The sequence below is a fragment of the Rhodoferax sp. GW821-FHT02C08 genome (genome assembly GCF_059421805.1).
Genome location: NZ_JBWKVR010000010.1, coordinates 113,884 through 206,119 on the forward strand (window position 1 = coordinate 113,884; position 92,236 = coordinate 206,119).

Consider the following 92,236-nt stretch of genomic DNA (forward strand, 5'->3'; position numbering starts at 1 on the left):
GCCTGCGTAGCCCGCCACTGTGCCCACCAGCAAGCCTATGGGCGCTGCCAGCACGGCCACCAACACCACCACCTCCAGGGTGATGCGTGCGCCAAAAATCAACCGCGACAGAATGTCACGCCCCTGGTCGTCCGTGCCCAGCCAGAACTGCGCGGACGGCGGCAGCAGGCGCATGGTACGCAGGTCGCCCACCGTGGGCGCATAGGGCGCCAATACGGGCGCAAGTACGGCCACCAGCACCAGGGCCAGAATCGTCAGCAGGCCCAGTACCGCGAGCCGGTTGCGCAGGAATACCCGCCAGGCGTGGTAGGCCCGGCCCCAGGCCGCCTGCTTGCGCGAGCTGGGTTGTTCACTCATCAGCCAGCCGTGCCAGCGTTGCAATAACTCCATCATCTACTCCGGGTGCGCGGGTCCAGCGTCTTGTAGAGCAGGTCCGACAGCAGGTTCAAGGCGATAAAGATCGAGCCCACCACCAGCGTGCCGCCCAGCACCGCGTTCATGTCGGCGTTCTGCAGCGAGTTGGTGATGTATAGGCCCAGGCCCGGCCAGGCAAAGACCGTTTCGGTCAGCACTGAGCCCTCCAGCAGCCCGGCGTACGAGAGTGTGATGACCGTTACCAGCGGCACGGCGGCATTGCGCAATGCATGGCGCCAGATGATGCGCGCCTCGGACAAGCCCTTGGCACGCGCCGCCACGATGTACTCTTGCGACAGCTCGTGCAACATGAAGGACCGCGTCATACGGCTGATATAGGCCAACGAGAAATAACCCAGCAGCGAAGCCGGTAGCACCAGATGCGACAGCACATTGGCAAATGCATCCCACTGCCCGGCCATGGCCGCGTCCAACAGCAACAGGCCCGAAACATTTTCCAGGGTGTACTCGAACGCCACGTCCACACGGCCCGGCCCACCGACCCAACCCAGCTTGGCGTAGAACAGCAGCAGGCCCATCAGCCCCAGCCAGAAGATAGGTACGGAATAGCCGACCAGGGCCATGACCCGCACCAGTTGGTCCACCGGACCGCCACGGCGTACCGCCGCCCACACGCCCAACGGCACGCCTATGCCGGCGCCCAACAGGATGCCCAGGGTGGCCAACTCCAGCGTAGCGGGGAATACATGGCGTATGTCCTGCATCACCGGGTTAGAGGTCAGCACCGAGATACCGAAGTCCCCATGCAGCACCTTGTCCATGTAGATGATGAACTGCTCCCACAGCGGCTTGTTCAGGCCCAGTTCTTCACGCACCCGGGCCACGGCGTCGCCCGAGGCATGGTCGCCCAGGATGACCAGCACCGGGTCTATGGGCATAACCCGGCCAATGAAGAAGGTGACCGCCAGCAGGCCCAGATAGGTCAGCACCATGGCCAACAAAAACCGACCTGCAGCACGTAGCCATAAGCTCAGCGATGCGCCCGCACCAGCGGACACTTGTTGAGGCGCGCGCAAACCGGCTAGCGCTTGCCAACGGTAAACATGTAGTTCGTGCCGAACGTCGGCCCCAGCTTGAAGCCCTGCACATTGCTGCGCACGTTCGCCACCTCGACCTGCTGGTACAACATGATGAAGGGGCTGGTCTTGCGGAACTCAGCCTGCATGTCTTCGTACATTTTCTTGCGCTTGCCAGTGTCACGCTCCAACACGGCGGCATCTGCCATCTTGTCGAGTGCGGGCACCTCCCAGGCGTTTCGCCAGGCCAGGGTCTTGGACTTGGCGTCGTCGCTGTTGTCGGGGTTTTGCACAAAGGTAGCGTTGCTGTGCGGGTCCCAGTAGTCGGCACCCCACTGGCCGATATACATATCGTGGCTGCGGGCACGGTATTTGGTCAGCACCTGCTTGCCGTCGCCGGGGATGATTTCGACGTCAATACCGGCACGCTTGGCCGTTTGCTGGAAGGCTTCGGTAATGCCTTGCACAGGCTGCACGGTGCGCATATCGATACTGACCTTGAAGCCATTGGGTAAGCCGGCTTTGGCCAGCAGAGCCTTGGCTTTGTCCACGTCCAGCTTGTAAGGCATGTCCTTGGCGGCGCCCAGCAGGCCGACGGGCATGAAGTTCTGGTCGACGACACCGATGTTCTTGATGACGGTATCGCCAATCGCTGCATAGTCCACCAGCCATTTCAGGGCCTCGCGCACCTCAGGCTTGGCCAGGTTGGGGTTCTTCTGGTTCAGGCTGATGTAGTACACCGTACCCTTGGGAGACGAGGTGCTCTTGATGTCCTTGTTGCTAGCCACGGCGGCAATGTCTTGCGGCGACAGATTGCGCGCCATGTCCACGTCTCCCTTTTCCAGCAGCAGGCGCTGGGTCGAAGACTCCTTGATATGGCGGTACAGCACACGGGCCATCGGCGACTTGGGGCCGTAGTAGTTGTCGTTGCGCTCCAGCGCCACCACTTCATTGGCACGCCATTCGCGCAGCTTGAGCGGACCGGAGCCGGCGTAGTGGGTCTTGAGCCAGGCGTAGCCCATGTCGCCAGACACCTCGTTGGCCAGCACCAGCTTTTTATCGACCACGGAAGCCACGTCGGCGGTCAGACAGTTCAACACGAACGAAGGTGCATAGGCCTTGTCAACCTCCAGCGTCAGCGTGAGCGGACCGGTGGCCTTGATCTTGTCCTTGACGTTGCCTTTGTTGAAGCCAAACTGCCCCAGGATAAAGGCCGGCCCCTTGTCCAGGATGACCGCACGCTGGAAGGAAAAGGCCACGTCCTCGGCCGTCAAGGGGTTGCCAGAGGCGAACTTCAGCCCCGGTTTAAGCTCAAAACTGAAGGTTTTGCCATCCGCAGAAATGGTCCACGACTTGGCGATATCAGACACCAGCTTGGACGGGTCGCTCAGGTCCAGGCGCACCAGACGGTCATAGATGTTGTTGGCAACTTCGCTGGCGGAAATCTCAAACAGCTCCGCCGGGTCCATGGTGATGATGTCGTCGAAGGCAAACGCTACCACCAGGGTGTCTTTGGGCGTAGCGGCCATGGCCGTCCCGGCGACAACTGCGGAGGCGGCCAACGCGACCAGGGCGCGGCGGGACAGAAGAGGTATTGAAAGTCGCATCAGTCGTTTCTCCGATTTAAAACAAGCTGCCAAACAAACCACATCCATGGTGCAAACGCTACATCAACCCGAGCAAGAAGCGTGCTAACGCTTGCGCATCGGACTCATATCGCCGAGTGCCGCGCTGTCAATCAAGGCGTAATGGTCGGGTAGCGCATAGTGCCACCACTCGTGGTCTATGTGCTCAAAGCCGGCATCTCGCATGATCTTCAGCAACAACATGCGGTTCGCCTGCGCTTCGGGTGAAACCTGTTCGCTGAAATGGTGGGACTGCACAGTCATATCGTCAAAGCCCGTACCCATGTCCAGCTCGCGGCCTTGGGCATCCACCAGCGTCAGATCGATGGCCGTGCCGCGTGTGTGGTTGGAGCCGATCTGTGGGTCGGCCACGTAGGCCTGGTCGGGGGCGGACTCCCACAGCAATACCTGCGCCTCATGCGGGCGAAAGGCATCAAAAATCTTCAACCGGTAGCCAGCCTGCGCTGCCAGGTCTACCGCCTGGCGCAGGCAGCGCTCGGCATCACGGTGCAGCAGGCAATGGGGGAAGTCATAAATCGGCCGGCCAGCGATGTTGTTATGGCTGGCGTAGGCCAGCTCGATCACCACCCCGTGGGTTTCAGTGCGGACCGGTACAAGTGGATGGGGCATGGGCATGCAAACGCGTGTTCAGCAAAGTCGCCAGTTTATAGAAAACAAGGCACTGGCGCATATTGCGCCTGCACGAATAGCTACTTCTTTCATAGCAAATTCAGGCATGCAACATTAAACAAGTTATGAACCACTCACCCGATATCCAGATCGGCTGGGCTTCTTCCTACCCGGATCCGTATTCACAACCGAATCGAGTGCCGGCTTCAGGCGCTTCTCGATCGACAACGGCAGCTTGCAATGCCGCGTCCTGCTGGTCGAAGACTACCAGGACATCAAGCCATTCGACGGCGTCAGCAACCACCCAACGTTCCTGATGCTCCAACGAGACGCAGCCACTGCGTTCCCTGTTCCCTATCCGCACGAAGCCCCCGACCTGAGCAACGCGGTACATGTGCCCGCCAATCATGGCGATGCCCGAAGCGAGGGACTCCGCAAGCGACACAGTCACGGTAGGACCCGAAACCGATGTCACCAACCCAAGGAAGGTCGGATCCTTGGCACTCACGCTTTCGCCTCGCCGGCATTCGCTACGGCAACAGCGACGGCAGCGGGGACACCTCCTCCCAGGGCTGCGACGGCGACCTCGGGTGTCGCTTGTGCACTCATGTCGGTTGCTTGAGCAAGGGCGCAGAAGCGGGTGAGCAGCGCAAAGTCGCCAAGCAGGAACTTGTTCGGCTCCCCTGGCCACCGTTGTCCCCAGAAGGTCGCGCGGATGTCCTCCCAGTTCTTTGGGGGATCCCCGGGACGCCATGCTCCCTTGACGCCGCCAATAACCGCACCATCGGACGCATACACAGAAAGATTGGGGCGTTCGTATGCTAACTTGCAGGCGGGCTCTTCAGATGCCAGTGGCATGTACTGGAAAGCCATCACCGACGCATTTGCATTCATAGCAAGCGCTTCGTCCAAAACGGCGCAAATGTGTGCGTCGCGGAACGAGAAGCCAGAGGTAAGCAAAATGCTGTCTGGGGTAAGAAGAAACTGGCGTAGCCGCTCGAACAATGCAGAGTAAGGTTGCTTCTGGGTCAGCTCATACTTCAGGTGGTCGGGGTAGACGAGTTCAAAGGCTGCCCGCCCGCGTCCGCGAACAACCGAGTTGCCTTCTAATGCCCAGCCTAATGAACCATGCAACTTCCATAGCCGAGACCACCTCGGCGGCAGATCGTCGCTGGCGACACTAACGGGATCAAAGAAGGGTAGATGCCCCCCGGTGAACCCATCAAAATACGAAGCCCGGGATCGTTCGAAGGCCTCTTCGAACAACAGGTCGTAATTGGTCGTGAAAATCTCAACGGCGTGCGTCCGAAGCGTTCCACTGACCCAAGAGACCAATTCTGTGTACGCGTTTCGCTCCTTGGGCAAAGGTGCGCCAACCACATCACCAATCCTCTTGCACACTTCCGCACCTAGTGCTTTGTAGCCTTCCGAGTCCAGTCCATGGACCTGGGCTGGTCCGAGCGCCTGTTGCAGAAGTCGGATGCGTGTGAGGATTGACTCGATATTTGCGGCGGCACCGAGTTCCGCGCGAATTGCATCGGCAGCCGCCTTCTGCTGACCGGCCAAACCTTCAATCGCTTGAGTGGTGAGCGCCTCGACACCAGGCATCAATGAGTGCCCCCCTCTGAAACCAATGTGCCGGCATCGTTCACTCGAAGCGACATCGGTGCCCCAGCGCCTACCAGCAGACCAACGCGCTTACGCCCCTGAGACAGTATCTGTCGGAGGTCAGACATAAAGCGATCCGGATTGTGGAAGGTGTTCAAGCGGGCTCCCCCTCTAAATTTTCTAGTAATCCCATTTTGCACGCGATTCCTCTGAGGGAGTCGTGCCGGCGCTTTATACGGCGCACCGTCTTAAAAATGCGGTGCCCAGCACGAACGACTGTTTAATATTCAATACCGGGAAATCACCAAGCATTGAGCCACGGACAGCTACCGCTGCAAATCTGCCCCTGCCGACGGCCGCTGCAGGCTGGTTGCAGTCGCATGAGATTCGACACCGAACGTCGTCGCCAACCCGAAGCTGACATTGATGGTTTCAACTGGCGTAAGTCAGGTCCACGCTGGAACCTGACATTGACTGACGGCGATCAAGTCGCCATGCTTTGCGTTTCCCAATGACCGCATCTAAAAGTCGCGAACTGGAACTGCCGACCCGTTGTTGTAGTTCAGGGGATTGTTAAGCTGACCTTTGGGGCGGCCAGTTGACTACCGACAGGCACCTCTCCCCTGTGAGCAAATAAAATGGGCTTGCACCTAAGGTGCACCCACACGTCTTGTATGGCGCAGTCCGTTGAAACGAACGTACTGCTGCACCATGGGACACACGCTTCTTCTGTCCCATGCCGCAGTGCAGGCAGCGGACGCTACTCAGGACTACCCGTACTGAGGACGTGCTCGGCACCAGACGCCATCGGGAATAGGCGTCCGTCGTTCATCTCCATCGCCAAGGTCGTCTCCGTGAACGGATCCCTAAGTCGTCGTGAAGTGGTTGCTCAGCGCGAACCGAAATGGCATGATCAGGTACCTCTGCGCAGGATGTCGCTGGGGTGTACGGTGTGGCAACAGTATTGGGGGTTCACAAATGGTTGGTGTCAACACTTCCTCGTTCACCGGACTGATCGCTTTGGGCCTCCTACTCTTGCCAGTTGAAGGGACTGGGAAGGAGGTCAAAGTTCAAGTGAAGTCCTTCATTGCCCACATGGCCGGGCCGGGAGAGCCGAACGACCAACCTCCGTCAGAGGCAACGAAGAAGGCGCTCGGATTCGACGGTCTTGGACAGACCCGAACCGACGCCTATCTGTTTATGCTGGCAACTGACAAGCTATTTTCTGAAAAGCCTTCGGACGGAGAGAAGGCAAGCGGTCAATTTCGCCTATGGAGCCAACTTACCGGAGAGGTGACCTGCGAGTCAAACAAGGTTAAAAGCGCCACCTTTAAGCCTGTTGACGCGGCCTTCGGCAAAGAAGGCCCGCTAGAGAGCGTTGGCGAGGTCGAACGCAAGGTTGCACACATACTGACCGACGGCAAAGTTGCGTTCAGCTATCGCATCCGAGGTCGTCCGCACAACTCCAGCATCGCCGCGTTTACTGCTGTACGCCCTCGCAGTTGCAGTTACATCTGGCATGAAGTGGCAGGTGAGGTGGTCTGCCAGGGCGGAATGCCCTCGACAAAGATTAGTTTGACGGCCAGTGGGTTTCCGTCACACAGCGTTTGGGTAGACGGTAAATCCCAATTAAGCGTGATACAAGGGCCATTCGAGAATCTCTGGAAGTGCGATCCAACTGACGCGACCAGAGTCAGGTAGGCAGTCGATCACGGTGCGACCATACCTCAAAGGTCAGCCAGCGAGACGATTGACTGCGCGAGAGTGCGACGTTGGCTGAGGGTAGGAGCCGAGCAAGGAGGGGCGATCAATCCCGACTCGCAGCAGATGTGTGAATGCTAATGTGCTGCGGCCTCATGCGCACATGGTGCGCTCGATGACCTTTGGAAGTTTGTCTAGCTCCCGGTCGCTCACTCGCTGACCTGCGTCACCGCCGAGACTCCAAAGAAGAACATCAGGTATATTCACATTCTTGCCCCCAAACTCGGTGAGAGCAGCGGCTGCTTCCGGCGCCGGGGGCGGGAAGAGCTTTCCAATGTAGATTGCTGCCATTGCATGCGCAACCTGCGGCGACCCATCTCGGAGCTCATCCTTGAACCCGCTGTCACCTCGAGCACCAGGCGTATTGCCAATCTAGTACGGACCACTCCCTCGCTTCGTTAGCGATTCACCCACAAGAACGAACTTCAAGTCTTCAAGGGCCTCGCCAGTCGCCTTCGTCTGCACTATGGCGAACGAAACAAGGTCGCGAAAAGCGTGGCAATGATTCTTGGTGTTCTTGACGAGCACTTTCCCCTTGTCCGACAGTGCGGCTCGGCGCTTGGCGTCACCGGCTGCATCAGCCTGCACGGAAGCTGCGCAAAGGTAAGCGGCCGGTGAACCCATCTTGAAGTGACGCTCTCCGTCTCGCAACATCGTGTGCACGCAACCTATCGTGCACACCATGCTCAAAGACTCAGACATTGCGAGATACACCGCTCGGCGTACCCACCGGACCTACACCCCAGCCTTCAAGGCAGAACTGGTTGCCGCTTGCCTGGAGCCTGGAACTTCCATCGCGGCCCTGGCCAGCAGCCATGGCATGAATGCCAACGTGCTGCACCGCTGGCTCAAAGAGCATGCACGCTCAGGCCGCCACCTGCCCATCGCCTCACAACAGCCCAGCACACCGGCCCCATCAACCTCCATGCCAGCGTTCGTGGCGTTACGCCTGCCCAACGTCACACCCGAGGCCGGTGCGACTGAGCTCAAGGTCGAACTACGCAAGGGGTCGCTGTCGATGACCGTCACCTGGCCCATGAACGCAGCGGCCGATTTTGCGCCCATTGCGCACTTTGCGCAATGGGCGGCGGCGGTGCTCAAGTGATTCGCATCGACGCCGTGTGGCTGGCCATCACCCCCATGGACATGCGCGCCGGCACCGAGACGGCTCTGGCGCGGGTGGTGGCGGTGTTTGGTGCGGCACACCCTCATACGGCCTACCTGTTTGCCAACAAGCGCGGCACGCGTCTGAAGGTGTTGGTGCACGACGGCATGGGCATCTGGCTGGCCGCACGCCGACTGCACCAAGGTCGCTTCCATTGGCCCTCACCAAGCGGCACGGCGCAGCAACGCCTGCAGCGTGAGCAACTCGACGCCCTTGTGCTGGGCCTGCCGTGGCAGCGTGTCGGTGAGGCCGGTGTCATCACTCTCATCTGACGCGTGACGTGGCATTGGCCATCAATCGGGAGATGTGCCGATAGCTGGGCAGAGCGTGGTTTGGCAAACTCTGCCCTATGGACGTTGCCACCGACACGCTCTCCCATCTGAACGCAGAAGAACTGCGTGAGATGGTGCAGTCGCTACGCCAAACGGTCTCCTTCAAACAAGCCACCATCGACAAGCTCACGCATGAGAACGCGCTGCTCAAACGACTGAAGTTTGCGGCGCAGTCCGAGCGCTTCAGTGCCGAGCAACGAAGCCTGCTGGAAGAAACGCTGGATGAGGACACGCAGGCTGTTCATGACGAGATGGCCGAGCTCAACACCGAACCTATCCCGGCGCGCGTCAAAGACCAGCCGAAGCGCCAACCCTTGCCCGCCAACTTGCCACGCATCGACATCCGCCACGAGCCAGATTCGACCACCTGCCGTTGCGGTTGCCAGATGCAACGCATTGGGGAGGACGTGGCCGAGAAGCTGGACTACCAGCCGGGTGTCTTCAGTGTTGAGCGCCACGTGCGTGGCAAATGGGCGTGTAGCCAGTGTGAGACTCTGGTGCAGGCGCCCGTGGCGGCACACGTCATCGACAAAGGCATCCCGACCACTGGATTGTTGGCTCAGGTGCTGGTGGCCAAGTTCGCCGACCACTTGCCGCTGTACCGCCAGGAGGTCATCTTTGGCCGTGCCGGGTTGACCATCCCGCGCTCCACACTGGGGGCCTGGGTGGGCAGTTGTGGGGTGCAGCTTCAGCCGCTGGTCGACGCCTTGAAAGCAGACATCCTGACGCACCGTGTGGTGCACGCCGATGAGACGCCGGTGCAGATGCTCCAACCAGGACACGGCAAGACCCACCGCGCCTACCTGTGGGCATACGCCGCCGGCGCGTTTGAAGATACCAAAGCGGTCGTCTATGACTTCTGCGCATCACGTGCCGGAGAAAACGCCAAAGTCTTCTTGGGCACTTGGCGTGGCAGCCTTGTGTGTGACGACTTCAGTGGCTACAAACAGCTCATGGTGCAGGGCGTCACCGAAGTCGGTTGCCTGGCCCATGCCCGGCGCAAATTCTTTGACTTGCACACCGTGCACAAAAGCCCGGTAGCGCAACGGGCATTGGAGCAAATTGCGCAGATCTATGAGATAGAGCGAGGGCTCAAAGCCTGCAGCGCCGACGAGTGTCAACGGGCACGCCAGGAACGCTCAAAACCGCTGCTTGATGCGTTGCATGCGTGGTTGATGCAAACCAGGCAGAAGGTCACGGATGGCACCGCCACCGCCAAAGCCTTGGACTACAGCCTGCGGCGTTGGCAGGCGTTGACCCGCTTTGTGGATGACGGGCACTTGCCCGTCGACAACAACCACATCGAGAACCAAATCCGACCGATAGCCATCGGGCGTAACAACTGGCTGTTCGCCGGTTCGTTACGGGCCGGCCAACGCGGTGCCGCTGTGATGAGCCTGATTCAAAGTGCTCGGCTCAATGGGCATGACCCGTACGCTTACCTTAAAGATGTGCTGACACGGCTACCAACCCAACGGGCCAGCTTGATACATGAGCTGCTGCAGCATCGCTGGCAGCCGCAGACATAGCAGCGACCGCAGCATCTGGTCAAGATGGGTTTGCCGCGCGCTTACGCGCAAAGGCCCAGGACGCAGACACAGGCAACGCGGACATATGCAGACGTAGTCATTCGCTCTCCTTCGCTCAGCACTTGACGGTCGAGCTAAATCTAAGAGAAGATCGTGTTGCGGAGGATCAAGATCCCGCAACTTCGCACCTAGGGGAAACCTCATCTAGAACGCTAGCGCTGATAGGGGCTTCGAGGTGTATTGCGATAGACGTGTCATCAGTCTTGGGGATGAGGCGAACCGAATACAAGTTTCCAGTTGACTGAGGCTGCACGGATCAGCACTGGTCGGTTTTGGCAGGCTGAAGGTGGAGCCACCGTTGCACTGGCGATCGAAGGCCATTCCGAACATCGTAGTGCCGCTGCATCTTGAGGTTTGTGCGTGGGACGGCAGAGCGGAGATGAGTCGAGGATCTGAGCGATACGAGCGGAAGGGGGCTTGTATCGACCGAATCAAACGCACCAAGAAGATTCGGCCCTGCGCTTCGAGCTAGGTGTTGGAGATTGCCACTGCTGCAAGGGAGGCGGCGCGACATGAGCGAACTTCAGGAGTTGGAGGATTCCTTCACGCCGGTGGGAGACAGTCGTAGTGCGCTACCGCTCACCCGAAGAAATTTCATCGGAGCGGGTATGGCATCACCCGCCTTGCCGCTGCTTCTAGGGTCGACAGCGACATCTGCGGCATTGCTAAGCTCCCGCAAGTGTGAGTCCACGTTGCGCATCGAGGAAGACGCGAACGGCCTGACCATCACCTGGTACCCAGAACTCGAGATCGGCGAGCAGCCCCACGAACTGGGCAACAAGGCTTGCGCACAGTCTCCTAAGCCTTCCCAGACAATCTTAGCGTCGCCGGAAAAATCTAGGTCCTGGCGGCTGATCCGCAAAGCATTCGGACCCGACGCCAAGTTCCGCTTGAGACTGGACAAAGTCGACAACAAGGATCCCGACGTCGTCTACTCGCTGGAGGTGACCAGCGTCAGATTCGGAAAACTCGCCGGTCGCACCCTTCTTTTTAAGTTCATCCACCGGAACTCGGATCCGAAAAAGTGGAGCGTGGAACTTTCCACGGACATGTGGGGTGGCAGTAAAGCGAGCAAGCTGATCGCTTTCAGCAACCTGTGCGACGCGGCTGATGCAATCGCAAGCAGCCCCGCAAGGAAGGTGTTCGAAGTTGAACCCGACTTACCGGAAGGGTCCGCTCTCGAACTAGAAGGGGTCAACGCCAAGACCGCGCTCCAACAAATCTTCGGCGACGACTTACAGGTGAAGGAGCCGGTGCGGCTGCAACTGGCGACCAACGGAGTATGGAGCATCCTTCCCGCGGAAAGGAATTCCCAGAAGCCCTCGCCATTCCGCCTGGCCGACGGCGCGCTCTCGCTGCCCAAGGGATTGCGCATGGCCTGGTGTGACCCCGATCCTGCTTCGCTCGAAGGTGACGCAGCATCGCGCCCGCCATCGAAGGATGCCGATGAACAGAAGAAGGACAAGGCGCAGCAGTCAGCCAAGCCGACGCCCACCGGTCGTCCGGAAAAGGATCCCGTCTTCCTGGCGTGGGGCGAGGTCAGCCAAGGCAATCTGCTGCTGGGCACCACCAAGCCGACACCGCGAGCCGTATTGACGGCCATGCCGACCAAGTTGAAGAAGAACGATAAGGACAAGCCGGCGAATGCGCAACAGAAGGAGGGAAACAAACCAGCACCTGCAACGCCACCCACCGGCGCTCCGTCGGCATCCGAACCTGCACGCGTACCGCCGGCTCGCACATGGCCTGAATGCGTCGCGCCAATGCCAAAGGCCGACTGGACAGCCGTCGCCGGCGATCCTGCCGACAGCGAGGCGGTTCAACGGCCACCCCAGTGGCGCTTCCTGCGGCGCGACTGGTCGCTGAAGCCCCCCGTGGTTACGCACCCGACCGGCGTGTCCAGCATCCGCGCTAGTTGGTGTGTGACGGTCTCGACAGACGCCGGTAAGTTCGGGCCAATCCTCATCACCGACGGCGTCTTGCAGAGAGGATTCACGTCGAAGGGTGAGAACACACCGACGCTGCGTTTCGCTGGCCACCTCAGCACGACGAACTGGGAGATCGACACCCGCATCGGCAAGTTGAGCGTCAAGGGTGCGTACAGCGACGGTTCCGTCATCGATCCGCAGACGGCCAGCGCCCGCACACACCGACCGTTGATGACCTTGAGCAGTTCCGGTTATGCAGACGCGCTGTCCTCGCTCGACGTGCCGCTGCTGTTGCTGCGAAGCGACCTCGCGCCCGAGGGCTGCGAGTTCAGCGAGTTCAATTTTGCGCCCACCGGGTTGCGGGCGGTCTACGACCGCGATGCCGCTAAAGCACGCAACGACTTGCTCGTGTCCGACAGCTACCTGTGGCTTGGCGATCCCGTCGCTCTGCGTGAGCTGCCGTTGGCGAACATCGACCTGACCCGCGCACGCATCGACGTCGCACGCCCGACAAGCCTGGCGCGCCTTGCCTTCATGTTTGCCGGCCTGCATCTGGAGGTCGCCGATGGCAAGGCCTGGATCGCCGATCGCCGCGCGAGCTGCCGCGTCCGACAACGGATCGAACCTTCGAGAAACGGCGAACCGATCGTGCTCGATACGCGGCCGGTTCTGGTCGTCGAATTCCCGCCACAGCATGTGTTCGAAGAGGCGATTTTTCAGCCGAGCGAGGCGCCATTGCCCGATGTAGTGATCAAGCAGGAATCTCCCACATTCACTGTCAAAGTTAGCAGCGGCGAAAAGACGTTCAGTATCCATTTACCCGAACTGCTGCGCGAGCTCGAAACTCTAGATTTGGCCAAGGATCACGAGGCCGTGCGCGAGGAGTACACGCGCCTAAAGGGGAAACAGGACGATTCCTTCAAGACTTTTGCCGAAAAGTTCAAAGAGGTTTGCGACGCCGCAATTCGCAACGGTTCTTTGCCTCCACTCCCTGAGCGACGCGGCCCAATCGAGCAAATAGACTCCTTCTCGCCAGCCTACAACATCTATATAGGGCCCGACGAATTACCGCCGGCGCTGATGGCGAAAGGCCGTGAAGCCAACCATGAGTTCCGCAACAAACTCGTCAAGGGACTGCTCAAGACTTCCCTGGAAAGGGCGGAAAGATTCATCGAGTTGTTGAACGGCGCGCCCCCCACGACAGAGGAGCTCAGTTCCAAGCTAGTCGACTTCTTGAGGACTGTGCTGGCGAAGATGAACCCTTTCAAGTCCACTCCCGAATGGCCGGTCTCTCCTCGCGACCATGCACGCATGTTGGAGCAAGCCACCAGCAGCGCTATGCAGGACTACGCCAATTTCCGCGACTTCTACGCAGGGTGGATTCTGGAGCACCACGGCACCAAACCCCTGCTGCCTGACGACCTGGAGTACTTCAGCCCCAAGAATCGAACTGACCTCAGCTTCATGAGCGAGCCTTCAGTGGAAAACCGGGAGGAGGACGCCAAGACGGCCTATGTCAAACTCATTCAGAACGCGGAAGCTCCCGACCCGGTCATGCGCGCACGCCTGTCGGGCACGTCCCGACTCGCCTTCCACGTCGATTGCGGCAGCCGCCCGCGCATGGACGTGGAAGACGGCGACGCGCACTTTCTCGCGCAGGGTGAAGCGCCGGGCACGCGACTGCCCTTTGGCTTCGATGCACTGACGGACTGGGCGCACTACGACCTCGCCGTCACCCCACGCGCGCGGGAGGCCACAGCATTCGACGAAGGTGGCGTGCTGATCCGCCGCGAAGTGAACGAAGAAGGCCATAGCGAAGACGATTCCGCCAGCGCCGACGTGGCGATGCTCACGGCGCTGGGCATCCGCAGCGGTCAGGAACCAAAGGGACTGCAGCGGCCTGGACGTCCCAGTGACTGGGGCAAGAAGCTACGCACGCTGCAGGAGCGCCTGACCGACGTCGAGGCATCGCTGTCGGTCATCCCCGACGATCTTCAGACCGCCATCGAGATTCCCGCGCGCCTGATCTTGTCCCCTTCGCAGAAGGGCCAATGGCGCACGCGGCGTAACAATCTTCAGTGGGCCTTTTCATCACCGGATTGGCCGGTTCCGTTGTGGACGGCGAACCTCGATGTGGACGGCGCCAATCCGCTGGTGCGGGCCGTGGCGTCTCCCGACATGCGGCCCGAGTTCGTACGCTTCGGCCTAGACCGCAGGTTGTTCGGCTACCAGCGCACGGCGCCGAACACCGTCGCGCTGCACACACCTGCGGGCGCGGCGCCGCCCCGCGGGCCACGGGCCCCGTGGACACTCGGCTTCGAGGAAAGTGATTCCAACACGAGCAAGATCGAGGATCTCTTCAAGGCAACGACGTCCGTGTCGGACGGTGAGGACAAGTCCGAAGACAAGATCTGTGAAGGGTCTTCCGCGGCCATTGAGGCTTCTGCAGCGGCAGCAGCCTCCGCAGCCTTGGCTATTGCCACCACGGCCTCTGCGGCTTCGGCGCCCAAATCGGCGGCAAGCGCTGCCTCCGAGCCGCTCCCCAGACTGCACCCTTTGGTCGACTACTTGTGCTCCCGGCAAATCGAGCGCAAGGGTTACGCTGATCACGCCGTCTTACGCTCGACGCTGGACGCCTACGACCGGCACGAGATCGTGCTGCTCAGTTCGGCCTGGGGGCTGCCGGTGCGCGGCCGGCGCGAGAAGACCGGCCAGCTGCAGGCGCTACGATTCTCTAGCCAGGTCGAGTTGCCCGAGGAGTGGCATTTGCTCGACGCGGAGGCCGGTACCGCGATCTACCGGCCGCGCGCGCTGAAGATCCAGGAACTAGCGCTGACGGCACTCGGCGGAACACTGCGCCACGACAGCGACTTCGTGCCGCCGGCCGCGGCGCGTCATATCGTCCACGGCCCCTTGTTCGACTCGATGTCGGTCGAACGCTGGCAGCACTGGACGGTGCTGGGACGCGACGTGTTCGCCGAGGTGGTCTACAAGGGCTACCTGTTCCCGATCGGTCACCGCGCTTCGCTGGTAAAGCAGACGGAGCGCATCTTCCTGGCGCCCGCCAAGATGGGTTCGAAGGACCCGGATTTGCACGCACCCTTGCGCTGCTACCTACGGCAACGTATGTTCATTCGCATCGCGCGGCCTGAGAAAGTGTTCCCCGCCTACGGCCAACCCAACGGCGGCCGCATGTTTCCCGCCGACGTGGCGCGCATGCTCACACGTACTACGCCGGACATCGTCGACCCCACGGATGACACCACGCTGCCACAGGCGGCGTCGCCGGGCGAAATGATGGTTTCTCCGGGCGGCCGGCTCTACGCCAACGAAGCAGGCCTGGTGTTCTGGCCACGCACAGCGCGGATCGCCGGAGCCGAAGTCGTCTTCGACGTGCAGATCCAAGGCGCGGCGACCAAGGCCAAGCTGATCTTCGTCGATAACGTCGCTGTCAACCGCCCGGACCTGATGGACCGCCTCGTCCAAGACTACAACGCACTGCCGTCCCCCGACGTTACTTCAAACAACCAGGTCGATCTTCAATCGCTCAATCTGCAGAAGCACCTGCGCACCCTCGACCTGCACGGCCAGTCGCTGCGTTACTGCGACGAGATCAAGCCGGGCAGTACCTCTCACAAAACGCTGTCGTGGACGCTCAAAGCCACCGGCGGCGTGGGTGTCACCAACATGCCTCGCCCCTTGGACAAGGACCTCGTGATCAACAAGTACGAAGGCCCTGTCCACCAGTTCGACGACCCCTTGCTGGAAGGCGCCGACCAGCCGCCGTTCTATCCAGCGATCCACACCGCGCGCATCCGCATCGACCAGGTCGAACGCCTGACCGGCGGAAGTCCGCAAGCCGCTGTCGCGCAATTCGAGGGCTGGTATGTACGGAACGGATTCGAACGTGACAAGCGCACCCAGGAGACCGACCAACTGGGGATCTACATGGACATCGTCAACAAGGTAACGATGGACATGGGAAGCAACGGCAACCGCAGCGGCGGCGTGATGCGACCGGCAGGCGAAGTGATTGCACTGTCGCGCGAGCGCGGCCCGATGACAGGAACCGGCCGACTCGACAAAGCCGGAGCCATAGACACAGTCGTCGATAAGGAAAGCGGTTTCCCGCTGACGCCGGCGCCGGCGCCCGCACCGCAAAGGGCATTCGGAACAAACAGTGAGACACCCGACGGCAAGAATGCCAAGAATGCCAAGAAGGCCTTCGACAAGTTCTTCAGCGGAAACGACGCCCTGAAGACGAAGATTCTCGGCCTCGTATCGGTTAGCGACCTCGTGGAATTCCTCGACGTCAAGAACGCCGCTGCCGAGCTTCCGCTACTGCGCGAAGTCGTCGAATACGGAATGAGCGGCGCGGAAGGCGCGGCTGACAGCCTGCGCACCAACGTGATCGCGCCGCTGCACGAACTGATCCTCGAGCTCGGCCGACAGTGGGACGAGGCCGGCAGGAGCGTCAACGAAAGATCCGGGGGCCTGTTCAACGGAATGGGCGACGTCTTTCCGGACGTAAACAGCGCACTGCAGGACCTGAAAAACGTCTTGTCGGCGACGTCAGCTACCACCGATGACGCCGCCGTTCTCGCGGCGCTATCCGGCATCTACGAATGCGGCCGTCGGCTGATGGACGCCTGCGGGCGCGTCGCCGCCAATCCTCTTGACCAGCTGCAGGTGGCAGTGAAGAAGAAGCTCGAGGGATTCAACGAGCAGATCAAACGCTTCGATTTCAAGGCGACGGAGCTGGATCCGCAGAAGCTCAAGGAGGCGGTTGACAAGTACCTGCCCGAGTTCGAAAAACGCCTGCTGGATGGTGCATTCGCACGACTTCAAAAGCTCCAAGACAAGCTGAACGCGCTCAGACATGCGTTGGACAAGAAAGCAACCGATGCTCTCGCTCGCGTCGAAGACGTGCAAAAGGTGCTCACGGATGCAAGGTCCGACATAATCAAGGCGCTGGAGGGCACCATCAACCGTGCACCGGAGGCCCGCAAGACGCCGATCCCGCTGGCAGAAGACCTCGTGCTGTCCATGGTGAAGGTGCTCGACGTCGCCGTCAACAAAGTGCAGCCTCAGATCGCTGCCATCAAATCGGAATCAGGCAGCTCGGCCGACAAGGCGCTGAAGGACTTCACAACGACCATGGTCGCGGCGCAAGCGCACACGGCCGCAGCACTGGCCGAATGGTCTTCCACGGATCTCATCGCGCGCTCGGAATATCGGCGAGCGGTGGCGAACCTGGCCACGCTGCTGCGCCTGTACACCACCGTGCGGACCATCTCCGGGAACCCCGAATCCTTGCTCGCTCAGGTGTCGCAAGTCCTGCTCGACTACCTGAGCGCGCAGATCGGGCCACGGCTGCCGGAGCTTCCCCAGCTGGAAGTCGAGGCGGGAGAGTTTCTTGCTGGCGTTCTCGAACCGATCAGGGGCGGCTCGGTAAAGGTGTTGGCCGGCGTCGTCAATACCGAACTGGTTTTTCCGCCGCCGCCCCTCCCTGATCTGAGAAAGAAAAACGCCCTCGACAAATGGCCGGTTTCGGGCGGCGGCAAGTCCGTGGTCGAATTGCTTCAGGCCGTCGCCAAGAAGGCCCACGACGAAATACACAGTTCAAAGCTGAAGGATCCCCCATTCAAGCCGGTGCGCGAGCAGCTGGCTCAGCTGGGAACCACCGCCCTCGCCGCGCAAGTGGACCTCCACCGTGCGGCGATGGGCGTCCAGCTTCTCACCCTGCAAACCGAACTTTTCGACACACAGAACCTGCAGGTGTCGATGCAACGGATCGACTCGGCACTTCGCGACTTGGAAAGGCTCGGTGACTCGGCAGTCCTGGCACTCAAGAAGTTGCGGGAAGACCTGATCGCCATCTCCCAAAAACAGGCTCGCGATGCGCTCACGAAGCCTGTGCGGGAGGCCATTGGCTCAATCATCCAGTGGTTTCGCGACCTCAACGGAACGATGCAAACCCAGGCATCAGAATTTGTCAAGAAAGAGGGGCTGAAGAACTTCCTGCAACCCTGGCTGGTGCTTCTGGACGAGTATGGCGAGCGCATATCCGCCACGCGGGCACTCGTGGCGAACACCACCGAATGGATCGACGACCCGTCCAAGCTGCTTCCCGCTCTGCGGGATCCGATTGACGCCGCGCAGCAAACCGGTATCCAGGCGGTGCTCATGCTGCAACGGGCGCTCGTCGACAAGGCGATGGACTGGGCGGCCAGTTTCGTCGGGCCGGTCGAGGCCGCTGCCGACGAACTGACAACCGTTTTCACTCCGCTGCTTGAACTCCTGAAGAAGTCCTATGTGGAACTGGAGGTCCAACGCAAGAACGTACTCGAGGCTGCGGGCACGACGGCCGGGCAACTGCTTATGGGGGCGATGCTCGTCGGCGTCGACAAGAACGTCATCTTCGTGACCGGCAAACAGCCCGACGATTCCCAAACGGACGCAAGCGTGCCCGACAAGGACCAGCTGCATTGGGACACGCAGTCGCTTGAACATCTGCTCAAAGTCAAGCTGAGCACGCTTCAGCACTCGGAGAAACTGCGCGCGTTCAACTTCATGAACTACTTGGTGACCGGCTGGCGAAACGGCCAAGCCACACCCTTGCGAATCGTTGAGCAGCTGAAGCGGCTCTCGCTGGAAGAACTCCGCGCCCGGCTGGTGGCGTTGATCAATTTTGGCGCGATCCGCGAGGAGATCGAGGAACGCATCAAGCTGCTCATCCCCTCTGCCGTGACAATGTCTTACGACTTCTCGACCACGATGTCGGACCAGGCCCAGGCAGCCACTGCCGGCGTGTTCTGTCCGAAGGACGGCTGCGTGCTCACCGTGCGGACACGCGCCCGCGTCGACCTGCTGCAGGCGAACGCGCCGACCTTTCTGTCGATCGGCGAGCTGGGCGCCTTCGACATCAGGCTGCTCGGCAGCTTCGATGCCGTCACGCTGCACTTCAAAGGCGTGCGCTTCACCTCGCGCGGCGGCTCGCCCGAATGCGACCTTCAGTACGAAGGCTTCACGATCGGCGAGCAGCTGAAGTACCTGAGTCAACTCACGCCGTTCTTCGGTTCCAAGGCGGGAAGCGGCTTCTACTTGCAGCCGCTTGACAGCGGCATCGGAGTCGAGGCCGGCTACCGGCTAGACCTCGGCGCCTTTACCGTCGGCAACCTCGCAATCTTCAACGTCTCGCTCAATGCCGCAGCTCGGCTGCCCTTCGACAACCGCGGCGCGACCTTCGTAGCTTCGCTTTCGCGGCGCGATTCGCCCTTCACGATCGCGATTGCACCCTATGGCGGAAGCGGATTCTTCGCGCTGGAGGCGGACACAAAGGGCATCGTCGGCTTCGAAGTCTCGTTTGAATACGGTGGCGCAGGTGCTTTCGCCTATGGCCCGCTGAGCGGGCAGGGCCGTTTGATGGTCGGCGCGTACATCCGCAGTCGCTACGACCACACCGAGATCTTCGCGACCTTCTACGTAGGCGGCACAGCATCCATCTGGATCTTCAACTTCGGGGCGTCGCTATATGTCAACGCGAAGCAGGAAGGCAGCCAGATGAAAGGCACGGCCACCTACACCTTCTCGTTCTCGATGGGCATCGTTGACTACGACTACAAGGTCGCCGTCAACGTGGCACTGTCACTCGACGGCAGCAGCGAAGACAAGGCGCAGAAGAAGCAGGCGGATAGGAAGGTCAGCGGCGATGCCAGCCGGTTACAGGAGGAAACGCCGCCCGTCCGGCTCGCCTCACTCGAAGGCAATTGGAGCTCGGGCGACGTGGTCAGCGATGTCGCGACACATCCACTTGCGATGATGTTCGCTGCCGGCGCCAAAGCTGCCGTGCGCAAGCCTGCAAATGGAGGAGTCAGTATGCCGACTTCAAAGGGAAAGCGGCGAGTCGCGACCAAGTGCCAGACCGAAAGCTGGTCGACATATTCGAACTACTTCGATAGGGACCTTGCAAAGAAGGTACAGAGGCTGAAGGAGGTTTACTGACATGGCAAGCCAGGGCATCTACAAAGTCATTCCTTCCGGTATCACAGAGACAGGCAAACTGCGCGCAACGCTGATGCTGTCGCCGGTAGTGTCCAAACCCGACGAACTCGCGAATCTACCGAGCCAGATGCTCGAGATCTGGCGCGTACATCGTGGCCAAACGAAGCTGCGGGTATTCAAGGTGTGGATTTCCGGCACGGAATGCCGCGTCCCTTCCCATGAGGAATTGACGAAAGGAAGCGACCGGACGTGTTCGGCTCTGGCTTCTTCCTTCAACAACGCCTGGAGTCTCGACGAGCCGCTCGAGTGGCTTGACAAGCTTTGGACCAGCAGCCTTGTGCGAAAGGGATGGGTGCCGCCGGATGCTCTGGACCATCCCGGCATTACTGACAATCCAGCCGAAGTCTGGAAAACGCTCGACGATCTGCTCAAGGCATCCAACGAGGGAAAGGGTTTGCGTGCTGGAAGCGGTCTTACCAAGCCGCCGCAAGTACAAGGTGCCGCACCTGCCACAGCGCCGGCAGCGACACCACCGACCCAGCCAAAGCCATCGGACCCCGTGAACCTACAGACCATCGTGCCGTCGCGCCAGAGCGACCTCGCGCTGCTATTGGAAAGCCAACGTTCGATGGAGATCTGCGCCACCGCCCGCTGGGCCCAGGGCGACTACGCCTCTTGTCACGCAGAAGAAGAAGCATGCCAGTTGAAGCTAGAGAAAAAAGTTCTAGAGGCCAGCAACTTTGACACCTCGAGCGATCAGACGGCTCCGACCAAGGTCGATTCCACGCTTCGCGCACAGGCTCAAAAGAGTTTCAAAGCTGCAATGAAAGGTATGTTGAATCTTTACGATTGTCAGCCCGACCCAGATCCCAAGCCGGCACAGGCTCCATGGCTGATCGAGTCGTCCGTAATCGCCGCGGGCCGCGAAACATTCACCCCAGAGATCGCCGGTGCGGCAGGCTCGCACAGTGAAGCCAACCGAGTCGAGAAGCAGGACGAGGTCACTGACACAGAATCCGAACTGACGAATAGCGTCGCCCAGCGCTACTTCGCGATCCAGGGCTCGCCGGCCCTGTCGCGGCTTTTCGGGCTAACGGTGGATCTGGAAATCGATCCGAAGGAACTGAACAAACTGCTCGGACTGAAAGACGAGCCAGGCGACCCGTCCAAGGACCCGTCCACTGTGGTGCACCTGTTGATCGGCGCTAACGAAGGCGACCGGTCGAAGCCCGTCTACACGCTGGCGCGCTACCGCCCTGCAGGTGAGATGCACTTCATGCCGGCCAGCCGACTGGAGTTGCATTGGGCTGATGGCAAGTCACTGCACCCGCAAACCTCGCAGTACGAGGGGGTCGTGGTTCTCGGCCAGGAACTCGAAACGATCAACAAGACCCACCTCAATCGTTTTGTGCTGACCAGTCTGGACGTGCCGCGCGCCACGAACGGCGCACTTGATCGGATCGGCGTGGCGCCGACTACGCCGCCGAACTCGCGCCTCCGCGCCGAGGAACAAGCCAAAAGTGAAGGCAAAGAGCCCTCCCAATGGAAGCCGTCCGGCAAAGACGTCGAGCCGCTGCTAGCGAGCAAGCCGTCCCACTGGGCACGTAAGACACATTCGACAGCTGGCCTTGTATTGCTGGACCGCGGCCGCGCCGAGCAATCGCTGCAACAGTTTGCGGCGCGTACGGTGCATGGCGACGAGAAGAGAAATTACATCTTGCTCGACTCCAACGACCTGCTGGTCGGCTACCGGATAGATGTTGGCGTCCCCACCGTGGCTGGCAGGCCTGGCGAATTTGCTTGGCGGAGTTTGATGGGGCGCAACGTCCAGCACGGCAACAGCCACAAGGACGCGAATAAGGTTGCAAAGAAGGTGCCGCTGCTGATGGGCGGGTCGAAAGAACACATTTCGACATGGCAGCGCACGCTCGACGACGCTCAGTTGAGCCTTCCGGCGCGTTTGATCGATTCCATTGACCCACCGCCAGACGAAAGGAATTCCAAGGATGCTTACGTCGAAGAAGTGATCGCGGTGTGGACCGGGGAGCCAATGGCAGCGCTGTGCGCGGCGGAGCAGAAAGACAAGGAATGCGACGCTGAAGTCGGCGCTGGCGAAGTGATCAGCCTTCCCGCGCCCGACGATAAGAGCGACCGGCTGCCGCCACCTCTTCGCTTTGGCTGGCCCTACCGGGTCGGCCTTCGTGCGGTCTACGCTGGCGGCATTTCGCTGCCGGCACAGCATGCGAAGAAACTATATGAGGCCAGTTCACCATGCAGATTCACGCCCACTGCCACGAGCAACTGTACGAACCCGCTGGTCTTGCCATCCCGCGGCGATGACGGCAAGACCTCTGGCGCGCGCCGCTTTCTGCGCCATGAGCGCGTCTCGGCGCCCTTCTTGCTGATGCACGAGGAGATCGCCAAAAAGGCGTCAAAGAAGATGGGCTATGAGCGCTCCGCCCATGCCATCGTGCGCAGCGATCCCGACAGATCAGTATCGGATTACGCGCAACCCAACGAAACTCGCCGCATCTTCGTGCCGCCCTCGGTCGAGATGCACTTCGCGGCCATGCACGGCGTGTTTGACGGGATGATGCAGCCAAAAGATGCACTGCCCCACATGCGCTTCGATGCGGAAAAGGGTGGATTTCCGTGCATCACCGCGAAGTCGGTCGAGGGCATCAACGGAGAGACCTTCTACGGCGAGAGAACAATCTCGTTCGACCGAGAAGCACGCGGCGATGCGGTCTACATTGAGCAGACCAAGCCACGGTCGCGCCCCTACTTCCCCGATCCGGCGGCCGGCTTATGGGTGATAGCCGTTCGGCATGCCGGTACCAACAGGTACCTTGAAGGACCCGCGAAAACTGTCGCCATCCGTAGATCCATACAAAACTATCCCGAGTGCAAACCATTGGTGCTGCGAGTCGTCCAAGAAATGTTGCCGCGCCCACAAAGCGCGATTCCGACAATGGAGCAAGTGCTGAGAGAGCTACCCGGCTCAAGCAGTCACGCCAAGGACGGGATCGAGGTGTTGGTGCGACTCGCACCCGGGGAAGACTTCGACGTTGACGTATGGTGCATCCCAGATGCAGACGACCTGCAGGAATTGTTTGCCGCCATCGAAGGTATCGCTGTGATGGCGCTGCTGCGCGCGAAATCGCTTGCTCCTGCGACACAGCCAAGTCTGATAGACGGGCTCAAGACGATGCTGCCTCAACCGATGGTGGACACAGTGTTGCAGAACCTGGAAGCCTGCGGCTGTTGGCCACCGTCAGACAAACTGCAGATGCTGCCGTTCAACGACGGCATCGGCGGCTTAGCCGCGCCCGGCCGTGAAACTCGCAATGCCATCGCCATCGCTCTTTTCAAAACACTCTGCATGCGGCCCATCGATGAGATTGCGGCCGTACAGACGCTCCGCGTCACGCACGTAAGCGCGCAGCCGATGCGGCCTCCCAGCTTCGAGCCAAACGACTCCGTACGCAAATTGGGAGCACGACGAACGTTGCAGGCGCAGGCACCAGAGACCGAGCTAAAGAACTCTACAGGACTTGAACCGGCCGTCGCCGCGTCCGCACCGGCACCAACCGCGGCACCAGGCGTGGCACCGGCCGCTTCCACTGCATCGGGCGCGTCTACAGGCAACGCCTCTGGCAACGGCACGACTCCCGGTGGAGACGGCGAAAAGGTCACGTCTGGAAGCTTAGAGTACTTCCTCACCGGAGACGTACGCGCCGACCTGGTGAGTATCGGCGCCATCGAGTTTCGCGCGCTGTGCACTTGCCCGACCATTTCGGCTTTTGACGATCCGCGTCGCGGACGCAGCTCACGCGACCGGCGCAATGGCACCTGGCCGAAGTCTGGGCATAAGGACTTACCTACCGAGGCCGTGTTCGGCTTTGATGTCTGCACTGATGGCAAAGTCAGACTCCCGATGCGCGAGATTACTTTGCTGCAGGTCGAAGACCTGCAGCAGCCAACACGAAGCCTACCGGCGGCCTACCCGGACGGCCTTTGGCGCCTCAGCCTGGAAAACCTGACGGCCGGCTTGTCGTGCGCAGCCTGGGGACGGGTCGAATCGCGGTACATCTTCCCTGACCGAAAGGCACGCCGGCTGCGGGTGCGCATGATTCCGCGCACGCGCCATGAAGAGTTGATGCGCAGCGCCAGCGGAACGGCCCGATTCGGCCAATGGTTGACTCCCGGAGAGGATCCTCGCACCCCGAAGGACCCGACTGACCTTGCTGCGGAGGAGATCTGGCTGGACTCGGGTATTCGCCCGTCCGAGCCCGTGACGAAGACGCCAATTCCCGCCTTCGAATGGACTGACCTGGGAACCGAAGTCCATCGCAAGACAGTAGTCCGGATCCCGCTCGGCCGTGGCTGGTTCTCGTCTGGCGAGGGCGAGCGACTAGGGGTTGTCGTGTGGCCGCCGGGATCCCTGGATGCCGTCGCCACGATCCGACTGGATGGGAAATCGGCGCCGCGCCCGCGCCAAGCCCCGCTACCCGAGTTTGTCGACGAGGATCTGGGGCCAGGCGGTAAGTTCGTCACGCGCTGGGGCAGCGACCCGACGCGGCTGGTTGACAGTCGTGCACAGCGCGATCCGAACCTACCTGGCTTCCTCGATCCGTCGGCATTCAAAGACTTGGACGCCTCGACGCAGTCTGGCGCGCGCTTCAACGTCGAATTGGTGCCTGAGGCGCTTATGCCGGTACGCAGGGACGCTATCGCGCCACACGGCGCGGAAGATTCACTGACGAATCCACCCGTCACGTTGGCAGTGTCGCTTGTGACCTACGAACCTCTGTTCGACGTCGAGACGGAGGAATGGTATGTGGATATCTCGCTTGACCATGCGTTCGAGGCCCAGCCGTTCGTACGGCTTGGACTAGTGCGCTATCAGAGACACGCCCCAAGAGAACTTCAGGTCTCGTTCCCAACCGTACAGTGGGTACAGCTGCTGCCGGAGCGAAGCGCTTGGTTAATCACCGAGGACCAAGGCAAGGAGAAGAGCACCTGGTTAACGGTCGAAGGCCTTGGCCCTGTGGACGCCAGTTCGACCGATGGCGGCGACCGTTCCGTCGGTACACGTATGACGGCACGCTTGGTCACCGAGTACAAGAACGCCGCTGGACTGCTTTGCAGACGCGTGGGGCCGTTGATGAAAGTCGACGCCGTGGCCTACGAGAGCAACGTTCGAACTGATGCAGCGTACCAAGGTACTCGATGGAAGTGGACCCGACAGATAGATGTTGACGAGGCTGATAGGGCAAGTGAGGGATTGGTCGATGTGACTCACTATGTTTACATCGAGGAGCGCGAAGCCTACCTACCAGCGACGTACGCGAACGAGCCGGTCTCTGCTGCGGTGGCAGCTGGCGAGCTCAACGCCTGTGACCACGCGGAAAGCGGCCCGCGATTCGCAGTGCGCCTGCCGCTGAGGCGGCCAGCGCCGCGGGCCAAGAAATGAGTCACACCCGCGTTGACCCCCAGTTGACGCGCGCTGTCGGCTACGTCTTAGTCCAATTTACGATGTATCCCCCGACCAGACCGTTTCCCTTCAGAACGCCGGTGGCTGCGTCTGGGTTCTGCATGATCACTCGCTCGCCGATGGCGCCGCTTATCGAATCCAGCGTAACCTGCCCCGCCGTTTGTGCCCACTTGCCAGACTGAGACACAAAGATCTTTGTCGGCGAGGGCCCGCCTAGCTTCCAAGTGCCAGAAGATCCCAGAATGGCATCGTCGGTCAGTTGCAAGGTACACGAGTAGTTTGCAGGAGGACCTCCGCCCTCGTTTGGACGCGTGCAAACGAAGTTAGTTATGGTCGCCAAAGCTTTCTCCTTCTCATTGCGATCTTCAAAGCACTTCCATTTTGCGGCAGCGTCCTTAGGTGTCAAGTACTGCGCACTGAATTTAGCCAAAGGCCATGAATGGTAGGACTGCTTTGGGGCTGCCGGACTGGATGCGATTGAGGTACCCGTAGATGTAGATCTTGAGCGGGACCGCAGGGTGATAAGACGGGCGACCTGTGCCTGCAGGAATGACGCTGTCGAAGCCGAGTGTGCTCAGCTTCAATTCACCAACAACGCATCGACACAACCCGAACCGGTTGTCATCGGCGATGTAGTCATCCAAGCACTCTGGCAACAATGTGACTTGCTGCCTGTCCTGTCCCTCGATGAATCTGGGCATACATGACCTCCACATGGTCATGCTCACGCAAACTATGGGCCAGGTGCCAAAGCACCAGCGTGTTTTCACACAGCCTCGGTCGGCACTGTGAGTTCGCACAGCGGGGAAGCAGTCGTTCAAGCAGTGCCCCCGTCCAACCGCGATCCTTTGTTAGCTGTGCTTCGCTCAGCGGCCGTTCAAACCTGCAGCGGAGGTCAGCCCGAATGTCAGCTTACCAATGCCAACCGTGAGCAGGCCTGTCGGCCGCGACCGTCTCCTGACGCTGCAAAGCCGTCCCTGCCGGCGACCGCGTCAGGCTGAACGTGGGCAGTCAGAATTCCGAGGTAAGGTACATCACTCGGTCCAATCTGGTCATCAATCTGCCCGGAATCAATGCTTAGTAGCGGTCATCCGGTTCATCGAAGGGAGGCGCCCGGATTGCCGCCTTGCCGGTTGGATAAGGTCGGCGAATGAACGCTGTATGCGTGGCCTGTTAGCACCAACGTCTGGTTTACCAAGTGTGCCAGATTGGGATTGACTAGCGAGGGCGACGGGAAACGCGCACTAGGTAAGACATTAGCCATGCAAGGGCTGGTCAATCTCCCGTCGGCAGGAACGACTCCAGGTGGTCAAAACTCTATCGGCCGCAACACAGCCCCCTCAATCACAAACATGATCGAGTTGCCGACAATCCGGACACTTGCCGGACACGAACGACAGAAAAAAGAAAGGGTTACAGACCGAAATCTGTAACCCTATGATTTTATTGGTCGGTGTGAAAGGATTCGAACCTTCGACCCCTTGCACCCCATGCAAGTGCGCTACCAGGCTGCGCCACACACCGATCAAGCCTTGAATTATAGCCCGAATTCAGAGCACTTCTGAAAGCAGGTCACGAATTTCGAACAATTCTTGACGCACAGACAGCAGATGATGCGACACGAGATCATCTCCCTCCAAAGCAACCACGTCTTCCAATCGCTCAAACGACGATTCGGTTTCATCCAGGGCATCCAGCGCCGGCACATACTCGCGCAATTTGTCGCGGTCGCCACTAGCCCACTCCTGCAGCTTATTGCGGGCACCGCTGATGGTGAAGCCTTGGTCGTACAACAAGTCCCGAATACGCCGAATCATCAGCACCTCATGGTGTTGGTAATAGCGCCGATTGCCGCGACGCTTCATCGGACGCAACTGGGTGAATTCCTGCTCCCAGTAACGCAAAACATGCGGCTTGACACCGCATAGCTCGCCAACTTCACCGATGGTGAAGTAGCGTTTTGCGGGAATGCTAGGAAGTAAATTTCCCATGGGAATCAAGAGGATTGGATAGAGTGCAGGATCAATCCACAAGGTTAACCCAAGTCTCATGCCAAGGAAAAATAACTTTCAACAGGTCAGATACCGGCCGTGACAAATATCACATGCGCTAACCAGCCACGCCCTGGGCACGACTGTGTTTTAAACCGCCATCAACCCTGGATTTGCTCTTTGAGTTTGTGGCTGGCATGGAAGGTCACGACACGGCGGGCATCGATCGGAATTGCCTCTCCGGTGCGGGGATTGCGGCCAGGGCGAGGTGCCTTGGTACGAATTTGGAAGTTACCAAATCCGGAGATTTTGACGTCCGTGCCCTCAACCAGACTGGCATTGACCAAGTCAAAAAATGCATCCACCATGTCTTTCGACTCACGCTTGTTCAAACCGATCTGCTCGAACAGCAAATCGGCCAGTTGCGCCTTGGTCAGGGTCGGGGTTTCCAGGCTCTCTACCGCAATTTCCACGGCGTTCTCCAGTATGTCGTGTCGCGTCAAACCGATTTCATCAAGCACGCAAACGTGCACCGCATTGGGTCGTCAACTGGGCCAGTACCGCCTGTACCGAAGCATCGATTTGCGCCTCGGTCAGCGTAGCGTCCGCGTTGTTGAGAGTCAGGCGCAGAGCCACACTCTTTTCGCCTTGGGCCAGGCCACCAGCCGCCACCGGCTGGGCTTCAACACCCTTGGGCGTGGGCTTGGGACGGTAGATGTCAAAGACCAGGGTATCGCGCAACAAACCGTTGGTTGCCGCCGCTTGCGCGGCCGCCAGCAAGGCCGCATGCGTCACGGCTTCTGCAACGATCACCGCAATATCGCGCTCGACGGCCTGGAACTTGGCTACCGGCGCGAACACCGGCACGGGGCGTTGCAGCACCGCATCCAAATCCAACTCGAACAGCATCGGCGCCTGCGCCAGCTCGTAGCCTTGGCGCCACTGGGGATGCAATTCGCCAATAAAACCAATCGCCTGTCCGTTGACCAGTACCCGCGCGCAACGGCCGGGGTGCAGAGCGGGATGTTCGGCAGGCTCGAACTGTGCCTGCAGTGGCGCCAGTAGCGCCTCCACATCGCCCTTCATGTCGAAGAAGTCGGCGCCTTGCTCGCTACGCCCCCATTGCAGGCGGTCGGCCGCACCAACGCTAATGCCGGCGACACGCATGGGTTGGTGGAAGCCGGCAACGGTGGTGTCGGAGTTCACCGCGTTGGCATCGCGCAGGAACACGCGGCCCAGCTCAAAAACCCGCACGCGGCTGGCCTTGCGGTCCAGGTTGAACTTCAAAACCTGTAGCAAGGAACCCATGAGGGACGAGCGCATCACGCTCATTTGGCTTGCAATCGGATTCAGCAACTGGATCGGATTGGGGTTGCCCGCCAGCTCCTTCTCCCAGCGCTCTTCGACGAAGCTGAAATTGATGGTTTCCTGGTAGCCCAGGCCGGCCAGCGCACGGCGCACGGCAAATGGGCTGCGCTGCGATTCGGTGCGGATCTTGGCGGTGATCGGCGCCAGCGGCGGCGTAGTCGGCAGCTGGTTGTAGCCCACCATGCGCACCACTTCTTCGATCAGGTCTTCTTCGATGGTCAGGTCGAAACGGTAGGACGGCGGTGTCACGGTCAGCACGCCATCGCCCTCCACCACCGGCAGCCCCAGGCGCTTCAATGCATCGGCGCACTGGGCTTGGGTCAGCGGCATGCCGATCACCTTGGCGGCACGCGCCACGCGCAAGGTAACGGGCTGGGCTTGGGGCAGATTCACCTGCACATCGTCCATCGGGCCGGCTTCGCCGCCACAGATGTCCAGAATCAGCTGGGTGATGCGCTCCAGATGCTCTACTGTCTGACCCGCATCCACACCCCGCTCGAAGCGATGCCCTGCGTCGGTAGAGAAGTTGTAGCGGCGCGAACGGCCTGCAATTGATTTGGGCCACCAGAAGGCGGCTTCAGCATAGATGTTGACCGTATCGTCCGACACGGCCGTGGCGTCACCACCCATGATGCCAGCCAGCGATTCGACCTGCTGATCGTCGGCTATCACGCCGACTTTTTCGTCGACGGTGACCGTGTTGCCGTTCAACAGCTTAAGCTGCTCGCCAGGCTGGCCCCAGCGCACATCGAGTCCGCCGTGGATCTTGTCCAAGTCGAAGATATGCGAAGGACGGCCCAGCTCGAACATCACGTAGTTCGAAATGTCTACCAAGGCAGTCACGCTGCGCTGGCCACAACGTGCCAGGCGATCCACCATCCACTGGGGCGTCTTGGCTTTGGGATTCACCTTGCGCACGATGCGGCCGGAGAAGCGGCCACACAGATCGGGTGCGCTGATCTTCACTGGCAGGCGGTCGGCATTCTTTGCGGCAACCGCAGGAAACTCAGGCTGCAGCAGTGGCGCACCGGTCAATGCGGCAACTTCACGGGCCACGCCATACACGCTCAGGCAATGCGCCAAATTCGGCGTGAGCTTGAGGGTGAACAAGGTGTCGTCCAGCGCCAGATGCTCGCGGATGTTCTGACCCAGCGGTGCATCGGCCGCCAGCTCCAGCAGGCCGCCATGGTCCTCGGACAGCTTGAGTTCGCGCGCCGAGCACAGCATGCCCTGGCTTTCCACGCCACGCAGTTTGCCGACCTTGATCAGGAAGGGTTTGCCGTCTTCGCCGGGCGGCAACTCGGCGCCCACCGTGGCACAGGGCACACGGATGCCGACGCGGGCATTCGGGGCGCCGCAGACGATGTTCAGCAGCTCGGCCTGGCCTACATCGACGGTGCAGACGCGCAGGCGATCGGCATTCGGATGCTGCTCGGCGGTCTTGATTTCGCCCACAACGATGCAGGTAAACGGTGGCGCGACAGGCTTCAGTTCTTCGACTTCCAGCCCGGCCATGGTCAGGGTTTCGGCCAGTTGCTCGGTGGTCAGGTCGGGGTTGCAGAAGGCGCGCAACCAGGATTCAGGAAATTGCATGGTCTAGTTCTGCTGAAGGTTTATTGAAACTGGCTGAGGAAGCGGATATCGCCATCAAAGAACAGTCGCAAGTCGTTCACACCATAGCGCAGCATGGTCAGACGGTCGGGGCCCATGCCGAAGGCAAAGCCGATGTATTTCTCGGGGTCCAGCCCCATATTGCGCACCACGTTAGGGTGCACCTGGCCTGAGCCGGCCACTTCCAGCCAACGGCCGGACAGCGGGCCGCTCTGGAACTGGATATCAATCTCTGCGCTGGGCTCGGTGAACGGAAAGAAGCTGGGGCGGAAACGCAGCACCAGATCGTCCGATTCAAAAAAGGTGCGGCAAAAATCGGTGAAAACTACTTTCAAATCTTTGAAGCTGACGTTCTCGCCGATCCACAGGCCTTCGCACTGGTGGAACATCGGCGAATGCGTGGCGTCGCTGTCGACACGGTAGGTCCGGCCCGGCGCAATCACGCGGATCTCGGGCATCACCTGGCCGGCGTCGATGGCGGCGCGGTGTTTCTTCACATGCGTGACCGCATGGCGGATCTGCATCGGGCTGGTGTGGGTGCGCAGCAGGTTCGGCGCGGTAGCGGTGCCGCCTTCCACGTAAAAGGTGTCGTGCATGGAGCGCGCTGGATGGTCTTCCGGCGTGTTCAGCGCGGTGAAATTGAACCAGTCGGATTCGATCTCGGGGCCTTGGGCGACTTCAAATCCCATCGAGCCGAAGATGGCCTCAATACGCTCCAGCGTCAGCGACACCGGGTGCAGACCGCCCTGCCCGCGCTGGCGGCCTGGCAGGCTCACGTCCAAGGCTTCGGCTTTCAATTGCAGGTCCAGCTCGGCATCGGCCAAGGCTTTGCGGCGCGCTGTCAGAGCGGCTTCGATGGCCTGCTTGGCCAGATTGATGGAGGCGCCGCGTGATTTTTTTTCTTCTACGCTCAGAGCTCCCATGCCCTTCATCAACTCGGTGATGCGGCCAGATTTACCTAAAAACTGGGCCTTGGCATTCTCCAGATCGGCAGGCGTCCTCGCCCCCTGAAAACTGGCTTGTGCGGCACTGACGATTGCGTCCAACTCGTTCATAACATCTCTTGTCTTGAAATGACAAAGGGCTAGTGCTTTTTCAAGCTCTAGCCCTTGTATTACTTGCACAGACCGCCATCCAAAGAATAGCGGCCCAGCGTGGGGAATCAAGCAGCCAGACGGGCCTTGACTTGCTCCACGATGCTGGCAAATGCCGCCTTGTCGTGCACAGCGATATCGGACAGCACTTTGCGGTCGATCTCGATGGCAGCCTTCTTCAGGCCATTGGCGAACTGGCTGTAGGTCAGACCGCATTCACGCGCAGCGGCGTTGATACGGGCAATCCACAGCTGACGGAACACCCGCTTGCGGGTACGACGGTCACGGTAGGCATATTGCCCAGCCTTCATTACCGCTTCTTTGGCGATGCGGTAAACATTACCGCGGCGACCGCGGAAACCTTTTGCAAGGGCGAGAACTTTTTTGTGGCGGGCGCGAGCCGTTACACCACGTTTGACGCGAGGCATGTATTTACTCCTTGTTCGTCGTTAAATTAAATGCCACGGCCTGGCAGCATCTGTGCCATGTGACCCATATTGGTCTCATGCACGGTTGCAGTACCACGCAACTGGCGTTTATTTTTGGTGGTCTTCTTGGTCAAGATGTGACGTTTGAAGGCGTGACCGCGCTTGACGGTGCCACCTGGACGAACGCGGAACCGTTTCTTGGCCGCGCTCTTGGTCTTCATTTTGGGCATTTAAATGCTCCTTTTCATTGTGCTCGTGAGGCGCTGGGAACCGATCCCAGACTTGTTGGCCCCGAGCCACTTCTTAGCGAAAAGCTTTCACCTTTCGCTTTTCAAAACGATGGAAAAACCACCGTTTTGGACAAAGAGGTTGCCCTCCTTGCAAACAGCCTACAGGTAAACCTGCAAACCGAATCTTTAAGATGCCGCCGCTGCCGGAGCAGTTGCAGCCTCCGCCACTGGCTTGCTGGAGCCTGGCTTTTTCTTGCCTGGCGCGATCATCATGATCATCTGACGACCTTCCAACTTGGGGAATTGCTCAACGATGATCAAGTCCTGCAAATCCGTGCGAATACGTTGCAACAAAGCCATACCGATTTCCTGGTGGGTGATTTCTCGCCCCCGAAAACGCAAAGTGATCTTGCACTTGTCGCCATCGGCCAGAAAACGCTTGATATTGCGCAGCTTGATGTTGTAATCGCCATCATCGGTACCGGGACGGAACTTGACTTCCTTGATCTCGATAACCGTTTGCTTGGACTTCGCGTCTGCCGCCTTTTTCTGCTCTTGGTACTTGAACTTGCCATAGTCCATCAACCGGCAAACCGGTGGATTCGCTGTAGCAACAATTTCAACCAAGTCGACATCGTACTCACCGGCAAGGCGCAAAGCCTCCATCAGACTAACAATACCCAATGGCTCGTTGTCTGGACCGGAGAGTCGTACTTCCGGCGCCATGATTTCACGGTTGAGACGGTGCTTGCGTTCTTCGCGGTGACGGCGGTCACGAAATTCAGTAGCGATGGCTTTAATCCTTCAAAATCAATGCTATAAATATTATAGCGACAACCGCAATCAGCGCGGGCGCTAAAGCTGCGTTCTATTAAAACTAAACTTTAGAGGCTATGTCATCTGCCACTTTGGACAGGAAGTCCTGGAGAGACATGACTCCGAGGTCAATATTGCCCCGGGCGCGCACTGCAACGGAACCAGCTTCTTTCTCCTTGTCTCCTATCACTAGGATATAGGGAAGCTTTTGCATCGAATGCTCGCGTATTTTACGCGTAATTTTTTCGTTACGCAGATCCAGTTGAACCCTAAGCCCTTGATTCTGCAGCATTTTGGCAATTTCACGACAGTATTCATCCTGAGACTCCGTGATATTCAGAATGGAAACCTGGATCGGCGCCAACCATGTTGGCAACGCTCCGGCATGCTGTTCGATCAAAATTCCGATGAAACGCTCCAAACTACCCACGATCGCACGGTGCAGCATCACGGGGCGGTGGCGCGCGCCATCTTCACCCACGTACTCGGCATCCAGACGCTCAGGCATATTGGGATCCACCTGCATCGTGCCGCACTGCCATTCGCGGCCAATCGCATCCTTCAGCGTGTATTCGATCTTAGGACCATAGAACGCACCTTCGCCCGCCGAAATTTGGAAGTCACAACCTGACGCACGCAAGCCGGCCATCAAGGCGTTCTCGGCCTTGTCCCAACTTTCTTCGGAGCCAATGCGCTTCTCGGGTCGGGTAGCCAGCTTGTAAATGATGTCGGTGAAACCAAAATCCTTGTAGACCTTTTGCAGCAGCGTCGTGAAGGCCACGCACTCGGCCTGGATCTGGTCTTCGGTACAAAAAATATGACCATCATCCTGCGTGAAGCCGCGTACGCGCATGATGCCGTGTAAGCCGCCCGACGGCTCGTTGCGGTGGCACTGACCAAATTCGCCAAAACGCAGCGGAAGGTCACGGTAGCTCTTGATGCCTTGCTTGAAGATCAGGATATGGCCTGGGCAGTTCATCGGCTTCAGCGCGTATTCACGCTTTTCCGACTCGGTTGTGAACATGTTTTCACGGTATTTGTCCCAATGCCCGGTCTTCTCCCACAGCGTCTTGTCGATGACCTGTGGACCCTTGACCTCCTGGTAACCGTTATCTTGGTAAACCTTGCGCATGTACTGCTCAACGCCCTGCCAGACAGTCCAGCCCTTGGGATGCCAGAACACCAAGCCGGGTGCATGGTCGTCAATATGGAACAGGTCCAACTCGCGGCCCAACTTGCGGTGGTCACGCTTCTCGGCTTCTTCCAGCTGCGTCAGGTAATTTTGCAGCTCGTCCTTGGTAGCCCAGGCCGTACCGTAGACGCGCTGCAGCATTTCATTGTTGTGGTCACCGCGCCAGTAGGCACCGGCCAGCTTCATCAGCTTGAAGAACTTGAGTTTGCCCGTGCTAGGCACATGGGGGCCGCGGCACAAATCTTCAAACGCGCCTTCACGGTACAGCGACACATCCTCGTTTACTGGAATACTGGCAATAATTTCGGCCTTGTAGTGCTCGCCCAGGCCCTTGAAATAAGCCACGGCCTCGTCTCGTGGCAAAACGCGGCGCACCACTGGCTCGTCCTTGGCCGCCAAAGCGGCCATCTTCTTCTCGATCGCTACCAAGTCGTCGGGCGTGAACGGGCGTTTGTAAGAGAAGTCATAAAAGAAGCCATTTTCAATCACCGGCCCAATCGTGACCTGCGCATCCGGGAACAACTCCTTCACCGCATACGCCAACAAATGCGCTGTGGAGTGGCGAATCACCTCCAGCCCCTCAGAATCCTTGGCCGTGATGATCGCCAGAGGGCTGTTTTCCACGATTTGGTAGCTGGTGTCTACCACCTGATCATTGATCTTGCCTGCCAACGCCGCTTTGGCAAGACCAGTACCGATGGAGGCAGCCACTTCGGCCACAGTGACCGGACCAGGAAACTCACGGACGGAGCCATCGGGGAGCGTGATTTGGATCATAAGAATTGGATAGGTAATCGGTGAAACAGGAGTCACAGAAAGCAAAAAGCGCGGTTCACAGACCGCGCTTTTTTCATGTTGATAGCTCTTCGGCGCCTAAGGCGCGCAGACTACGACCTTTAGGGGCTTTTAAAAATTACCGGTGTAGTTCGCAGAGCCATCATGAGAATGCTTTCAAAGAGCGTATGCCAACAAACATTAAGCCGCGTATCTTATTCTATCGAATACGGTGCCACAAGGCAGCGACCGCCAAAACCGCTTACTGCTAGGCACCTGCCAGAATACGGTCAATGGCCGGAAAAACTTGCGCATCCAGGCTGGACTTTTGCATGGCGGCCACTGCGTCCAGAATTTGGGCGGGACGACTTGCACCGATCAGCACCGAGCTCATACCCGGATGGCGCAGCACCCAAGCCAATGCCAGTTGCGCCAAACTACGACCTTGCTCCTGAGCGAGCTGGTGCAACTGGCGAATCTGAGCCAAACGCTCAGGCGTCAAATGCTCTGGCCGTAAAAATCCACCCGAACGACCTGCCCGCGAATCCGCCGGAATTGCACCATCCAGATATCTGTCGGTCAACAGTCCCTGCGCCAGCGGAGAAAAAGCGATGCACCCAACACCTTCGGCATCCAGGGTTTGCAGCAGCCCCTCTTCCGCAGTACGGTTGAACATGTTGTAACGTGGCTGGTGAATCAAACAAGGCGCGCCCATCTCACGCAACATTCCAGCAGCGCGACGTGCCAGCTCCGCCGGGTAATTGGACACGCCCACATACAGCGCCTTGCCAGTACGTACCGCATGGGCCAGCGCACCCATGGTCTCTTCCAGGGGTGTATCGGGATCGGGCCGATGGTGGTAGAAAATGTCCACATAGTCCAGTCCCATGCGCTTGAGGCTTTGGTCCAGACTGGCCAGCAGGTATTTGCGCGAGCCCCAGTCTCCGTAGGGACCCGGCCACATGGTATAGCCGGCCTTGGTGGAGATCACCAATTCATCGCGGTAGCGCCCTAAATCGCTACGCAAAAGCTGGCCAAAGCACTCCTCCGCAGAGCCGGGTGGGGGACCGTAGTTGTTCGCCAAATCGAAATGGGTAATTCCATGGTCAAACGCACAACACACGATGGCGCGCGCATTGTCCATGGCATCCACGCCACCAAAGTTATGCCACAGGCCCAGCGATACAGCGGACAACTTGAGCCCACTACGGCCGCAACGGCGATAAGGCACTTGCTCATAGCGGCGGGAGCTGGGTTGGTAGATAGGGCTCATGGTTTAAATTTTTAAGCAATGGCACCTGCGCCCGCACTCGGCAAGCACACGTAGACATCTCCCGGCAACCCGTTAGGAGAGCGGTAGTGCGCATCGACCACGGCTCGCACCTCGGCCACCATAGCCTCGGGCAATAGCGCCACCACACAACCGCCAAAGCCACCACCGGTCATACGCGCCCCGCCATGCGCACCGATTGCGTCTTGTAGCAACTGAACAAGTTGGTCAATGGCAGGGACTGTGATCTCGAAATCATCACGCATGGATGCATGCGACTCGGCCATCAGCACGCCCATACGCTGCATATCTCCACGAGACAAGGCCTCGCAGGCGTCCAACGTACGCTGGTTTTCGGTCACGATATGGCGAGCCCGGCGCAGCACCCCGGGGTCTATTCCGGCGCTGCGGGCATCCAGCATCTCGGGCGTGGCATCGCGCAGCGCCGGCACGCCAAAATGGGCGGCAGCCGCCTCGCATTGCTGACGGCGGATGTTGTAGGCGCTCTCCACCAGGCCACGTTGCACACGTGAATTGACGATCATCACCGCCACGCCGGGTGGCATGGGCACAGCACGGGCGTCCAGCGAGCGGCAGTCGATCAGCAGCGCATGGCCTGCCTGCCCGCGAGCTGAAATGAGCTGGTCCATGATGCCGCAATTGCAACCCACAAAGCGATTTTCAGCGCGCTGGGCGATCAAAGCCATATCCGTGGGTTGCAACTCCGTCCAGCCCTGCAGGCTCTTGAACGCCTGGGCCACGGCAACCTCCAGCGACGCAGACGAAGACAGTCCGGCGCCTTGGGGCACATCCCCAGACAGCGCCAAGTCTGCACCCTGCAAAGCCAACCCATGCTCCTGCAAGTATTTGACGACGCCCCGCACATAGTTCGGCCAAAGCTCAGTGGCATGCGGCACGATGGGTGCATCCAGACGGAACTGATCCACTGCGTTGCCATAGTCTGCCGCCACGACACGCACCAGGCCGTCGTTACGCGGTGTAGCGGCGATGACCGTACCGTGGTTGATGGCACAGGGCAGGACGAAGCCGTCGTTGTAATCGGTATGCTCGCCGATCAAGTTGACGCGTCCTGGTGCCTGCACAAACAGTGTTGGGGCTGCGCCAAAGCTGCTTTCAAATGCTGTTGTCACAGCCTCTATCAAGGCGGAATTCATGGTTGCTTGCTCAAGTAATGGGTATCGGATACGGCACGCAGTTTCTCTGCAGCCTGCTCAGGTGTGAGATCACGCTGCGCCTCAGCCAGCATTTCATAGCCCACCATGAACTTGCGCACAGAGGACGAACGCAAAAGTGGTGGATAAAAATGGGCATGCAGCTGCCATGGCCGGGCTTCAGAGCCGTCAAACGGTGCTCCGTGCCAGCCCATGGAATAGGGAAACGAGCATTGGAACAAGTTGTCGTAGCGGCTGGTCAGCTTTTTCAAAGCCAAGGCCAGGTCTAGGCGATGGGCTGCATTCAGCTGCGGCAGTTGCTGCACTTCAAAGCGCGGCAATAAAAGCGTCTCGAACGGCCATGTTGCCCAGTAGGGCACGACGGCCAACCAGTACTCGGTTTGCACCACCGTACGCTCGCCCAACTGGGCCTCGCGCTCGGCATAGTCCAATAGCAGTGCCCGTCCATGCTTCGCAAAGTAGTGCCGCTGCTGCGTATCTTCCTTCAAGGCTTCGTTGGGTAAAAAGCTGCTAGCCCACACCTGCCCATGGGGATGCGGGTTGGAACAGCCCATGGCGGCCCCCTTGTTTTCAAACACCTGCACCCAGGGATAAGTCGCCCCCAAGTCTTCGCTCTGCTCTGCCCAAGTGGTGATGACATGGCCTATCGACTCCAGCGACAGCTCGGGCAAGGTCTTGCTGTGGTCGGGCGAAAAACATATCACACGGCTGGTCCCGCGTGCCGACATGCTGGTGAACAGCACATCAGTGGCAGGCGGAGCATCAGGCACCTCTTGCATCAACGCTGCGTAATCGTTGGTGAACACATGCGTGTGCGTGTAGGCTGGATTGCGCTCGCCGGTGACACGGGCATTGCCCGCGCACAGATAGCACTGGGCATCGTAAGTCGGGCGCTCTGCCGTATCGGGAGCCTCTTGCTGCCCCTGCCAAGGTCGCTTGGATCGGTGTGGAGACACCAGCACCCACTGGTCAGTCAAGGGGTTATAGCGGCGGTGGGAATGGTCGTTGCGGTCAAACATGGAATGAAACGAAATAAAATGCCTCGGAGCCGATTAATCATCATACAAATGCAATACTGTGCACAGTGTAGCGCGCCGCACCATCACTCCATCTGAGGGTAAACGCGTTCAGCACGAGGCAGTGGCATGATCAGACACCATGCACGATACCCCCCCTACTCTTTTGCATCTTCGTAGCCGCGACGGCCTGAGCCTGACTCTCATGGACCTGGGCGCAACCTGGCTGTCCTGCCAGGTTCCACTGTCCAATGGGACCCGCCGCGAAGTTTTGCTCGGCTGCCCCAGTCCTGCAGCATACGCACAACAAACCGCCTATCTTGGCGCCACGATTGGCCGGTATGCCAATCGTCTTGGCCAAGCCCGCATCACCCACGCGGGCCAAGTCACCCCCGTCACACCGAATGCCGGGTCTCCACACCAGTTGCACGGTGGACCGGAAGGTTTTGACAAGCGCCGCTGGACAATTGCATCAAGCAGCGACACCGAGGTGCGCTTCACCCTGGAATCTGCCGATGGAGACCAAGGCTTTCCTGGTGAACTGCAAACACAGGTCGTCGTACGCCTGACGGAGTCCCTCGGCATCGACATGGAGTTCGAAGCACGTGTAACTGCGCCCAGTCCGGTGTGCCTCACCAATCACAGCTACTTCAATCTGGACGCCGCACCTGGCGATGCGCGGGCGCACAAACTGTCTATCGCTGCCAGCCAATTCCTGCCCGTGGACAAGGAGTTGATTCCCCTCGGGCATCTGGCATCGGTACAAGACACCGGTTTCGATTTTCGCCAGCCCAAAACCCTAGCGCAGGACTGGCTCAAGGATGAGCAGCAAGCAGCTGGCGCAGGCTACGACCACGCGTTTTTGCTCGATCCAGCATGCGCTCATATGCAGGAACCAGCTGCCGTACTACAGGCCAGTGACGGCCTTTTGAGCATGCGCGTGCACACCACCCTGCCCTCATTGCAGATGTATGCCGGGCAGTTTCTGACCGGCGTGCCGGCCCGGGAAGGTGGCGCATACGCCGCATGTGCCGGCATCGCACTGGAGCCGCAGTTCCTGCCCGACAGCCCAAACCACCCAGAGTGGCCCCAGCCTTCTTGCTGGCTATTGCCTGGGCAGGTCTATCGGCACAGCATCCACTACCGATTCTCTGCCCGCTGATTGCCCCATTCGCCCCCGCGGGTCCGACAGCGTAGCGGGGTAATTTCCTACACAGGCAGCCGGTCTAGACCGATGGTTGGCCATGGTCCCTGGTTTTAAAGTTCAGTCATCGGCTTGGTGCCATCACCAACCGCCAAGACGAACAACCAAGGACTTTCATGGCCAACCAGAAAAAATCGACAAATGCCATCCATGCAGTTGCAGCCGTGCCTGGCCGCATGGAACTCGATACTGTTGCCATGGAAGCCGCCAAACACAGCCTGGACCAGGGCTCCATCACGCCCCACTATGGGCCGTGGCGCGAAGACATCATCCAGCTACTGAACGACTCACTGGCCACTGAGTTGGTATGCGTATTGCGCTACAAGCGCCACCATTTCACAGCCCAGGGACGGGCATCGGCCAAGATTGCAGAAGAATTCCTGGTGCATGCCAACGAAGAATCTGCACACGCGGACCGCCTGGCCCAACGCATCGTGCAACTGGGCGGAGAACCAAACTTCGCACCCGATTCACTGAGCCAACGCAGCCATGCGGGCTACGACGACTCCTCGGACCTGAGCGACATGATCCGCGCCAACCTGGTTGCCGAGCGCGTCGCCATTGAAGCCTATAGCCAAATCATCGCCATGATTGGAGACAAAGACTCCACCACCCGGCGCCTGATCGAAGATATCTTGAGCGACGAGCAAGAGCACGCCGAAGAACTCAAGGACTGGCTCGGTGCCTAACCGAGCAGAGCGCGTCCACCCTCGGGTGGAAGAGCAATCGTCACGATCCCCCGGTTGATTCCAACCAATTTATTCACCACAGGAGCTTCACCATGTACTTCAACTTACGTACCACCATCGCCACCACCGTTGCCGCCGCAGCCCTGCTCACCATGGGCGGATGCGCCGTCAGCCGTGGCCAACAAACCGTAGGCGCCTATGTCGATGATGCATCCATCACGACCGGCATCAAGGCCCGCTTTGTAGAAAACAAAGATGTGGACGCAAGCGCCATCAGTGTCGAAACACTGAACGGCACCGTGATGCTCTCCGGCTTCGCGAAGAGCTTGCGTGAAAAGACTGCTGCGGAAAGTATTGCTCGTAGCGTCAGCGGCGTGAAGGCCGTGAAAAACGAAGTCGCTGTGCGCCCCTAAGCCCAGCCACTGCCTGAATCCCCAACTATCCTGAAAGGAACTGCTATGAACTGGGACCGTATCGAAGGCAATTGGAAACAAGCCACCGGCAAGGTAAAAGAGCAATGGGGCAAGCTGACCGATGACGACCTGAGGGTCATCGCGGGCAAGCGTGACCAACTGGCCGGCAAGATCCAAGAACGCTATGGCGTTGCCAAAGACGAAGCAGAGAAGCAGCTTTCAGCCTGGGAAAAGCAGGCCAATGATTCCTGGTTCAAATAGTTTCCTGTGCCCTCGGTTGTATGCCTGCCAAGGCCGCAACCTTTCAACGCCCCTGGTCGCTTGCGCCCTGGGGCGCTTTTCATGGAGCACAGCACTTTGCATGGCGCAAGACAGAATAAGATTCAGGCCCTGTTCTTCTTCCCTGCCAAGCCATGCAATTAGCCACCTGGAACGTCAACTCTCTCACCGTGCGCCTGCCCCAGGTCCTTGACTGGCTGACCGCCAACCCGGTCGATGTACTGGTATTGCAGGAAACCAAAATAACCGACGACAAATTCCCGCATGCGGTCTTTGCCGAAGCCGGCTACCAGGCGCAATGGTTTGGCCAGAAGACCTATAACGGCGTGGCTCTACTGAGCAAAACGCCGGCGACCGATGTCGTAAAAAACATCCCGGGCTTCAGCGATGAGCTATCGCGCGTCATCACCGGTACGGTAAACGGGGTGCGCGTCATCGGCGCCTATTTTCCCAATGGCCAGGCGCCGGGCACCGACAAGTTCGACTACAAGATGCACTGGCTGAAGGCCTTGCGCGACTGGATCAAGACCGAACTGCTGACACACCCGCAGCTGGTGCTGATGGGCGACTACAACATCACCTTCGACGATGCTGACGTCTGGGACCCAGTGGGCCTAAAGGACACCATCCACTGCACCGACGAAGAACGCTACCACCTGCAAGCCCTGGTAGCGCTGGGTCTGACCGATTCGCACCGCATGTTCCCGCAGCCCGAGAAGAGCTACTCGTGGTGGGACTACCGCGACTTCGGCTTTCGCCGCAACAGGGGCATGCGCATCGACCACATCCTGGTCAGCCCCACGCTCAAACCGCTCGTCAGCGCCTGCGTAATCGACAAAGTGCCGCGCAAGAACGAACGCCCCAGCGACCATGCACCCGTCGTGGTAACAATCGACACGCTATAAATTCAGGAGCTTCACGCGCAGGTATCTCCTGCGCCGTAAGCCCATAAAACAAAAAGGGGGCTGAATTTCTTCAGCCCCTTTTGCAATGGCGGATGCGCTTACTTGGCGGCGGAGGCAGCTGGTGCTGCTGGTGTGGCAGGGGTCGCTGCAGCAGCCTTTTCAGCCTTCTTCACGTGCTTCTTGGTGTGCTTCTTCATGGGCTTGGATGCGGTATCTGCAGGTGCCGCTGCGGCAGCAGCAGGAGCTGCATCCTTGGCAGGAGCGGCTGGCGCCTGGGCAAACGAGGCAGCAGCAACCGTAGAAATCAGGGCGGCAGCGAAGAGAGATTTGATCGTGGTCATTACAGGGTTCCTAAAACAATAGTCGCATGGGCTCCGACTTCGTCGAGCAAGTCCGAATTGCGTTCAGACCTGTACCTACAACGCGAACGTATCCAGCCCGTTGACCACATATACATTTCTTTATACATGCCGCCCATTTAAGCCCCATCGCCCTGCAGCGCACAAAACACCTGCACAGAACGCTATCAAAAGAGCAACAGAGCAGATGCATGAGATACATCTGCGCACACTTCCCCATACGCCCCGACTCGGCAGTCAGATCAGCTGCCCCAACCTTCCAGCACCACCTTGCCACGCGCCTGGCCGGACTCGATCAGTGCGTGGGCACGCCGCAGGTTGTGGGCATTGATGCCGCCAAAGTGCTCCGCCAATGTGGTGCGAACCTGACCCGCATCGACCAGCTGTGCCACCGCCTCCAGCAGCTCGTGCTGGGCCTGCATATCGGGCGTGCCGAACATGGGGCGGGTGAACATCATCTCCCAGTGCACCGACACGGCTTTGCGCTTGAATGGCGCCACGTCCAGCACCGGCAGATCGTCGATCAGGCCGAGCTTGCCTTGTGGAGCAATCACCTCCTGTATCTGCGTCAGGTAGTCGCCGGTATGGGTCAGACTGGCGATGTAATCCACCTGAGGCAAACCAATGCGCTGCAGCTGCGGCGCCAGGGGCTGGTTGTGGTCGATCACATGGTGGGCGCCCAGCTGCTGCACCCAGGCCTGGGTTTCGGGCCGCGAGGCCGTACCCACGATGGTCAGCCCGGTCAGGCGCCGCGCCAGCTGGACCAGGATAGAGCCCACGCCACCGGCCGCTCCAATCACCATCAGCGACTTGGGTTGGGCCTGCGCCCCTTGCGGGATGGCTAGGCGGTCAAACAACAACTCCCAGGCGGTGATGCTGGTCAAGGGTAAGGCGACGGCCTCGGCAAAGCCCAGTGTTGTGGGCATATGACCCGCAATGCGCTCGTCCACCAGATGCAGCTGGCTATTGCTGCCGGGTCGGGTGATGGAGCCGGCGTAGTACACACGGTCGCCGGGCTGGAACAGCAGCACCTCCGGCCCTACCGCACGCACGATGCCGCTGGCGTCCCAGCCCAGCACCTTGTGGCTCTGTCCTTCCGCTGGCGCTGCAGAGGCGCGAACCTTGGCGTCCACCGGGTTGACGGATACCGCCTGCACCTCGACCAGCAGGTCACGCCCCTGGGCCTGTGGCTCGGGCAACTCAATGTCCAGCAAGGCACTGGGTTCAGAAATAGCTTGGGGACGTTGGTAGCCTATGGCGCGCATGGAGATTCCTTCAAAGATGTTTGGTACGGGACGTATCTTCATCTTTCTTAAATTGCAGATAAATAGCCCATTGATTGAATTCAGTTTCAAATAAAATTTGCAAATGAAAGCCTTGCAAGACCTGGACATCTTTGTGCGCACCGTGGATGCGGGAAGCATGTCCGCCGCCGCGCGGGCTCTGGATATCACCCCCGCAGCTGCCAGTGCGGCCCTGCAGCGGCTGGAGGCCGAGCTGCAGACGGCACTGCTGGTGCGCTCCACGCGCAGCCTGCGCCTAACGCCCGAGGGCGCGGTTTTCCTGGAGCACTGCCGCCTGGCATTGAACACCTTGCGTGAAGGCCAGCAGACCCTGGCCACGGGCCGCCAGCAGGTACAGGGCATGCTGCGCCTGGCCGTTGCGTCCGATCTGGGACGCAACCTGCTACTGCCCTGGCTAGATGCCTTTCAGGACCAGCACCCGCAGGTGCGCTTTCGCTTGCAGGTATCTGACCGCATGGCAAACATCTTCAGCGAACCAGTGGACGCGGCCTTCCGCTACGGCGAGCCACCCGACTCCAGCCTCGTGGCTCTACCCGTCGCCCTGGACAACCGGCGCGTACTGTGCGCCTCGCCGGCCTACCTACAACGGCATGGAACACCCACCACGCCAGCCGACCTGGCCCAGCACGACTGCCTGTGCTTTTTGCTGGGTGAAGACGTGAACGACCGCTGGGAGTTCAGCCACAACGGCCATCCCACCACGGTACGGGTGGGCAGAGGCCATGTGGCCAACGATGGAGATCTGGTGCGCCGCTGGGCCATTGCCGGGCGCGGTATTGCCTACAAGTCCCGCCTGGACATGGCCCAGGCACTGGCAGACGGCACGCTGCAGGCTCTGTGTACCGACTGGGATACCGAGGCCGCACCCCTGTACATGGTGCTGCCCGACCGGCGCCAACTCACCCCGGCCCTGCGCCTGCTGCGCGAATTCGTCGCAGTCCAGTGCGCTGCACTGCCCACGGAATCAAAGGGGTAGGATGGATGACTGGTGGAAGCTGTTCCGCCCGGAACCCTTGACCTCGTACATGGCTTTGTCTGCGCTGGACAACAGCTCGCCGGCCGTCTGCCCGTCTTGCGGGTAACGGCTGATGCCGATACTGGCCGTCAGCTGCAGTACCTTGCCGCGCACCGTCATGGGCTGCTTGATGCCGTTCAGCAACTTTTCGGCGATGGCGATCAAATCCTCATCGGGCACGGCTGCGCCCAGCAACACCACGAATTCATCGCCACCCAGGCGGGCCACGGTGTCCACTTCACGCACCAGGGAAAGCATGCGCTGCGCCAGGTTCACCAGCACCACGTCACCGGCTTCATGGCCGTGGCGGTCGTTGACAGCCTTGAACGCATCCAGATCGATGAAGAACAGGCACACCTGCTGCTGGTAACGGCGGGCATGGGCCAGGGCCTGCTCCAGCCGCTCCTGGAACAGGCGCCGGTTCGGCAGGCCGGTCAGCATGTCATGCTGGGCCAGATGTTCCAGCTCTTCCTGGTTGTCCTTCAGGTCCGCCAGCTGCTGGGTGATCTGGGTATGCATCTTGTGGAAGCTACGCGCCAGCAGACCGATCTCGTCACGGCTTTGCAGGGGCAGCTTTTCCGGCGGCAGGCCGTTGGCAATGCGTTGCGCGGCCACCGTCATGTGGTTGATGGGCCGCGTCCAGATACGGGCCAGCACAATCGCCAGCAACAGGCAGGCCAGGCACAAACCCACCACGATCTTCACCACGGTGGAGCCCAGCTGCTGCGACTGCGCCAGTACCTGCTCCAGCGGCTGGGCCAAGCCCAGGATAAGCCGACTCTCATTGGCCGAGAGCCGGGTGGACTGGGAAATGAACGCGGCCACCACCGGCGCCCCCGCATAGTCGCCGCCACGATCCTCGAACACAACGTGTTCCTGCTCGCGTTGCACCACGGTCCGGGTTGGCAAGAACTCGTCCTGTACCAGCGTGCGCCGGCCGCGCTCGAAGCCAAAAGTCTTGCTGTTGTCCGGGTGGACCAGGATGTCACCCTCGCTGTTCGCCAGAAACACCTTGTAGGCCGCCGGCAGATCCGCCGACAGCAGAGCGAACATGCCGTTCAAATCCACATTCACCACCACCACGCCCACCGCGTTCCCGTCTGCATCCACCACCGGCATGGCCTGTTGCAGCATGGGTAGGTCCCGCCCGGCATCGCTGCCGGCTTCGCGGTTGATGGTGATGGGCGACAGATAGGTGGAGCCCGCCGGCAGCTTCAACGTCTCTGCAACATAGGTGTAGTGGCCCTTTTCCTGCAGGTTGTCGCCCTGCACTCGCGCCACCGTGCCGTTGTTGCGATCTACCCGCACACGCTCCAAGCCAAAGTCGCTGGCAGAAATCAGCCGTAGTTGGCTGTAGGCCGGATTGGCCTGCATCTGCAACTGGAACAGGGTGGCGAGCTGGTCCTCCAGCGCCGTATCCGGGTGCTGCAGGGTGGACACCGCAGCCGGGTGGTGGGCCAGCACCTCCAGGGTGCGCGAAATCTCCTGACGTGTGAGGGTGATGCGGCGCGCCAGCACCTGGGTGGCCGTCAGCAGCTTGTTCTGGGCCGCGTCCACCAGCAGGTCGCGGCTGGCTCGGTAGGCGTAGAAACCAGTCACACCCGCCGCCAAGAAACCCACCAACGCCAACAGCAGGGCCAGCTTGGCGGCGATGCCAAACCTCATGGAGCCAACACCTTGCTGATGCGGTCGCCCGCCATGATGCGGGTCCATAGCAGATCCCGCCGCTCCTCGCTCTCGACCGGCTCCAGCCATACCAGGCGGTCTTCGGCACGCTCGCCGGCAGAGGCCGTGGTGGTATTGGCCAGGCCTTGCCGACTGACCAGGGCCTGGCCAGGCTCGGACTCCAGCATGTAGTTGATCCAGGCAGCCGCCAGCGCCGGGTTGCGGGCGCCGCGGGTCACGGCCCAGCAGTCCAGCCAGGCCAGGGCCCCCTCTTTGGGAATAACGTAACCCACGTCCATGCCGGCCTTTTGCATTAGCTGCAGCTGCTGGTGGCCAAAGTTGGCGAACAGCAAGGCGGCTTTGCGCGCCTTGAACAGCGCCATGGCCTCCTCAGGCTGGGTGTAAAAGCCCGCTGCATTACGGCGCAGAGCCACCAGTTGCTCTACCGCCGGCCCCCAGCTTTTGTCATCAATCTGGAATGGCGACTTCAGGCGCAGCATCTGCGCCGCCAGAGAAAAGCTGTGCGCACCACCGTTGTAGCCCACGACCTTGCCCTTCCAGCGCGTGTCCCACAGTGCAGCCAGCGAATCCGGTGGCTGCGGCACCTGCTTGCGGTCGTAAATCAAGCCCATCTCCGCATAGGTATACGGAATGGCATAGGTATTGCCGTTGCGCCGCAGGCCGGGTATGGCATCCTGGTTACGAAAGCGCGTCAGCTGGCGCGACAGATTAGGGACGTCCTGCAGGGGGATGGGCAATACCAGATCCTGCTTGATGTATCGCTGCAGCTCGGCCGTATTGACGGCGAACAGGTCAAAGTCCTGCGCGTTGTTGGTGCGGATCTTTTGCCACATGTCCGCATCGGAGTCTATGGTGGTCACCTCGACCCGCACCTGGGCGCGCTGCTCGAACTGTTTGACGATGTCCGGGTCGGCATAACCGGGCCAGGCCAGTACGCGCAAAGTTTGGTCTGCACGTGACACCACCGGAAGCAGCATTGCAAGCGTCAGACAGAAATTACGGCGTTTGAAAGAGGCCCAGTTCATATGTAAACGGATGTTACCTAGCGTATGACCCTCAGTCCAGCATCCACCGTGCCAGATTGCCGCCATCTGCCTATCATCTTAGCTGTGAAGTCAGGAAAGCCGCTTTTTTGTCACATTGGCGACTTTTGTACGCCTTGTAAGTTTGGAAAAAATCCAGGTGTAGCGCAAATGCTGCGTGCGTCAAACGCTATTAATAGCATAGCAAATACCCGGAAATCTGCCCGCGCTAGTCTGTCGGCCCGTGCATTTGCCCGTCGATGTAATACCACCGCCCGTCTTCGCGCACAAAGCGGCTGGTTTCATGCATGCGTTGGGCTCGGCCGTTGTCGCGGCAACGGGCCACGAACTCCACCACGCCAGCGTCGCCAGACTCCATCGCATGGCGCACCTCCAGCCCCAGCCATTTGACGGGGGCCAGCTCCAAATCGCCCGGTGCGCTGGACGGATGCCAGGTAAACAGCAAATATTCCAGCAAACCCAGCACGTAACCGCTGTAGCGCGAACGCATCAGAGCCTCCGCCGTGGGCGCGTAGTCGCCGGTTGTCATGCCCTTGTGCCAAGGCGCACAGCATTCAGCGTAAGGTTTGCCGCTGTCGCAGGGGCACGGCGCATGGGCAGGATGCAAATTCTTCTTCATGGGGTTGTATTTTCAATGCTGGCTACCGGCACGCTAAACCGCGCCGGGCTCCGGCGAGCTTGCCGGAGCATATGCAAAGTGTGTCACCAAAACGCTATAAATATGATTGCTGCCCACGCAGGCAGCATAAGGCTAGCGGCCTATTTCTTGTGCGTTTTTGGTGACTCAGGCGCCCGGCGCCCGCAGGGCTTCGCTCAGTTGATCGGCCAGCTCGGCCCAATCGGAGTCCTGCAACAAGGCTTCGCGCAGAAACGTAGCCTGGGCTGCTGACCAAAACGGCGCATCCGGCAAAGCAATATGGCTGGCCAAGGGGCTATGCGTGGCGATGAAATTGGCAATGCCCTGCGGGTCCGAGGGAAGTCCCAGCTGTGCAAAAAGCCCATGAAACTGGTGTGTAGATATGTCCATATGCTTACCTTAACGCATTTACAGCCGTCCGGCGATACCTGCCTGGACAACTACAGCACCGCCCGCGCTGGCGCGTTACCGCATGCCCTGCTGCGTCGCCAGCAAAATGCCCTCGCGCACCGCCACCAGCTCGCCCTCCTCCAATGGGCGCCAGGCCTCGTCGGTCAACGCCACGCTGGCAAGCAGCAAGGCGCTGTGCTCTGTTGCGTCGATGGCGACGCCATGCTCGTGCGTGGTGGAAGGTTCGGCCGGTATGCGGTGGCGCTGCAGCATCCACAAACCGGGGGGTTCTGCGGTATCAGCGCCATCATGGATACGCCGGTGGGCATGGGCAAACAGGGCATCGCCGTCCGAGTACATGAAGTTGGCCGTCCCCAGCCTGCGCAGATCGGCCGCAAACTCCGTGAGCAGCGCCATGCGCGCCTCCAGGCTGGGCACGTTGCCAGTGGCCCACAGGTTTTGCATGCGTGCCATGAGCGCGCAAAACGCGTATTCCGAATCTGTCTGGCCCACGGGGTGGTGCCCAGCCAGCGGAAACATGGTGCCACTTTCCAGCTGGCGCAAGGTTCCGTTGTGGGCAAAGCTGTGGGTGCGCCCACCCAGCTCGCGCACAAACGGTTGGGTATTGACGAATGCCACACTGCCCTGGGTGGCGTGGCGGATATGCGAGATACCCAGGTAGGTGCAGGGCCCTTGGGTTTCCAGGTAACGCACCAGTGCGCTATCCCCCGCGGCCAGCGGCTCGCGGAACAGCGCCACATCCACACCTTGGTAGAAGGCCACGCCCCAGCCATCGTGCACGCCGCCCGTGGCGCTGCCGCGCGAGGCCAGCGTCTTCAATGAAAACGTCAGCTGCGCCGGCTCGGAGGTGGACAAGGCCAGTAGTTCGCACATGGCTGCAGACTCGGCGGGCGGCTACCGGACCTGGGCCTGGTTCAGCGCCGCAGCTGCGCGCACCAGCGCCTTGAAGGCCTCTGCGTCGATGGCGTCCCCCTCGTGCAAATCGATGGCCCGCCGGACCTTGCCGTCCAGGCTGGAATTGAACAGACCAGCCGGGTCTGGCAGCGACGCGCCCTTGGGAAAAGTCAGCTTTACTGCGCTCTTGTAGGCCTCGCCAGTGCAGATGATGCCGGCGAGGGACCAGACCGGAACGCTCCACTTCCATTCCTCCACTACGCCAGGGGCGGCCTGCAGGATCAGCGCACGCATCTGCGCGAGCATCTGGCCGCGCCAGCCGTCCAGTGCCGCGATCCGCGCGTCTATCAACTCGGCGGCGGATTCGCCGGGGTTCGCCAGGTTCTTTGCCATGTCCGTCCTCGCATGCCGGCATCTTGCCGATGCCTGACATCGTACCGTCTCGTCCTGGGTGGGCTATTTCAAGCTGGGGTATTCCTGCACCGACGACGGCAGATACGTACCAGCATCGCGCAGATGCGTACCGGGCGCGGCCCTGTTTTTATTTATCGTTGGTGCACTCGCCTGCCTCATTCTCACGACTCACACCATGACCATCGCCATGCAACAACGCAAAGTCGGCAATACCGACGTTCATATCACTACCCTCGGCTTCGGCGGCAATGTGCTGGGCAACCTCTATGCCGCCGTACCCGACGATGTGGCAAAAGACACGGTGCTGGCGGCCCAGCAATCCGGCGTCAACTACTTCGACACCGCGCCTTTGTATGGCCACGGCCTGTCGGAGCGTCGCCTGGGCGACGCGCTGCGGGCGCTGCCGCGTGAATCCATCGTGCTGTCCAGCAAGGTTGGCCGGCTGTTGAAGCCGCATGGCCGCGTGCCGCCGGCCAAGCTCAAGCCGTCCGAGGGCGGCATCTTTGTGGACGAGTTGCCGTTCGCGCCGCAGTTTGACTTCTCCTACAGCGCCACGATGCGCTCGTTCGAGGACTCGCTGCAGCGCCTGGGCATGAACCGCATCGACCTGCTTCTGATCCACGACTGCGACGAGTGGTCGCAGGGCGAGAACTACCGTACCGCGCTGAAGACCGTGGAAACCGGCGCGCTGAAGGCCTTGCAGGAGCTGAAAAGCGCCGGTGTAATCGGTGGATATGGCGCCGGCGTGAACCAGTTCGAAGCCTGCGAAGACCTGATGGACCTGGGCCCATTCGACTGCTTTCTGCTGGCCGGGCGCTACACCCTGCTGGAACAGGGCGCGCTGGATAGCTTCCTGCCACGCTGCGTGAAGGAAGGCGTCTCGGTGATCCTTGGGGCGCCGTTCAACTCCGGCATTCTGGTGACCGGCGCGACTCCCGATGCACGCTACAACTACCTGCCAGCCACCGCCGAGATCAAGTCCAAGGTCGCCAAGATTGAACAAATCTGCGCCGCCCACCAGGTGCCGCTGGCCGCTGCGGCACTGCAGTTCGTGCTGGGCCATCCATCGGTAGCCACGGTGATCCCCGGGGCCAAGTCCCGCGCCGAGGCCGAGCAGAACGCGCGCTGGATGACTTTGCCGATACCAGTCGCGCTATGGGATGAGCTGAAGGCCGCGGGCCTGGTGCGTGCCGATGCACCCACCCGTGCCGTATAAAGAAAAGAGCACACCTCTGCAACAGCCCTTCAGGCCCCTGTCCGTCCGCGATGAAACAAGTCCTGTCTACCCGTAGAAACCTATCGCCCGAGGTCGAGCACGATCTGCTGCGCGATCCGCGTCTGGGCTACGAGGCGGACATTGGCAAGGAGTTTGTGCGCTGCGTCGAGCACGGCAGCCCCACCCCGCTGGAGCGCTGGCACTGCCATGACGAATACGAGCTGCAACTGATCGTGGGCGCACACGGCCAGGCCTTTGTGGGCGATTACGTCGGCTTCTTCGAGCCTGGCCACCTGGTGCTGACCGGTCCGCGCGTGCCACACAACTGGGTTTCGACGGATCTGCCGCCCGATGGCCTGGCGGTGCGCAGCCTGGTGATCCAGTTCCGCGAGGCGCCGCTGCGCGACGGCATGCGCGCCATCAGCGAACTCGAAGAAACCCTGCCCTTGCTGGAACGGGCCCTTCATGGCATTGAATTCTTCGGGCTGAGCGAGGCAGTGCGCGAGCGCTTCTACCGCATCAAGCAAAGCCACGGCCTGGAGCGCTTTGCCGAATTCGCGAGCCTGCTGTGCCTGCTGAACCGCTGCCAGGATTACCGGCTGCTGTCGTCCGACCATGTGACGTTCAACGGCTCGGACGACACGCTCTCGGTGGTCAACAAAGTGATTTCGCATGTAAACGAGCATTACGCCCAGGCGCTGTCGGTAGGTGAAGTCAGCGGCCTGGTTGGCATGAGCGAAAGTGCTTTCTCGCGCTTCTTCAGCAAGGCCACGGGCCTGACCTTCACCAACTTTGTGAACCGCCTGCGCGTCAACCGAGCCTGCCAGTTGCTGATGGAACGCGACAGCTATGTATCCAGCGTGTGCTATGCCGTTGGCTTCAACAACGTGGCCAACTTCAACCGCCGCTTTCTGGAAGTCAAGGGCATGACACCGACCCAATTCCGCAAACAAGTTGCGGGGAGATTCAACACGGACGGCGTATAGCGGCCATCGCTTGATACAGCTGCTAACGTCGCTTCTTGGCCGTCTTGACCACGCGCGGCGCCGTGATTCCCAATGCAGCCCGGGCCAAGGCATCTGCCTCGGCGTTGCGGTGCTGCGGTATCCACAGCAGCTCGGCCTGTTCGAACGACTGGAACAGCGCCCGCGCCGCGTCAAACAAGGCGGCCAGGCGCACGATAGGTTTGGCCTGGGGGCTGCAGATTTGCTCTACCACCACGCTGTTGTCGCAATGGATACGCAGCGCGTGGGCGCCAAAGGCTTGCAGCGCCTGCAGCGCCGCCATCAGCGCGCGCAGCTCGGCTTCGTTGTTGCAGCCATGGGTGTGCGCCGCTTGGGACAGGGTGTGGCGCGTGCCGTCGGGTGCGACCAGCACGGCGCCCAGGCCGATGCGGCCGGGGTTGGGCACGGCGCTGCCATCACAGTAAACAATCCAGGGGTCCATAAGCCGTTTTCAGTAGTGCCGCATTCTGCAGGATGCAACAGCACGGAGCCTGGCCTCAATAAACGTCAATAAGTCTTGTACGGCAGGAACTTGCCCGACAACACCACCTTCACCCGGTCGCCTTTCGGGTCAGGCTCGCGGGTGATGTCCATGCTGAAATCGATGGCGCTCATGATGCCGTCGCCAAACTCTTCGTGGATCAACTCCTTGATCGTGGTGCCGTACACGCTGACGATCTCGTACCAGCGGTAGATCAGCGGGTCGGTAGGCACGGGCGTAGGCAGCGAGCCCTTGTACGGCACCACCTGCAGCCACTTTTGCTCCTCACTGTTCAGGCCGAAGATCTTGCCTATGACTTTGGCCTGCTCGGGCGTACAGGTCATCTGGCCCAGGCAGGCGGCTGTCGTCCATTCCTTGGACTGACCGACCTTCTTCGCCACGGCGGCCCACTGGATGCCTTTGGCGACCTTGACGGTGATGATCTTCTCTGTGATGTCGTTGCGGTTCATGGCGTCCTTTTGAGAATTTGCATCCATTTTGATAGCAACCAGCGCAGATATCTTCTGCGCCAGCAGCGGTTTTCATCTATGGATTTCGCTTGCAAATCCATAGCAAGCAAACTGCAAGCAAAAACAAGACCTACGCAAACCTCACCACGGCTACCGGCGGCAAATCGTTCGACACACACTGCCAGCTCTCCCCCGCGTCCACACTCAGCCACAGGCCGCCGGTGGTGGACGCCATGGTCAGGGTCTGGCCGTCGGCGCTGACGTCCAGGCCGTGGCGGTACACCAGGTGGTAAGCATGTGCGCCTGGCAGGCCCTGGTCAAAGGTTTGAAAGCTCTGGCCACCGTCGTCGGTTCGGGTCACGACCACGCGGCCATCCACTGGTATGCGGCAGTAGTCGCCCTGCGCGGGCACAAACCAGGCGCGTTGCGAATTGCCCGGGTCGCAGGCCACGGCAAAGCCAAAGCCCGAAGGTGCGGGCGCTGCGATGGCCTGCCACTGCTGGCCGCCGTCGGTCGAGCGGTAAATGCCGCCATGGTGCTGCACCCACAGCACATCGGGTGCGCTGGCGCACTGCACCATGCGATGCGGGTCCTGCGTGTTGCCGTCTTCCTGGCTGCCCTCGGGCATATAGGGTGCACGCATCCCGTCGGCCGTCAGGCTCCAGCTGGCGCCGCCGTCACGGCTTTGCCAGACCCCGCCGCAGGAAATGCCCAGGCTTATATGCTGCGCATCGCGCGGGTCCACCAGGATGGAGTGGATGCCAGCCACGTCGTAGCCACCGCCAAACCACGCGCGGCGGCGCGGTTCGTCCCACAGCGGGCGGTTCAGCGCCCAGCTCTGGCCGCCATCGTCCGAACGGAACAAGCCCGCCGGCAGGCAGCCGGCCCAGAGCGTTCCGGGCTGGCTGGCGCCACCCGCAGCCAGGGACCAGATGGTGTCCACGCTCCAGGGCGTGGGGTCGTCCGCGTCAGAGCCAGTGACTGGTTTGGTTGGAAATGCCGGAGCCGCGATCTCGGTCCAATGCGCGCCGTGGTCCAAGCTTTTGCGCAGCTTGACGCCGAAATGCCCCATACGCAGCGCGGCCAGCCAGCTGCCGTCGCGCGGGTCGGCCAGCACCTGGCTGACGGGCTCGCCTGCAAAGTGGTGGTCGCGTATCTGCCAGGTCTTGCCCGTGCCTTGCACGGTAAACAGGCCTTTGCGGGTGCCAACAAGCAAGGTATGCATCACTGGGCTTTCAAAAAAAGGCGCTCATCCGCCGGATAGGGCCTGCACCACCAGCACCTTGTCGCCAGCGGCCACGGGCAGGTCCAGCCGCACGCGGTCATGCACCAGGGTTTGGTTGACGAACACCGCCACATGCTTGCGCACCGTGCGCTGGTCGTCAAACACGTAGTGGCCCAGCGCCGGCGCGGCCTGTAGCGCCGCCTCTAGCACGGCGCGCAGCGGGCCGGCGGCGACCTGCTGGGCCGGCACGTCAATATGCCGGCGCAGGCTGGGAGCGAATTCCACGGTAACCATGGGCCGGATTGTGCGAAGCGCGCCCGTGCTGGTCAACGCGGGGCTTACCCGCAGCGCGATTTTTTTGAAGAAATTGGTATCTTTTTGATAGCTGCCAGCGCAGGTACTACCTGCGCTGGCAGGCTATTCAACATTTATGAATTTCATCAAAATAAATAGCACTATTGCCATAGGCGCTCTATTTCTCAACCACCGTCGGATGGGCTTTCCAACGCGCAAAGCTCAGCTTGACCAGTTCGTCAATCACGCCGGACTTCGTCAGTTGGGCAAGCTTGGCATCGATGGCATCCAGCTTGTCGCTGCAACTGCCTTTTTGCGTGAGCGCAAGATAGTTGGGGGTGTCCACCACATACGGCGACGTTGGGATAAAGCGTTGCTCGTCGCCACGTTTGAGCAGGTAGGCCATACCCACGTAGTAGCCGGTGATGAAGTAGTCGATGCGCCCCAGTTTCAGTTTGTTGAAATTGCTTTCCGGGTTGTCTGCGGGTTCCACATTGAGCTTGGTGCTGAGAAAACTATCAAAATCATCACCAAACATATTGCCACGGGTGATACCGCCTTTGCGGCCGATCAGGTCACCCCGACCTTGGAAGGGAAATGGGTGCTCGCGCGACTGGAACACCGCCACCGGATTGGACAGAGCGGGCGTCTTGGTGAACAGCAGAAACTGCTCGCGCTCGGGTGTTTTTTTAAGCGTGGCAACCATGTCGACCTCGCCGCGCTCAGCGAGCTTGACGAGCCGCGCAAAGGGGCCAACATAGCGCACTTCGTAAGGTATCTTCAACTCGTCCAGGACGCGTTTGGCAATTTCTATGCTGGCACCCTGAAGGTGCTCGCCGTCATACCAATGCATGGGTGGATATGCCGGATCGGCAGTCACGATGAGCTTGCTGCAATGGGCCTCTACGGCAGCGGTATGGAACAGCAAAAAAAGTGCAAACCCACTGCAACGTGAAAACAAGCTGGTCATTTTGACAACCTCGGTTTTTCGATAGCTGCTCGATTGCCAAGCAAGAGAAAGCCCCTTCAATTTGTACCGCCGTAGCTGCGATAGATGCGGTCCAGCGTGCCATTTTTCTTGAGTTTGGCCAGCGCGGCATCCAGCTTTTGAAACACCTCGGGGTCTACCTGCCGCCCTACCCACAGATAACTTTGGGTTCGTCCCATGATGACCGGCAACAGATAAAGTTTGTCCTCCAGATCTTCGGCCTTGATGTAGTAGATGGCCGTCAGTTCATTGATGTAGAAATAGCGAACCCGCTTCCTGACAATATTGTGCAGAGCCACGGAACTGCTGGATTCATCGACCTTGACCTGGTGCTCTCGCAACTTTTGGGCGTAGCTGGCTCCGTTCTGGGTCGCCACCAAGCCTCCAACGCGGGCCAGATCATCAAATCCGAAGATGGCCTGTTCATCGTCACGCAAACCAACCAGGCGTTCACGCACGGTATAGACCGGAGTGGAAACTCGCTGGGCAATCTCGTTACGGGTCGGAGACTCAAGCAAGGCGCACATGATGTCCTGCGTCCCCGCTCGGATCTCTTTCTCAATCCGTTTGATTGGCATGGCGATGGGTGCAATACTGAAACGCAGGTCCTTATCGACCTGCTCGATCGCATGCAAGATATCGGGGCAATGCCCGGTCGCGGTGCCATTCGACACAATGAATTTTGGAGCCGACCCCTCTTGGGCCGCAGCACGCAAAACCCAAGGGGCGCACTCGCCTGCCATGCTGGCAGCCAAGATGGCGAGCGAGAAAAAATGCTTCCGGTATGTATTCATGCAGCCATCCAAGTAGAACTGCGCGCCGTCAAAGGATATTGCAAAAGATACTTTTTCATTGAACGCGGGGACCTGTGTTTTGGCAAGGCAGGATAAACCAGTAGTCCAATTGACCCCCTGGTAGGAGTGCCCGACAATTTGCCGATGCGCCCGAACCAGCCGGCAACAGCCGTTAAAAACACTGTGAAAAACACATGCCCTTGGGGCTGCTGTTGACATGGGTCCGGCGCAGCCGCTCATGGTAGGCAGCAAGCCCACCAGCAGTCTTCGGCGCGATTTGTTCATCGTCCTGATGCTGGCCTTGGTGATTCCGGGTGCGATCGCCATTCTGGTTTTATTGACCCTCAATTGGCAAAAAGCCATCGACGTCGATGCGCGGGCCAAGGCAGAGAAGTTTGCCGATCTTTTACAAGCTGGCCTGGTGTTGCCTCTCTGGAATGTGGCGCTGGATACCGCACATCCCTTGCTGCAGGCCGTAGTGGCTGATCCCTCAGTGAGCTGGGTGGAGGTGCATGACGCCACGGGCGCGATGTTGTTGGAGTTTCATCGTCCGCAGAACCCCAGCAATACCGCCATCAAAGTCAGCAGGCAAATTGACAAGGAGGGTACCCCGCTGGGCGAAATCAGCCTCGCCTATGCCACAGATTCAGCCCAAAGCGAGGCACTCAATTCGTCCTGGTTGCTGGCGGCTGTGGTGGGCTGTCAATTTGTGGCGTCTCTGCTGCTCATCAGCATATGGTTGAACCGGCGGGTTCACCGGCCGTTGAACTTGCTGCGCTCCAGTGCCGCCTCAATTTCGACAGGTGACCTCAGCACGGCCGTGCCCGCGCTGCGCCAAGACGAGTTCGGGGTTTTAAGCCTACAGCTCGACAGCATGCGAATAGCACTCGCGCAATCGGTAGACGCGCTGGAAGAGCGGGTGCTTCTGCGCACCACCGAAGTACGCCTGGCCAATACCCATTTGGAGGAAGCCCTGCAACATTTGAAGCAGGCGCAAGATCGCCTGATCCAGTCCGAGAAGCTGGCCTCCTTGGGTTCACTGGTGGCCGGCGTAGCCCACGAACTGAACACACCCATCGGGAATGGCCTGCTGGTGATGAGCACGATTGTTGGGCAGACCCAGGAGTTTCTCGCAAGCATGGACCAAGGCCTTACCAAAACCCAGCTCAAGCAATACTTGGAGCAGGTAACGCAAGGCGCCGAAATTGCCATCAACAGCCTCAACCGGGCGGCCAGTTTGATCCAGGATTTCAAGCAGATCGCGGTGGACCAGACAAGCCTGCGGCGCAGACGCTTCGACTTGAAGGAAGTGATCCGAGAAACCCTGGCATCCGTATCGGTGGTTCGCAAATACGCGTCGGTACAACTGCAGATTGATGTGCCCGAAGGCATTGAGATGGAAGGCTATCCAGGCGCGGTGGGGCAGATCGTCAGCAACTTGTTTGAAAACGCCGTGCTGCATGCTTTCTCTGAACACCATAAAGGTACGGTGCGCATCAGCGCGGCACAGGCCGACGAGCAGATCATCTTGACCGTATCGGATGATGGTGCGGGTATTGCGCCTGAGAACGTGTCCCGGATTTTTGACCCCTTCTACACCACCCGTATGGGTGCCGGTGGATCTGGCCTGGGGCTGAGTATTGTGTATAGCCTGCTGTCAGGCCTCCTCGGCGGAACCATCGATGTGGAATCCAGCCTGGGGCAAGGTACCGTCTTCATGCTGAGGATACCCAGGGTGGCGGCGCACCGTGACCCCGCCCCTGCTTAGCGGAAAGCAGGCACGCCCCACCCACCAGAAGCCTCAAAAAGCCTTGTACGGCAGGCGCTTGTTCCTGGTTGGAAGGATGAAAAAAGTATCTTTTTTGTAGCACCTACCGCAGAGGATATAAGCGCCAGTGGCCTATTTGACACTTAACTTTTTCCCATAAATCCATAGCACGCAAAGCAGCATGGCGAACCGAGCGACGGCCCAGGCTGCCTCATGACGTCAAAGGTTGGTAGCGTGGTGGTGCACCGGGTGCAGCAAGGTGTCGGCCACCAGATGCATGCCGCGCTCGCAATCGTCCAGGCTGGTCGGCCCGCCCAGGCAGATGCGCACGGCATCCGGCGGATCACCATCGGTGGAGAAAGCGGCGCTGGCGACCACGCCCACGCCCTGGCTGCGCAAATGGGCTGCGAACTCGACCGGGCTCCAGCCCTCTTTCACCGGCAGCCAGAGGTGAAAGGACTGCGGGTGGCCCAGCATGCCGTAGGGCGCCAGGTAGCGCTCGGCAATCACCTGGCGAGCCGTGCACTCAGCGCGTATGGCCTGCAGCATGGCTTCGGCCGTGCCGTCTTCCACCCAGAACGTGGCCAGCGCATTGGTGAAGGGTGACGCCATCACCGTGGTGGCGCGCATGGCACCGGCCAGGCGCTGGGCCTGGCGGTCACCGGGCGCACACACATAGGCGCTGCGCAGGCCGGCGCCAAAGCATTTGGCGAAGCCGGTGACGTAGTAGGTCAGGCCCGGGGCCAGCGCGGCCATGGTCGGCGGCATGTCCAGTGGCAGCATGGCGTAGGCATCGTCTTCGATGATGGGGATGGCATAGCGCAGCGCCACATCGGCCAGGGCTTCGCGGCGCGAGCGGCTGACGGTGGCCGTGGTCGGGTTCAGCAGCGTCGGGTTGCAATACAGGGCCTTGGGGTGCAAAGTTTTGCAGGCGTGCTCGAAGGCCTCGGCACTCGGACCGTCGTCGTCCAACGGCAGCGCGTGCAGCTGTATCCCCAACTGGGCGGCAATCGCCTTCACGCCCGGGTAGGTCAGCGCCTCGACGCACACCAGTTCACCGGGGCGGGCCAGTTGCGAGAACAGCGCCGTCAGCACGCTGTGAATGCCGGGGCAGACCAGCACCTGTTCCACCCGGCAAGCCGGCAGGCGGCGGCGCAACCAGTGCGCGGCCACCGCCCGGTCGTGCGTGCTGCCGCCAAAGTCCTGGTAGCGCAGCAAGGCGTACAGGTCGGCGCTGGCCATCACGCCGGCGGCGGTGTCGTGCATATGCACCAGCAGCGCAGGGTCTTGCGGTTCGGGCGGCAGGTTCATGGTCATCTCGGCCGCGCTGCCGCCGCGCAGCGGCAGGCTGGGGCTGCTGCCCCGGATAAAGGTACCCATGCCGGCGTGTGTGTCGATTAGGCCGCGCTTGCGCGCCTCGCTGTAACCGCGTGCCACGGTGGTGTAGTTCAGGCCCAGGTCTTCGGCCAGCTCGCGCAGCGTGGGCAGGCGGTCGCGGGCCACCAGGCGGCCGGTACGCACATCGTCTGCGATCAAGTCGGCCATCAGCAAATAGGCGGGCTTGTCGCTCTTTTGCAGCTTCTTGATCCAGTGGACAGGGGTTTTTTGCATGGTGTGACTGGTCCGTTCAACTTGATCGCATTCATTGATCGCATGTGCGTGCAATCAATGACGCAAGTTTCACACCCGGCACGGGTACTGATTGCGCATCTTGCAGGTGCACAAAACCACTTTATCGGGTGCATTGATCGCACGGAAATCGCATCAAAGCAGTGCGCTTTTTTACCTACCAATCCCCCTCATACAGGCTTGAAAAAAATATTTCGAACGGCCCGCATGCGCCTGGCTTGGTTGATGGCGACTTGATTGCATGGCATTGCGTTTTCGGTGGCACAGAGCATGCGAAAAGCTGGGGGCGCATCCCTTTCATCCACCCGCTTTTAACGGAGTATTTCCATGCCCAAAGTCACCAAGCCCGCAAACGCCAAAGGCGATTTCCTGGTCGATTACGAAGAAAAGGTCTTTGAAGACGTGAAGGCCGACCCGGGCCAGAAAGCCCTGGTCACCTTCCACACCGTGGCGTTTGAAGGCTCTATCGGCTTCGTCAACCTGCTGCAAGCCACCCGCCTGCTGCGCAAGGGGTTCGAGACCTCGGTACTGCTGTACGGCCCTGGCGTCACGCTGGGCGTGCAGCGCGGCTTCCCCACGCTGGGCGACGAGGCCTTCCCCGGTCACCAAAACTTCAACAACCAGATCACCAAATTCATGGCCGAGGGCGGCAAGGTCTACGCCTGCCGCTTCGCACTACAAGCGCTGTACGGCCATGGCGAAGGCGCACTGATAGAAGGCATACGCCCCATCAACCCGCTGGATGTGCTGGACATTGTGCTGCTGCACAAAAAGGCCAACGCGGTCATTCTGGACACCTGGACGCTGTAAGGACACACGACGATGGCTTCCACACCACGTACCGTCCGTGCCGCAGCGGTGCAAATCGCCCCGGACCTGGAGCGCCCCGAGGGCACGCTGGAGCGTGTGTGCGGGGCCATCGACGAGGCCGCAGCCAAGGGCGTGCAAATCATGGTCTTCCCAGAGACCTTCATGCCCTACTACCCCTATTTCTCGTTCGTGCTGCCGCCGGTATTGCAGGGCGCACCCCACCTCAAGCTGTATGAACAAGCGGTGGTGGTGCCCGGCCCGGTAACGGCCGCCGTGGCTGAGCGGGCGCGGGCCCACGGCATCGTGGTGGTGGTGGGCGTGAACGAGCGCGACCATGGCAGCCTGTACAACACCCAGCTGGTGTTCGATGCCGACGGCAGCCTGGCACTCAAACGCCGCAAGATCACCCCCACCTACCACGAGCGCATGGTCTGGGGCATGGGCGACGGCGCCGGGCTGAAGGTGGTGGACACCGCTGTGGGCCGCGTCGGCGCCCTGGCCTGCTGGGAGCACTACAACCCGCTGGCCCGCTACAGCCTGATGGCGCAGCACGAGGAAATCCACTGCGCGCAGTTTCCCGGCTCGCTGGTCGGGCCGATATTTGCCGAGCAGATGGAAGTCACCATCCGCCACCACGCGCTGGAATCCGGCTGCTTTGTCATCAACGCCACGGGCTGGCTGACGAACGCGCAAATCCAGTCCATCACCCCCGACGCCGGCCTGCAGAAGGCACTGCGCGGCGGCTGCCACACGGCCATCATTTCGCCCGAGGGCAAGCACCTGGCGCAGCCACTGACCGAGGGCGAAGGCATGGTGATCGCCGACCTGGACATGGCCCTGATCACCAAGCGCAAACGCATGATGGATTCAGTGGGCCACTACGCCCGCCCCGAGCTGCTGAGCCTGGCCATCAACGATGCGCCAGCCGAAACCACGCATGCCATGCATGCCATGCATGCCCCGATTTTTACCCCCCGGAGCCCCGACCATGCACACGCCCAACCTGAGCCCATCACCCGCCAGCAAGCAGCTGATGACCGAGCTGCAGTCCTTCGGGTTGCGGCTGGCTGACCCCAGCGCGGAACACGCGGGCGTGGCCAGCCGCAAGGGCGGTGCCGGCCCCTCCGACCACAAGGCGGTGGTGGTGGATGGCCACACCATCATGGTGCCGGTGCATACCTCCAGCGCCTGGAATTCGCCTTTTGTGGCCCAGGTGCCCGATGCACAAGGCCGCAGCGCGCTGACGCGCGGCAGCATTCCCATCGCGCAAATCGCCTTCCCGCCCGCGCCGCGCTTTTACGGGTTGAAAACCGCCGAGGGTGTACCCTACTCGCACATCGCCACACTGCACGGTTCGGACGTGCTGGCCACCACCGTGCTGCAGGAGTGCATACGCTACGCCAGCCGCAAGAAGACCTGCCAGTTCTGCGCCATAGGCCAGTCGCTGGCGGCGGGCCGCACCATTGCCCACAAGACCCCGGCCCAGCTGGCCGAAGTGGCCGCTGCTGCCGTGCGGCTGGACGGCGTAAAACACATGGTGATGACCACCGGCACGCCCAATGCCACCGACCGTGGTGCCCAGGTGCTGTGCGACAGCGCCGTGGCCATCAAGGCCGCAGTCAACTTGCCTCTGCAGGCCCAGTGCGAGCCGCCGGACGATGACCGCTGGTTCCAGCGCATGCAGGACGCGGGCATAGACACGCTGGGCATGCACCTGGAGGTGGTCACGCCCGCGCTGCGCGAAAAGATCATGCCCGGCAAGGCCCAGGTGCCCATCAGCCGCTACATGCAGGCCTTCGAAGCAGCGGTGCGCGCGTTCGGCCGGGGCCAGGTCAGCACCTACATCCTGGCCGGCCTGGGCGATAGCCAAGAGGCCATTCTCGACATCTCGGCGCAGTTGCTGGCGCTGGGCGTGTACCCCTTCGTCGTACCTTTTGTACCCATCAGCGGCACGCCGCTGGAAGACCACCCCGCGCCATCGGCCGAGTTCATGCAGGGCCTGCTCAAGCCGCTGGGCGCCATGGTGGCGCAGGCCGGGCTGCGCTCGACCGACATCAAGGCCGGCTGCGGCAAGTGCGGCGCCTGCTCATCCCTGTCCGTTTTTGAGTCCGCCTGAAAGGCCACGCCATGCTGACCACCGAGCGCCTGTGCGACCTGCCGCAAGACTACCGTCCCCGCGCCTTCCGCGTGAAGTGGGCCGACAGCGCCTGGGAGATCACCCAGGCCCGGCGTGTGCGGCGCGACGTGTTCTGTACCGAGCAAGCCGTGTTTGTGGACGACGACACCGATGCCATAGACACCCAGGCGCAAACCCTGGTGGCGGTGTCGCAGCTGGGCGGCATGCCCGACCAGGTGGTGGGCACAGTGCGCATCCACAGCAGCGAGCCTGGCCTGTGGTGGGGCTCGCGGCTGGCGGTGGACGCGGCTTTTCGCCGCCACGGAAACCTGGGCGCAGCGCTGATACGCCTGGCCGTCAGCAGCGCGCATGCACGCGGCTGCCGCATCTTCCTGGCCCATGTGCAAAGCCAGAACACCCCGCTGTTCAAACGCCTGCATTGGCAGGTACTGCAGCAGGAAACCCTGCACGGCCGGCCGCACGACCTGATGCAGGCCGACCTGGCCCACTACCCACCCTGCTACGACCCGCTATGGGGCTATGCCGTACCCAGCCGGAGTGCGGCATGACGCTGGACGAATTGGCCGCAGCACTGCGCGGTGGGCGCGGCTTTACCCACAAGCGCGACATCGGCGACGCCATGGCCCTGCTGCGCCAGGGCCTGCCAGCCCACACCGCCGTGGCCCTGGGCGACGACTGTGCGGCCATTCCTGACGGCGATGGTTACTTGCTGTTCGCCATCGAAGGCTTTGTAGAAGACTTTGTGCAGGCCATGCCCTGGTTTGCCGGCTACTGCGGCGTGATGGTGAACGTGAGCGACATCTACGCCATGGGCGGGCGCCCCATCGCAGTGGTCGATGCTATCTGGAGCCAGGGCCAGGAGAACAGCGCGCAGGTGCTGACCGGCATGGCCGAGGCATCGCGGCGCTACGGCGTGCCCATCGTCGGCGGCCACACCAACCACCGCAGCGACAAAGGCCAGTTGGCCGTGGCCATACTGGGCCGGGCGCGCAAGCTGTTGACCAGCTTCGATGCGCAGCCCGGCCAGCGCCTGCTGATGGCCGTGGACCTGCGCGGCGCCTACCAGGAGCCGCACCCCTACTGGAATGCATCCACTGGCGCCCCCGCCGAGCGCCTGCGCGCCGACCTGGAGCTGCTGCCCCTGCTGGCCGAAAACGGCCTGTGCGCCGCCGCCAAAGACATCAGCATGGCCGGCGCCATAGGTACGGCGCTGATGCTGCTGGAATGCTCAGGCGTGGGCGCGCATATCGACGTAGACGCCATTCCCCGCCCTGAAGGCGTGCCGCTGCTGCGCTGGCTGCAGTCCTTCCCCAGCTACGGCTTTGTGTTGAGCGTGGCGCCCGAACAGGCCGACGCGGTATGCGCACGCTTCCACGCCCGGGGCATTGCCTGTGCTGACGTGGGTAGCGTGCAGGCCGCGCCCGAGGTCTGGCTGCACCAGGGCGAAGAGCGCAGCCTGCTATGGAACGTGGCGCAGCAAAACTTCATCCTGCCGCCGCAGGAGCTGGCCCATGCGTGACATCGGCTCGCCACCGCCGCTGAAGATTGCGCTGCTGACGCATTCCGTGCTGCCGCGCGGCGGCGTGGTACACACCCTGGAGCTGGCGCATGCGCTGCACCGGGCCGGCCACGCGGTGACGGTGTTCGCGCCCGCCCTGCCCGGCCAAACCATGTTCCGCCCGCTGCCGTGCCGGCTGCAGCTGGTGCCAGTGGCACCCGCCCCCGGTGGCATGGTGGATATGGTCGCTTCGCGCATTGAAGCCTTCAAGACACACCTCGCGCCATTGCTGCAAGCAGAACAGTTCGACATCTTCCACGCCCAGGACCCGCTGGGCGCGAATGGGCTGGCCGACCTGCAGACGCAGGGCCTGGTGGGCGGATTTGTTCGCACCGTGCACCACCTGGACCAATTTGACGACGCCCGGCTGGCCGTCTGGCAGCAACGCGGATTTCTGGCTGCGCAGCAGGTACTGTGCGTCAGCCAGCTGTGGTGCGACGTACTGCGTCGCGAGCATGGCGTGGACGCCGCCCTGGTACATAACGGCGTGGACTGCAACCGGTACGCACCTCTTACGGATGCTACCGATGGCGCGCTAGCCGCCCGCTGGGGCCTGCGTGGCGGCACGGTTGCGCCGCTGCTGCTGGCCGTGGGCGGCATAGAGGAACGCAAGAACACGCTGCGCATACTGCAGGCCTTTGTGCTGCTGCGCGCCCAGCACCCGCAGGCCCAACTGGTGCTAGCGGGCGGCTCCAGCCTGCTGGACCACAGCGGCTATGCACGCGAGTTCCATGCCCTGGCCGCAAGCCACGGACTGCAGGCCGGGCCGGGCCGCGACCTGGTGCTGACCGGTGCGCTGCCCGATGCCGACATGCCCGCGCTATTCCGCCGCGCCGATGCGCTGGTGATGCCATCGCTGCGCGAAGGCTTTGGCCTGGTGGTGCTGGAAGCACTGGCCAGCGGCACGTCGGTGGTGGTGTCGCGCCAGGCGCCATTCACCGAATACCTGGGTGACGCCGACTGCTGCTGGGCCGACCCCATGTCCGCCGCGTCCATAGCCCAGGCCATGCAGGCCGCGCTGGCACCGCATTGGAAGCCGTCTCTGGCACGCACCCCGGCGGTATGCCTGCGCTTTGGCTGGGCCGCCAGCGCGGCGCGCCATGCCGACCTGTACCGCGCCCACCTGGCCCTGGCCCGCCATGCCACGGCGGCCGCATTTTCTGTTTAACCCCGACCTGGAGCCCTACCCCCATGCCCGCCATGCATTTCGATATCCGCTGGCCTGACGCCACGCAAAGCCACTGCTATTCACCGTCGCTGGTCATCAAGGACTACTTCCAGCCCGGCACGCGCTACCCGCTGCCGCAGTTCATGGCACAGGTGCGCGAGGCGCTGAACATTGCCTCCGAGCGGGTACGCGCCAAGTTTGGCTTCAGCTGCTCCTCCGCCATGGACCAACTGGCCCAGCTGGAGCAAACCGCAGCCCGCTTTGAAGCCACGCCAGACGCAGAGGTCGAAGTGCTGGCCTTCCACGAATAACCCCCAATCCAAAGGAAATTCCATGTCCCAAACACCCCACCACAGCGTCGTCATCGTCGGCGGCGGCCAGGCCGGTCTGTCGCTCAGCTACTACCTGCAGCAGCGCAGCATCGACCACCTGGTGATCGAGAAGCAGACCCCCATGCACGCCTGGCGCAACCAGCGCTGGGACGCCTTCAGCCTGGTCACGCCCAACTGGCAATGCGCCCTGCCCGGCTGGCCCTATGCCGGCCCGGACCCGCATGGCTTCATGAAGAAGCAGGAAATCCTGGCCTATCTGGAGGGCTTCAAAAAACACGTCAACGCGCCGCTGCGCGAAGGCGTGGCAGTGCAGCGCGTCAGCCGACGCGGCTCGCAGGGCTTTGAGGTACAAACTTCGGCCGGCGGCTACACCGCCGACCAGCTGGTGGTGGCCTCAGGCGGCTACCACCAGCCCATCATCCCGCGCATGGCCGAGCGCCTGCCGGCCGACATACTGCAGCTGCACTCCGAGCAGTACCGCAACCCGCAAGCCCTGCCGGACGGTGCGGTACTGGTGGTGGGCTGCGGCCAGTCGGGTGCGCAGATTGCCGAAGACCTGCACTTGGCAGGCCGCAAAGTCGTGCTGGCCACCGGCAACGCCCCGCGCTGCGCGCGCTTCTACCGGGGCAAGGACGTGGTGGACTGGCTGGCCGACATGGGCTACTACGACATGCCGGTACACGAGCACCCGCTGCGCGAGGGCGTGCGCGACAACACTAACCACTACGTCACCGGCCGCGACGGCGGGCGCGACATCGACCTGCGCAAATTCGCCGCCGAGGGCATGGAGCTGTATGGCCTGCTGACCGGACTGGACGGTGAGGCCCTGCAATTCGAGTCCAACCTGGCCGAGAACCTGGACCACGCCGACCGCATCTACAACGGCATCAACGCCAGTATCGACAAATTCATCGCCAAAGCCGGCATTGATGCGCCGCCCGGCGAGGCCTACACCGCCCCCTGGCACCCCAGCGAAGAGCGCCCGGCGCTGAACCTGCGCGAGGCAGGCATAGCGTCGGTCATCTGGTGCATAGGCTTCCAGCCGGACTTTGGCTGGCTGGACCTGCCGGTGTTCAACGGCCGTGGCCAGCCCAGCCATGTGCGCGGCGTCACGGCCCAGGCTGGGCTGTACTTTCTGGGCCTGCCCTGGCTGCACACCTGGGGCTCGGGCCGCTTTTCAGGTGTGGCGCGCGATGCGCTGTACCTGGCGGAGCAGATTGAAGCACGCACAGCCGAACCGCACCACGCACCCGAAATGGCCGAACTACTCTCATGACCATCCATGCATCTACAGCACCGCAGGTCGGGCGCTATACCGCCGGCATGCCGCAGCTCAACGTCAACGGACTGTCGGAAAACTGGCTGCTCAAAGAATGCGGCGACCGCCATTGGCAGGGCATCGCCCAAGCCCAGGGCCTGCCGCGGCCGGAGTTCCGCAATACGCAGGGCCACAAGGTCTACGCCGCCTTTACCCTGGTGCGTATCACCGGTGGAAAGTTGGAGCAGATCGGTGAGAACGATGTATTCACCATTGCCAGCCAATGCCTGGCCGTGGGCCGAGCCCAGCATTACAGCCGCCATGTGCTGCATGCGCAGGGCCAAACTGCAGCACGGGTGGAAATGCTGTCTGTGTTTGTGCGCCGCGCCCAATCGGGCAGCAACCGCAGCGTGGTGCGCGCCGCCATGGCCGATACCGGCAGATACGCGTCAGACCCCGAACTATGGGCCGCCGCCGAAGCCTTCGTGCAGCGGGGCCATGCGCACCGGGCCATGGAACCCACGCTTGCAAATGAGCCCGCCTACACGCTGAACTTCACCCCCTGCCCCAACAACGATTTCAACGGAGCCGACCTGCTGTACTTCAGCACCTTCCAGGCCATGGTGGACCGCGCCGAGTGGGCCTGGATGCTGCACACCCAGCCACCGGGCCGGCCGGCAGCGCTGCGCGAACGTGAACTGGTGTTCCACGGCAACCTGGACCTGGGCGACAGCGTACGCATCCAGCTGCAGCCACGGGGGAAGGAAGAGGGTGGGCTATGCCATCAAAGTACGGTACTGCGACAGTCTGATGGTGCTTGCATTGCCCGGGTTGTCACCCGCAAGCTGGCGCCGGTGTACGCCGATGAAATGCAGTCGGCTTTGCGCACCTGAACCCTCACGCCGCCGCCTAGGGAAGCACGCAATTCACGGGCAAGACCTGCAAGCACAGATTGTTCATCACCGCCAAATAATTAGAAAGAAAATATGCCTCCAGCGCAGATTAAACCTGCGCTGGCAGCTATCAATTTAGGCATACTTTAAAAATTCAAAAACCTATCGCATGGATCCCTTTTTACGCACCCCGGCCAAAAGAAATGCCACGCCAAGGTAATTTGCAAAGTCCCAGCCTTACCGGCAGAGGGTGGGAAATCGTCGATTAATTCCGCTCGATCGTCTTAGTAATGGCCGCTCGTCGAAATGCGTGTTCCTGAGCGTGAAGTAGTACCAAGAAGGGTTATTGATGCCATGAAAAATAGTGGCATCGATCACTCTTCTGGAACCGACATGCTTAGATTCATCGCCGTAGCCGTTCTCTTCGCTGCCTCCATCACGCTAACCGCCTGCGGCGGTGGCGAAGACGAACTGCCTATTGAGGGCCAGGCGTCTCAGGCCCGAATAGCCGACCTATCTGCAGATAGCTGAATTTCTTAGTCAGCTGATATCAGTACCCGGCCACCAGGGAATAGGCGCCATAGAACACCACCAGCACACCCTCAATCGCGGCGAAGGGAATGGGAATAACCGACAGGGGACGGGAATAGATCGCATAAAAAACCCGCCGAAGCGGGTTGACGTGATGGTCGCTGATCAGGCTTTCTTATGCTTGCGCGCAGCCAACAAGCCGGCAAAGCCAATGCCAATGAGCGCCACGGAACCGGGTTCAGGCACCGTATTGCTAGCAACGGAAGCTCCACTAACAAAGCGATCAAAACTTGAAATGCCACCAGAGTCAGTAGTTGAGATTGATATAGACGATATGTCTTTTCCCAAACCGCTGATACCCCAGAAAGATGACAACTCATTGCCCATCGTGGGGTCTGAATACACGCTTACGCTGCCATCAGAGAAAGTTACTTTGAGAGTTCCGTTGTCTAAGTCATAGCCAAAAAAACCAAACGCATTGGACGGCGTGGCAAGTGTCCAAACTATATCGGTACTTTTCCCCGCCCGCGCGGCTACCAGCACCGTTCCTTGCAACACGCCCGAATTGCTCGTAGCAACGGACATTTGATCATCCACTGTGGTGAACTTGTTGCCCGCAATGGTGGTGACAGCGAAAGGACTTCCTGAAGCACCACCCAGCTGATCAACGCTAAAGGCGGAGACTCCAGACTGCCATTTTGCGAAAGCTGACTCAGCTTCGGACGTGCTCCCGTTCGCGAACGTTACAACCGGAGCTGCGAACGTGCTTGTTGCAGTCACCAACATGAAAGCGGCTGCAGCTAAAAAAATCTTAGACATCAGACTCCCTACCCATAAAAAACTTGCCCCCTAAAGTTAGAGGGCTTAGGGAACTGTAAAGCTTTGTTACGGGTTTTCACCAGGGTGCGCTACGACAAACCACCAAACCGTGAATTTATTCCGCGTTGACTTGTCAATAGAGGACGCGGAAGCGAAGCCATGACTCACCGGTAGGGGATGGGGATATAGCAAATGAAGTCCTCCGCTAAGGATCGCTAAACCTTTAGCGAAGGCGCAACTGTGGCAGCAGGCTTCTCTGCCTTTTCCGCCTCTCCCAAATCTCGAACTCTTGCAACAAATGAGAATTTCTTGCGCATTGCCAATATTGGTTTCTCGATGAAATGCCAGGACAGATTCGACATTACCAATACCATCGTCAAGCCGCAAGCCAAAGTGAACAGCGTGCCTCCTAGACCAGAGAGCGCTATAGCAGGGAATAAACTAATGACAGCCTGCATTAAAGGGTCGTGGTACAGGTAAATACCATAAGAATAGTCACCCTTCTTAAAGTAGTTGGGAATTGGAACTTCTGTTAATCCGATAAAAACTGTGATGTAAGTTAGCGCAGGAAGCAAAACCAACCGAGCTATATTCATTTGAGCATAGTTAGGCAGCAACGATGCAGCAATGCAAATTCCAATGCATACTCCAAAAATAGTCCAACTATATTTAATGGAACCTCTCCACTGGTAGGCAACAACACCCAGTAGGAACGCTTCTACGATTTGAGCTTCTCGGCTCAACAGCAGCTGATTCAGCACTGTCTGTACGATTGCAGGGAAGCCTGCAATTACGCCAGACGTATCTAGTACGGCACCTATTACCAACAGAGCCGCTGTGAATACGGCAACTTTGACCTTGCTGGGCAGCCATTTTGCGATGATAAAGAAAGAGGCTAAAACGTAACAAAATATCTCATAGGGAACAGTCCACAGAGCACCATTCACATTTCTCGTCGGATTTTCTTCAAATACTCCCGGCAAAAGATAGTGAATTCGACCAATCACATTCAAGAAATATCCGTGAAATTGTCTATCCGAGAAGTAATCTCCTAACGCAACTTTTGTAAAAATGGGCCCGATCACCAATGCGCAAATAAATACATCAACAGCCAAAGCCGGAACGATTCGAAGGCTTCGATTGATAAGAAAATTCTTCAGCGATAGACGCATCGCACTGGCAGTTATCAGAAAACCGCTCAATGCAAAAAACATTGGGACCAACGCGTACTCAAGGAACCAAGCAGAGGATTGGTCAAAAATGTCTCGATGACCCGTGAGTAGTACCGAATGCACCGAAACGATGCAAACGGCTAGAAATACCCGTAGGAAATCGAAACCAGGCCCAATGCCACGATAGCGGCTCAATACTTTTTCAAAATTTTCCATACTGGCACATCCCTTTGAGGGCAAAACTGCCAGCTTTTGGCTGAAACAGAATGCATTAATTGCGGTGAACTGCTCAAAAAAGAGCAGAAATGCGGCAAACTCCGTTGACAACAAAGTTTACACAAAGCAACAAATGTACCAGTACACGCCAAAATTCTTTACAAAACGTGTCATTTAGGCGGCATTCACCTCGAGCCCTTCCTCAATATTGAGGAAGTCTCCGACTTAGACTGCCAACTAAAGGGGCGCAGGCCCAGATGTTTCAACCTGCAAACGAAGCGGCAAAAAACGCCAAAAAGTTCGCCGTCTGGAAATGCGAAGGGTCACCGTGGTTCCCGGTATTTCCACCGGGCTCAGTCGCCGTGCGGGCCGTGCTGGCAACCAGGGTAGCCATCACATCCGAATTGTTGACCTTTGGCACCACTGTGTCCCCCGTTGATGCGTAGAACGTCATGTCGATGCCGGTGTAAACAGAAGCGTTACTCAGCACGGGGTCATAACCCGCTGTCTTGGCTGCGTAATCCCCTGAAATTCCATATGCGGTGTTGATCGCCGATGTGTAGGTGCCCAGCGCGTACAGGTTGGCCAAGTTGCAAACTGGGTAGATGCCCAGCCATGCCTCCACCGGTATCTTCTTCTGCCCGATTGCCGTGAGCGAGGAAAGGCCGCCCATGCTTTGCGCTATCACACCTACGTGGCTTACTGCGAAGTTGGCCATGCAGTATTGATACAGGATCACCAGATCATCCACTGCCGACTGGTTACCCCAGTTGTTCCCATGTTGCTGATGCGAGGCCACGATGTAGCCTGCATTCAATAGGGCTTGGTACGTCGTTGCATTGAGCGGATCGTCCACTGGCGTGTACTGATCACCCAGGTTCCCGTGGCAGAACAGAATTAGCGGAGCTGGCTTTCGGGAGTCGTAGTTGACAGGCGTAGCGATGTGCATGCCCTGCGAGTTCACGTCCGTTGTAGCCACCGCGAAAGGACTCGTGCCGTCGAAACCCGTGCGAGGGTTTACCGTCGCATTGGACTTACGGATGGCGATCGGGCCGATTGCAATACCAGAACCCAGGCGTGTGTCGCTGTTCCAAACGGAGAGGTTGGTGATGGCATTTGCGCCGCCCGTGACCAGCGAGCGCAATTTTGAGATACGCCGCTCGGTAGCCCCATCCGTAGACTTAAGCACAAAGGACATAGACAAGGCATCCACGTACAGGTCAATGGTGTACGTGCCAGCAGCAAGACCACCGCCAAGGTTGATTTGTGCACCAGCGCCGGCATTTACGCCGCGCTGCCAGAAGAATGGTTGGTTGGTTTCCGTGATACCAATGCCAAATACACCGTTGCTATTGGCCAGCACAGCGCCAGCAGTGCCCACGCCGAAGCCCACAAATATTAGGGCTGCGCCAGCACCAGCTGCGGGGACTACAACAGTTGTACGCAGGCGCGATGCTTCCCCTGCACCGATAGACCAGGAGTGCTGAGCGCCGGACGTACCCGTCGTAGAGCAGTACAGCTTGTTTGCGGAGACTGCGACTTGCGTTGCGCCCCACTGCGTAAGGTCTGCCCACTGTTCGATGAACTGGGCTGAATCGGCATAGTCGATAGCCTGCTTTGCGGCGCTGGCTTGCGCGGTGGCGGCAGCGCGTGCACCGTATACGGCCACTGGCACCGTTGAAGAACCAGATCCCGTGGCAGTGGGCGCCCAAGCCGTTCCGTTGCTGGTATAGCTGGTGGTGCCGACAAGTGCCGTCTTGCCTGTGTTGGCTGCAGCGGGATACGCTGCCTCCAGCGCGCCGGTGCTAGCAAAGGTGCCGACGAAATTCCCACCCACATCCACCGGGAATGGGATTGAGCAAACTTAACCAGGGCAAGCTCTGAACAGACAAAGCGCCAACCATTCCTCAGAACAAGCTGCCCCCAAACAGCCAACACGCAAACCGCCCTCAGCCCCGCGGATGGTGCTTGGCGTGCAAGCTATGCAGCCTTTCGCGCGCCACGTGGGTATAGATGGTGGTGGTGGAGATATCCGCATGGCCCAGCAGCATCTGCACCGCACGCAGGTCGGCGCCGTGGTTCAACAAATGCGTGGCAAAGGCGTGGCGCAGGGTGTGCGGTGACAGGGCCACATGGATGTCGGCAGCCAGCGCGTATTTGCGCACCAGCATCCAGAACATGACGCGCGACATGGCGCGGCCGGCCTTGTTGCCGCGCGAGGAAACAAACAGGTCGTCGGTCTGCTTGCCGTCCAGTATCTCGGGCCGGGCCTCGGCCACATAACGCTCCAGCCACTCAGCAGCCACCTGGCCAAACGGCACCAGGCGCTCCTTGCTACCCTTGCCCATGGTGCGCAAAACGCCGTCGCCCAGACTGAGCTGGAAGGTCTTCAGCAGCACCAGCTCGCTGACGCGCAGGCCGCTGGCATACATCAACTCCAGCATGGCGCGGTCGCGCAGGCCCAGTGGAGTGTCGGTGTCCGGCGCGGCCAGCAGGGCCTCCACCTGGGCTTCGCTCAGGGTCTTGGGTACGCGCAAAGCCTGGCGCGCCGGCTGCAGCTTCAAGGTGGGGTCAACCGTAATAACCTGCTCGCGCAAGGCCCACCGGAAATAACGCTTCAGCACCGTCAGCCGCCGGTTCGCCGAGGTGGCCTTGGTGCTGGCGTGTTTGGCCGCAAAGTAGGCCTGCAGGTCTTGCTCGCGCGTGTCGTCCAGTCCGCGCTGCTGCGGCGCCAGCCAGGTGGCGTACAGCGTCAAGTCGCGCCGGTAGGCCTCCAGCGTGTTTTTGGACAAGCCTTCTTCCAGCCAGATGGCGTCGATGAAGGCGTCGATTCGGTCGGTGCTCACGCAGGCAGGCCCCAGGCCCTGGCAGTGGAACGGATCATGGTGAATTTCTAATACGGACAAAAGGTGGCTGCTATTCTCGGTGCGATGTACTACGCGCAACTGCTGTTCCCCGACTTCTCGCTGATTTTGTGCGGCTACCTGGTGTGCCGCTACACCGCCCTCAACCGCACGGTATGGGAACAGGTGGAAAGCCTGACCTACTACTTTCTGTTCCCGGTACTGCTGTTCCAGTCGATTGTGCGCACCCCGCTGGACCTGCAGGCCACTTCCAGCCTGATACTGGCCGGCCTGGCGACCGGGCTGCTGGCCATCGCCCTGTCCTACTCCCTGCCCTGGCTGCCTTTCATCGGCAAGCGCATAGACCGGCGCGAGCATGCAGCCACGGCCCAGGTGGCATTTCGCTTCAACTCCTTTGTCGCCCTGGCACTGGCCGAGCGCCTGGCCGGCCCGCAGGGCCCACAGCTGGTGGCGGTGCTGATCGGCATCTGCGTACCGATCTACAACGTGGCGGCGGTGTGGCCCATGGCGCGGCACGCCCAGCGCGGCTTTGCGCGCGAGCTGCTGCGCAACCCGCTGATATTGGCCACGGCCTCGGGCCTGGCGGCAAACCTGCTGGGCTTCGCCATTCCGGTCTGGCTGGAGCCCACGGTAAACCGCATCGGCGCCGCGTCCATCGCATTGGGTCTGATGGCGGCGGGCGCTGGCATGCGCTTCGGGCCGCTGGCCCGGGCCAAGGTGCTGGCCGTCTGCATCTTGGGGATACGGCATTGCGTGTTGCCGCTGCTGGCGCTGGGCATGTCCCGTGCCATGGGCTTGTCGCCCCTCTACACCACTGTGCTGCTGGCGTTCTCAGCCCTGCCCACGGCATCCAGCTGCTATGTGCTGGCGTCCAGAATGGGCTACGACGGCGCGCTGACGGCCAGCCTGGTGAGTTTGTCTACCCTGCTGGCCATACTCAGCCTGCCTTTTGCCCTGGGGCTAGCTCATTGATGCTGCTATTAAAAATATAGCTGACTGTGCAGATATTGCCTGCGCCAGGGGCCTAAATCTTGAGAACCGCGTTATGAAACTGGCTGACCAGCGGGCGCTGTTCGTCGCTACGCCAGACGAGGTACACGTTGACCCGCAGGTTCAGCCAGGGCAGCTCCCGAAACACCACATCGGGCACAGCGTTGGCCGTGCCAAGGCTGGCCTGCACCACCGTCAGGCCCACGCCCGCGCTGACCAGCTGTAGCGACGACAGAGGGTCGGAGGTTTCATAGGCGATGTCGGGCGTGAAGCCGGCGCGCTGGCAGCCGGCCAGCAGCGCGGGGCGTACGGTGTCCACCGGTTGGCGGGCCACGGCGATCCAGGGGCGCTGGTCCAGTTGCGCGGGCTGGATGTTTTTCAGCTTGCACAGCGGGTCATCCTTGGGGATGGCCAGCAGCAGCGGCTCGTCCACCACCGCCACGCTGGCTAGGTCAGACCCAGGCTCGGGCGCCCGATAGACAAAACCCAGGTCCAGCGTGCGCTGGCGCAGCCGCTCGAACTGCACCGCGGAACCCAGCGCCTGCAAGGACAAGGCCACTGCCGGACTGGCACGCCGAAACCGCCGCAGCGCCGGACCCAGCAGGTTCGCATGCATGGCGCCCTCCACATAGCCTATTGCCAGCCGCCCCGCGGTGCCGGAGCCCAGCCGGCGGCCAAAGGCCTCGACCCGCAGAGCATTCGCCATTAGCACCCGCGCCTCGCCGAGCAGGTCGCGCCCTTCGTGCGTCAGGCGCAGGCGCTTCTTGCTGCGCTCGAATAGCAGTACGCCGAGCTGCTCTTCGAGTTGCTGGATCTGCCGGCTCAGCGGCGATTGCGAGATATGCAGCAGCTCGGCCGCGCGGCCCACGTTCTCGGTTTCGGCGACTGCAATGAAGTAGCGGAGCTGGCGCAGGTCGAGCATGGTTGAGTCCTTTCAGGTCTCAACTGTCGCACATTCCGTCTTGGACAGACACCGCCCATTTGCCGATCATCAAGGCACTACCACTCAAGAGCATCACATGAAAATTCTCCACCTCGATTCCAGCATCCTCACAGACGCATCCACATCGCGCGCACTGACAGCCGCCATCATCAGCCACATCCGCCACGAATACCCAGGCGCCCAGGTCAGCTACCGCGATCTCGTGGAAGACGCCATTCCGCACCTGGACGGCCCGATTGCCGCCGGCTTCCGGCCCGTGCACAACGACTACACCAGCGCCAGCGTGGTGCTAGAGCACGCCCGCTCGGCAGCTCTGGTGGACGAGCTGCTGGCCAGCGACACCATCGTCATCGGCGCACCCATGTACAACTTCTCGGTGGCCAGCCAACTGAAGGCCTGGATAGACCGCGTGGTGCAACCCGGGCGCACCTTCCAGTACACCGCCACCGGCCCGGTGGGATTGGCCATGGGTAAGCGCGTGATCGTCGCGTCCACCCGGGGCGGCGCGTATACCTCCGGCCCGGCCACGGCCATGGACTTCCAGGAGGACTACCTGAAGGCTGTCTTCGCCTTCATGGGCATCACTGACGTGCGCTTCGTACGTGCAGAGAACCTGTCCCGAGGCAACGAGGCCAAGGAACTGTCCATGCGCACTGCGCACGCAGCGGTTGCCGATGTCGTACGCCAAGCTGCTGCCTGATCACCATCCCCACCATTCGGAGAAACCCATGCTTTACCTTGTCACACTGAACTACATCCGCCCCATCCAGGAGGTGAATGCGCACCTCGACACGCACCGTGACTGGCTGGTCACACATACACGCAGCGGCCAGATACTGGTCGCCGGGCCACTGGAAGACCGCAGCGGTGGCTTTGTGCTGGCACGCAGCAATAGCCGCGACGATCTGGACCGCATGCTGGCACTGGATTCCTTTGCCGTACACAAGCTAGTGGACTACCAGGTACGCGGCTTTGACGCCGCCATGCGCAGCGCGGCCTTTCCTGCCGACTGGGCGCCTGGCGCCAAGGCCGTGTCGTGAAGAGCAGCATGGTCTCCGTACCCCGTTTGTGGCGCTGGTGCTGCGGCGCCCTGGCTTTGGCGGCCAGCTGCGCCGTCAGCTTGGCCAGCGCCGCCCCAGCCACGGTGCGCAACATCGTGCTGGTGCATGGCGCCTTTGCCGATGGCTCCAGCTGGACACCTGTGATCCAGCGATTGCAGCGCAAGGGCTACCACGTGACGGCGGTGCAGAACCCGCTGACTTCGCTGGCCGATGACGTTGCCGCCACGCGCCGTGTTCTGGAAAGGCAGAAAGGCGGCGTGATCCTGGTTGGCCATTCCTGGGCGGGAACCGTGGTGACAGAGACCGGCACCAACAGCAATGTGCTGGGCCTGGTCTATCTGTCCGCCCTGGTGCCGGACTCGGGTGAATCCACCGCAGACGTTTTGACCCGCCTGGCCGCGCCCATGGAAGACTTCACGCCCGACAACGACGGACTGATCTGGCTCGACGATCCCGTGGCCTACCGGCACGTCATGGCGGGCGATGTGTCCGTGGCGCAGGCAGCGCTGCTGGCAGCGGCCCAGCAACCCATGGGCGCCCGCGCATTTGGCGACAAAGTGACGACGGCCGCATGGCACAGCAAGCCCAGTTGGTATTTGGTGACGGAAAACGATAACGCCCTTCCGCCCCGGGTCCAGCGCACGCTGGCCCAGGCCATCGGCGCAACGACCGTCAGTGTGAAGTCAAGCCATATGTCGCTTGTCAGCCACCCAGACGCGGTGGTTGCGCTGATAGAGCGCGCAGCACGCTCAGTAGAGAAATAGGCTTTCGAAGAGCAACCTAGTTCAGAGCTATTTTCCTATCCGAAGAACGCGGTACCGGTGAACTAGGCTGTGCAGCGACCGCCAAGCGCGAGGCGGCTTTATAGGGATCAGGCTTTGACGCCAACGGGTTCGCGTCCACCTGGAACACACCCACCACCTGCTCCAGCGTTTGTGCCTGCTCATGCAAGGCCTGGGACGCGGCCGCAGCCTCTTCCACCAATGCAGCATTCTGCTGGGTCATCTGGTCCATTTGAGAAATCGCGACGTTCACCTGGCCGATGCCGTCGCTTTGCTGTTGGCTGGCCAATGCGATTTCGCCCACAATCTCCGTTACCTTGCGCACACTGGTCACGATATCTTGCATGGTTTCACCAGCCTGCTCCACCAGCTTGCTGCCAGACCCAACCTTGTCAACCGAGTCGCCAATAAGTGCCTTGATCTCCTTGGCTGCAGCCGCCGAGCGTTGTGCCAGGCTGCGCACCTCACTGGCCACCACGGCAAAGCCACGCCCTTGCTCACCCGCACGTGCAGCCTCGACAGCAGCATTCAACGCCAGTATGTTTGTTTGAAATGCAATGCTATCAATCACGCTGATGATGTCCACGATCTTGCTGGAGGAATCATTGATCGAATTCATGGTGCTCACCACCTGGTTCACCACACTGCCACCCTGCGATGCGATCTGCGATGCTGTCACCGCCAGTTGGCTCGCCTCGCGCGCACTGCTGGTGTTCTGCTGCACTGCGGCGGTCAATTGCTCCAGGCTGGCCGCGCTTTGCTCCAGCGAAGATGCCTGTTGTTCGGTACGGGTCGATAAGTCGGCATTGCTCGCGGCGATCTCTTGCGACGCAACACTGACCGCATCGGCTGAAGCATGCACCGTTGCAACTACGTCGGCAATGCGCGCCAGCAAGGTGTTGAACGCATTCGCTACCCGGCCAATTTCATCCATGCGCTCAATCTTCACCGGTTTCGACAAATCCAGCGACACGCTGACGCGTTCAAAGTCCTTCTGCAGATTGGCCAAGCTGCCGGTAATGGTGCGGTACAGGTGCAAGGCCAGCGTACCCGTCAGCAGCAAGGCCACCACCATCACGGCCAGCATGCTGCGCTGGGCAAACGTATGGGCGTCGGCACTTTCCCGGCGCACCGCCTCTACCAAGGAGTTGTTGTAGACGATGTGCTCGTCTATGCCCTTTTTGACACCGGCAGCTGACAGCGCCAAAGGAGAGCCAGCGACCAGCGTTGCGCGCACACCGTCCATGTCGCCCGCGCGTGCGGCGCTGAAAAACGGCACCAAGGCCTGGCGATAGGCTTCCATGTTGGCACGGTCGGCGGCCAGCATCTTGCGGTCGGTGTCGTCGTAAATGCGTTCCTTTTCGTAGGTCGCGATCACGTCATCAAAGTTCTTGTTGGCGTCGGCCAAGGCTTTTTCCAGAGCCGTTTTGTCGCTGAGATTGGAGAACACCGACAAGCGGTAACCCGCCAGCCGGGTGTCCGCCAAAAAGCCTTTGGCCGCATTCAGACCATGGATGCTGGGAATGATGCGGTTTTGCACCGTGTCAAAGCGATCCTGGGAACGCTGTAGCTGCCACAGCCCATCCACGCCCACAAAAATCAACGCAACAAGCGCGGTGGACAGTGTCAATAGCAAGCGTTTGGTGATTGTCATAGATGTTCCTCGTCAATGTCATTAGGTGGCCATCGTTCTGCCGACTTGCTCAACAAGCGGATACGGCCTCGTCGTCTTCGGGATGTGTGACATGCAAAAGAGCTGCATGCTCCAGGCAGAATGCCTGCCCTGCCCGGTAGCCGACTTCGAAAAGCAGTTGCATATTGGATGCAGACCACTCCAGCACTTCCGGCCAGTGTCCATCCGGAATCCCCTGCATCAGGTCCACCTTGAGCATGCGCCGCTTGGGCTGGCCGGTGGCCGGGTCGGTGTTGTGTTCGAGCTCGAACAGCCGGGTTTCAGCCTTCGATATCTTCACCAGCGGTGTGATGACAGAACGAACCCAGGCGTCGTACAGATTGCGCGGCTTGCGGATCAAACGCTCGTCTCCCAGGATGTCGAGCACGACCAGCGTATCCACATCGTCATGCAGAGACTGCCCATCAGCGTTCGACTCGAAGGGTTGAAAATTCAGCGTATCCAGCGCTGCACCCTCTATGTAGTCGTCCCCATCGATCTCGGTCGGTGGGTACAGAAAAGGGAATGACAAGGCCGCCCGCACATGCACAGGCTGAATCTCGTCCTTACCCCAAATCTGCATGCGACCCTGGGTCATGTTGTACGCATTGATGTAGAACGCCGGCCGCATATTCGCTACAGCACTGAAGTCAACCGACTGCTCCAAGAAAGGCAGATGCGCGCACAAGCCCAGGCTTTTGCTACTCAAATCCGATGGCGACAGACTGGACTGCACCAGTTGCATCCAGTCTTTCCAGGTACCGGAGGTCTGGCTGAAATTATGTGTAAAGCTCTTGGTGATGGCATCCAGGAACGGGTTGCTCGCAATCGGCGCTGCAGCAGGCTGCATGGCACTTCGGTACTGCATGGCCTCGGCACCTGGTTTCTGGAATATCTTGTAGTTGACCGGGAACAGCTTGTAGATCGTGTCCGCAACCCCAACCTCAGCCCAGCGGACCAAGGCCTCCCGGGGCGTGTAGTTCTTGGGTGCCTGGTACAGCAAGCCCATGAGTACGCCAGCGCCCGAGGCAGAAATCACATCGAATTCAATGCCTTGGTCCAGGAAGGCGGCCAAGGCGCCGGCAATCAAAGGCGAATTCGGAGCGCCACCGCCGATAACCAGCGCTTTCTTCTTTTTCCCGAACTGATTGTTCACGCTAATCCCTTTGAAATACTGGATACATTTCGTAGCCAATATTACCTCTGATTGCATTAATTAATTAATTACAACCAGCAAAAAGATAGTTTTTCTTACACGTTTACAAAATCAACAAACACAGTAAATACCCTAGGGCCCTGCTCTAAATTCAGGAATGTACTAACTTTTCAGCGCCCACGCCACATGTTCGCGCACAAGCAGACTTGGGTCCTGGGCTCGCTGCTGTAACGCGTTGCGGATCATCACATCGTCCGACACCCTCAACGCATTGCCCATCGCCACCGCCACATTGCGCAGCCAGCGTTCATGGCCTATGCGGCGTATCGGGCCACCTTCGGTGTAGCGCAGGAATTCATCCTCGGTCCAGCTAAACAGCGTAGCCAGTTGCTGACCGCTCAAGCCACGGCGCTCGTCAAAGTCGGGCAAGGCACTGCGCTGGGCAAACTTGTTCCAGGGGCAGGCCAGCTGGCAGTCATCGCAACCATAGATGCGGTTTCCCATCAGCGGGCGCAGCTCCAGCGGAATCGGCCCAGCATGTTCGATGGTCAGGTAAGAGATGCAACGACGTGCATCTAACCGGTGCGGGGCCACGATGGCCTGCGTGGGGCAGATATCAATGCAGGCACTACAGCTGCCGCAATGGCCGCTGGTAGGTGTGGACGGCGGCAAAGCAATGTCCACATAGATTTCACCCAGGAAGAACATCGACCCGGCCTCGCGGTTCAGCACCAGGGTGTGTTTGCCGCGCCAGCCCTGGCCGCTGCGCGCGGCCAGTTCGGCCTCCAGCACCGGAGCCGAGTCGGTGAACACACGGTAGCCCAGCGGGCACAGCTCGGCGGCGATGCGATCGCTGAGCTTTTGCAAGCGTGCGCGCAGCACCTTGTGGTAGTCCCGCCCCCGGGCGTAAACGGACACGATGCCCTCGCCCGGCCGGTTCAAACGGTCGAATTCCCGCACCTGCCAACCCTCGAGCGTGCTGCGCGGCAGATAATCCATGCGGGCGGTGATGACGCTGACGGTCCCTGGCACCAGTTCCGCCGGGCGGGCTCGTTTCAGGCCGTGGCTGGCCATATAAGCCATGTCACCATGGAACCCTTGGGCCAACCAGGCCATCAGACCCGCTTCGGCAGACGACAAATCCACCGGGGCCACGCCAATTTGGGAAAATCCGAGTTCGCGCGCCCATGCCTGTATCTGCGACACCCATTGGAGACCATTGTTCTGAGCACCGTTCAACACCATTCGCCGATTGTAGAAACCCACAGCACCTTGCTTTGGACCGACGAGATCGCGACCGCCGCCTTTGCCCAGGCCCTAGCCACCCAGCCCGACATTACCCACGCCTTCATCACCCTGCACGGCGACCTGGGCGCGGGTAAAACCACACTGGTACGCCACCTACTGCGCGCCCTGGGCGTACCCGGCCGCATCAAAAGCCCCACCTATGCCGTGGTGGAACCGCACGAGGTGCCCGGCCTGAATATCTGGCACTTTGACTTCTACCGCTTCAGCGACCCGCGCGAATGGGAAGACGCGGGCTTTCGCGACATCTTCGCCAGCCCCGGCCTGAAACTGGCCGAGTGGCCACAAAACGCTGGCGGCCTGCTGCCCGCGCCCGACCTGGCTATCACACTGGAAGTCCTGGCCGACGAGTCCCGCCAGGTGCACATCACAGCCGCCACCGCCATAGGCCTGCGCCTGCTGCAAGGAGTAGGCGCATGAAGCGGCGCGAATTTGTACAGGGCAGCACCCTGGCCCTGCTGCTGGGTGCGCAGCACATTGCGCACGGCGCCAGCATCGTGGCGGTACGCGTGTGGCCGGCGCCCGACTATTCACGCGTCACCATCGAATCAGACACCGCCCTGGCGGTGAAGCAAACCTTTGTGGCCAACCCGCCGCGCCTGGCGGTGGACATCGAGGGTATAGACCTGAACCCGGCGCTGCGCGAACTGGTGGGCCGTGTGCAGGCAGACGACCCGAACATCGCTGGCATCCGCGTGGGCCAGAATGCGCCCGGCATCGTGCGCATGGTGATAGACCTGAAGCGCGCGGCCAAGCCGCAGGTGTTCACCCTGGCGCCGGTGGCGGCCTACCAGCACAGGCTGGTGTTTGACCTCTACCCGGCCCAGGAAGAAGACCCGCTGGAGGCGCTGATCACCGAACGCCTGGCGGACCGCACGCCCGCTCCGCAGCCCAGCGAAGCCGCCGAGGCCGACGCACTGGAGGCGCTGATCGCCAAGCAGCAAACCAAACCGGCCATTACAGGTATCGCGCGCCCGCCGGTACCCGGTGGTGCGCCCAACAAGGATTCCGCTAGCAATTCAATAGCACCCCCAGCACAACCACCCAGCGCTACAGGCTCAAATGATGCCAATAATCCGGCCACAGCTGCGCAGCGCACTGACCGCCTGATCATCATCGCCCTGGATCCCGGCCACGGCGGCGAAGACCCGGGTGCCATCGGCCCCAGCGGCACACGCGAAAAAGATGTGGTGCTGCAGGTGGCGCATCTGCTGCGTGAGCGCATCAACGCCACCACCGTCAACGGTAACCCCATGCGCGCCTTCATGACGCGCGATGCCGACTTCTTCGTGCCGCTGCAGGTGCGGGTGCAAAAAGCCCGGCGCGTGCAGGCCGACCTGTTCGTCAGCATCCACGCGGACGCCTTTCTCACCCCCGCCGCACGCGGCGCCAGCGTGTTCGCGCTCAGCCACGGCGCTGCTTCCAGCAGTGCCGCGCGCTGGATGGCCAACAAGGAAAACGCCGCCGATACGATTGGTGGCATCAATGTGCATGCCAAGGATTCACAGGTGCAAAGCGCCATGCTGGACATGAGCACCACCGCGCAGATCAACGACAGCCTGAAACTAGGCAGTGCGGTGCTGGGCGAAGTGGGCCGTGTTGGCCGCCTGCACAAAGGCAGCGTGGAACAGGCCGGCTTTGCGGTGTTGAAGGCGCCCGACATACCCAGCGTGCTGGTGGAGACTGCCTTCATCAGCAACCCCGAAGAGGAATCCAAGCTCAAGAGCAGCGACTACCGCGAGCAGCTAGCCGACGCCATCCTGCGCGGCATCCGCAGCTACTTTGCGAAGAACCCGCCGCTGGCCCGCAACCGCACGGTGTAGCTATGCACTAACCACTTGGTTGCGGCCCTGGGCCTTGGCTGCATAGAGCGCAAAGTCGGCACGGTCTACCGTACTTTCTATGGAGTCACCCTCCAGGTACTGGGTCACACCGATGGACACGGTGAACTGGATTTCCACACTGCCAAAGGCCACCATGGTCTCGGCCACCTGGGTGCGCACGCGCTCCAGGCAGGCCATGCCGTAGCTGAAGTCGGTATCGGGCAACAACACCAGGAACTCCTCTCCACCCCAACGCGCCAGCAGGTCGGTGGAGCGCAGGCTGTTTTGCACCACCTGGGCAAACATCTGCAGACTGCGGTCTCCTGCCTGGTGGCCGTAGGTGTCGTTGACGCGCTTGAAATAGTCAATATCCAGCATCGCCACCATCACAGGTGTTCCGCTGCGGCTGGAGCGTTGGAACTCCTGCCGCATCTGCTCCTGCATGAAACGGCGATTGGCCGTACCCGTGAGTTCATCGCGGGTAGCAATGCGCTGGATTTTCTCCAGCGCATACTGCAACTGGTCCTTCTGGTCGCGAATATGCTGGCGCATGGTGGTCAATCGCCATGTCAGAAAAGAACAGCCCACCACGACAATCGCCAACATGAAGAAATAAGCGATGTGTATCTCGACTGGCACCAGGCTGCCCATGGTCTCGCGCACATACGCAATCGCCCAGGCAAACAGGACCAAGGCGTAAACCCCTACAAACGTCACCTGCCGGGTGGACATGCCAAACATGCCAAAGGTCAAGATCACCGACAGCAGCGGCAAAGTCCCCCCCCGGCCATCGCCCGCAATCACAAAAGCCACAGCGTTGCAGGCAATCGCATACAGCATCTGCGGCAGCGCCAGCGAGGGATCGCTCCAGCGCAGAGAAAACCCACTGCGAATCAGCGCAAACACCAGCACCAGGCCAGCGCCGGAGAGGATGGACCAGTGGGTCACATCCTGCACATTGGCGATGCCGAATGCCGCCAGCCAGTACAACTCGCCAATGCAGGCCAGCATCAGCACCGCCGCCAGCACAAATTGGCTGGTGCGGATGCGCATGGCCTTTTCTACACCCAGCAAGCCGTCCAGACTGCGCTGAAGCCAGGTCCTCGATCTGTCCATGTACTTCTTTCTGGCGCGCGGCGCCAAGCTACAAAGGATAATTGCCCCTGGGGAGCGGAGCCTAAGGTCGTGTTAAGGCCGTGTTACACGCGGCCTCAAGCGACGTACTTCAAAAATGCGCTAGCAGCGACGCCCTTTGGCGGTTCAGACCCATCTAAATGTTGTCCAATGCAGCTTGTAACGGCATTATTACAAGCTGCCATCGCCCAGCACAACGGCAGCAACCGAAATGTAAGACACGATGAAACTGCACATCCACCGCTCTACGCAACTGGGCCACGGCCTGGCGCTGCTTTTATTGTCAGGCGCCTTTGGCAGCGCCTCGGCCGCTGACTTCGTTTATACCGTACAGCCTGGAGACCATCCCTGGAACCTGGCCCAGCGCTATCTGAAAAAACCCGCCCTGGCGCTGGCGCTGCGGCAGCGCAACCATATTCCAGACGATCACCGCATCCCGCCGGGAACCCGCCTGCACATCCCCACAGACTGGCTCAGACTGGAATCGGCCCAGGTACGCGTGGCCGCCGTGGTGGGCGATACCCGCCTGGTATCCGGCCAGGCCGCAGCCCGTAGCCCGGAAGTGGGCGAGTTATTGCAAGCACCCGCCGGCCTGCAAACCGGCCCCACCGGCAGCGCCAGCCTGGAGTTTGCCGACGGCTCACGCGTGCTGGTACGCCGCGATACCGCGCTGCAGTTACGCAGCACGCAGCGACGCGTGCTGGGCCAGGTCAGCATGGTGGAGCTGGAACTGCTGCAAGGTAGCCTGGAAAACCAGGTCACGCCCATGGGAACCTCGGGCGGTCGTTTTGAAATCCGCACCCCGGCGGCCGTGGCAGCGGTGCGCGGCACCCAGTTCCGCGTCTACGCCGAAAAAGACAGCCTGCGCACCGAAGTGATAGAGGGCGCTGTCAAGGTAAGCAACCCGGCAGGCCAGGTCACCGCCTCGGCCGCCCAGGGCAGCCTAGCCCAGGCCGGCCAGTCGCCCGACCAGCCGGTGACGCTGCTGCCCGCACCGGTGCTGAACAGCTTGCCCGAGCGCATAGAGCGCCTGCCCATAGATTGGCCGCTACCCCCGGTCGCCGGTGCCAGCAGCTACCGCACCCAGCTGGCACCAGGCACGCAGTTCGTGGTGGCCGAGTCGGACGAAACCTCGCCCGCAGCCCGCATCCGTGCCCGCGACGTGGCTGATGGCAGCTACGTGCTGCGCGTGCGCGCAATCGACGCCCAAGGCCTGGAAGGCCTGGGCACCGAGCGCAGCCTGGTCGTACATGCCAGGCCCGAGCCGCCACTGCTGATAGAGCCCGCAGCCGACAGCGCCACCACCGCCACCCAACCCAGCTTCCGCTGGACCCTGGCCGACCCCAGCTGGCGCTACCGCCTGCAAGTCAGCGCCAAGGACCAACCAGCGCCGCTGGAAGACCAGGAGCTGGCCAATACCGCCAGCACCACAACCCAACAAGACCTGCCCCCTGGCCAGTACCAATGGCGCATGGCGGCCATCCACCCCCAAAAAGGCCAGGGGCCCTGGGGTGATGCCCAAAGCTTCAGGCGTGTACTGCCAGGCCCGGGCGTAGATATAACGCCCCCCAAGGACGGCAACCTGAGCCTGCGCTGGACCGCCCAGCCCCAAACCGCCAAATACCGGCTACAGGTAGACATTGACAAGACCTTTGCCAGCCCGCAGACCGATGCGCAGACCGATACCACCCAATACGCCCTACAGAACCTGGCACCTGGCACCCACTATGTACGGGTGCAGACCATAGGCGAAGACGGCTACACCGGCCCCTGGGGCGGCACCCAATCCTTCACCGTGCCAGATGCACCCAGCCCCTGGCGTGTACTGCTTTTGTTGCTACCGCTTCTGGGCTTTCTCTGAGCACCTTTTTGCCTCTTGCCAGCCCACCCCGGCAGCGCTGGAGGCGGGCCATGCTGCGCCACGGCTGGTGGGGGGCAGGTCTGCTGGCGATTCTGCTGCTGGCCTGGCTGCAGCCCAGCAGCGTGCGTCGCCTGGACCTGCTCAGTTACGACTTGCTACTACCCGTACAAGCTCTGCCGGCACGGCCGCCGGTGGTGGTGGCGATTGACGACGCCAGCCTGGCCGAGCTGGGCCGCTGGCCCTGGCCGCGCTCGGTACATGCCGACATGGTCAACCGCCTGCACGAGGCGGGTGCCAGCGCCGTGGGCATAGGCATTCTGTTTTCCGAGCCAGACACCGAACACCCGGGCAGCGACGCCGCGCTGGCCGAAGCCATCCAGCGCTACGGCCATGTGGTGCTGGCCGTGGCGCCCAGCCAGCAGGCCGATGGCGGCATGGGCCCGCAGCCTCTGCTGCCTGCGCTGGGCGGGGCGCTGACCACCTCCAGCCTGGGCCATGTGGACGTGGAAATCGACACCGACGGCGCTTCGCGCAGCCTGTTTCTGTACGCTGGCAACGGTGATGCGGTCTGGCCCGCCCTGGCGCTGGCGGTGCAACAAGCCGCCAGCAGTGCCCCGGCTCCGGCATTCAAGGCACAAACCACCTGGGTCCGCGCCCAGGAAGCCTTGCTACCGCGTGTGCCGGACCTGCCCACCGTGTCTTTTGCGGCGGCGCTACACAACCCGCAGCTATTGTCCGAAGTGCATGACCGCGTGGCCTTCATCGGCCTGACCGCCAGCGGCCTGGGCGGCGAGCTGGTCAGCCCGCTGGCGGGCCGCCAAAGCACTCTGCCGTCGGTGGTACTCCATGCCAAAGCCTACGCGGCGCTGGAAAGCCATGGGCTGATACAACGCGCCTCGCTGCTGGCCACCATGCTGTTTTCCGTGCTGATGCTCAGCAGCCTGGCGGCCTGGCCCCGGCACTCCGGCCGGCGTGCGCTGCTGGCCAGCAGCCTGTTATTGCTGCCCTTGCTGTGCAGTGCCGTGCTGCTGCGCACGGCCCAGGTCTGGCTACCTCCAGCCATGGCCCAGCTGGCACTGGCGGCGGCGCTGCTGGTCTGGGTCGCGGGCCAGTTGCAAGCCGCCAACCGGCGTCTGCAGCGTGCCCGCCAACATGCCCAGGCCACCCTGCAGGCGCTGGACGAAGCCGTCGTCACCATCAATGCCCACGACGGCTGCGTGCGCTTTGCCAACCCCGCAGCCCTGCTGCAAGCAGGCGAACAAGACTTGCAAGGCCAACCCTTGCTTAGCATCTACCCGCTCACCCAGGACAGCCAGGCCCATCTGCGCCAGGCCGTGCAAACCTGCCTGGAAACGCGCCAGCGCATCCATTTGCCCCAGCTGTTGAGCCTGCATGGAGCCAGCGGCATGCGGACACTACGAGCCACGGCCAGCCCGCTGTCCAGCCCGGAAGGGCATCTGGACGGCGCGGTGCTGGTGTTTTCTGACGTCACCGACGCCGTGGCCGCCGCCCGCAAGCTGGATTACGCCGCCAGCCATGACGAACTGACCGGCCTGCCCAACCGCGGCACCCTGCACGAGCGCCTGGCCCTGGCTTTGTCGCGCGCGCAGCGGCGCGGCGGAAGCACGGCGATTCTGTTTCTGGATCTGGACCGCTTCAAGCACATCAACGACAGCATGGGCCACCGCACTGGCGACCAGGTGCTGAAGATCCTGGCCCAGCGCCTGCTGAACATGTGCCGCGATACCGACACCGTCGCCCGCTGGGGCGGCGACGAATTCGTCATGCTGCTGGAGGATGTGGACGGCCACGAGGGCGCCGCCAGCGCCGCCGCCAAGGTGGTGGACGCGCTGGCGCGCGACATCGAGCTGGGAGCCGACTTCAACCACGCGCGCCTGCCCAGCTCGGGCAGCGTGGGCGTGGTGCTGGCTCCGCAGGACGGATCGGACCTGGAAGACCTGCTGTCCAAAGCCGACATGGCCATGTACCGTGCCAAGGAGCAACCGCGGGCCTGCTTCCAGTTCTGGTCCAACGACATGAACAGCCGCATGCACAACCGCCTGGCGCTGGAGATCGACCTGCGCCGCAGCCTGCGCGACGGCCTGTTCGTGCTGCACTACCAGCCCCAGTTCACGCTGAACGACAGGCGGCTGGTCGGCATGGAGGCGCTGATGCGCTGGCAGCGCACCCCCGAACAACTGGTCATGCCCGGCGAATTCATTGGCGTGGCCGAAGAGTCCGATTTGATCGTAGACATGGGCGCCTGGGCCGTGCTGCAGGCCGCGCGCCAAGTCGCGCTGTGGCTGCGTGCCGGCCTGCCGGCGGTACCGCTGGCGGTGAACGTTTCGGCACGCCAGTGCATGAACCGCGACATCGTCCAGGTGGTCCGCCTGGCCTTGCAAGAGACGGGCATCCCGCCGCACATGCTGCGGCTGGAAATCACCGAAACCACGGCCATGGCCGATGCCGACCAGGTCATCAGCCTGCTGCATGAAATCCGTGCGCTGGGCGTAGGCTTGGCAGTGGACGACTTCGGCACCGGCTATTCCTCATTGGCCTACCTGAAACGCTTCCCGATAGACGAGCTGAAGATCGACCGCAGCTTTGTGATGGACATCGCCACCGACAAGGGCGACGCCGCCATCGTGCGCGCCACCATCGCCCTGGCCCATGGCCTGGGCCTGAAAGTGGTGGCCGAGGGCGTGGAGACCGAAGAGCAAAGCCAGATACTGATCGCCAAGCAATGTGACATCGCCCAGGGCTACTGGTTCGGCTATCCGCAGCCACTGCACGTGGCCACCGGTCTGCTATCGAATAAATAGCTGCTTGCGCACAATATACCTGCATCACGGCCGTTTTAAGCAGATAAAATTCCAGATGCCGAACCCCGCGGCACTGCACCGACAATAGGGTGATGCATGACCCTATGGACACCTATTCCCAACTGCGCGCGGGCCAACTGCAAGGCATAGAACGGCTGGACCTGTCCTGCGGTTTGACCGAGTTTCCGCGCGAAATATTTGACCTGGCCGACAGCCTGCAGATACTCAATCTGTCAGGCAACGCGCTGACCCAGTTACCCGACGATCTGCACCGGCTGCACCGCCTGCGCGTACTGTTCTGCTCCAACAACCCCTTCACCGAGCTACCCGCCGTGCTGGGCCAGTGCAGCAGCCTGCAGATGGTGGGCTTCAAATCCAACCGGATCCGCCATGTGCCGGCCTCGGCTTTGCCGCCCAGCCTGCGCTGGCTGATCCTGACGGACAACCAGATCGACAGCCTGCCCGCAGCCATAGGCCAGTGCGGCCAATTGCAAAAGCTCATGCTGGCCGGCAACCGGCTGCGGCAGCTGCCGCCCGAGCTGGCGCACTGCCGACAACTGGAGCTGGTACGCATCTCGGCCAACCAGCTGACCGCCCTACCCGACTGGCTGCTGGAGCTACCCCGCCTGGCCTGGCTGGCCTATGCCGGCAATCCGCTGGATGCCGACCGCCCTCCCTCCCCGGCTCCGCCCATTGACTGGCAGCGGCTGCGCTTGCAGCACGTCCTGGGCGAAGGTGCCTCCGGCGTCATCCACCAGGCCGCATTAAACGATGCCAATGCACCTCGCACCGTGGCTGTAAAACTGTTCAAGGGCGCAGTCACCAGCGACGGTTGGCCGCACAGCGAAATGGCAGCCTGCCTGGCCGCAGGCGCACACCCGCACATCATTCCAGTGGCTGGCCCGCTGGCCGGGCACCCGGATGGCACGGCCGGCCTGGTGCTGGAATACATACCGCAGCACTTCTGCACTCTGGCCGGACCGCCCAGCCTGCAGAGCTGTACCCGCGATGTGTACCCGGCCGGCACACAGTTCACGTTGGACAAAATTCTGCGCATCGCGCTGGGCGTAGCCCGCGCCGCCGAACACCTGCATGGACGGGGCCTACTGCACGGCGACCTGTACGCCCACAACCTGCAGTGCGATGCAGACGGCAATTGCCTGCTGGGCGATATGGGTGCCGCAGCCTTCCTGCCCGCCGACACAAGCCTGTCCCAAGCCCTGCAACGCCTGGAGGTACGCGCCTTTGGCTGCCTGCTGGAGGAACTTCTGGCCCATGCAGACAGTCCGGCAATAGCTGCCTTGACCGCGTTGCGCGACAGCTGCCTGCAGCCCCAGCCCGCGCTACGCCCTCTTTTCACCCCCATCGTGCAGTGCCTGCTGTCACTCAACACCCTGAAGGAACCCGTAGATGCTGCATAGCACCCCCTTGATCACCACCATAGCCACGGCGCTCGGACTGGCCCTGGTGTTCGGCTTTCTGGCCGTGCGGGTGAAGCTGCCCGCACTGGTCGGCTATCTGCTGGCCGGGGTGTTGATCGGTCCGTTCACACCCGGCTTCGTGGCCGACGGCCAGATCGCCGCCGAGCTGGCCGAGATCGGCGTGATGCTGTTGATGTTTGGGGTAGGCATGCATTTCTCATTGGACGACCTGATGTCGGTGCGCAAGATCGCCCTGCCCGGCGCGGTACTGCAGATCGCTGTGGCCACAGCCATGGGTGCAGGTGTGGCGCATTTCTGGGGCTGGCCCATGGGCGAGGCCCTGGTATTTGGCCTGGCGCTGTCGGTGGCCAGCACCGTGGTGCTGCTGCGCGCGCTGGAGTCGCGCGGCGCACTGGATTCGATGAACGGCAAGATCGCCGTGGGTTGGCTGGTGGTGGAAGACCTGGCCATGGTGCTGGTGCTGGTGCTGCTGCCCCCGCTGGCCGGTGCTTTGGGTGGCACCGTGCCCGGCGACGGCCACGGCGGTGGTGGCAATCTGTGGCTCAGCCTGGGGCTGACGCTGCTGAAGGTATCGGCCTTTGTCGGCCTGATGCTGGTGGTGGGCCGGCGCGTGTTCCCCAAGCTGCTGTGGCTGGTGGCGCGCACCGGTTCGCGTGAGCTGTTCACCCTGTGCGTGATCGCTGCGGCCGTCAGCATCGCCTATGGCGCAGCCACGCTGTTCGGCGTGTCGTTCGCGCTGGGCGCCTTCTTTGCGGGCATGGTGATGCGCGAGTCGGAGTTCAGCCACCGCGCCGCCGAGGACTCGCTGCCGCTGCGCGAAGCGTTTGCCGTGCTGTTCTTTGTGTCAGTGGGCATGCTGTTCGACCCGATGGTACTGGTGCAGCAGCCGCTACAAGTCCTGGCGGTGCTGGCCATCATCATCGTGGGCAAGTCGATTGCCGCTGCAGCTCTGGTGCTGGTGTTCCGCTATCCGCTGAACACGGCGCTGAACGTGTCCGCCAGCCTGGGCCAAATTGGCGAGTTCTCCTTCATCCTGGCCGGTCTGGGGGCCAGCCTGGGGCTACTGCGGCCCGAGGGCCAGAGCCTGATACTGGCCGGTGCCCTGCTGTCCATCGCCGTCAACCCACTGGTGTTCAAGGGCGCGGACTGGCTGGAGCAGTGGGTGGAAGCCCACCCGTCGCTCAAGCACCGGTTCGCACGCAGCACCGACCATCTGGCCGAGCTGCCCATGGACACGCATGAGAAATACCTGTCGCGCCAGGTCGTGCTTGTGGGCTATGGCCGGGTTGGCAAGCGCCTGGCTGTGGAGCTGGGTGTGCAGGGCATCCCGTTTGTGGTGGTCGAGCAAAACCGCGAACGTGTGGAGCAATTGCGCGCCAGCGGCCTGACCGCCGTATCTGGCGACGCGGCCGATGCTGCCGTACTGGTACAGGCGCACATTGCCCACGCCAGCATGCTGGTGGTGGCCACGCCCGACGCCTTCAATGTGCGCCAGATGGTGGAGAACGCCCGCATGCTCAACCCTGCGATAGAAACCGTGGTGCGTACCCACAACGAAACCGAGGCCGAACTGCTGCAGCAGGAAAAGATCGGCCGTGTCTTCCTGGGTGAAGACGAGCTGGCCCATAGCATGGGCCAGCATGTGCTGGAACGGTTTGGCAAGACTGCAACGCCCAGCCACGCATAAAGCACCGGTAAAAAAAGACAAAAAAATAGCCTGATTAGCTACCTGCCTCAGACAGACTTGAATTTTGGTTCAGATGCGCCATACTGGTGTTTCATCCAGTTGTGT

The 92,236-nt window shown here is 61.0% G+C and carries 76 protein-coding genes, 1 tRNA gene and 1 pseudogene (1 of these 78 cut by a window edge); 35 read left to right on the forward strand and 43 right to left on the reverse strand.

Features of this window, described 5'->3' with window-relative positions; translation table 11 throughout:
• The 6 genes from nikC to AC07VY_RS14260 all read right to left on the reverse strand — a co-directional run.
• A protein-coding gene (gene nikC / locus AC07VY_RS14235; protein ID WP_495074374.1) for a nickel transporter permease crosses the window boundary here: on the reverse strand, window positions 1-393 show its start. It extends 522 nt beyond the left edge of the window; the window shows 393 of its 915 coding nt (coding positions 1-393); the start codon lies at window positions 391-393; its stop codon lies off the left edge, out of view.
• On the reverse strand, window positions 390-1,367 hold the full coding sequence (locus AC07VY_RS14240) for an ABC transporter permease (RefSeq protein WP_495098201.1): 978 nt from the start codon (window positions 1,365-1,367) through the stop codon (window positions 390-392). Before AC07VY_RS14240 ends, nikC begins: the two co-directional genes overlap by 4 nt.
• Before the next feature lie 89 nt (window positions 1,368-1,456).
• Window positions 1,457-3,058, reverse strand: coding sequence for an ABC transporter substrate-binding protein (locus AC07VY_RS14245; RefSeq protein ID WP_495098131.1), 1,602 nt, complete (start codon window positions 3,056-3,058; stop codon window positions 1,457-1,459).
• A gap of 84 nt (window positions 3,059-3,142) precedes the next feature.
• A complete protein-coding gene (ddpX, locus tag AC07VY_RS14250) occupies window positions 3,143-3,712 on the reverse strand; it encodes a D-alanyl-D-alanine dipeptidase (RefSeq protein ID WP_495074377.1) in 570 nt (189 codons plus the stop codon).
• 160 nt (window positions 3,713-3,872) lie between these two features.
• A complete protein-coding gene (locus tag AC07VY_RS14255) occupies window positions 3,873-4,214 on the reverse strand; it encodes a hypothetical protein (protein WP_495098130.1) in 342 nt (113 codons plus the stop codon).
• Window positions 4,211-5,314, reverse strand: a complete 1,104-nt coding sequence (locus AC07VY_RS14260; RefSeq protein ID WP_495098129.1) for an SIR2 family NAD-dependent protein deacylase — start codon at window positions 5,312-5,314, stop codon at window positions 4,211-4,213. Before AC07VY_RS14260 ends, AC07VY_RS14255 begins: the two co-directional genes overlap by 4 nt.
• A gap of 1,020 nt (window positions 5,315-6,334) precedes the next feature.
• Here AC07VY_RS14260 and AC07VY_RS14265 point away from each other — a divergent pair.
• The 6 genes from AC07VY_RS14265 to AC07VY_RS14290 all read left to right on the forward strand — a co-directional run bounded on the left by AC07VY_RS14265 (window position 6,335) and on the right by AC07VY_RS14290 (window position 25,569).
• A complete protein-coding gene (locus AC07VY_RS14265) occupies window positions 6,335-7,015 on the forward strand; it encodes a hypothetical protein (protein ID WP_495098128.1) in 681 nt (226 codons plus the stop codon).
• Between the two features lie 742 nt (window positions 7,016-7,757).
• Window positions 7,758-8,180 carry a transposase gene (locus AC07VY_RS14270; protein WP_495098127.1) on the forward strand — a complete coding sequence of 141 codons (423 nt, stop codon included), beginning with the start codon at window positions 7,758-7,760 and terminating at the stop codon, window positions 8,178-8,180.
• Window positions 8,177-8,512, forward strand: coding sequence for an IS66 family insertion sequence element accessory protein TnpB (tnpB, locus tag AC07VY_RS14275; protein ID WP_495098126.1), 336 nt, complete (start codon window positions 8,177-8,179; stop codon window positions 8,510-8,512). Before AC07VY_RS14270 ends, tnpB begins: the two co-directional genes overlap by 4 nt.
• Before the next feature lie 77 nt (window positions 8,513-8,589).
• On the forward strand, window positions 8,590-10,101 hold the full coding sequence (gene tnpC / locus AC07VY_RS14280) for an IS66 family transposase (protein ID WP_495098125.1): 1,512 nt from the start codon (window positions 8,590-8,592) through the stop codon (window positions 10,099-10,101).
• Between the two features lie 572 nt (window positions 10,102-10,673).
• Window positions 10,674-20,093, forward strand: coding sequence for a hypothetical protein (locus AC07VY_RS14285; RefSeq protein ID WP_495119489.1), 9,420 nt, complete (start codon window positions 10,674-10,676; stop codon window positions 20,091-20,093).
• Between the two features lies 1 nt (window position 20,094).
• Entirely contained in the window at window positions 20,095-25,569 is a 5,475-nt protein-coding gene (locus tag AC07VY_RS14290; protein ID WP_495098123.1) for a hypothetical protein, read from the forward strand.
• A 485-nt stretch (window positions 25,570-26,054) separates the two neighbouring features.
• Here AC07VY_RS14290 and AC07VY_RS14295 read toward each other — a convergent pair.
• The 13 genes and pseudogenes from AC07VY_RS14295 to AC07VY_RS14355 form a co-directional block, all read right to left on the reverse strand.
• A pseudogene (locus AC07VY_RS14295) lies at window positions 26,055-26,291 on the reverse strand (transposase); the annotation flags it as partial.
• A gap of 746 nt (window positions 26,292-27,037) precedes the next feature.
• Window positions 27,038-27,114: transfer RNA gene (locus AC07VY_RS14300), tRNA-Pro, on the reverse strand.
• Window positions 27,115-27,140: 26 nt separating this feature from the next.
• Window positions 27,141-27,581, reverse strand: a complete 441-nt coding sequence (locus AC07VY_RS14305; RefSeq protein WP_495074378.1) for a MerR family transcriptional regulator — start codon at window positions 27,579-27,581, stop codon at window positions 27,141-27,143.
• Window positions 27,582-27,742: 161 nt separating this feature from the next.
• Window positions 27,743-28,054: an integration host factor subunit alpha gene (locus AC07VY_RS14310; RefSeq protein WP_495074715.1), complete on the reverse strand. Its 312-nt coding sequence runs from the start codon at window positions 28,052-28,054 to the stop codon at window positions 27,743-27,745.
• 40 nt (window positions 28,055-28,094) lie between these two features.
• On the reverse strand, window positions 28,095-30,542 hold the full coding sequence (gene pheT / locus AC07VY_RS14315; RefSeq protein WP_495098122.1) for a phenylalanine--tRNA ligase subunit beta: 2,448 nt from the start codon (window positions 30,540-30,542) through the stop codon (window positions 28,095-28,097).
• Between the two features lie 20 nt (window positions 30,543-30,562).
• Window positions 30,563-31,615, reverse strand: a complete 1,053-nt coding sequence (gene pheS / locus AC07VY_RS14320; protein WP_495098121.1) for a phenylalanine--tRNA ligase subunit alpha — start codon at window positions 31,613-31,615, stop codon at window positions 30,563-30,565.
• 107 nt (window positions 31,616-31,722) lie between these two features.
• Window positions 31,723-32,082 (reverse strand): 50S ribosomal protein L20, encoded by a 360-nt coding sequence (gene rplT / locus AC07VY_RS14325; RefSeq protein WP_092758774.1) that lies wholly within the window; start codon window positions 32,080-32,082, stop codon window positions 31,723-31,725.
• Window positions 32,083-32,108: 26 nt separating this feature from the next.
• On the reverse strand, window positions 32,109-32,312 hold the full coding sequence (gene rpmI, locus AC07VY_RS14330; RefSeq protein ID WP_092758776.1) for a 50S ribosomal protein L35: 204 nt from the start codon (window positions 32,310-32,312) through the stop codon (window positions 32,109-32,111).
• Window positions 32,313-32,498: 186 nt separating this feature from the next.
• Window positions 32,499-33,113, reverse strand: a complete 615-nt coding sequence (gene infC, locus AC07VY_RS14335) for a translation initiation factor IF-3 (RefSeq protein ID WP_495098200.1) — start codon at window positions 33,111-33,113, stop codon at window positions 32,499-32,501.
• A 76-nt stretch (window positions 33,114-33,189) separates the two neighbouring features.
• Window positions 33,190-35,097 (reverse strand): threonine--tRNA ligase, encoded by a 1,908-nt coding sequence (gene thrS / locus AC07VY_RS14340; RefSeq protein ID WP_495074380.1) that lies wholly within the window; start codon window positions 35,095-35,097, stop codon window positions 33,190-33,192.
• A gap of 265 nt (window positions 35,098-35,362) precedes the next feature.
• Window positions 35,363-36,367, reverse strand: coding sequence for an aldo/keto reductase (locus tag AC07VY_RS14345; protein WP_495098120.1), 1,005 nt, complete (start codon window positions 36,365-36,367; stop codon window positions 35,363-35,365).
• A gap of 11 nt (window positions 36,368-36,378) precedes the next feature.
• Entirely contained in the window at window positions 36,379-37,539 is a 1,161-nt protein-coding gene (gene galK, locus AC07VY_RS14350; RefSeq protein ID WP_495098119.1) for a galactokinase, read from the reverse strand.
• Entirely contained in the window at window positions 37,536-38,576 is a 1,041-nt protein-coding gene (locus tag AC07VY_RS14355; RefSeq protein WP_495098118.1) for a UDP-glucose--hexose-1-phosphate uridylyltransferase, read from the reverse strand. The genes galK and AC07VY_RS14355 overlap by 4 nt, the downstream gene beginning before the upstream one ends.
• Window positions 38,577-38,715: 139 nt before the next feature.
• Between AC07VY_RS14355 and galM the strand changes: the two genes are divergently transcribed.
• The 5 genes from galM to AC07VY_RS14380 all read left to right on the forward strand — a co-directional run bounded on the left by galM (window position 38,716) and on the right by AC07VY_RS14380 (window position 42,063).
• The gene (galM, locus tag AC07VY_RS14360) at window positions 38,716-39,735 is read left to right on the forward strand and encodes a galactose-1-epimerase (RefSeq protein WP_495098117.1); all 1,020 of its coding nucleotides are present in this window, start codon (window positions 38,716-38,718) and stop codon (window positions 39,733-39,735) included.
• 218 nt (window positions 39,736-39,953) lie between these two features.
• A complete protein-coding gene (locus AC07VY_RS14365; RefSeq protein WP_495074717.1) occupies window positions 39,954-40,466 on the forward strand; it encodes a ferritin-like domain-containing protein in 513 nt (170 codons plus the stop codon).
• 92 nt (window positions 40,467-40,558) lie between these two features.
• Entirely contained in the window at window positions 40,559-40,879 is a 321-nt protein-coding gene (locus AC07VY_RS14370) for a BON domain-containing protein (RefSeq protein WP_495074385.1), read from the forward strand.
• 45 nt (window positions 40,880-40,924) lie between these two features.
• On the forward strand, window positions 40,925-41,140 hold the full coding sequence (locus AC07VY_RS14375) for a CsbD family protein (protein WP_495074386.1): 216 nt from the start codon (window positions 40,925-40,927) through the stop codon (window positions 41,138-41,140).
• Window positions 41,141-41,292: 152 nt separating this feature from the next.
• Entirely contained in the window at window positions 41,293-42,063 is a 771-nt protein-coding gene (locus AC07VY_RS14380) for an exodeoxyribonuclease III (protein ID WP_495098116.1), read from the forward strand.
• 98 nt (window positions 42,064-42,161) lie between these two features.
• Here AC07VY_RS14380 and AC07VY_RS14385 read toward each other — a convergent pair whose 3' ends face one another.
• Together AC07VY_RS14385 and AC07VY_RS14390 are read right to left on the reverse strand one after the other, a co-directional pair.
• Window positions 42,162-42,404 (reverse strand): hypothetical protein, encoded by a 243-nt coding sequence (locus tag AC07VY_RS14385; protein ID WP_495098115.1) that lies wholly within the window; start codon window positions 42,402-42,404, stop codon window positions 42,162-42,164.
• 260 nt (window positions 42,405-42,664) lie between these two features.
• Window positions 42,665-43,687, reverse strand: coding sequence for a zinc-binding alcohol dehydrogenase family protein (locus AC07VY_RS14390; RefSeq protein ID WP_495098114.1), 1,023 nt, complete (start codon window positions 43,685-43,687; stop codon window positions 42,665-42,667).
• Between the two features lie 103 nt (window positions 43,688-43,790).
• Here AC07VY_RS14390 and AC07VY_RS14395 point away from each other — a divergent pair, with 103 nt between their 5' ends.
• Window positions 43,791-44,702 (forward strand): LysR family transcriptional regulator, encoded by a 912-nt coding sequence (locus tag AC07VY_RS14395; protein WP_495098113.1) that lies wholly within the window; start codon window positions 43,791-43,793, stop codon window positions 44,700-44,702.
• On the opposite strand, the gene AC07VY_RS14400 is transcribed toward AC07VY_RS14395, so the two are convergent.
• The 6 genes from AC07VY_RS14400 to AC07VY_RS14425 all read right to left on the reverse strand — a co-directional run bounded on the left by AC07VY_RS14400 (window position 44,691) and on the right by AC07VY_RS14425 (window position 49,805).
• A complete protein-coding gene (locus tag AC07VY_RS14400; RefSeq protein WP_495098112.1) occupies window positions 44,691-46,406 on the reverse strand; it encodes a diguanylate cyclase domain-containing protein in 1,716 nt (571 codons plus the stop codon). The two genes, AC07VY_RS14395 and AC07VY_RS14400, sit on opposite strands and share 12 nt — an antisense overlap.
• Window positions 46,403-47,404: an extracellular solute-binding protein gene (locus AC07VY_RS14405; RefSeq protein ID WP_495098111.1), complete on the reverse strand. Its 1,002-nt coding sequence runs from the start codon at window positions 47,402-47,404 to the stop codon at window positions 46,403-46,405. The genes AC07VY_RS14400 and AC07VY_RS14405 overlap by 4 nt, the downstream gene beginning before the upstream one ends.
• A gap of 274 nt (window positions 47,405-47,678) precedes the next feature.
• Window positions 47,679-48,089: a YchJ family protein gene (locus AC07VY_RS14410; protein WP_495098110.1), complete on the reverse strand. Its 411-nt coding sequence runs from the start codon at window positions 48,087-48,089 to the stop codon at window positions 47,679-47,681.
• A 165-nt stretch (window positions 48,090-48,254) separates the two neighbouring features.
• Window positions 48,255-48,497, reverse strand: a complete 243-nt coding sequence (locus AC07VY_RS14415; protein WP_495098109.1) for a DUF2789 domain-containing protein — start codon at window positions 48,495-48,497, stop codon at window positions 48,255-48,257.
• Window positions 48,498-48,572: 75 nt separating this feature from the next.
• The gene (locus AC07VY_RS14420; RefSeq protein ID WP_495098108.1) at window positions 48,573-49,391 is read right to left on the reverse strand and encodes a class II glutamine amidotransferase; all 819 of its coding nucleotides are present in this window, start codon (window positions 49,389-49,391) and stop codon (window positions 48,573-48,575) included.
• Window positions 49,392-49,412: 21 nt separating this feature from the next.
• A complete protein-coding gene (locus AC07VY_RS14425; RefSeq protein ID WP_495098107.1) occupies window positions 49,413-49,805 on the reverse strand; it encodes a DUF1801 domain-containing protein in 393 nt (130 codons plus the stop codon).
• Between the two features lie 196 nt (window positions 49,806-50,001).
• Between AC07VY_RS14425 and AC07VY_RS14430 the strand changes: the two genes are divergently transcribed.
• On the forward strand, window positions 50,002-51,042 hold the full coding sequence (locus AC07VY_RS14430) for an aldo/keto reductase (protein WP_495074397.1): 1,041 nt from the start codon (window positions 50,002-50,004) through the stop codon (window positions 51,040-51,042).
• A 50-nt stretch (window positions 51,043-51,092) separates the two neighbouring features.
• A complete protein-coding gene (locus tag AC07VY_RS14435; RefSeq protein WP_495098106.1) occupies window positions 51,093-52,028 on the forward strand; it encodes an AraC family transcriptional regulator in 936 nt (311 codons plus the stop codon).
• A gap of 22 nt (window positions 52,029-52,050) precedes the next feature.
• Here the strand turns inward: AC07VY_RS14435 and AC07VY_RS14440 are convergent, their stop codons facing one another.
• The 6 genes from AC07VY_RS14440 to AC07VY_RS14465 form a co-directional block, all read right to left on the reverse strand.
• Window positions 52,051-52,488 carry a ribonuclease HI family protein gene (locus tag AC07VY_RS14440; protein ID WP_495098105.1) on the reverse strand — a complete coding sequence of 146 codons (438 nt, stop codon included), beginning with the start codon at window positions 52,486-52,488 and terminating at the stop codon, window positions 52,051-52,053.
• 65 nt (window positions 52,489-52,553) lie between these two features.
• Window positions 52,554-52,997, reverse strand: a complete 444-nt coding sequence (gene cynS / locus AC07VY_RS14445; RefSeq protein WP_495074718.1) for a cyanase — start codon at window positions 52,995-52,997, stop codon at window positions 52,554-52,556.
• Window positions 52,998-53,127: 130 nt separating this feature from the next.
• Window positions 53,128-54,225 (reverse strand): sialidase family protein, encoded by a 1,098-nt coding sequence (locus AC07VY_RS14450; protein WP_495098104.1) that lies wholly within the window; start codon window positions 54,223-54,225, stop codon window positions 53,128-53,130.
• 21 nt (window positions 54,226-54,246) lie between these two features.
• Window positions 54,247-54,516 carry a MoaD/ThiS family protein gene (locus tag AC07VY_RS14455; RefSeq protein WP_495074401.1) on the reverse strand — a complete coding sequence of 90 codons (270 nt, stop codon included), beginning with the start codon at window positions 54,514-54,516 and terminating at the stop codon, window positions 54,247-54,249.
• Window positions 54,517-54,694: 178 nt separating this feature from the next.
• Window positions 54,695-55,444 carry a substrate-binding periplasmic protein gene (locus AC07VY_RS14460; protein ID WP_495111310.1) on the reverse strand — a complete coding sequence of 250 codons (750 nt, stop codon included), beginning with the start codon at window positions 55,442-55,444 and terminating at the stop codon, window positions 54,695-54,697.
• 98 nt (window positions 55,445-55,542) lie between these two features.
• Complete coding sequence (locus tag AC07VY_RS14465) at window positions 55,543-56,583, reverse strand: substrate-binding periplasmic protein (RefSeq protein WP_495098102.1); 1,041 nt, start codon at window positions 56,581-56,583, stop codon at window positions 55,543-55,545.
• Here AC07VY_RS14465 and AC07VY_RS14470 point away from each other — a divergent pair.
• Window positions 56,576-58,066 (forward strand): sensor histidine kinase, encoded by a 1,491-nt coding sequence (locus AC07VY_RS14470; protein WP_495098101.1) that lies wholly within the window; start codon window positions 56,576-56,578, stop codon window positions 58,064-58,066. The genes AC07VY_RS14465 and AC07VY_RS14470 overlap by 8 nt on opposite strands.
• A 219-nt stretch (window positions 58,067-58,285) precedes the next feature.
• Here AC07VY_RS14470 and AC07VY_RS14475 read toward each other — a convergent pair whose 3' ends face one another.
• The gene (locus AC07VY_RS14475; protein WP_495098100.1) at window positions 58,286-59,677 is read right to left on the reverse strand and encodes an aminotransferase-like domain-containing protein; all 1,392 of its coding nucleotides are present in this window, start codon (window positions 59,675-59,677) and stop codon (window positions 58,286-58,288) included.
• 345 nt (window positions 59,678-60,022) lie between these two features.
• Between AC07VY_RS14475 and AC07VY_RS14480 the strand changes: the two genes are divergently transcribed.
• From AC07VY_RS14480 to AC07VY_RS14525, 10 genes are all read left to right on the forward strand, one after another.
• Window positions 60,023-60,505, forward strand: coding sequence for an MSMEG_0572/Sll0783 family nitrogen starvation response protein (locus tag AC07VY_RS14480; protein WP_490589998.1), 483 nt, complete (start codon window positions 60,023-60,025; stop codon window positions 60,503-60,505).
• Between the two features lie 12 nt (window positions 60,506-60,517).
• Window positions 60,518-61,576, forward strand: coding sequence for a Nit6803 family nitrilase (locus tag AC07VY_RS14485; RefSeq protein ID WP_495098099.1), 1,059 nt, complete (start codon window positions 60,518-60,520; stop codon window positions 61,574-61,576).
• Entirely contained in the window at window positions 61,539-62,621 is a 1,083-nt protein-coding gene (locus AC07VY_RS14490; protein WP_495098199.1) for an MSMEG_0568 family radical SAM protein, read from the forward strand. Before AC07VY_RS14485 ends, AC07VY_RS14490 begins: the two co-directional genes overlap by 38 nt.
• Before the next feature lie 11 nt (window positions 62,622-62,632).
• A complete protein-coding gene (locus tag AC07VY_RS14495) occupies window positions 62,633-63,190 on the forward strand; it encodes an MSMEG_0567/Sll0786 family nitrogen starvation N-acetyltransferase (RefSeq protein ID WP_495098098.1) in 558 nt (185 codons plus the stop codon).
• On the forward strand, window positions 63,187-64,161 hold the full coding sequence (locus AC07VY_RS14500; protein ID WP_495098097.1) for a sll0787 family AIR synthase-like protein: 975 nt from the start codon (window positions 63,187-63,189) through the stop codon (window positions 64,159-64,161). The genes AC07VY_RS14495 and AC07VY_RS14500 overlap by 4 nt, the downstream gene beginning before the upstream one ends.
• Window positions 64,154-65,368 (forward strand): MSMEG_0565 family glycosyltransferase, encoded by a 1,215-nt coding sequence (locus AC07VY_RS14505; RefSeq protein WP_495098096.1) that lies wholly within the window; start codon window positions 64,154-64,156, stop codon window positions 65,366-65,368. The genes AC07VY_RS14500 and AC07VY_RS14505 overlap by 8 nt, the downstream gene beginning before the upstream one ends.
• A 23-nt stretch (window positions 65,369-65,391) precedes the next feature.
• A complete protein-coding gene (locus AC07VY_RS14510) occupies window positions 65,392-65,679 on the forward strand; it encodes an MSMEG_0570 family nitrogen starvation response protein (protein ID WP_495098095.1) in 288 nt (95 codons plus the stop codon).
• 22 nt (window positions 65,680-65,701) lie between these two features.
• Window positions 65,702-66,976: an MSMEG_0569 family flavin-dependent oxidoreductase gene (locus AC07VY_RS14515; protein WP_495098094.1), complete on the forward strand. Its 1,275-nt coding sequence runs from the start codon at window positions 65,702-65,704 to the stop codon at window positions 66,974-66,976.
• Window positions 66,973-67,851 carry a Pnap_2097 family protein gene (locus tag AC07VY_RS14520; protein ID WP_495098093.1) on the forward strand — a complete coding sequence of 293 codons (879 nt, stop codon included), beginning with the start codon at window positions 66,973-66,975 and terminating at the stop codon, window positions 67,849-67,851. The genes AC07VY_RS14515 and AC07VY_RS14520 overlap by 4 nt, the downstream gene beginning before the upstream one ends.
• Window positions 67,852-68,244: 393 nt before the next feature.
• Window positions 68,245-68,382 carry a hypothetical protein gene (locus AC07VY_RS14525; RefSeq protein WP_495098092.1) on the forward strand — a complete coding sequence of 46 codons (138 nt, stop codon included), beginning with the start codon at window positions 68,245-68,247 and terminating at the stop codon, window positions 68,380-68,382.
• Between the two features lie 165 nt (window positions 68,383-68,547).
• On the opposite strand, the gene AC07VY_RS14530 is transcribed toward AC07VY_RS14525, so the two are convergent.
• The 4 genes from AC07VY_RS14530 to xerD all read right to left on the reverse strand — a co-directional run bounded on the left by AC07VY_RS14530 (window position 68,548) and on the right by xerD (window position 73,450).
• Window positions 68,548-69,201, reverse strand: coding sequence for a PEP-CTERM sorting domain-containing protein (locus tag AC07VY_RS14530; protein WP_495098091.1), 654 nt, complete (start codon window positions 69,199-69,201; stop codon window positions 68,548-68,550).
• 215 nt (window positions 69,202-69,416) lie between these two features.
• Window positions 69,417-70,700, reverse strand: a complete 1,284-nt coding sequence (locus AC07VY_RS14535; RefSeq protein WP_495098090.1) for an acyltransferase family protein — start codon at window positions 70,698-70,700, stop codon at window positions 69,417-69,419.
• A 151-nt stretch (window positions 70,701-70,851) separates the two neighbouring features.
• The gene (locus AC07VY_RS14540) at window positions 70,852-72,426 is read right to left on the reverse strand and encodes an alpha/beta hydrolase family protein (RefSeq protein WP_495098089.1); all 1,575 of its coding nucleotides are present in this window, start codon (window positions 72,424-72,426) and stop codon (window positions 70,852-70,854) included.
• Between the two features lie 112 nt (window positions 72,427-72,538).
• Window positions 72,539-73,450, reverse strand: a complete 912-nt coding sequence (gene xerD, locus AC07VY_RS14545) for a site-specific tyrosine recombinase XerD (protein ID WP_495098198.1) — start codon at window positions 73,448-73,450, stop codon at window positions 72,539-72,541.
• 69 nt (window positions 73,451-73,519) lie between these two features.
• Here xerD and AC07VY_RS14550 point away from each other — a divergent pair, with 69 nt between their 5' ends.
• Window positions 73,520-74,425, forward strand: a complete 906-nt coding sequence (locus AC07VY_RS14550) for an AEC family transporter (RefSeq protein WP_495074720.1) — start codon at window positions 73,520-73,522, stop codon at window positions 74,423-74,425.
• 52 nt (window positions 74,426-74,477) lie between these two features.
• Here AC07VY_RS14550 and AC07VY_RS14555 read toward each other — a convergent pair whose 3' ends face one another.
• Window positions 74,478-75,365 carry a LysR substrate-binding domain-containing protein gene (locus tag AC07VY_RS14555; RefSeq protein ID WP_495098088.1) on the reverse strand — a complete coding sequence of 296 codons (888 nt, stop codon included), beginning with the start codon at window positions 75,363-75,365 and terminating at the stop codon, window positions 74,478-74,480.
• Between the two features lie 97 nt (window positions 75,366-75,462).
• Between AC07VY_RS14555 and AC07VY_RS14560 the strand changes: the two genes are divergently transcribed.
• From AC07VY_RS14560 to AC07VY_RS14570, 3 genes are read left to right on the forward strand one after another with little or no spacing between them, the layout of a single operon-like run.
• A complete protein-coding gene (locus AC07VY_RS14560) occupies window positions 75,463-76,086 on the forward strand; it encodes an FMN-dependent NADH-azoreductase (protein WP_495098087.1) in 624 nt (207 codons plus the stop codon).
• Window positions 76,087-76,114: 28 nt separating this feature from the next.
• On the forward strand, window positions 76,115-76,426 hold the full coding sequence (locus AC07VY_RS14565; RefSeq protein WP_495098086.1) for a YciI family protein: 312 nt from the start codon (window positions 76,115-76,117) through the stop codon (window positions 76,424-76,426).
• Window positions 76,427-76,434: 8 nt separating this feature from the next.
• Complete coding sequence (locus AC07VY_RS14570; protein WP_495098085.1) at window positions 76,435-77,211, forward strand: alpha/beta fold hydrolase; 777 nt, start codon at window positions 76,435-76,437, stop codon at window positions 77,209-77,211.
• 16 nt (window positions 77,212-77,227) lie between these two features.
• Here AC07VY_RS14570 and AC07VY_RS14575 read toward each other — a convergent pair whose 3' ends face one another.
• From AC07VY_RS14575 to queG, 3 genes are all read right to left on the reverse strand, one after another.
• Window positions 77,228-78,883, reverse strand: a complete 1,656-nt coding sequence (locus tag AC07VY_RS14575) for a methyl-accepting chemotaxis protein (protein ID WP_495098084.1) — start codon at window positions 78,881-78,883, stop codon at window positions 77,228-77,230.
• A 49-nt stretch (window positions 78,884-78,932) separates the two neighbouring features.
• Window positions 78,933-80,057, reverse strand: coding sequence for a patatin-like phospholipase family protein (locus AC07VY_RS14580; RefSeq protein WP_495098083.1), 1,125 nt, complete (start codon window positions 80,055-80,057; stop codon window positions 78,933-78,935).
• A gap of 162 nt (window positions 80,058-80,219) precedes the next feature.
• Complete coding sequence (queG, locus tag AC07VY_RS14585) at window positions 80,220-81,302, reverse strand: tRNA epoxyqueuosine(34) reductase QueG (RefSeq protein WP_495098082.1); 1,083 nt, start codon at window positions 81,300-81,302, stop codon at window positions 80,220-80,222.
• On the opposite strand from queG, the gene tsaE reads away from it, so the two are divergent.
• Both tsaE and AC07VY_RS14595 read left to right on the forward strand, forming a co-directional pair.
• Window positions 81,282-81,782, forward strand: a complete 501-nt coding sequence (tsaE, locus tag AC07VY_RS14590; RefSeq protein ID WP_495098197.1) for a tRNA (adenosine(37)-N6)-threonylcarbamoyltransferase complex ATPase subunit type 1 TsaE — start codon at window positions 81,282-81,284, stop codon at window positions 81,780-81,782. The two genes, queG and tsaE, sit on opposite strands and share 21 nt — an antisense overlap.
• Complete coding sequence (locus tag AC07VY_RS14595) at window positions 81,779-83,185, forward strand: N-acetylmuramoyl-L-alanine amidase (protein ID WP_495098081.1); 1,407 nt, start codon at window positions 81,779-81,781, stop codon at window positions 83,183-83,185. Before tsaE ends, AC07VY_RS14595 begins: the two co-directional genes overlap by 4 nt.
• Here AC07VY_RS14595 and AC07VY_RS14600 read toward each other — a convergent pair whose 3' ends face one another.
• Entirely contained in the window at window positions 83,186-84,301 is a 1,116-nt protein-coding gene (locus AC07VY_RS14600; RefSeq protein ID WP_495098080.1) for a GGDEF domain-containing protein, read from the reverse strand.
• A 241-nt stretch (window positions 84,302-84,542) separates the two neighbouring features.
• Between AC07VY_RS14600 and AC07VY_RS14605 the strand changes: the two genes are divergently transcribed.
• The 4 genes from AC07VY_RS14605 to AC07VY_RS14620 all read left to right on the forward strand — a co-directional run bounded on the left by AC07VY_RS14605 (window position 84,543) and on the right by AC07VY_RS14620 (window position 92,131).
• Window positions 84,543-86,180, forward strand: a complete 1,638-nt coding sequence (locus AC07VY_RS14605) for a FecR family protein (protein WP_495098079.1) — start codon at window positions 84,543-84,545, stop codon at window positions 86,178-86,180.
• Window positions 86,181-86,230: 50 nt separating this feature from the next.
• Window positions 86,231-89,002: an EAL domain-containing protein gene (locus AC07VY_RS14610; RefSeq protein ID WP_495098078.1), complete on the forward strand. Its 2,772-nt coding sequence runs from the start codon at window positions 86,231-86,233 to the stop codon at window positions 89,000-89,002.
• A 104-nt stretch (window positions 89,003-89,106) separates the two neighbouring features.
• The gene (locus AC07VY_RS14615) at window positions 89,107-90,423 is read left to right on the forward strand and encodes a leucine-rich repeat-containing protein kinase family protein (RefSeq protein ID WP_495098196.1); all 1,317 of its coding nucleotides are present in this window, start codon (window positions 89,107-89,109) and stop codon (window positions 90,421-90,423) included.
• Window positions 90,413-92,131, forward strand: coding sequence for a cation:proton antiporter domain-containing protein (locus AC07VY_RS14620; RefSeq protein ID WP_495098077.1), 1,719 nt, complete (start codon window positions 90,413-90,415; stop codon window positions 92,129-92,131). The genes AC07VY_RS14615 and AC07VY_RS14620 overlap by 11 nt, the downstream gene beginning before the upstream one ends.
• Window positions 92,132-92,236: the final 105 nt, after the last annotated feature.

Coding starts and splice junctions, on each gene's coding strand:
- AC07VY_RS14505 (WP_495098096.1), top strand. CDS start 64,154: ATGCGTGACATCGGCTCGCCACCGCCGCTGAAGATTGCGCTGCTGACG.
- AC07VY_RS14435 (WP_495098106.1), top strand. CDS start 51,093: ATGAAACAAGTCCTGTCTACCCGTAGAAACCTATCGCCCGAGGTCGAG.
- thrS (WP_495074380.1), bottom strand. CDS start 35,097: ATGATCCAAATCACGCTCCCCGATGGCTCCGTCCGTGAGTTTCCTGGT.
- AC07VY_RS14480 (WP_490589998.1), top strand. CDS start 60,023: ATGCCCAAAGTCACCAAGCCCGCAAACGCCAAAGGCGATTTCCTGGTC.
- AC07VY_RS14430 (WP_495074397.1), top strand. CDS start 50,002: ATGACCATCGCCATGCAACAACGCAAAGTCGGCAATACCGACGTTCAT.
- AC07VY_RS14370 (WP_495074385.1), top strand. CDS start 40,559: ATGTACTTCAACTTACGTACCACCATCGCCACCACCGTTGCCGCCGCA.
- AC07VY_RS14425 (WP_495098107.1), bottom strand. CDS start 49,805: ATGGCAAAGAACCTGGCGAACCCCGGCGAATCCGCCGCCGAGTTGATA.
- AC07VY_RS14610 (WP_495098078.1), top strand. CDS start 86,231: ATGCTGCGCCACGGCTGGTGGGGGGCAGGTCTGCTGGCGATTCTGCTG.
- AC07VY_RS14510 (WP_495098095.1), top strand. CDS start 65,392: ATGCCCGCCATGCATTTCGATATCCGCTGGCCTGACGCCACGCAAAGC.
- tnpC (WP_495098125.1), top strand. CDS start 8,590: ATGGACGTTGCCACCGACACGCTCTCCCATCTGAACGCAGAAGAACTG.
- AC07VY_RS14355 (WP_495098118.1), bottom strand. CDS start 38,576: ATGTTTGACCGCAACGACCATTCCCACCGCCGCTATAACCCCTTGACT.
- queG (WP_495098082.1), bottom strand. CDS start 81,302: ATGGTGTTGAACGGTGCTCAGAACAATGGTCTCCAATGGGTGTCGCAG.
- AC07VY_RS14565 (WP_495098086.1), top strand. CDS start 76,115: ATGCTTTACCTTGTCACACTGAACTACATCCGCCCCATCCAGGAGGTG.
- AC07VY_RS14615 (WP_495098196.1), top strand. CDS start 89,107: ATGGACACCTATTCCCAACTGCGCGCGGGCCAACTGCAAGGCATAGAA.
- AC07VY_RS14570 (WP_495098085.1), top strand. CDS start 76,435: ATGGTCTCCGTACCCCGTTTGTGGCGCTGGTGCTGCGGCGCCCTGGCT.
- AC07VY_RS14605 (WP_495098079.1), top strand. CDS start 84,543: ATGAAACTGCACATCCACCGCTCTACGCAACTGGGCCACGGCCTGGCG.
- AC07VY_RS14290 (WP_495098123.1), top strand. CDS start 20,095: ATGGCAAGCCAGGGCATCTACAAAGTCATTCCTTCCGGTATCACAGAG.
- AC07VY_RS14495 (WP_495098098.1), top strand. CDS start 62,633: ATGCTGACCACCGAGCGCCTGTGCGACCTGCCGCAAGACTACCGTCCC.
- AC07VY_RS14270 (WP_495098127.1), top strand. CDS start 7,758: ATGCTCAAAGACTCAGACATTGCGAGATACACCGCTCGGCGTACCCAC.
- AC07VY_RS14285 (WP_495119489.1), top strand. CDS start 10,674: ATGAGCGAACTTCAGGAGTTGGAGGATTCCTTCACGCCGGTGGGAGAC.
- AC07VY_RS14465 (WP_495098102.1), bottom strand. CDS start 56,583: ATGAACAAATCGCGCCGAAGACTGCTGGTGGGCTTGCTGCCTACCATG.
- AC07VY_RS14420 (WP_495098108.1), bottom strand. CDS start 49,391: ATGTGCGAACTACTGGCCTTGTCCACCTCCGAGCCGGCGCAGCTGACG.
- AC07VY_RS14485 (WP_495098099.1), top strand. CDS start 60,518: ATGGCTTCCACACCACGTACCGTCCGTGCCGCAGCGGTGCAAATCGCC.
- AC07VY_RS14240 (WP_495098201.1), bottom strand. CDS start 1,367: ATGGTGCTGACCTATCTGGGCCTGCTGGCGGTCACCTTCTTCATTGGC.
- AC07VY_RS14380 (WP_495098116.1), top strand. CDS start 41,293: ATGCAATTAGCCACCTGGAACGTCAACTCTCTCACCGTGCGCCTGCCC.
- cynS (WP_495074718.1), bottom strand. CDS start 52,997: ATGAACCGCAACGACATCACAGAGAAGATCATCACCGTCAAGGTCGCC.
- AC07VY_RS14410 (WP_495098110.1), bottom strand. CDS start 48,089: ATGAAGAAGAATTTGCATCCTGCCCATGCGCCGTGCCCCTGCGACAGC.
- rplT (WP_092758774.1), bottom strand. CDS start 32,082: ATGCCTCGCGTCAAACGTGGTGTAACGGCTCGCGCCCGCCACAAAAAA.
- AC07VY_RS14260 (WP_495098129.1), bottom strand. CDS start 5,314: ATGCCTGGTGTCGAGGCGCTCACCACTCAAGCGATTGAAGGTTTGGCC.
- pheT (WP_495098122.1), bottom strand. CDS start 30,542: ATGCAATTTCCTGAATCCTGGTTGCGCGCCTTCTGCAACCCCGACCTG.
- AC07VY_RS14390 (WP_495098114.1), bottom strand. CDS start 43,687: ATGCGCGCCATAGGCTACCAACGTCCCCAAGCTATTTCTGAACCCAGT.
- galM (WP_495098117.1), top strand. CDS start 38,716: ATGCACGATACCCCCCCTACTCTTTTGCATCTTCGTAGCCGCGACGGC.
- AC07VY_RS14400 (WP_495098112.1), bottom strand. CDS start 46,406: ATGAGGTTTGGCATCGCCGCCAAGCTGGCCCTGCTGTTGGCGTTGGTG.
- AC07VY_RS14620 (WP_495098077.1), top strand. CDS start 90,413: ATGCTGCATAGCACCCCCTTGATCACCACCATAGCCACGGCGCTCGGA.
- rpmI (WP_092758776.1), bottom strand. CDS start 32,312: ATGCCCAAAATGAAGACCAAGAGCGCGGCCAAGAAACGGTTCCGCGTT.
- AC07VY_RS14555 (WP_495098088.1), bottom strand. CDS start 75,365: ATGCTCGACCTGCGCCAGCTCCGCTACTTCATTGCAGTCGCCGAAACC.
- AC07VY_RS14345 (WP_495098120.1), bottom strand. CDS start 36,367: ATGAGCCCTATCTACCAACCCAGCTCCCGCCGCTATGAGCAAGTGCCT.
- AC07VY_RS14305 (WP_495074378.1), bottom strand. CDS start 27,581: ATGGGAAATTTACTTCCTAGCATTCCCGCAAAACGCTACTTCACCATC.
- AC07VY_RS14375 (WP_495074386.1), top strand. CDS start 40,925: ATGAACTGGGACCGTATCGAAGGCAATTGGAAACAAGCCACCGGCAAG.
- AC07VY_RS14245 (WP_495098131.1), bottom strand. CDS start 3,058: ATGCGACTTTCAATACCTCTTCTGTCCCGCCGCGCCCTGGTCGCGTTG.
- AC07VY_RS14575 (WP_495098084.1), bottom strand. CDS start 78,883: ATGACAATCACCAAACGCTTGCTATTGACACTGTCCACCGCGCTTGTT.
- AC07VY_RS14550 (WP_495074720.1), top strand. CDS start 73,520: ATGTACTACGCGCAACTGCTGTTCCCCGACTTCTCGCTGATTTTGTGC.
- AC07VY_RS14515 (WP_495098094.1), top strand. CDS start 65,702: ATGTCCCAAACACCCCACCACAGCGTCGTCATCGTCGGCGGCGGCCAG.
- AC07VY_RS14520 (WP_495098093.1), top strand. CDS start 66,973: ATGACCATCCATGCATCTACAGCACCGCAGGTCGGGCGCTATACCGCC.
- AC07VY_RS14455 (WP_495074401.1), bottom strand. CDS start 54,516: ATGGTTACCGTGGAATTCGCTCCCAGCCTGCGCCGGCATATTGACGTG.
- pheS (WP_495098121.1), bottom strand. CDS start 31,615: ATGAACGAGTTGGACGCAATCGTCAGTGCCGCACAAGCCAGTTTTCAG.
- AC07VY_RS14500 (WP_495098097.1), top strand. CDS start 63,187: ATGACGCTGGACGAATTGGCCGCAGCACTGCGCGGTGGGCGCGGCTTT.
- AC07VY_RS14530 (WP_495098091.1), bottom strand. CDS start 69,201: ATGTCTAAGATTTTTTTAGCTGCAGCCGCTTTCATGTTGGTGACTGCA.
- AC07VY_RS14385 (WP_495098115.1), bottom strand. CDS start 42,404: ATGACCACGATCAAATCTCTCTTCGCTGCCGCCCTGATTTCTACGGTT.
- AC07VY_RS14415 (WP_495098109.1), bottom strand. CDS start 48,497: ATGGACATATCTACACACCAGTTTCATGGGCTTTTTGCACAGCTGGGA.
- AC07VY_RS14395 (WP_495098113.1), top strand. CDS start 43,791: ATGAAAGCCTTGCAAGACCTGGACATCTTTGTGCGCACCGTGGATGCG.
- AC07VY_RS14490 (WP_495098199.1), top strand. CDS start 61,539: ATGACCGAGCTGCAGTCCTTCGGGTTGCGGCTGGCTGACCCCAGCGCG.
- AC07VY_RS14525 (WP_495098092.1), top strand. CDS start 68,245: ATGCTTAGATTCATCGCCGTAGCCGTTCTCTTCGCTGCCTCCATCACG.
- AC07VY_RS14365 (WP_495074717.1), top strand. CDS start 39,954: ATGGAACTCGATACTGTTGCCATGGAAGCCGCCAAACACAGCCTGGAC.
- AC07VY_RS14595 (WP_495098081.1), top strand. CDS start 81,779: ATGAAGCGGCGCGAATTTGTACAGGGCAGCACCCTGGCCCTGCTGCTG.
- AC07VY_RS14560 (WP_495098087.1), top strand. CDS start 75,463: ATGAAAATTCTCCACCTCGATTCCAGCATCCTCACAGACGCATCCACA.
- AC07VY_RS14440 (WP_495098105.1), bottom strand. CDS start 52,488: ATGGACCCCTGGATTGTTTACTGTGATGGCAGCGCCGTGCCCAACCCC.
- AC07VY_RS14600 (WP_495098080.1), bottom strand. CDS start 84,301: ATGGACAGATCGAGGACCTGGCTTCAGCGCAGTCTGGACGGCTTGCTG.
- AC07VY_RS14405 (WP_495098111.1), bottom strand. CDS start 47,404: ATGCTGCTTCCGGTGGTGTCACGTGCAGACCAAACTTTGCGCGTACTG.
- ddpX (WP_495074377.1), bottom strand. CDS start 3,712: ATGCCCATGCCCCATCCACTTGTACCGGTCCGCACTGAAACCCACGGG.
- galK (WP_495098119.1), bottom strand. CDS start 37,539: ATGAATTCCGCCTTGATAGAGGCTGTGACAACAGCATTTGAAAGCAGC.
- AC07VY_RS14475 (WP_495098100.1), bottom strand. CDS start 59,677: ATGCAAAAAACCCCTGTCCACTGGATCAAGAAGCTGCAAAAGAGCGAC.